This window comes from Pseudomonas sp. PGPPP4 (assembly GCF_002256045.1).
GTDB classification, from domain to species: Bacteria; Pseudomonadota; Gammaproteobacteria; order Pseudomonadales; family Pseudomonadaceae; genus Chryseomonas; species Chryseomonas oryzihabitans.
The window spans coordinates 111,907-222,705 of the sequence record NZ_NKID01000009.1; the positions used below are offsets into that span (position 1 = coordinate 111,907).

The 110,799-nt window shown below is 66.9% G+C and carries 109 protein-coding genes, 1 tRNA gene and 1 pseudogene (2 of these 111 cut by a window edge); 66 read left to right on the top strand and 45 right to left on the bottom strand.

Translation table 11 applies throughout. From position 1 onward, the window contains the following. From CFE50_RS16715 to CFE50_RS16730, 4 genes are all read left to right on the top strand, one after another. On the top strand, positions 1–881 hold the 3' portion of the coding sequence (locus CFE50_RS16715) for an ABC transporter substrate-binding protein (protein ID WP_286735094.1). Its footprint begins 148 nt before the window's first position; the window shows 881 of its 1,029 coding nt (coding positions 149–1,029); its start codon lies beyond the left edge, outside the window; it ends in the stop codon at positions 879–881. A 63-nt stretch (positions 882–944) separates the two neighbouring features. After that, positions 945–1,787 carry a MetQ/NlpA family ABC transporter substrate-binding protein gene (locus CFE50_RS16720; RefSeq protein ID WP_241808329.1) on the top strand — a complete coding sequence of 281 codons (843 nt, stop codon included), beginning with the start codon at positions 945–947 and terminating at the stop codon, positions 1,785–1,787. Continuing rightward, the gene (locus CFE50_RS16725; RefSeq protein ID WP_286735098.1) at positions 1,784–2,878 is read left to right on the top strand and encodes a methionine ABC transporter ATP-binding protein; all 1,095 of its coding nucleotides are present in this window, start codon (positions 1,784–1,786) and stop codon (positions 2,876–2,878) included. The genes CFE50_RS16720 and CFE50_RS16725 overlap by 4 nt, the downstream gene beginning before the upstream one ends. After that, entirely contained in the window at positions 2,871–3,524 is a 654-nt protein-coding gene (locus tag CFE50_RS16730) for a methionine ABC transporter permease (RefSeq protein WP_044342295.1), read from the top strand. Before CFE50_RS16725 ends, CFE50_RS16730 begins: the two co-directional genes overlap by 8 nt. 173 nt (positions 3,525–3,697) lie before the next feature. Here CFE50_RS16730 and CFE50_RS16735 read toward each other — a convergent pair whose 3' ends face one another. Beyond that, positions 3,698–4,711, bottom strand: coding sequence for a GntR family transcriptional regulator (locus CFE50_RS16735; RefSeq protein WP_286735100.1), 1,014 nt, complete (start codon positions 4,709–4,711; stop codon positions 3,698–3,700). 286 nt (positions 4,712–4,997) lie between these two features. Here CFE50_RS16735 and CFE50_RS16740 point away from each other — a divergent pair, with 286 nt between their 5' ends. From CFE50_RS16740 to CFE50_RS16810, 15 genes are all read left to right on the top strand, one after another. After that, positions 4,998–6,353: an amidase gene (locus tag CFE50_RS16740; protein WP_286735102.1), complete on the top strand. Its 1,356-nt coding sequence runs from the start codon at positions 4,998–5,000 to the stop codon at positions 6,351–6,353. A 73-nt stretch (positions 6,354–6,426) separates the two neighbouring features. After that, entirely contained in the window at positions 6,427–7,308 is an 882-nt protein-coding gene (locus CFE50_RS16745) for a polysaccharide deacetylase family protein (protein WP_286735103.1), read from the top strand. A 25-nt stretch (positions 7,309–7,333) separates the two neighbouring features. Beyond that, on the top strand, positions 7,334–8,692 hold the full coding sequence (locus CFE50_RS16750; RefSeq protein ID WP_241810167.1) for an MFS transporter: 1,359 nt from the start codon (positions 7,334–7,336) through the stop codon (positions 8,690–8,692). A gap of 11 nt (positions 8,693–8,703) precedes the next feature. Next, positions 8,704–9,474, top strand: coding sequence for an SDR family NAD(P)-dependent oxidoreductase (locus CFE50_RS16755; protein WP_286735105.1), 771 nt, complete (start codon positions 8,704–8,706; stop codon positions 9,472–9,474). Positions 9,475–9,484: 10 nt separating this feature from the next. Then, complete coding sequence (locus tag CFE50_RS16760) at positions 9,485–10,234, top strand: SDR family NAD(P)-dependent oxidoreductase (RefSeq protein ID WP_286735107.1); 750 nt, start codon at positions 9,485–9,487, stop codon at positions 10,232–10,234. A 9-nt stretch (positions 10,235–10,243) separates the two neighbouring features. Next, complete coding sequence (locus tag CFE50_RS16765) at positions 10,244–10,543, top strand: hypothetical protein (RefSeq protein ID WP_145154744.1); 300 nt, start codon at positions 10,244–10,246, stop codon at positions 10,541–10,543. Then, positions 10,540–11,529 (top strand): CobW family GTP-binding protein, encoded by a 990-nt coding sequence (locus CFE50_RS16770; protein WP_241810170.1) that lies wholly within the window; start codon positions 10,540–10,542, stop codon positions 11,527–11,529. Before CFE50_RS16765 ends, CFE50_RS16770 begins: the two co-directional genes overlap by 4 nt. After that, positions 11,526–12,710: an ABC transporter substrate-binding protein gene (locus tag CFE50_RS16775; RefSeq protein ID WP_074584498.1), complete on the top strand. Its 1,185-nt coding sequence runs from the start codon at positions 11,526–11,528 to the stop codon at positions 12,708–12,710. The genes CFE50_RS16770 and CFE50_RS16775 overlap by 4 nt, the downstream gene beginning before the upstream one ends. 226 nt (positions 12,711–12,936) lie before the next feature. Beyond that, positions 12,937–14,028, top strand: coding sequence for a dimethylsulfone monooxygenase SfnG (gene sfnG, locus CFE50_RS16780; RefSeq protein WP_286735109.1), 1,092 nt, complete (start codon positions 12,937–12,939; stop codon positions 14,026–14,028). Between the two features lie 3 nt (positions 14,029–14,031). Then, the gene (locus tag CFE50_RS16785; protein WP_286735111.1) at positions 14,032–14,832 is read left to right on the top strand and encodes an ABC transporter ATP-binding protein; all 801 of its coding nucleotides are present in this window, start codon (positions 14,032–14,034) and stop codon (positions 14,830–14,832) included. Between the two features lie 170 nt (positions 14,833–15,002). Further along, entirely contained in the window at positions 15,003–15,884 is an 882-nt protein-coding gene (locus tag CFE50_RS16790) for a branched-chain amino acid ABC transporter permease (protein WP_286735113.1), read from the top strand. Positions 15,885–15,894: 10 nt separating this feature from the next. Beyond that, positions 15,895–16,941, top strand: a complete 1,047-nt coding sequence (locus tag CFE50_RS16795) for a branched-chain amino acid ABC transporter permease (RefSeq protein WP_286735115.1) — start codon at positions 15,895–15,897, stop codon at positions 16,939–16,941. Between the two features lie 57 nt (positions 16,942–16,998). Continuing rightward, entirely contained in the window at positions 16,999–18,321 is a 1,323-nt protein-coding gene (locus tag CFE50_RS16800) for an ABC transporter substrate-binding protein (protein WP_286735116.1), read from the top strand. Between the two features lie 3 nt (positions 18,322–18,324). Then, complete coding sequence (locus tag CFE50_RS16805; RefSeq protein WP_286735118.1) at positions 18,325–19,071, top strand: ABC transporter ATP-binding protein; 747 nt, start codon at positions 18,325–18,327, stop codon at positions 19,069–19,071. A 29-nt stretch (positions 19,072–19,100) separates the two neighbouring features. Next, positions 19,101–19,703: a class I SAM-dependent methyltransferase gene (locus CFE50_RS16810; RefSeq protein ID WP_286735119.1), complete on the top strand. Its 603-nt coding sequence runs from the start codon at positions 19,101–19,103 to the stop codon at positions 19,701–19,703. A gap of 42 nt (positions 19,704–19,745) precedes the next feature. Here the strand turns inward: CFE50_RS16810 and CFE50_RS16815 are convergent, their stop codons facing one another. Then, positions 19,746–20,531, bottom strand: a complete 786-nt coding sequence (locus tag CFE50_RS16815; RefSeq protein ID WP_144957427.1) for a MetQ/NlpA family ABC transporter substrate-binding protein — start codon at positions 20,529–20,531, stop codon at positions 19,746–19,748. 17 nt (positions 20,532–20,548) lie between these two features. Further along, positions 20,549–21,916 (bottom strand): LLM class flavin-dependent oxidoreductase, encoded by a 1,368-nt coding sequence (locus CFE50_RS16820; protein WP_286735121.1) that lies wholly within the window; start codon positions 21,914–21,916, stop codon positions 20,549–20,551. 259 nt (positions 21,917–22,175) lie between these two features. Here CFE50_RS16820 and CFE50_RS16825 point away from each other — a divergent pair, with 259 nt between their 5' ends. From CFE50_RS16825 to CFE50_RS16900, 16 genes are all read left to right on the top strand, one after another. Beyond that, positions 22,176–23,147 carry an aliphatic sulfonate ABC transporter substrate-binding protein gene (locus CFE50_RS16825; protein WP_286735124.1) on the top strand — a complete coding sequence of 324 codons (972 nt, stop codon included), beginning with the start codon at positions 22,176–22,178 and terminating at the stop codon, positions 23,145–23,147. Positions 23,148–23,175: 28 nt separating this feature from the next. Then, positions 23,176–24,174 (top strand): aliphatic sulfonate ABC transporter substrate-binding protein, encoded by a 999-nt coding sequence (locus CFE50_RS16830; RefSeq protein WP_241810028.1) that lies wholly within the window; start codon positions 23,176–23,178, stop codon positions 24,172–24,174. Between the two features lie 8 nt (positions 24,175–24,182). Beyond that, positions 24,183–24,989 (top strand): ABC transporter permease, encoded by an 807-nt coding sequence (locus tag CFE50_RS16835; protein WP_241810041.1) that lies wholly within the window; start codon positions 24,183–24,185, stop codon positions 24,987–24,989. Then, positions 24,989–25,705, top strand: coding sequence for an ABC transporter ATP-binding protein (locus tag CFE50_RS16840; protein ID WP_286735128.1), 717 nt, complete (start codon positions 24,989–24,991; stop codon positions 25,703–25,705). Before CFE50_RS16835 ends, CFE50_RS16840 begins: the two co-directional genes overlap by 1 nt. 119 nt (positions 25,706–25,824) lie before the next feature. Continuing rightward, positions 25,825–26,562 (top strand): ABC transporter substrate-binding protein, encoded by a 738-nt coding sequence (locus CFE50_RS16845; protein WP_241810030.1) that lies wholly within the window; start codon positions 25,825–25,827, stop codon positions 26,560–26,562. 162 nt (positions 26,563–26,724) lie between these two features. Next, positions 26,725–27,408: a TerC family protein gene (locus CFE50_RS16850; protein WP_108582022.1), complete on the top strand. Its 684-nt coding sequence runs from the start codon at positions 26,725–26,727 to the stop codon at positions 27,406–27,408. 163 nt (positions 27,409–27,571) lie between these two features. Then, positions 27,572–28,582 (top strand): ABC transporter substrate-binding protein, encoded by a 1,011-nt coding sequence (locus CFE50_RS16855; protein ID WP_502694708.1) that lies wholly within the window; start codon positions 27,572–27,574, stop codon positions 28,580–28,582. Positions 28,583–28,608: 26 nt separating this feature from the next. Next, on the top strand, positions 28,609–29,490 hold the full coding sequence (locus tag CFE50_RS16860; protein ID WP_286735137.1) for a TauD/TfdA dioxygenase family protein: 882 nt from the start codon (positions 28,609–28,611) through the stop codon (positions 29,488–29,490). A 14-nt stretch (positions 29,491–29,504) separates the two neighbouring features. Further along, the gene (locus CFE50_RS16865) at positions 29,505–30,386 is read left to right on the top strand and encodes an ABC transporter ATP-binding protein (RefSeq protein WP_042137625.1); all 882 of its coding nucleotides are present in this window, start codon (positions 29,505–29,507) and stop codon (positions 30,384–30,386) included. Positions 30,387–30,401: 15 nt separating this feature from the next. Next, positions 30,402–31,268, top strand: a complete 867-nt coding sequence (locus CFE50_RS16870; RefSeq protein ID WP_074584484.1) for an ABC transporter permease — start codon at positions 30,402–30,404, stop codon at positions 31,266–31,268. A 645-nt stretch (positions 31,269–31,913) separates the two neighbouring features. Next, on the top strand, positions 31,914–33,002 hold the full coding sequence (locus tag CFE50_RS16875; protein WP_286735143.1) for an LLM class flavin-dependent oxidoreductase: 1,089 nt from the start codon (positions 31,914–31,916) through the stop codon (positions 33,000–33,002). Between the two features lie 70 nt (positions 33,003–33,072). Next, complete coding sequence (locus CFE50_RS16880) at positions 33,073–34,020, top strand: ABC transporter substrate-binding protein (protein ID WP_286735146.1); 948 nt, start codon at positions 33,073–33,075, stop codon at positions 34,018–34,020. Beyond that, on the top strand, positions 34,017–35,342 hold the full coding sequence (locus CFE50_RS16885; protein ID WP_286735149.1) for an LLM class flavin-dependent oxidoreductase: 1,326 nt from the start codon (positions 34,017–34,019) through the stop codon (positions 35,340–35,342). Before CFE50_RS16880 ends, CFE50_RS16885 begins: the two co-directional genes overlap by 4 nt. Further along, on the top strand, positions 35,343–36,524 hold the full coding sequence (locus tag CFE50_RS16890; RefSeq protein WP_286735152.1) for an acyl-CoA dehydrogenase family protein: 1,182 nt from the start codon (positions 35,343–35,345) through the stop codon (positions 36,522–36,524). A gap of 84 nt (positions 36,525–36,608) precedes the next feature. Further along, entirely contained in the window at positions 36,609–37,574 is a 966-nt protein-coding gene (locus CFE50_RS16895; protein WP_502694710.1) for an ABC transporter substrate-binding protein, read from the top strand. Positions 37,575–37,649: 75 nt separating this feature from the next. Then, on the top strand, positions 37,650–38,540 hold the full coding sequence (locus tag CFE50_RS16900; protein ID WP_286735158.1) for a LysR family transcriptional regulator: 891 nt from the start codon (positions 37,650–37,652) through the stop codon (positions 38,538–38,540). 6 nt (positions 38,541–38,546) lie between these two features. Here the strand turns inward: CFE50_RS16900 and CFE50_RS16905 are convergent, their stop codons facing one another. The 3 genes from CFE50_RS16905 to acnA all read right to left on the bottom strand — a co-directional run bounded on the left by CFE50_RS16905 (position 38,547) and on the right by acnA (position 42,175). Further along, complete coding sequence (locus tag CFE50_RS16905; protein ID WP_286735161.1) at positions 38,547–39,143, bottom strand: Fic/DOC family protein; 597 nt, start codon at positions 39,141–39,143, stop codon at positions 38,547–38,549. Then, the gene (locus CFE50_RS16910; protein ID WP_286735164.1) at positions 39,140–39,316 is read right to left on the bottom strand and encodes a YhfG family protein; all 177 of its coding nucleotides are present in this window, start codon (positions 39,314–39,316) and stop codon (positions 39,140–39,142) included. The genes CFE50_RS16905 and CFE50_RS16910 overlap by 4 nt, the downstream gene beginning before the upstream one ends. A 159-nt stretch (positions 39,317–39,475) precedes the next feature. After that, complete coding sequence (gene acnA / locus CFE50_RS16915) at positions 39,476–42,175, bottom strand: aconitate hydratase AcnA (protein ID WP_286735167.1); 2,700 nt, start codon at positions 42,173–42,175, stop codon at positions 39,476–39,478. Positions 42,176–42,372: 197 nt separating this feature from the next. Here acnA and rlmM point away from each other — a divergent pair, with 197 nt between their 5' ends. Both rlmM and tusA read left to right on the top strand, forming a co-directional pair. Beyond that, on the top strand, positions 42,373–43,434 hold the full coding sequence (gene rlmM / locus CFE50_RS16920) for a 23S rRNA (cytidine(2498)-2'-O)-methyltransferase RlmM (protein WP_286735169.1): 1,062 nt from the start codon (positions 42,373–42,375) through the stop codon (positions 43,432–43,434). A gap of 56 nt (positions 43,435–43,490) precedes the next feature. Next, positions 43,491–43,730 (top strand): sulfurtransferase TusA, encoded by a 240-nt coding sequence (gene tusA / locus CFE50_RS16925; RefSeq protein ID WP_027597771.1) that lies wholly within the window; start codon positions 43,491–43,493, stop codon positions 43,728–43,730. A 302-nt stretch (positions 43,731–44,032) separates the two neighbouring features. Here tusA and CFE50_RS16930 read toward each other — a convergent pair whose 3' ends face one another. The 3 genes from CFE50_RS16930 to CFE50_RS16940 form a co-directional block, all read right to left on the bottom strand. Further along, positions 44,033–44,683, bottom strand: a complete 651-nt coding sequence (locus tag CFE50_RS16930; protein WP_286735174.1) for an SGNH/GDSL hydrolase family protein — start codon at positions 44,681–44,683, stop codon at positions 44,033–44,035. Positions 44,684–44,771: 88 nt separating this feature from the next. Continuing rightward, positions 44,772–46,925, bottom strand: coding sequence for a mechanosensitive ion channel family protein (locus CFE50_RS16935; protein WP_042136369.1), 2,154 nt, complete (start codon positions 46,923–46,925; stop codon positions 44,772–44,774). A 93-nt stretch (positions 46,926–47,018) separates the two neighbouring features. Continuing rightward, positions 47,019–48,380: an MATE family efflux transporter gene (locus tag CFE50_RS16940; RefSeq protein WP_044342320.1), complete on the bottom strand. Its 1,362-nt coding sequence runs from the start codon at positions 48,378–48,380 to the stop codon at positions 47,019–47,021. Between the two features lie 130 nt (positions 48,381–48,510). Here CFE50_RS16940 and pdxB point away from each other — a divergent pair, with 130 nt between their 5' ends. Next, positions 48,511–49,674, top strand: a complete 1,164-nt coding sequence (pdxB, locus tag CFE50_RS16945; RefSeq protein WP_278388551.1) for a 4-phosphoerythronate dehydrogenase PdxB — start codon at positions 48,511–48,513, stop codon at positions 49,672–49,674. Between the two features lie 110 nt (positions 49,675–49,784). Here the strand turns inward: pdxB and ppnP are convergent, their stop codons facing one another. Then, positions 49,785–50,066 carry a pyrimidine/purine nucleoside phosphorylase gene (ppnP, locus tag CFE50_RS16950; RefSeq protein WP_027597776.1) on the bottom strand — a complete coding sequence of 94 codons (282 nt, stop codon included), beginning with the start codon at positions 50,064–50,066 and terminating at the stop codon, positions 49,785–49,787. An 82-nt stretch (positions 50,067–50,148) separates the two neighbouring features. After that, positions 50,149–50,700 carry a 3'-5' exonuclease gene (locus tag CFE50_RS16955; protein WP_027601166.1) on the bottom strand — a complete coding sequence of 184 codons (552 nt, stop codon included), beginning with the start codon at positions 50,698–50,700 and terminating at the stop codon, positions 50,149–50,151. A gap of 185 nt (positions 50,701–50,885) precedes the next feature. Here CFE50_RS16955 and CFE50_RS16960 point away from each other — a divergent pair, with 185 nt between their 5' ends. Both CFE50_RS16960 and CFE50_RS16965 read left to right on the top strand, forming a co-directional pair. Continuing rightward, positions 50,886–51,140: a YkgJ family cysteine cluster protein gene (locus tag CFE50_RS16960; protein WP_027597778.1), complete on the top strand. Its 255-nt coding sequence runs from the start codon at positions 50,886–50,888 to the stop codon at positions 51,138–51,140. Between the two features lie 50 nt (positions 51,141–51,190). Beyond that, positions 51,191–51,790 carry an START domain-containing protein gene (locus tag CFE50_RS16965; protein ID WP_007162268.1) on the top strand — a complete coding sequence of 200 codons (600 nt, stop codon included), beginning with the start codon at positions 51,191–51,193 and terminating at the stop codon, positions 51,788–51,790. A gap of 164 nt (positions 51,791–51,954) precedes the next feature. On the opposite strand, the gene msrQ is transcribed toward CFE50_RS16965, so the two are convergent. After that, complete coding sequence (gene msrQ / locus CFE50_RS16970) at positions 51,955–52,566, bottom strand: protein-methionine-sulfoxide reductase heme-binding subunit MsrQ (protein ID WP_286735184.1); 612 nt, start codon at positions 52,564–52,566, stop codon at positions 51,955–51,957. Next, the gene (gene msrP, locus CFE50_RS16975; protein ID WP_144946547.1) at positions 52,566–53,576 is read right to left on the bottom strand and encodes a protein-methionine-sulfoxide reductase catalytic subunit MsrP; all 1,011 of its coding nucleotides are present in this window, start codon (positions 53,574–53,576) and stop codon (positions 52,566–52,568) included. Before msrP ends, msrQ begins: the two co-directional genes overlap by 1 nt. 211 nt (positions 53,577–53,787) lie before the next feature. Between msrP and CFE50_RS16980 the strand changes: the two genes are divergently transcribed. Continuing rightward, on the top strand, positions 53,788–55,485 hold the full coding sequence (locus tag CFE50_RS16980) for a dihydroxyacetone kinase family protein (RefSeq protein ID WP_286735189.1): 1,698 nt from the start codon (positions 53,788–53,790) through the stop codon (positions 55,483–55,485). On the opposite strand, the gene CFE50_RS16985 is transcribed toward CFE50_RS16980, so the two are convergent. Beyond that, positions 55,482–56,135, bottom strand: coding sequence for a DUF2238 domain-containing protein (locus CFE50_RS16985; RefSeq protein ID WP_286735190.1), 654 nt, complete (start codon positions 56,133–56,135; stop codon positions 55,482–55,484). The two genes, CFE50_RS16980 and CFE50_RS16985, sit on opposite strands and share 4 nt — an antisense overlap. 201 nt (positions 56,136–56,336) lie before the next feature. On the opposite strand from CFE50_RS16985, the gene CFE50_RS16990 reads away from it, so the two are divergent. From CFE50_RS16990 to CFE50_RS17005, 5 genes and pseudogenes are all read left to right on the top strand, one after another. Further along, the gene (locus CFE50_RS16990) at positions 56,337–57,599 is read left to right on the top strand and encodes a cytochrome P450 (protein WP_286735193.1); all 1,263 of its coding nucleotides are present in this window, start codon (positions 56,337–56,339) and stop codon (positions 57,597–57,599) included. A 247-nt stretch (positions 57,600–57,846) separates the two neighbouring features. Further along, positions 57,847–58,176, top strand: a pseudogene (locus CFE50_RS22885) (PAS domain-containing protein); the annotation flags it as partial. A 93-nt stretch (positions 58,177–58,269) separates the two neighbouring features. After that, positions 58,270–59,412, top strand: a complete 1,143-nt coding sequence (locus CFE50_RS16995) for a methyl-accepting chemotaxis protein (protein ID WP_502694711.1) — start codon at positions 58,270–58,272, stop codon at positions 59,410–59,412. A gap of 61 nt (positions 59,413–59,473) precedes the next feature. Continuing rightward, a complete protein-coding gene (locus CFE50_RS17000) occupies positions 59,474–60,085 on the top strand; it encodes a tRNA-uridine aminocarboxypropyltransferase (protein ID WP_286735197.1) in 612 nt (203 codons plus the stop codon). Positions 60,086–60,142: 57 nt separating this feature from the next. Continuing rightward, complete coding sequence (locus CFE50_RS17005) at positions 60,143–60,319, top strand: hypothetical protein (RefSeq protein ID WP_187979140.1); 177 nt, start codon at positions 60,143–60,145, stop codon at positions 60,317–60,319. 70 nt (positions 60,320–60,389) lie between these two features. On the opposite strand, the gene CFE50_RS17010 is transcribed toward CFE50_RS17005, so the two are convergent. Next, positions 60,390–60,788 (bottom strand): YbaN family protein, encoded by a 399-nt coding sequence (locus CFE50_RS17010; RefSeq protein WP_007162290.1) that lies wholly within the window; start codon positions 60,786–60,788, stop codon positions 60,390–60,392. 3 nt (positions 60,789–60,791) lie between these two features. Continuing rightward, positions 60,792–61,376 (bottom strand): UPF0149 family protein, encoded by a 585-nt coding sequence (locus tag CFE50_RS17015; protein ID WP_007162291.1) that lies wholly within the window; start codon positions 61,374–61,376, stop codon positions 60,792–60,794. 162 nt (positions 61,377–61,538) lie between these two features. Between CFE50_RS17015 and recQ the strand changes: the two genes are divergently transcribed. From recQ to CFE50_RS17030, 3 genes are all read left to right on the top strand, one after another. Further along, positions 61,539–63,677, top strand: a complete 2,139-nt coding sequence (gene recQ / locus CFE50_RS17020) for a DNA helicase RecQ (RefSeq protein ID WP_241808996.1) — start codon at positions 61,539–61,541, stop codon at positions 63,675–63,677. 73 nt (positions 63,678–63,750) lie between these two features. Continuing rightward, positions 63,751–64,188 (top strand): MarR family transcriptional regulator, encoded by a 438-nt coding sequence (locus CFE50_RS17025; RefSeq protein WP_007162293.1) that lies wholly within the window; start codon positions 63,751–63,753, stop codon positions 64,186–64,188. A 243-nt stretch (positions 64,189–64,431) separates the two neighbouring features. After that, positions 64,432–66,630, top strand: a complete 2,199-nt coding sequence (locus CFE50_RS17030) for a FimV/HubP family polar landmark protein (protein WP_286735204.1) — start codon at positions 64,432–64,434, stop codon at positions 66,628–66,630. Here CFE50_RS17030 and CFE50_RS17035 read toward each other — a convergent pair whose 3' ends face one another. Beyond that, positions 66,631–68,826, bottom strand: coding sequence for a patatin-like phospholipase family protein (locus tag CFE50_RS17035; protein ID WP_286735206.1), 2,196 nt, complete (start codon positions 68,824–68,826; stop codon positions 66,631–66,633). Positions 68,827–68,897: 71 nt separating this feature from the next. On the opposite strand from CFE50_RS17035, the gene CFE50_RS17040 reads away from it, so the two are divergent. Next, positions 68,898–69,218 carry an Rdx family protein gene (locus CFE50_RS17040; RefSeq protein ID WP_286735209.1) on the top strand — a complete coding sequence of 107 codons (321 nt, stop codon included), beginning with the start codon at positions 68,898–68,900 and terminating at the stop codon, positions 69,216–69,218. Between the two features lie 2 nt (positions 69,219–69,220). Here the strand turns inward: CFE50_RS17040 and cspD are convergent, their stop codons facing one another. Next, positions 69,221–69,496 (bottom strand): cold shock domain-containing protein CspD, encoded by a 276-nt coding sequence (gene cspD, locus CFE50_RS17045; RefSeq protein ID WP_007162297.1) that lies wholly within the window; start codon positions 69,494–69,496, stop codon positions 69,221–69,223. 222 nt (positions 69,497–69,718) lie between these two features. Between cspD and clpS the strand changes: the two genes are divergently transcribed. Together clpS and clpA are read left to right on the top strand one after the other, a co-directional pair. Next, positions 69,719–70,075: an ATP-dependent Clp protease adapter ClpS gene (gene clpS, locus CFE50_RS17050; protein WP_007162298.1), complete on the top strand. Its 357-nt coding sequence runs from the start codon at positions 69,719–69,721 to the stop codon at positions 70,073–70,075. A gap of 48 nt (positions 70,076–70,123) precedes the next feature. Further along, complete coding sequence (gene clpA / locus CFE50_RS17055; RefSeq protein ID WP_241808989.1) at positions 70,124–72,394, top strand: ATP-dependent Clp protease ATP-binding subunit ClpA; 2,271 nt, start codon at positions 70,124–70,126, stop codon at positions 72,392–72,394. 71 nt (positions 72,395–72,465) lie between these two features. On the opposite strand, the gene infA is transcribed toward clpA, so the two are convergent. From infA to aat, 3 genes are all read right to left on the bottom strand, one after another. Continuing rightward, the gene (infA, locus tag CFE50_RS17060; protein ID WP_002553999.1) at positions 72,466–72,684 is read right to left on the bottom strand and encodes a translation initiation factor IF-1; all 219 of its coding nucleotides are present in this window, start codon (positions 72,682–72,684) and stop codon (positions 72,466–72,468) included. 94 nt (positions 72,685–72,778) lie between these two features. Beyond that, positions 72,779–73,486 (bottom strand): arginyltransferase, encoded by a 708-nt coding sequence (locus tag CFE50_RS17065; RefSeq protein WP_007162300.1) that lies wholly within the window; start codon positions 73,484–73,486, stop codon positions 72,779–72,781. 35 nt (positions 73,487–73,521) lie between these two features. Further along, positions 73,522–74,211: a leucyl/phenylalanyl-tRNA--protein transferase gene (gene aat, locus CFE50_RS17070; RefSeq protein WP_044342335.1), complete on the bottom strand. Its 690-nt coding sequence runs from the start codon at positions 74,209–74,211 to the stop codon at positions 73,522–73,524. 256 nt (positions 74,212–74,467) lie between these two features. On the opposite strand from aat, the gene CFE50_RS17075 reads away from it, so the two are divergent. Genes CFE50_RS17075 through cysG form a run of 5 tightly spaced genes read left to right on the top strand, consistent with a single transcriptional unit; the run spans position 74,468 to position 81,649 of the window. Then, on the top strand, positions 74,468–76,951 hold the full coding sequence (locus CFE50_RS17075) for a DNA translocase FtsK (protein ID WP_286736239.1): 2,484 nt from the start codon (positions 74,468–74,470) through the stop codon (positions 76,949–76,951). Positions 76,952–76,968: 17 nt separating this feature from the next. After that, a complete protein-coding gene (gene lolA / locus CFE50_RS17080) occupies positions 76,969–77,592 on the top strand; it encodes an outer membrane lipoprotein periplasmic chaperone LolA (protein ID WP_007162303.1) in 624 nt (207 codons plus the stop codon). 9 nt (positions 77,593–77,601) lie between these two features. Then, on the top strand, positions 77,602–78,930 hold the full coding sequence (locus tag CFE50_RS17085) for a replication-associated recombination protein A (protein WP_027601146.1): 1,329 nt from the start codon (positions 77,602–77,604) through the stop codon (positions 78,928–78,930). A gap of 47 nt (positions 78,931–78,977) precedes the next feature. Continuing rightward, on the top strand, positions 78,978–80,255 hold the full coding sequence (serS, locus tag CFE50_RS17090; RefSeq protein WP_027597797.1) for a serine--tRNA ligase: 1,278 nt from the start codon (positions 78,978–78,980) through the stop codon (positions 80,253–80,255). Continuing rightward, the gene (gene cysG, locus CFE50_RS17095) at positions 80,255–81,649 is read left to right on the top strand and encodes a siroheme synthase CysG (RefSeq protein WP_286736242.1); all 1,395 of its coding nucleotides are present in this window, start codon (positions 80,255–80,257) and stop codon (positions 81,647–81,649) included. The genes serS and cysG overlap by 1 nt, the downstream gene beginning before the upstream one ends. 3 nt (positions 81,650–81,652) lie before the next feature. On the opposite strand, the gene CFE50_RS17100 is transcribed toward cysG, so the two are convergent. From CFE50_RS17100 to CFE50_RS17130, 7 genes are all read right to left on the bottom strand, one after another. Next, entirely contained in the window at positions 81,653–82,654 is a 1,002-nt protein-coding gene (locus tag CFE50_RS17100) for a glutathione S-transferase family protein (RefSeq protein WP_286736244.1), read from the bottom strand. A gap of 65 nt (positions 82,655–82,719) precedes the next feature. After that, positions 82,720–83,703 carry a glycosyl transferase family protein gene (locus CFE50_RS17105; protein WP_286736245.1) on the bottom strand — a complete coding sequence of 328 codons (984 nt, stop codon included), beginning with the start codon at positions 83,701–83,703 and terminating at the stop codon, positions 82,720–82,722. Beyond that, a complete protein-coding gene (locus CFE50_RS17110; protein ID WP_007162309.1) occupies positions 83,700–84,011 on the bottom strand; it encodes a TusE/DsrC/DsvC family sulfur relay protein in 312 nt (103 codons plus the stop codon). Before CFE50_RS17110 ends, CFE50_RS17105 begins: the two co-directional genes overlap by 4 nt. Before the next feature lie 2 nt (positions 84,012–84,013). Then, positions 84,014–84,313, bottom strand: a complete 300-nt coding sequence (gene tusB / locus CFE50_RS17115; protein WP_286736247.1) for a sulfurtransferase complex subunit TusB — start codon at positions 84,311–84,313, stop codon at positions 84,014–84,016. After that, positions 84,310–84,666: a sulfurtransferase complex subunit TusC gene (gene tusC, locus CFE50_RS17120; RefSeq protein WP_241808975.1), complete on the bottom strand. Its 357-nt coding sequence runs from the start codon at positions 84,664–84,666 to the stop codon at positions 84,310–84,312. Before tusC ends, tusB begins: the two co-directional genes overlap by 4 nt. A 1-nt stretch (position 84,667) precedes the next feature. Beyond that, entirely contained in the window at positions 84,668–85,063 is a 396-nt protein-coding gene (gene tusD / locus CFE50_RS17125; RefSeq protein ID WP_241808973.1) for a sulfurtransferase complex subunit TusD, read from the bottom strand. Positions 85,064–85,112: 49 nt separating this feature from the next. Then, the gene (locus CFE50_RS17130; RefSeq protein ID WP_007162313.1) at positions 85,113–85,781 is read right to left on the bottom strand and encodes a Bax inhibitor-1/YccA family protein; all 669 of its coding nucleotides are present in this window, start codon (positions 85,779–85,781) and stop codon (positions 85,113–85,115) included. Positions 85,782–85,908: 127 nt separating this feature from the next. On the opposite strand from CFE50_RS17130, the gene CFE50_RS17135 reads away from it, so the two are divergent. Further along, positions 85,909–85,996: transfer RNA gene (locus CFE50_RS17135), tRNA-Ser, on the top strand. 447 nt (positions 85,997–86,443) lie between these two features. Here CFE50_RS17135 and CFE50_RS17140 read toward each other — a convergent pair. The 9 genes from CFE50_RS17140 to CFE50_RS17180 all read right to left on the bottom strand — a co-directional run bounded on the left by CFE50_RS17140 (position 86,444) and on the right by CFE50_RS17180 (position 93,962). Beyond that, positions 86,444–86,665, bottom strand: a complete 222-nt coding sequence (locus tag CFE50_RS17140; protein ID WP_132832720.1) for a hypothetical protein — start codon at positions 86,663–86,665, stop codon at positions 86,444–86,446. A 399-nt stretch (positions 86,666–87,064) separates the two neighbouring features. Further along, positions 87,065–87,646 carry a YajG family lipoprotein gene (locus CFE50_RS17145; protein WP_286736250.1) on the bottom strand — a complete coding sequence of 194 codons (582 nt, stop codon included), beginning with the start codon at positions 87,644–87,646 and terminating at the stop codon, positions 87,065–87,067. A 268-nt stretch (positions 87,647–87,914) separates the two neighbouring features. Further along, positions 87,915–88,178: a hypothetical protein gene (locus CFE50_RS17150; RefSeq protein ID WP_286736252.1), complete on the bottom strand. Its 264-nt coding sequence runs from the start codon at positions 88,176–88,178 to the stop codon at positions 87,915–87,917. 113 nt (positions 88,179–88,291) lie between these two features. Then, positions 88,292–89,203 carry a GTP cyclohydrolase FolE2 gene (gene folE2, locus CFE50_RS17155; protein WP_286736254.1) on the bottom strand — a complete coding sequence of 304 codons (912 nt, stop codon included), beginning with the start codon at positions 89,201–89,203 and terminating at the stop codon, positions 88,292–88,294. Between the two features lie 9 nt (positions 89,204–89,212). Then, complete coding sequence (gene zigA, locus CFE50_RS17160) at positions 89,213–90,448, bottom strand: zinc metallochaperone GTPase ZigA (protein ID WP_286736256.1); 1,236 nt, start codon at positions 90,446–90,448, stop codon at positions 89,213–89,215. A gap of 192 nt (positions 90,449–90,640) precedes the next feature. Beyond that, entirely contained in the window at positions 90,641–91,375 is a 735-nt protein-coding gene (locus CFE50_RS17165) for an SDR family NAD(P)-dependent oxidoreductase (RefSeq protein WP_286736258.1), read from the bottom strand. 158 nt (positions 91,376–91,533) lie between these two features. Beyond that, a complete protein-coding gene (gene catA, locus CFE50_RS17170) occupies positions 91,534–92,469 on the bottom strand; it encodes a catechol 1,2-dioxygenase (protein WP_286736260.1) in 936 nt (311 codons plus the stop codon). A 36-nt stretch (positions 92,470–92,505) separates the two neighbouring features. Next, positions 92,506–92,796 (bottom strand): muconolactone Delta-isomerase, encoded by a 291-nt coding sequence (gene catC / locus CFE50_RS17175; protein ID WP_042136448.1) that lies wholly within the window; start codon positions 92,794–92,796, stop codon positions 92,506–92,508. A 23-nt stretch (positions 92,797–92,819) separates the two neighbouring features. Beyond that, positions 92,820–93,962 carry a muconate cycloisomerase family protein gene (locus CFE50_RS17180; RefSeq protein ID WP_027601135.1) on the bottom strand — a complete coding sequence of 381 codons (1,143 nt, stop codon included), beginning with the start codon at positions 93,960–93,962 and terminating at the stop codon, positions 92,820–92,822. A gap of 121 nt (positions 93,963–94,083) precedes the next feature. Here CFE50_RS17180 and CFE50_RS17185 point away from each other — a divergent pair, with 121 nt between their 5' ends. The 6 genes from CFE50_RS17185 (at position 94,084) to CFE50_RS17210 (ending at position 100,061) form a co-directional block, all read left to right on the top strand. Then, positions 94,084–94,965 carry a LysR family transcriptional regulator gene (locus CFE50_RS17185; protein ID WP_286736263.1) on the top strand — a complete coding sequence of 294 codons (882 nt, stop codon included), beginning with the start codon at positions 94,084–94,086 and terminating at the stop codon, positions 94,963–94,965. 166 nt (positions 94,966–95,131) lie between these two features. Then, a complete protein-coding gene (locus tag CFE50_RS17190) occupies positions 95,132–96,379 on the top strand; it encodes a dienelactone hydrolase family protein (protein WP_286736264.1) in 1,248 nt (415 codons plus the stop codon). 4 nt (positions 96,380–96,383) lie between these two features. Further along, entirely contained in the window at positions 96,384–97,178 is a 795-nt protein-coding gene (locus CFE50_RS17195) for an SDR family oxidoreductase (protein ID WP_286736265.1), read from the top strand. Positions 97,179–97,254: 76 nt separating this feature from the next. Continuing rightward, entirely contained in the window at positions 97,255–98,493 is a 1,239-nt protein-coding gene (locus tag CFE50_RS17200; protein ID WP_286736297.1) for a styrene monooxygenase/indole monooxygenase family protein, read from the top strand. 10 nt (positions 98,494–98,503) lie between these two features. Continuing rightward, positions 98,504–99,031: a flavin reductase family protein gene (locus CFE50_RS17205; protein WP_241808953.1), complete on the top strand. Its 528-nt coding sequence runs from the start codon at positions 98,504–98,506 to the stop codon at positions 99,029–99,031. A 97-nt stretch (positions 99,032–99,128) separates the two neighbouring features. Next, positions 99,129–100,061: a SphA family protein gene (locus tag CFE50_RS17210; RefSeq protein ID WP_286736267.1), complete on the top strand. Its 933-nt coding sequence runs from the start codon at positions 99,129–99,131 to the stop codon at positions 100,059–100,061. Positions 100,062–100,743: 682 nt separating this feature from the next. Here CFE50_RS17210 and antC read toward each other — a convergent pair. Genes antC through antA form a run of 3 tightly spaced genes read right to left on the bottom strand, consistent with a single transcriptional unit; the run spans position 100,744 to position 103,665 of the window. Further along, complete coding sequence (antC, locus tag CFE50_RS17215; RefSeq protein WP_286736268.1) at positions 100,744–101,778, bottom strand: anthranilate 1,2-dioxygenase electron transfer component AntC; 1,035 nt, start codon at positions 101,776–101,778, stop codon at positions 100,744–100,746. Between the two features lie 10 nt (positions 101,779–101,788). Next, entirely contained in the window at positions 101,789–102,280 is a 492-nt protein-coding gene (gene antB / locus CFE50_RS17220) for an anthranilate 1,2-dioxygenase small subunit (RefSeq protein ID WP_286736270.1), read from the bottom strand. Then, the gene (gene antA / locus CFE50_RS17225) at positions 102,277–103,665 is read right to left on the bottom strand and encodes an anthranilate 1,2-dioxygenase large subunit (protein WP_502694709.1); all 1,389 of its coding nucleotides are present in this window, start codon (positions 103,663–103,665) and stop codon (positions 102,277–102,279) included. Before antA ends, antB begins: the two co-directional genes overlap by 4 nt. 179 nt (positions 103,666–103,844) lie before the next feature. On the opposite strand from antA, the gene CFE50_RS17230 reads away from it, so the two are divergent. Further along, the gene (locus CFE50_RS17230) at positions 103,845–104,822 is read left to right on the top strand and encodes an AraC family transcriptional regulator (RefSeq protein WP_286736271.1); all 978 of its coding nucleotides are present in this window, start codon (positions 103,845–103,847) and stop codon (positions 104,820–104,822) included. On the opposite strand, the gene CFE50_RS17235 is transcribed toward CFE50_RS17230, so the two are convergent. The 5 genes from CFE50_RS17235 to CFE50_RS17255 form a co-directional block, all read right to left on the bottom strand. Beyond that, entirely contained in the window at positions 104,819–105,850 is a 1,032-nt protein-coding gene (locus CFE50_RS17235; RefSeq protein WP_286736272.1) for an AraC family transcriptional regulator, read from the bottom strand. The two genes, CFE50_RS17230 and CFE50_RS17235, sit on opposite strands and share 4 nt — an antisense overlap. 221 nt (positions 105,851–106,071) lie before the next feature. Further along, a complete protein-coding gene (locus CFE50_RS17240; RefSeq protein WP_286736275.1) occupies positions 106,072–107,025 on the bottom strand; it encodes a LysR family transcriptional regulator in 954 nt (317 codons plus the stop codon). A 92-nt stretch (positions 107,026–107,117) separates the two neighbouring features. Next, the gene (locus CFE50_RS17245) at positions 107,118–108,638 is read right to left on the bottom strand and encodes a tripartite tricarboxylate transporter permease (RefSeq protein ID WP_286736277.1); all 1,521 of its coding nucleotides are present in this window, start codon (positions 108,636–108,638) and stop codon (positions 107,118–107,120) included. Then, positions 108,635–109,153, bottom strand: a complete 519-nt coding sequence (locus CFE50_RS17250; protein ID WP_286736278.1) for a tripartite tricarboxylate transporter TctB family protein — start codon at positions 109,151–109,153, stop codon at positions 108,635–108,637. The genes CFE50_RS17245 and CFE50_RS17250 overlap by 4 nt, the downstream gene beginning before the upstream one ends. A gap of 28 nt (positions 109,154–109,181) precedes the next feature. Continuing rightward, a complete protein-coding gene (locus CFE50_RS17255) occupies positions 109,182–110,180 on the bottom strand; it encodes a tripartite tricarboxylate transporter substrate binding protein (protein WP_042136469.1) in 999 nt (332 codons plus the stop codon). A 293-nt stretch (positions 110,181–110,473) separates the two neighbouring features. Here CFE50_RS17255 and CFE50_RS17260 point away from each other — a divergent pair, with 293 nt between their 5' ends. Next, a protein-coding gene (locus CFE50_RS17260; RefSeq protein WP_241808947.1) for an MFS transporter crosses the window boundary here: on the top strand, positions 110,474–110,799 show its beginning. The gene runs 994 nt beyond the window's last position; the window shows 326 of its 1,320 coding nt (coding positions 1–326); it begins with the start codon at positions 110,474–110,476; the stop codon falls past the right edge of the window.

The following is a 110,799-nucleotide window of genomic DNA, read 5'->3' on the forward strand; positions in this document are numbered from 1 at the left end:
TGCATATGCTGCGTGACCAGCAACTGATCGAAAAGCACGGCAAGCAGGAGGGCGTCGACATCAAGGTCGACTGGATAAAGCTGTCCGGTGGCGCGGCCGTCAACGAGGCGGTGCTGTCGGGGGCGGTGGACGTCGGCTCCGCCGGGCTCGGGCCGCTGTTCACGCTCTGGGACCGCACCCATGGTCGGCAGAACGTCAAGGCCGTGGCCAGCTTGGGGGCCTTTCCCAACTACCTGGTCACCAACAATCCGCAGGTGAAGACCCTGGCCGACTTCACCGCCAAGGACCGCATCGCCGTGCCGGCGGTCAACGTCTCGGTGCAGTCGCGCTTCCTGCAGTACGCCGCCGCCCAGGCCTTTGGCGAGAAGAACTGGAATCGCCTGGATCCCCTGACGGTAGCGGTGCCGCATCCGGACGCCACCGCGGCGGTGATCTCCGGTGGTACCGAGATCAACAGCCACTTCGCCAATCCGCCGTTCCAGGAGCAGGAACTGGCCAGCGGCAAGGTGCACAAGGTGCTCAGTTCCTATGACGTGCTCGGTGGGGCCGTCTCGCCCAACCTGGTGTTCGTCACCGAGAAATTCCGCCGGGACAATCCCAAGACCTACAAGGCCTTCCGCGAGGCGCTGGTCGAGGCCGGACAGATCATCGAGAAGGACAAGGCCGCCGCCGCCCGTACCTACGTGAAGGTCGAGAATTCGCGCCTCGATCCGGCGCTGATCCAGCAGATCATCGAAAGCCCCGAGGTCAACTTCGACACGGCGCCGCAGAACACCCTGAAGCTGGCGGAATTCATGTACCGCATCGGGGCCATCCGCAACCAGCCCAGCAGCTGGCAGGACTATTTCTTCGTCGACGCGCCCGACCAGAAGGGCAGCTGATCCCCTTTCCCTTACGGGTTCCACCGGACCACCGGACGAGCCCTCGACATCTCGAGGTCTCCCATGGCTATTCCTCCACTTTTCCAGCGCCTCGGGCTGCTCCTGGCGAGCACCACCCTGGCGCTGTCCGCCCAGGCCGCCGAGCCGCAGAAGATCCGCCTCGGCATCAATGACAGTCCGCAGAACGCCGCCCTGGAGCGCGCCGCCGAGGTGGCGCGGGAACGGGGCGTGGAGGTGGAAATCGTCGCCTTCAGCGACTGGAACACGCCGAATCTGGCGCTCGCCCACGGCGACATCGACGTCAACTACTTCCAGCATCAACCCTTCCTGGAAAACGCCAACGCCCAGAACGGCTACGGCCTGGTGCCCATCGCCTATGGCGTGGAAAACAAGGTCGGTCTCTATTCCAAACGGGTGAAGAGTTTCGCCGAGGTGCCGGACGGCGCCACCGTGGCGGTGGCCGACGATCCGGTCAACCAGGGCCGCGGGCTGCACCTCTATGCCCGGGCCGGCCTGATCCAGCTCAAGCCCGGTACCGGGCCCAAGGCCAGCCTGCAGGACATCGTCGCCAATCCCCACCACCTGAAGTTCATCGAACTGCCCGGTCCGCAACTGGCGCGGGTGCTGGACGACGTGACCCTGGCGCAGAGCTATCCCTCGCACATCCTCGCCGCCGGCACCACGGATCCCAACAGCGCCCTGCTGTTCAGCGACGACGAGGCCAGCGGTCACCTCTATGCCCTGAGATTCGTGACCAGGCCGGACAAGGCCGATGACCCGGCGATCCGCACCTTCATCCAGGTGTTCCAGAACGATCCGCGGGTGCGCGAGGCCATCGCCCAGGCCTATGGCAATCCGCAGCTGTACAGCCTGGCCTGGCTGAACCGGCAGGAGGCCGCCCGATGAGCAGTGCACTACTCAGAACCGCACCGGCGCAACCGCCCGCCGAACCCCAGGCCGCTCCCGCGCGCGAGCATCTGCGCCTGAGCGGGGTGCAAAAGATCTACACCGGCGGCGCGCTGCCGGTGACCGCCCTGGCGGACATCGACCTCAGCATCGCCCGTGGCGAGATCTTCGGCATCATCGGTCGCAGTGGCGCCGGCAAGAGCAGCCTGATTCGCACCCTCAATCGCCTGGAAGACGTCAGCGCCGGCCAGGTCCTGGTCGATGGCGTCGACAACGGCACCCTGAAGGGGGATCGCCTGGTGGCGCTGCGGCGGCGCATCGGCATGATCTTCCAGCACTTCAATCTGCTGGCCTCGCAGACGGTGCTGGAGAATCTGGCCTTGCCGCTCAAGGCCGCCGGCTTTCGCCGCGACGAGATCGAAGCCCGCGCGCGGGAATTGCTCGAGCTGGTCGGGCTGCAGGGCAAGGAGCAGGTCTATCCCTCGCGGCTGTCCGGGGGCCAGAAGCAGCGGGTGGGCATCGCCCGCGCGCTGATGCTGAAGCCCGAGCTGCTGCTCTGCGACGAGGCCACCTCGGCGCTGGACCCGGAGACCACCCAGTCGATCCTGGCGCTGCTGCAGGACATCAATCGCCGCCTGGGGCTGAGCATCGTGCTCATCACCCACGAGATGGCGGTGATCCGCCAGATCTGCGACCGGGTGGTGGTGCTGGAGCATGGCCGCATCGTCGAACAGGGCCCGGTGTGGCAGCTGTTCGGCGCCCCTCAGGCCGAAGCCACCCGGGCGTTGCTGGCGCCCCTGGCGGCGCAGTTGCCGGCGGATCTGGCCCGGCGGCTCGGCGCCACCCGGCAACCGGGCGCCCGGGCGGTGCTGGAACTCAGCTACGACGGCCAGGGCGTGGAGCCCGACTTCCAGGCGCTGGGCCAGGCCCTCGGGGCACCGGTCGAACTGCTGCATGGCGGTATCGACCGTATCCAGGGCCACGCCCTGGGCCGCCTGCTGGTGGCGACCGCGGCACCGGAGCGGCGGCTGGCAGGCTTCCTGACCCAGGCCGGGTTGTTCGCCCGGGCGGAGGTGCTGGGCTATGTCTGACTTCATGCTCAAGGCGCTGTGGAAGGCCTTTCTCGATACCCTGACCATGGTCAGCGTATCGGCGGCCATCGTCTGGTTCGCCGGCATCGCCCTGGCAGTGGTGCTGGTCACCACCGGGCGCGGCGCCATCTTTGCCGCGCCCACCCTCAACCGGGTGCTGGGCACCCTGATCAACGCCTTTCGCGCCACGCCCTTCATCATCCTGCTGGTGGCCCTGATCCCGCTGACGCGGCTGATCACCGGGACCACCATCGGCGTCTGGGCGGCGGTGGTACCCATCACCCTCAGCGCCACGCCGTTCTTTGCCCGGATCGCCGAGGTCAGCCTGCGCGAGGTCGGCGGTGGGGTGATAGAAGCGGCCCAGGCGCTGGGCTGCGAGCGGCGCCACATCGTCTTCAACGTGCTCCTGCCGGAGGCGCTACCCGGCATCATCGGCGGCTTCACCGTGACCCTGGTGGCCATGATCGGCGCCTCGGCCATGGCCGGCGCCATAGGCGCGGGCGGGCTCGGCGACCTGGCGATCCGCTATGGCTACCAGCGCTACGACACCCAGGTGATGGCCGTGGTGATTGCCATCCTGGTGGTGCTGGTGTGCGGCATCCAGTTCATCGGCGACCGCTACGTGCGGCACCTGCGGGCACGCTAGTGTGGTGTTTCAGACGTTCGCGCAAGAGTTGGCGAGTGATTTTTGGCGGTTCGGCGTTCCGAGCTGGCTAGGCGCCGCGACGAGTCATAGCAGGGCTATGGCGAGGAGTGGGAACGCCGCCGGGGCCTAAAAAGCGCCGCCAAAATTGTGCAGATAACGTCTGAAACACCACACTAGCTGAGGCGCTCCAGGTAGGCCGGCAATTCCGGGTCGGGCAATACCGAGAGCACCTTGAGCCGCTGCAGGGTGCGATCGCGGCCGCGCAGGAGGTGATTGCGCAACTGGCTGGCCGCCGAGTCCGGACTGCCGACCAGCAGGGATTCCAGCACCAGGCGGTGCTCCACCAGCACCGCCTCGTCCAGCGGCGTGCCGAGCGACTGGTGGAAGATGCGCGAGACGTTCAGCGGACTCTGGCTGTGGGCGATCAGCTGGGCCAGCTTGCGATTGCGCAGGCCGGCGAGGCACCGCCCATGCAGATCCGCCTCGATGCGCTCCACCGCCGCCCAGGAGGTGGGGGCAGGGTGGGCGGCCAGTTGCTCCAGCCGTTCCAGCATCGCCAGCAACTCGCTGCGCGCCAGGCTCGGCGCGGTCTGCAACAGCGCCTCGGGTTCCAGCAGGGCGCGGATCTCGTAGTCGTCGCGGATGGCCTGGGCGGTGAGCGGACCGGCCAGCCACTGGCCATAGGGTTCCTTTTCCACCAGGCCGCGGTCGCGCAGGCGCATCAGGGCTTCGCGCACCACGGCGCGACTGACGCCCAGGTGGTCGGCCGCCCGCTGCTCGTCCAGCCGGAAATGGCCAAAGAGCAGGGCGTGGCTGACACAGGCGGCGATCTCGTCGCTGACGCGCTCGCCCAGGGAGCGCGTATCGATCAGTTCCTCGCTGCTGTCCAGCCCGAGCAATTGGCGGGTCAGTGGCTGGCGCTGCGGCTCGCCCGCGGTGCCGGCCGGATCGATCAGATAGCCGCGCCCCTCGAAGCGGCGGATCAGGCCTTCCTCCTGCAACAGCGTCAGCGCCTGGCGCACCGGCACCCGGCTGGTGCCGAACAGTTGCGCCAGCGGCGCCTCGACCAGCACCAGCCCTGGCGCCGCGCGACCGGCCAGGATGGCTTCGCGCAGCGCACTGCGAATCATCGCGTAGCGCGCGGCGGTACGACTGTCATCGAGGGGGGCGGGGACTGCTGCCGACATCGGGGACCTTCCGGAAACGAGATGAGAATTGTGGCACAGGCCCGTGGCCTTTCGCGCGTTACCGGCTGGGCCAGGTGCACGCACGGTAACGGGGCAGGCGTTACGGTTCTGCACAAAAATGGATCTATTTAATTTAAGTACATTTTATAGGGTGATACCGGGAAAAGGCCCAGGCGACCGCTAGCCGTCAGCTTTCCGAGTCTGCGGCGTTCTGTTTTTTCAAGCTGGCACAAAGCCTGCTCTGTTAAACGTACCAAATTATAAAATGTACGTTTAAGGAGCGCCGATGGAGGCCGCCCATGCCCTTTCCCTGGATGCCGTCGGTCTCGGCGAGGCCTATGCCGCCGGTACCCTCGATCCGGTCGCGGTCTTCGAGGCGGCACTGGCGCGCGCCCAGGCGTCCTCGGCCGTGTTCATCACCCTGACCGCCGAGCGCGGACGCGCCGAAGCCCTGGCGGCGCGCGAGCGCTGGCAGGCCGGGCAGCCGCGGTCGCCGCTGGATGGGGTGCCGCTGGCCTGGAAGGACCTCTTCGACCTGCAGGGCGAGGTCACCACCTGCGGCGCCGAACTGCGCCGCCTGGCGCCACCGGCCGCCACCGATGCCGTGCTGGTGCAGCGCCTGAGCCAGGCCGGCCTGGTCAGTCTGGGCAAGGTCAATCTCAGCGAATTCGCCTATTCCGGCGTCGGGTCGAATCCCCATTTCGGCACGCCCGCCAATCCCCGGGCGCAGGGCGAGGTGCGCATACCGGGGGGCTCTTCCTCGGGTTCGGCGGTGGCCGTCGCCGCCGACATCGTGCCCCTGGCGCTGGGTACCGACACCGCCGGTTCGGTGCGCCTGCCGGCCGCCCTCAATGGACTGGTGGGCTATCGGCCCAGCCTGGGGCGCTATCCGGCGACCGGGATCTTTCCACTGGCCGCGTCCTATGACGTACCGGGTCCGCTGGCGCGCAGCCTGCGCGATGTTCAGTGCCTGGATCGCCTGCTGGCGGGCGCGGCTGCCCGCCCGTTGCCGGCGCCAACGGAACTGCGGGTGGTGCTGGACCTCAGCGTGCTGGACGACGCCCGGGTGGAGCCGGCGGTGCGGGCCAATCTGCTGGCCGCTGCCGAGCGGCTGGCCCGCGGCGGAGTGAACGTGGAGCGCCGCGCCCGCACGGTCTTTGCCGAGGCCCTGGACGTTCTCGCCGCAGAAGGTTGGCCAGGGGCCCTGGAAGCCTTCGCCCTGCACCGCAAGGTGCTCGACGGTCCCGCGGCCGAACGCCTGGATCCGCGGGTGCGGCAGCGCCTGGAGCGAGCGCGGGCCTTGCCCGACGGTCACCTGGCGGTCCTGCATGAACGCCGCGACCGATTGCGGGCAGCCTTTGCCGCCGAATTCGCCGAGGCGCTGCTGCTGGTGCCGACGGTCGGCCGGGTGGCGCCGCCGCTGGCACCTCTGGACGCCGACGCTGATCTTTTCGCCGCCACCAATCTGGAGCTGCTGCGCCTGACCATGGCCGGCAGCCTGCTCGGCGCGCCGGGTGTCTCGCTACCCAGCGGTCGCGATGCCCAGGGCCTGCCCACCGGGCTGTTGCTGGTGGCCCCCGCCGCCGCGGACGAGCGCCTGCTCGATGCCGCCACGGCCGTGGAAGCCCTGCTCAGCGCCTGAATTCAAGCGGCGGTGGCGGGGGCCCGGCTCCGCCACCGACCTGGCTTTCTTCCGGGTACTGGAGAGTGCAACGATGGCCAAAGAAATCTTCGTTTCCATCGGCGTCGACGTCGACGCGGTGGCGGGCTGGCTCGGTTCCTACGGCGGCGAGGATTCGCCCGATGACATCTCCCGCGGCCTGTTCGCCGGCGAGGTGGGGTCGCCGCGGCTGCTCAAGCTGTTCGAGCGCTATGGCCTCAAGACCACCTGGTTCATTCCGGGCCATTCGGTGGAGACCTTTCCCGAGCAGATGCAGGCGGTGGCCGCGGCAGGCCACGAGATCGGCATCCATGGCTACAGCCACGAGAACCCCATCGCCATGACCCCCGAGCAGGAGGAGGCGGTGCTGGACCGGTCCATCGAGCTGATCACCGCCCTGGCCGGCAAGCGGCCCACCGGCTATGTCGCACCCTGGTGGGAATTCAGCCGGGTGACCAACGAGCTGCTGCTGAAGAAGGGCATCAAGTACGACCACAGCCTGATGCACAACGACTTCTCTCCCTACTACGTGCGGGTCGGCGACAGCTGGACCAAGATCGACTACAGCCAGCAGCCCGAGAGCTGGATGAAGCCGCTGGTGCGCGGCCAGGAGACCAATCTGGTGGAGATCCCGGCCAACTGGTACCTCGACGACCTGCCGCCGATGATGTTCATCAAGAAGGCGCCCAACAGCCACGGCTTCGTCAATCCGCGCCATCTGGAAGAGATGTGGCGCGACCAGTTCGACTGGGTCTATCGCGAGCTGGACTACGCCGTCTTCCCCATCACCATCCACCCCGATGTCTCGGGGCGGCCGCAGGTGCTGCTGATGCTCGAGCGCCTGATCGAGCATATCCAGGGTCACGCCGGGGTGCGCTTCGCCACCATGGACGAGATCGCCGACGACTTCCTGCGGCGCCAGCCGCGCCAGCGCTAAGCGCCCAGCCCACAGGTACAGGACCATGACCGCCCCTGCCGCCAGCTCGCTCCACCCGGAAACCCCCACGGCTGCCTGGAAACCGCAGCCGCTGTCTTCCGCTGATGTCCGCTACGCCACCTGGATCGCCTTCTTCGCCTGGGTGTTCGCCGTCTACGACTTCATCCTGTTCGGCACCCTGCTGCCGGTGATGGGTGGGCACTTCAACTGGAGCGAAGCCGAGCAGGCCGAACTCGCCACCTGGGTGGCCCTGGGCGGGGCCATCATCGCCTTCGCCATCGGCCCGCTGGTGGACCGGATCGGTCGCCGCGGCGGCATCATCGTCACCATCGGCGGCACGGCCCTGTGCTCGGCGCTGACCGCGCTGTGCGCCGGCATGGGCAAGGTGCCGCTGGTGCTGGTACGTTCGGTGGCCGGCCTGGGCTATGCCGAGGAGGGGGTCAACGCCACCTACCTGACCGAGGTCTATGCCGCCTCCGACGATCCGCGGCTGATCCGCCGCCGGGGCTTCATCTACAGCCTGGTGCAGAGTGGCTGGCCGATCGGCGCGCTGATCGCCGCCGGCCTCACCGCCCTGCTGCTGCCGCACATCGGTTGGCAAGGCTGCTTCGTGTTCGCCGCCGTGCCGGCCTTCGTCATCGCCGTGCTGGCGCGCAAGCTCAAGGAGAGTCCGCAATTCCAGGTGCATGCCCGGATCCAGCGCCTGCGCCGCGAAGGCCAAGAGCAGGACGCCCGCAGCCTGGCCCGGGAATACGGCGTGGACTACGAAGAGCACGCCAAGGCCGGCGTGGCCATGGCCTTCAAGGGCCAGGCCCTGCGACCGACCCTGGTGCTGAGCCTGGCCATCCTGCTCAACTGGTCGGCGATCCAGGTGTTCAGCGTGCTGGGGACCTCGGTGATCGTCAGCGTGCACAAGCTCAGCTTCGAGAATTCGCTGTGGATCCTGGTGCTGTCCAACGCCGTCGGCTTCATCGGCTACCTGTTCCATGGCTGGCTGGGCGATCGCATCGGTCGGCGCAACACCGTGGCCCTCGGCTGGATGTGTGGCGGCTTGGCCTTCTTCGCCATGCTGCAGGCGCCCAGCCAGCTGGTACCGGTGGTAGCGCTCTACAGCCTGGGGCTGTTCTTTCTCACCGGACCCTATTCGGCCATGTTGTTCTTCATGGGCGAAAGCTTTCCCACCAGCATCCGCGCCACCGGCGGCGCCATCGTCCACGCCATGGGACCGCTCGGCGCCATCCTCGCCGGCCTCGGCATCACCAGCGTGCTCGGCAGCGGTGGCCAGTGGCACAGCGCCGCGCTCTGGTTCGGGGCGCTGCCGTGCTTTCTCTCCGGCCTGGTGATGTGGGCCGCGCGCCACGTCGAACCCACCAGCCTCAAATGACAGGAGCCCCCATGACAGCTCATACCTCTCCCGTCGCCCTGATCACCGGTGCCGCCAGCGGCATCGGCCAGGCCCTGGCCGTGGCCTATGCCCAGCGGGGCGTGCGGGTGGTCGGCGGCTACTACCCCGGCGATCCCCATGACCCGGAAGAGACTCGCCAGAAGGTGATTGCTGCGGGGGGTGACTGCCTGCTCGAACCCCTGGACGTCCGCGACAGCACCTCGGTGGATACCCTGGCCGATGCCGCCCTGGCGCACTTCGGCCGTCTCGACTATGCCGTGGCCAACGCCGGTCTCCTGCGCGCCGCGCCGCTGCTGGAAATGAGCGACGCGCGCTGGCAGGAGATGCTCGACGTCGACCTCACCGGCGTCATGCGCACCTTTCGCGCCGCCGCGCGGCACCTGGGGGAGGGCGGGGCCCTGGTGGCCATCTCCTCCATCGCCGGTGGCGTCTACGGCTGGCAGGACCATGCCCACTACGCCGCGGCCAAGGCCGGGGTGCCCGGGCTGTGCCGCTCGCTGGCCGTCGAACTGGCGCCGCGGGGCATCCGCTGCAACGCGGTGATCCCCGGGTTGATCGAGACGCCTCAGTCGCTGGACGCCAAGAACTCCCTGGGGCCGGAGGGCCTGGCCAAGGCCGCTCGCAGCATTCCCCTGGGGCGGGTCGGCAAACCCGAGGAGGTGGCGGCGCTGGTGCGCTTCCTGACCAGTCCCGAGGCCAGCTACATCACCGGCCAGAGTCTGATCGTCGATGGCGGTCTCACCGTCCGCTGGCCCGATTGAGGAGCAGAACATGTTCGAGCTGACAGACCGCCGCGCCCTGGTGACCGGCGCGGCCAGCGGCATCGGCGCCGCCATCGCCCGCAGCTATGCCGCCGCGGGGGCGCGCCTGGTGCTGGCCGACCGCGACAGCGAGCGCCTGGCGCAGGTGGCCGCGGAATGCCGCGCCCTGGGGGCCGTGGTAACCGAGACCGTCGCCGACGTCGGCGAGCCGGAGGGCGCCTGGGCCGGAGTGGACGCCTGCGTGGCGGCCCATGGCGGCATCGACATCCTGGTCAACAACGCCGGGATGCTGACCCAGGCCCCTTGCGTCGAGCTGACCCTGGCGCAGTGGAACGACATGCTGCGTGTCGACCTCACCAGTGTCTTTCTCGCCAGCCAGCGCGCCCTGCCGTTCATGCAGGCGCAGCGCTGGGGACGCATCATCAACGTCGCCTCCCAGCTCGGCATCAAGGGTGGCGCCGAGCTCTGCCACTATGCCGCGGCCAAGGCCGGGGTGATCGGCTTCACCAAGTCGCTGGCGCTGGAGGTGGGGCGCGACAATGTGCTGGTCAACGCCATCGCCCCCGGACCCATCGAGACCCCGCTGGTGGAGGGCATCAGCGCCGACTGGAAGGCGGCCAAGGCCCGCGAATTGCCGCTGGGCCGCTTCGGCCGGGCGGAGGAGGTGGCGCCGGTGGCGCTGCTGCTGGCCAGCGATCCGGGGGGCAACCTCTTCGTCGGCCAGACCCTGGGCCCCAATTCCGGCGACGTCATGCCCTAGGAGGTAGCCATGTGCGGACTGTGCGGCCTGCTCGGGCCGGATCTCCACTGGAGCGATCCGCTGGGCGACGACCTGCCCCGGCGGCGCGAGCGCCTGCGCCGGGTCGCCGCCATCAATCGGGTGGTGGCGCCGTTCCGGCTGACGGTGAGCGACGTCCAGGGCGCCTCCTACCTGATCCAGGGCCCGACCGGGCGCCAGGCCCTGGCCGAAGGGTTGGACGACCTCTGGCGTCAGGCCGAAGCGGTGCTGGGGCGGCCGCTCGATCCCCTGGATCCGCGGGTGCTGGCGCCGCTGGAGGGAGCATCGTGAGTCTTGCCGTCAATGTCATCACCGGCTTTCTCGGCAGCGGCAAGACCACCCTGCTGCGCCGCTTGCTGGCCCAGGAGGCCCTGGGCGAGACGGCGCTGCTGATCAACGAATTCGGCGAGGTCGGCATAGATCACCTGCTGGTGGAAGAGGTGGCCCCGGACACCGTGCTGCTGCCCAGCGGCTGCGTCTGCTGCTCGGTGCGCGGCGATCTCAAGGCGGCGCTGCTGACCCTGCACGGGCGGCGCAGTCGCGGCGAGATCCCGGCCTTTCGCCGGGTGTTGCTGGAGACCACCGGCCTGGCCGACCCGGGGCCGATCCTGGCCACCCTCACTCTCGATCCCCAGTTGCGCGGACGCTTCCACCTGGGCTTGCTGGTGACGGTGGTGGACGCCGAGCACGCCGCCTTGCAGGAAGGGCTGCACCCGGAGTGGCTCAACCAGGTCACCGCGGCCGACCGGTTGTTGCTGAGCAAGGCCGACCGGGTCGCGCCTACCGTGCTGGAGCGGCTGGACCGGCATCTGGCCCAGCTCAATCCCACCGCCACCCGGGCCCTGGCGGCGGCGGTGGCCAGCGGCGATGACCTGCTGCTGGGCGAGGGCCTGCGCGCCGCCGATCCGGCGGCCGAGGTCGGCCGCTGGCGCCTGTTCGCCGCGGTCGCCGAAGGCCGCCATGGCAGCGCCGAGGTCTGCTGCCTGGAGTTCGACCGGCCGCTGGACTGGATGGCCTTCGGGGTGTGGCTGTCGATGCTGCTAAGATGCCACGGGCAACGCATCCTGCGAGTCAAGGGCATCCTCGACGTGATCGACGCCAGCCAACCCATCGTCATCCACGGCGTGCAGCACAGCCTGCATCCGCCGGTGCACCTGCCGGCCTGGCCGGCGGGCGAACGCCGCTCGCGCCTGGTGTTCATCGTCCGCGAGCTGGACACCGCGCTGCTCAGGCGCTCCTTCGCCGCCTTCATGGGCGGCCTGGGGCGGGCCGCATGAGCACGCCGCTGACCCTGCGGGTGCTGGGCACCTCGGTGACCCTGCTCGAACCCATCCGCCAGCGGGCGGAGGCGGAACTGGGCATCCGCCTGGTCTACCAGATCCACGACGTCCAGACCGCCCAGCGCATCGCGGTGCTGGAGCCGGGCAGCTACGACCTCTATGACCAGTGGTTCCACAACGTCGACTTCGTCTGGCCGGCGCGGGCGATCCAGCCCATCGACATCCGCCGCATCGCGCTCTGGGAAGAGATCAACGACCTGCCAAAGCGCGGCCGGCTGCATGCCACGGATCGCCTGGCGCCCGGCTGCCGGCCGTGCGATCGCCTCTATGTGCAGCACGATGGCAGCCTCGGCGGCCAGCCCAGCGAGCGCATCAGCATGCTGCCGCTGACCCACAACGCCGACAGCTTCGCCTATCGTCCGGAAAGCCTGCCTGCGGCCCTGGCGGGTCAACAGGAGAGCTGGGCCTGGCTGATCGACGAGGGCTGGTGCGGCCACAGCGCCCTGCAGAGCGACGCCGCCATTGGCGCCCTGGACGCCGCCCTGGCGATCCAGGCCGCCGGCCTCGCCCGGTTCGACGACATCGGCAATCTGCGCCTGGAAGAGATCGACCGCCTGGCCGAGCTGCTGGTGGAACGCCAGCGCCATCGGCACTTCGCAGCGTTCTGGTCCGACGACCGCAGCGCCGGCGAGCTGACCCTGGCCGCCGGAGTGGACATCCAGAGTCTCTGGTCGCCCATGCTCATGGCCCTGCACCGGGCAGGGGTGGACTACCGGGTGGCGGTCCCGCGCGAAGGCTATCGCGCCTGGTTCGGCGGTCTGTCGCTGTCGCGCTGCGCGGAAGGCCGGGTACGCGACGCCGCCTATGCCTACCTCAACTGGTGGCTGGCCGGCTGGCCCGGCGCGGTGATGGCGCGTCAGGGGTTCTATATCGCCAATCCGGTGCGGGCGCGGGATCACCTCAGCGCCGCCGAATGGGACTTCTGGTATGGCGGCCTGCCGGCCCGCGAAGAACTCGCCGGCAGCGACGGCCTGCCGCTGATCGAGGTGGGCCAGCGGCGCGAAGGGGGTTCCTATGCCCAGCGCATGAGCCATATCGGGGTGTGGAATTCGGTGATGGACGAACACAACTACCTGGTGCGGCGCTGGAGCGAATTCCTGCGCACCACGGCAGCCTGAGCCGGCGGCTTCCGAGCGAAAAGGGCGTGCCAGACGCCTCGCCGCGCTGTTGCCCCGGGGACAGCGACTGGACAGCTGCCCTTGGCGCTACAACGGAAATCGTCTTACGGAATCTCGCAACTCATTGATTTAAAAAGCTTTTCAGACTTGGTTCGGTTCTTGATTGAAGGCTCAGGGTCACTGTTTCGCTCGCCCTTGCGGCGAGCCCAACCCGGAGAGCCTTTGCATGTCGCAGAACCCCGTCAAATTCGCCTATTGGGTCCCCAACGTCAGCGGCGGCCTGGTGGTCAGCACCATCGAGCAACGCACCCACTGGGGCATCGACTACAACCGCAAGCTGGCCCAGCTCGCCGAGCAGGCCGGCTTCGACTACGCCCTGACGCAGATCCGTTTCACCGCCGGCTACGGCGCCGAATACCAGCATGAATCGGTGGCCTTCAGCCATGCGCTGCTGGCCGCCACCGAGCGTCTCAAGGTAATCGCCGCCATCCTGCCCGGCCCCTGGAATCCGGCGCTGGCGGCTAAGCAGCTGGCGACCATCGACCAGCTCACCAACGGCCGGGTCGCCATCAATCTGGTGTCCGGCTGGTTTAAGGGCGAATTCCACGGCATCGGCGAGCCCTGGCTCGACCATGACGAGCGCTATCGGCGTTCCGAGGAATTCATCCGCGCCCTCAAGGGCATCTGGACCCAGGACAACTTCAGCTTCGCCGGCGACTTCTATCGCTTCCGCAACTACACCCTGAAACCCAAGCCGCTGCAGCAGCCGCATCCGGAGATCTTCCAGGGTGGCAGCTCCCGGGCCGCGCGAGACATGGCGGCGCGGGTCTCCGACTGGTACTTCACCAACGGCAACACCCCCGAAGGCATCCGCGCCCAGGTCGAGGACCTGCGCGCCAAGGCCGCGGCGAACGGACACTCGATCAAGGTCGGCGTCAACGCCTTCGTCATCGCCCGGGACACCGAGGCCGAGGCCCGCGCGGTGCTCGACGAGATCATCGCCAAGGCCAACCCGGAGGCGGTCCAGGCCTTTGGCCACGAGGCGCGCAATGCCGGCGCGGCCAGTCCGGAAGGCGAGGGCAACTGGGCCAAGTCCAGCTTCGAGGATCTGGTGCAGTACAACGACGGCTTCAAGACCAACCTGATCGGCACCCCCGAGCAGATCGCCGAGCGCATCGTCGCCCTCAAGGCGGTGGGCGTGGATCTGGTGCTAGCGGGCTTCCTGCACTTCCAGGAAGAGGTGGAGTACTTCGGCCAGCGGGTGCTGCCGCTGGTGCGCGAACTCGAAGCCCGGGCCGCGGCGCAGGCGGCGGCCTAGGTCATGGGGGCGAGCCTGGCGACGGCGACCGCGCTACCGTCGGTATTACTGGAGGTTAGCGACCTGGCACTGGCCTTCGGCGGGGTCACGGCCTTCGCCGAGGTGGGCTTCCAGGTGCGTGAGGGCGAGATCTGCGCCCTCATCGGCCCGAATGGCGCCGGCAAGAGTTCGCTGCTCAACGTGATCAACGGCCTCTATCGGCCACAGCGGGGAGCGGTGCGCTTGGGCGGATCGAGTCGCGCCCTGCGTCGGCCCCAGGCCGCGGCTCACGCCGGCGTCGCCCGTACCTTCCAGAACCTGGCGCTGTTCAAGGGCATGAGCGTGCTGGACAACGTGCTCACCGGACGCGGACGTCATCGCCGCGCCTCCTGGCTGGAGCAGGCGTTGGGACTGGGCCGGGCGCCGGCGGAGGAGCGGGCGCAACGAGAGATCGCCGAGTGGGCGCTGGACTTCCTGCACCTGCAGCCCTGGCGTGACGCCCTGGTGGGCACCTTGCCCTATGGCTTGCAGAAGCGCGTGGAGCTGGCCCGGGCGTTGGCCGCCGAACCGCGGCTGCTGCTGCTGGACGAGCCCATGGCCGGGATGAACGCCGCGGAGAAGCGCGAGCTGAGCGGCTACATCCGGGCCATCAACCGCGAGCGCGGAGTGACCGTGGTGCTGATCGAGCACGACATCCAGGTGGTGATGCAGCTGGCGGATCACGTAGTGGTACTGGACTACGGCCGGCTCATCGCCGATGGCGCACCCGCCGCGGTGCGCAACGACCCGGCGGTGATCGCCGCCTATCTCGGGACCCGTCACTAGAAGTTGTTGACGATCTGCTGCGCGTCGGCCAACCGGCGTTGGAAAGACCTTCGGAATGCTCATTTACCACTCGTAAACTCCGCTTCCTCAGGCCTTTCCGCCTTGTTTGGCTCTAGCTCGCGAGATCGTAAACAGCTTCTAAGGACACTGAACGCCTCAGGGAGAAAACCATGGCGTTTTTCTTGGAAGTTTTGCTTGGCGGCCTGCTCGCCGGGGTGATGTATGCCCTGGTGGCGCTGGGCTTCGTGCTCATCTACCGCGCTTCGGGCGTCTTCAACTTCGCCCAGGGCGCCATGCTGCTGTTCGCCGCCCTGACCTACGTCAGCCTGGTCGAGCGCGGCCTGCCCGGCTGGCTGGCGTTGGCGACTACCGCCGGCGTCATGGTGCTGCTGGCGGTGGCAGTCGAGCGCACGGTGCTGCGGCCGCTGGTGAATCGCTCGCCGCTGGTGCTGTTCATGGCCACCCTGGGCCTGGCCTATTTCATCGAGGGCGCCGCCCAGGCGCTGTGGGGCGCCCAGGTGCACGGCCTGGACCTGGGCATCGAGGATCGTCCCCTGGAGCTGGGCGAGCTGTTGCTGTCGTCCTTCGACCTGTTCGCCGCGGCGGTGGCGGCGGTGCTGGTGATCGGACTGTCGCTGCTGTTCGAGCGCACCCGCCTGGGCATCTCGCTGCGCGCCGTGGCCGATGATCCCCTGGCGGCCCAGGCGGTGGGTATCCGCCTGCCGCGCATCTGGGCGTTGGTCTGGGCGGTGGCCGGTTGCGTCGGCCTGGTGGCGGGCCTGCTCTGGGGCGCGCGGCTGGGGGTGCAGTTCTCGCTGTCGCTGATCGTGCTCAAGGCACTGCCGGTGCTGATCATCGGTGGCTTCTCTTCGGTCACCGGGGCCATCGTCGGTGGCCTGCTGATCGGCGCCAGCGAAAAACTCGCCGAGGTCTATCTCGGCCCCCTCATCGGCGGTGGCCTGGAGAACTGGTTTCCCTACGCTTTCGCCCTGGTATTCCTGCTGATTCGACCGGTTGGCCTGTTCGGCGAACCCGTGGTCGAGCGCGTCTAGAGGATCTTCCATGAGCACTTCCCTCGACGCCCTGACGGCGCGTCCGCTGGCCTCCCGTGCACCCGGGGTGCGACCCGTGCGCCTGGCGTTGGCCGCCTTCCTGGTCCTGGCCTTTGGCGTGTTGCCCTGGGTCGGCGGCGACTACCTGTTCAATGCCCTGCTGATTCCCTTCCTGGTGCTGGCCCTGGCCGGGCTGGGACTCAACCTGCTCACCGGCTATGCCGGGCAGCTGTCGCTGGGTTCGGCCGCCTTCATGGCGGTCGGCGCCTTCGCCACCTACAACCTGCAGGTGCGCCTGGGCTGGCCCCTGCCGCTGTGCCTGTTCGCCGGCGGCCTGCTGGCGGCCCTGGTCTCGCTGCTGTTCGGCCTGCCCAGCCTGAGGATCCGCGGCTTCTACCTGATCGTCTCCAGCCTGGCGGCGCAGTTCTTCATCCTCTGGGCCCTGACCCGCTTCGACTGGTTTTCCCATGGCAGCGCCTCGGGGGTGATCAGCGCGCCGCCGCTGGTGCTGCTGGGCCAGGATTTCGGCGGGCCGCTGGGTCGCTACCTGGCCACCCTGCTGGTGGTCCTGGTGCTGTTCGCCTTCGCCGCGCGACTGGTGCACGGCGAACTCGGCCGTACCTGGATGGCGGTGCGCGACCGGGAAACCGCCGCCGCGGTGATGGGCCTGTCGGTGGTGCGGGCCAAGCTGCTGGCCTTCGCCCTGAGCGGCTTCTACCTGGGCGTCGCCGGAGCGCTCTGGGCCTTTACCTACCTGGGCACCGTGGAGCCCCACGGCTTCGACCTGAGTCGCTCCTTCCAGATCCTCTTCATCGTCATCCTCGGCGGACTCGGCAGCCTGGCCGGCAGCCTCTATGGCGCCGCCTTCATGGTGCTGTTTCCGTTGCTGCTCTCCAACCTGGCCGGCTGGCTGCCCACCGACCTCATCGCCGCCGGCCAGCTGGAAAACCTGCAGAAGATGGCCTTCGGCGCCCTGATCATCCTGGTGCTGATCAAGGAACCCGAGGGCCTGGCCCGCCTCGCCACCCGCGGCTGGCAACGCCTGCGCCGCGCCTGATCCCCTTCGCCGGCGGCCTGGATCGCCGGCCCAACACCCCCCACAAGGAAAGTCCCCATGCTCAAACGTCATCTGCTCGGCAGCCTCGTCCTGGCCCTGGGCCTCAGCTCTCTCAGCCCGGCGCAGGCCGCCGGCGAGCAATACTTCCCGCTGCAGAGCTATCGCGTCGGTCCCTATGCCGCCGGCGGCACCGGCTTCTTCGGTGGCTTCATCGACTACATGAAATACGTCAACGCCAATGGCGGGGTGAATGGCGTCAAGCTGGTGTGGAGCGAGTGCGAGACCGAGTACATCGTCGAGAAGGGCGTGGAGTGCTACGAGCGACTGAAGAACGGCCGCGACGGCGCACCCGCGGCCGCCACCAACCCGCTGTCGGTGGGCATCGCCTATGCCACCCTGGAGAGGTCCACCGCCGACCGCCTGCCGCTGATCACCATCAACCACGGTCGCACCGACTCCACCGATGGCAGCGTCTTCCCCTATGTCTTCCCGCTGCAGCTCAATCCCTACTCGGAGGTCTCGGCCATCCTCAACTGGATAGGCCAGCAGGGCGGTGGCGAGGCCAGTCTCAAGGGCAAGAAGATCGTCACCCTCTACCACGGCTCGCCCTACGGCAAGGAGACCAACGAAGTGCTGCAGAAGCTGGCGGATCGCTACGGCTTCGAGCTGACCCTGCTGGAAGTGCCCCATCCGGGCAACGAGCAGCAATCCCAGTGGCTCAACATCCGCCGCCTCAAGCCGGACTGGGTGATCCTGCGCGGCTGGGGCGTGATGAACTCGGTGGCGATCAAGACCGCGCAGAAAGTCGGCTTTCCGGTCGACCACATCATCGGCAACATCTGGAGCAACTCCGAGGAAGACGTGCGTCCGGCCGGCGCCGCGGCCAAGGGCTTCCTGGCCATCACCACCCACCCCTCGGGGACCGCCTTCCCGGTGCTGCAGGGCATCGAACGCGACGTGGTGGCCAAGGGGCAGAGCGACCTGGCCGATCCCAAACGTTTCGGCACCGTCTACTACAACCTCGGGGTGGTCAACGGCATCCTCAATGTCGAGGCCTTGCGCCTGGCCCAGGCCAAGTATGGCGACAAGCCCCTCAGCGGCGAGCAGGTGCGCTGGGGCTTCGAACACCTGAAGCTGGACGACGCCCGCCTGCAGGCCCTGGGCGCCAAGGGGCTGGTACAGCCGCTCACGCTTTCCTGCGCCGACCACGAAGGCGGCGGCGCCATCCGCATCCAGCAGTGGGATGGCGAGCAGTGGCAACTGGTGAGCGACTGGGTGCAGGCCGATCGCGCCTTCCTGCGACCGATCATCGAGGCCTCGGCCCGGCAGTACGCCAAGGAAAAGGGCATAACCCCCCGTGATTGCAGCAAGGAGAGCTGACCCATGACGACCACCCCCTTGTTGGCGGTCGAAGCCATCGAAGTCCGTTACGACGGCGCCCTCCTCGCCGTCGATGGCGTCAGTCTGGAGGTCGGCCAGGGCCAGATCGTGGCCTTGCTGGGCGCCAATGGCGCCGGCAAGAGCACCACCCTCAAGGCCCTCTCGGGGCTGCTCGGCGCCGCTCGCGGCGCCCTGGTCCGCGGCGCCATCCGCTACGAGGGGCGGGACCTCGCGGGCCAGTCGGCCGATGCCCGGGTCCGTGCCGGACTGGTCCAGGTGCTGGAAGGGCGCCACTGTTTCGGGCGACTCAGCGTGGAGGAAAATCTGCTTAGCGGCGGTTTCGTCCGCCGCCTCGGGCGCGCCGCGCAGCGTGAGGAACTGGAGCGCATCTATGCCTGGTTTCCCCGCCTGGCCGGCAAGCGCCGGCAGCTGGCGGGTCTGACCTCGGGCGGCGAGCAGCAGATGATCGCCCTGGGTCGCGCGCTCATGGCGCGGCCCCGCCTGCTGCTGCTGGACGAACCCTCCATGGGCCTGGCGCCGCTGCTGGTGGAGGAGATCTTCGCCAGCGTCGCCCGGCTCAACCGCGAGGAGGGCCTGAGCGTGCTGATGGCCGAGCAGAACAGCGCCATCGCCCTCGACTACGCCCACCAGGCCTTTGTGCTGGAAAGCGGGCGGGTGGTGCAGTCCGGCGTGCCCGGCACGGGTCTGACGCACGAGGCGGTGCAGGCGGCCTACCTGGGGGTGGGCTAAGCTTCCGGGACGACCAGGGAGCCCACGCCATGAACAAGACCTCCTACAACGCCATCGCCGACAGTTTTCGCCAGGCCCGCGTCAGCCTCAGGGACGACGAACGTCGCTACCTAGCGGTGCTCCTGGAAAAGCTCGAACCCGGCGCGACCCTGCTCGATCTGGGCTGCGGCACCGGCACCCCGGTCGCCGCCGCCATCCTCGCCCAGGGGCATCGCGTGCTCGGGGTCGACCAGGCGGCCGCCATGCTGGCCCATGCGCGGCGGGAATTTCCCAAGCAGCGCTGGATCGAGGCGCGGCTGGAAACCTACGCCTGCGCCGAACCCTACCAGGGCGCGCTGCTGTGGGATGCGCTGTTCCATCTGGAGCGCCGCTGGCACGCGACGCTCCTGGCGCGGGTGATCGCCGGGCTTCCGCAAGGGGGACGGCTGATGCTGACGGCGGGCGGCTCGGCGGCGGATGCCTTCGTCGATACCATGTTCGACCAGCCGTTCTTCTACGACTCCCATCCGCCCGAGGCGCTGCGCGCCCTGCTGCTGGGGCAAGGCGTGCGCATCCTCATCGACGAATTCATGGACCTGCCCGACGGCGCCCGCAATCGTGGACGCTGTGCCTTCGTCGTGGAGAAGCTCTGACGGTCTCCAGGTGCTGTTGTCGCTAGGAGAACGGGGCGCCTATCACTCCTTCCAGCCCGGCTGGTAGAGGGTGCCGTGGGCCTGGTCCAGGGCGGCGCGGACCTTGGGCGAGTGCTGGTAGAGGTCGATCAGCTTGGCCAGGCGCGGATCGTCCTTGTTGTCCGGGCGGGCGACGAACTGGATGACGTACTCGGGGTGGTCGAGGCCATCGAAGAGCAGGGCCTGGTTGGGGTCGATGGTCTTGGCCAGGCGCAGGTAGTGCGGATAGCCCTGGGCCACGTCGACGTCGTCCAGCGAGCGGGCCAGCTGCACGGCCTCCAGTTCGACGATCTGGATGTCGCGCGGATTGCCGGTGATGTCCGCCAGGGTGGCATGGTAGCCGACGCCGGGCTTGAGGGTGATGAAGCCGGCCTTCTCCAGCAGCAACAGGCCACGGCCGCCGTTGATGGCATCGTTGGCGATGGCCACCCGTGCGCCCTTGGGGACCTCGGCCAGGGTGCGGTACTTCTTCGAATAGAGCCCGACGTTGTTGATGATCCCCGGCGCCACCGCCACCAGGTCATAGCCGGCGGTGCGCTTGGCGTTTTCCAGGAAGGGGATGTGCTGGTAGTAGTTGGCGTCGATGTCGTGGTTGGCAAGGCTGGTGTTGGGGGCGATCCAGTCGCTGAATTCGACGATCTCCACGTCCACCCCGGCGGCCTTGGCCTCCTGCACCGCGACTTCCAGCGGCGGGGCGAAGGCGGCGGTGGTGCCGATCTTGAGCGGCGCGGCCAGCGCTGCGGTGCTGAAGAGGCCGAGGGCGAAGAGCAGGGGCTTGAGGCGGGTCATGGGGCGTCCTTGAAGGGTCAGTCCTGGCGGAAACGGCTGCCGAAATGGCGGGCGTCGAGGTGGTCGCCGCGGCCGAACAGCTTGTGTCTGAAGCTGCCCTCGGCATAGGCGGTCTTGTAGCGACCCCGGCTCTGCAACTCCGGGATCACCAGGTCGATGAAGTCGCCGTAGCACTCGGGGGTGACGGTGCGCGCCAGGTTGAAGCCGTCCAGCCCGGTTTCGTCGATCCAGCCGAGCAGGGCATCGGCCACCTGCCCGGGATCGCCGACCAGGGCGGTGTAGCGGCCACCGAGGGCGTGCTGCTCCAGCAGCTTGCGGCGGGTCCAGCCGGCGTCCTTGGCCACCAGGCGCTTGAGCGCCGACTCGATGGCCTCGGTCCGTTGCGGACGGATGGGTTCGTCGAGACCATAGGCGGCGAGATCTATGCCCACCGAAGCGGAGTTGTGGGCGACCCCGGCTTCGGGACTGGCGTAATGCAGATATTCGGCGTGCTTGTCGCGGGCTTCGGCGGCAGTGGGGGCGACGATCACCGTGAGGCCCATGAACAGTTTGACGTCATCCGCGCGCCGGCCGGCGGCCACTGCCGCGCCGCGGACCCGCTCGACCTGGGTGCGGGTGGCGGCCTGGTCCTGCCCGGAGATGAACACGCACTCGGCATGGCGCCCGGCAAAGGCCAGGCCGCGATCCGAGGAACCGGCCTGGAACAGCACCGGGGTGCGTTGCCGCGAGGGCTCGCAGAGGTGATAGCCCTCGACATCGAAGAATTCGCCATGGTGCGCGATCTTGCGCACCCGCTCGGGACGGGCATAGATCCGCTGGATGCGATCCCGGACCACCGCATCGTCGGCCCAGCTGCCTTCGAGCAGCTTGTAGAGGACTTCCAGGTATTCGTCGGCCTGGTCGTAGCGGCGATCGTGGGCGATCTGCCGGTCCAGGCCCATGGCGCGGGCGGCGCTGTCCAGGTAGCCGGTGACGATGTTCCAGCCAACGCGGCCTTCGCTCAGGTGATCCAGGGTGGAAAGGCGGCGGGCGAAGGGATAGGGCGGCTCGTAGGTGAGGTTGGCGGTGAGGCCGAAACCCAGGTGCCGGGTGCTGGCGGCCATGGCCGAGACCAGCAGGAAGGGGTCGTTGACCGGCAACTGGATGGATTCGCGCAGGGTCAGGTCGACATTGCCGCCGTAGACGTCGTAGACGCCCAGGATGTCGGCGATGAACAGCCCATCGAACAGCCCGCGTTCCAGCAGCTGGGCCAGCTCGGTCCAGTAGCCGAGGGTGTGATAGCGGCTGGAGGTGTCACGCGGATGGGTCCAGAGGCCATGGTTGATATGGCCCACGGTGTTCATGTTGAAGGCGTTGAGCAGCACCTGCTTGGCGGGAGCGGTCATGGGGCGGGCGCCCCCATGGGGAGAAGAGTCCGGAGCACAGCCATGGGATCCTCGGGTTCAAGGCGAAAGGAGAGATCCGGTGGTCCGGTGGTTATACGTTAGCTTCAAGATATGCCGGGCTTTAAATAGCCTTTCGGAATAACGTTAGGGCGGTCGCGGCAGGACGCTCGCCTCTAACCAAATTCCAAATCGGTATTAATCTGACCTTTGCTTATTCCTTATCGTGGCGGCCATTCCTTCGCCGCTCGCTGAGGCATTCATGGCCGCTATCCGCTGTTCGTTTCGCGCAGGTCTCCGCCGGGGGCTGCTTGCCCTGGGTCTGCTGGGCCTCGTCTGCGCCGCCCAGGCCGATACCAGCCTGCGTATCGGCTACCAGAAATCCTCCACCCTGCTGGTGCTGCTCAAGGAGCAGGGCACCCTGGAGCGGGATCTGGCAGCCCAGGGCATCACCGTCAGCTGGCATGAGTTCTCCAGCGGTCTGCCGCTGCTGGAATCCCTCAACGTGGGCAATGTGGATCTCTCCGCCGACGTCGCCGACACCGTGCCGGTGTTCGCCCAGGCGGCGGGTGCCAAGCTCACCTATTTCGCCCGGGAAACGCCATCGCCCCAGGCCCAGGCCATCCTGGTCCCGGAGGGCTCGCCGCTGCAGAGCCTCGCCGATCTCAAGGGCAAGCGCATCGCCGTGACCAAGGCCGCCGGTAGCCACTACCTGCTGATCGCCGCCCTGCAAAAAGCAGGGCTGACCTTCGCCGACATCCAGCCGGCCTATCTCACCCCGGCGGACGGTCGCGCCGCCCTGGAGAACGGCAGGGTGGATGCCTGGGTGACCTGGGAGCCCTTCGTCGCCAGCGCCCAGCGCCAGCAGCACGTTCGCGTCCTCGCCTCGGGCGAGGGTCTGGCCAGCTACCAGCGCTACTACCTGGCCGCCACGCCCTATGCCCAGGCCCATCCCGAGGTACTGGCCCTGGTCTTCGCCGAATTGCAGCGCACCGGCCAGTGGGTGAAGCAGCACCCCGCCGAGGCGGCACGCATCCTCGGTCCGCAGTGGGGTCGCCTGGACCAGGCCACCGTCGAGCTGGCCAACAGCCGCCGCACCTACGACGTCCAGCCGGTCAGCCGCGCCGCCCTCGGCGAGCAGCAGCGCATCGCCGATGCCTTCCATGCGGCCAAGCTGCTACCCACTGCCGTGGACGCCAGCGCCGTGGACCTCTGGACCCCCAGCGCCCCCTGACCTCCCGCTAGTCGACAAGGAACTCGAGATGCACAAGACCACGCTACGCTGGGCCGCCGGCCTGGCCCTGCTCGGCAGCGCGCTGCTGGCGCAGGCCGCACCGCCCAAGGAAGTCCGCCTGGACTACGCCTACTACGCCCCCACCAGCCTGGTGCTCAAGGAGCAGGGCCTGCTGGAAAAGCGCCTCGGCGAGCAGGGCATCGCCGTGCGCTGGGTGTTCAGCCAGGGCAGCAATCGCTCGCTGGAATACCTCAACAGCGGCAGCACCGATTTCGCCTCCACCGCGGGGCTCGCAGCGCTGCTCAGCCGCGCCAATGGCGCCCCGATCGAAACCCTCTATCTCGCCAGTCGCCCGGAATGGACCGCGCTGGTGGTGCCCAAGGATTCGCCGCTCAAGTCCCTGGCCGATCTCAAGGGCAAGAAGATCGCCGCGACCAAGGGCACCGATCCCTATCTGTTCCTGCTGCGCAGCCTGCGCGAGGCGGGCTTGAAGAAGGGCGACGTGGACATCGTCCATCTCCAGCACCCGGACGGTCGCGCCGCCTTGGAGCATGGCCAGGTGGACGCCTGGGCCGGTCTCGATCCGCACATGGCCGCCAGCGAATTGCAGGCGGGCTCGCGCCTGCTCTATCGCAATCTCGACTTCAACAGCTATGGCGTGCTGAGCACCACCGAGGCCTTCGCCAAGGCCCAGCCGGAGCTGGTCAAGGCGGTGCTGGGCGCCTATGAGGACGCTCGCCACTGGACCCTGGCCCATCCCCAGGAGACCGCCGAGTTGCTGGCCAAGGCGTCCGGCCTGCCGCTGGCGGTGGCCCAGCGCCAGCTCGCCCGTACCGATTTCAGCCAGCCGCTGCCGGGTCCGCAATTCGTCGCCGCGCTCAAGGGCGCCGCGCCGCTGCTGGCCGAAGAGGGCCTGGTACGCCCCGGCGTGGACGCCGTCGCGGCGGTCGATGCCCTGGTCCAGCCGGCGCTGGCCCAGGCCGTGATCAAGGCCGAACCCGCCGTGGCCAAGGTGACCGCGCCGTGAGGGATGAACTGACCCAGGCTGCGCCGCTGGCCCAGGCCTCCCGACCTGCCCGCGGTGCGGGTGGCCGCTGGCGCGGCGCCGTGCTGCCCCTGGGGTTGGTGGCGGTGCTGGAGGCGGTGGTGCGCCTGGGCTGGCTGCCGGCCTACCAGATGCCTCCGCCCAGCGAGGTGCTGCGGACCCTGTGGCTGCTGGGGGAAGGAGAGTTGTGGCGGCATCTGGCGGCCAGTCTGGCGCGGGTCGCCAGTGGCTTCGCCCTGGGCGCGGGTCTGGCGCTGCTGATCGGCGCCTGGGTCGGGCTGTCGCGCCGCGCCGAGGCCTATCTCGATCCGCTGTTCCAGGCGCTGCGCGCCATTCCCAGCCTGGCCTGGGTGCCCCTGCTGCTGCTCTGGCTGGGTATCGATGAAACGCCCAAGATCGTGCTGATCGCCCTGGGAGCCTTCTTTCCACTGTATCTGGCGCTGGTCAGCGGCATCCGCGACGTCGATCGCCGCCTGGTGGAAGTGGGCCGCCTCTATCGCCTGTCGCGCCCGGTGCTGATCCGCCGCATCCTGCTGCCGGCCGCCTTGCCCAGTCTGTTCACCGGACTGCGCGGAGCCCTGAGCATGAGCTGGATGTTCCTGGTGGCCGCCGAACTGATCGCCGCCACCGCCGGCCTCGGCTACCTGCTCAGCGACGGTCGGGAGACCTCGCGACCGGACGTGGTCATCGCCGCCATCCTGGTGCTGGCGGTGCTCGGCAAGCTCAGTGACGAATTGCTGCTGCGCCTGGAACGCCGGGCGCTCGCCTGGCGCGATACCTACCAGGGTGGCCAGTGATGAGCGAATCCCTGCTGTCCCTCGAACGCATCGGCAAGGTTTTCGGCGAGCGTCGGGTGCTGGAAGGCGTCGACCTGACCCTGGCCGCCGGCGAGGTGGTCAGCCTGCTGGGTGCCAGTGGCTGCGGCAAGAGCACCCTGCTGCGTATCGCCGCCGGGCTGGACGACGCCTTCAGTGGCCACATGACCCTGGCCGCGGCCAGCCAGGGCGTCGGCGTGGTGTTCCAGGAGCCGCGGCTGATGCCCTGGCTGGACGTGGCCGCCAATGTCGGTTTCGCCGAAGGCGCGCGCTTCGATCGTGCCTGGACGGCGCAGTTGCTCAGTGACGTCGGGCTGGAGGGGCAGGGCGCCTTGCTGCCCAAGCAACTCTCCGGCGGCATGGCCCAGCGCGTCGCCATCGCCCGCGGACTCTATGGTCGCCCACGGCTGCTGTTGCTCGACGAGCCCTTCAGCGCGGTGGATGCTTTCACCCGCTGGCAATTGCAGGACCTGGTGCTGCGCCTGGTGGCCCGGTATCACATCGGCGTGCTGCTGGTGACCCACGACCTGGACGAGGCCTTCTACCTGGGCGACCGCGTCCTGGTCCTGGGCGGCGCGCCCTCCCGCGTGCAGCGCCGCTTCGCCGTGGCCGCGCCCCATCCGCGTGAAAGGCGCAGTCCCGCCTTGCTGGCCCAGGCCGCCGAAGCCTATGAGGAATTGCAGCGGCTCAGGGTGTGAGGCCGCGAGCACGGAAGGGTCGACGAAGGCGTGCGCAATCGGCCGCGAGCGGGCAGTATCGGATGGCCGCGGCGAGCCCGAGCCGCATCCCGACAATCGACCCCTCCCAAGGAGCTTCCATGAGCCCATCCGCAGCGGTATTGGCCGAACTGGCCCCCCAGGGCGTTCTTCGCACCGCGATCAACTACGGCAATCCGGTGCTGGCGCAACGCGGCGCCGATGGCGAGCCGGCTGGGGTCTCGGTGGCCCTGGCTCGGGCGCTGGCCAAGCGCCTGGGCGTGCCGGTGCAGTTCACGACCCACGACGCCGCCGGCAAGGTCTTTGCCGCGCTGCAGGACGACGCCTGGGACCTGGCCTTTCTCGCGATTGAACCGGTGCGCGCGGCGCAGATCGCCTTCAGCGAACCCTATGTCATCATCGAGGGCACCTATCTGCTGCGCGCAGAGGATCCGGCCCAGGGCGTGGCCGAGCTGGACCAGGCCGGGCGCCGCATCGCCGTGGGGCAGGGCGCGGCCTATGACCTCTATCTCAGTCGCACCCTGACCCAGGCGGAGCTGGTGCGAGCGCCCACCTCGCCGGCGGCCATCGACTGGTTCGTTGATCAGCGCCTGGACGCCGCCGCCGGGGTGCGCCAACCCCTGGAGGCCTATGCCGCCGCCCATCCGGGCTACCGGGTGCTGGCCGACAGTTTCACCGAGATCCGCCAGGCCATGGCCGTACCTAAGGGGCGCGCCGCCGCAGCGGCCTTCGTGCAGGACTTTCTCGATGAGCAACTGCGCAGCGGCCTGGTCGGCCGCGCGCTGGCGGCCAGCGGGCAGGGCGACGTGCGGATCGGCGCGCCCTCGACGGGCGGCTGAAGGGCCGCCCGGCGCCAGGCGGAATCGATCCGCGGCGCCGTTTCGTCGGCTGGATGACAGCTTGGGGCGCTATTCTTGGCGCCGCGGCAGGGGCCCGATGAAATCATCGACGGCTCCTGCTGCCCAATGCCTGTCCCAGCACCCTTAGCTTCGAGGTCGATCTTGCTCGCCACCCTGTCCGATCCCGCCTTTCTCACCGGTCTCCTGCAGATCGTCATCATCGATATCCTGCTCGGCGGCGACAACGCCGTGGTGATCGCCCTGGCCTGCCGGCGTCTGCCGGATGCGCAACGACGCAAGGCCATTCTCGGCGGTGTCGCCGGCGCCGTGATCCTGCGCATCCTGCTGCTGTTCGTCGCCAGCTATGTGCTGGGCTGGCCGCTGCTCAAGGTGGTCGGAGGCGTGCTGCTGCTGTGGATCGGCATCAAGTTGCTGATGCCCGAAGAGGACGAGGCCAACGTCAAGGCCGGTACCACCCTGGGCCAGGCCATCTGGATCATCATGGTGGCCGACGTGGTGATGAGCCTGGACAACGTCATCGCCGTGGCGGGCGCCGCCCAGGGGCACCTGGGCCTGGCCATCGCCGGGGTGCTCATCAGCATTCCCATCATCATCTTCGGCAGCCAGCTCATCCTGAAGCTCATGGAAAGGTTTCGCTGGCTGGTGGTGGCCGGCGCGGCGCTGCTGGGCTGGATCGCCGGCAAGCTGATCGCCAGCGACGAACTGCTGCAGGGCTGGCTGGGCTTTGCCGATGTGCACTGGGTACCCTATGTGGCAGGGGCGGTCGGCGCGGTCTTCGTGCTGGCGGTGGGTCAGTTGCTGGCGCGGCGCGCCGTCACGGCTTGAGCTTCGCCAGCTGCCCTGGACCCGCTCCATGGCAGCTCCCAAGTGACGGCGCACCTGAGCTGCGCCGTCACTGCATATCGTTAGTCAAATTCCGTCTTTACCAAAAGTTATAACAGCTCATTAGCCTATAACGCTTTCGGATGGCCAGTCGGCACGGAGCGGGATGATGAGCAGGGTAGGGAAGGGGTTGGCGGTACTCGCCGCCGTGGTGGGTGCCCTGGGCTTCGCAGGCGGTGCTGCCGCCGAAGGCAGGATCAGCATCGCCCAGCAATTCGGCATCGGCTATCTGATCCTCGACGTGGTGCGCGATCGGCAGCTGATCGAAAAGCACGGCAAGGCCGCCGGCCTGGACATCCAGGTGGACTGGAACAGCATCTCCGGCGCCACCGCCATGAACGAGGCGCTGCTGGCCGGCTCGCTGGACGTGGTCTCCGCCGGGGTGCCGCCGATGCTGACCGTCTGGGATCGCACCCGCGGACGGCAGAACGTCAAGGCCATCGCCGCCCCGGGCGCCATGCCCAACTACCTGCTGAGCAATCGCGCCGAGGTCAGGTCGATCAAGGACCTGACCGACCAGGACCGCATCGCCGTGCCGGCGGCGGGCGTGGGCTTCCAGTCGCGCACCCTGCAGATCGAGACCGCCAAGGTCTTCAGCGACGCCCAGTTCAAGAAATTCGATGCCATCAGCGTGAGTCTGCCGCACCCCGATGCCAGCGCCGCCCTGATGGCGGGCGGCGCGGAGATCACCACTCACTTCTCCAGCCCGCCGTTCCAGTACCAGGCGCTGGAGAATCCTCGGGTCCACCGCATCCTCAGCAGCTACGACGTCCTCGGCGGACCGGGCACCTTCAACGTGCTCTACACCACCGAGAAATTCCACGACGAGAATCCCAAGACCTACCGCGCCTTCTATGACGCCCTGGTGGAAACCGCCGCCTTCATTCGCGCCAACAAGGCCGCGGCCGCGGAGGCCTATATCCGCGTCGAGCATTCCAAGCTGCCGCTGGCCCTGGTGCAGCGCATCGCCGAAGACCCGGAAATCGACTTCACCGTCGAGCCCCAGCGCACCTTCGTCTACGCCCAGAAGCTGCATGAGCTGGGCGTGCTGAAACACCAGGCTGCCTCCTGGCAGGACTACTTCTTCCCCGAAGCCCACGAGCGTCCCGGCAGCTGAGCTGGACCACCAAGGAGAAAGCGCCAATGACTCTCGCATCCCCCCGTCCGGCCGCCGGCCAGACTTTCGAGATCCGTCCCTTCGGCAACCTGGGGGCCGAGATCCTCGGCATCGATCTGGCCCAGCCGCTCAATGCCGACGACTTCGCCCGTGTCCATCGCGCCCACCTGGACCACCATGTGGTGGTGTTCCGCGACCAGCGCATCACCCCCGAGGAGCAGATTGCCTGCAGTCGCCGCTTCGGCGAATTGCAGATCCATGTGCTCAAGCAATTCCACCTGGCCGGCCACCCGGAGATCCTCATCGTCTCCAACATCGTCGAAGACGGTCAGCCGATCGGCCTGGGCGATGCCGGCAAGTTCTGGCACTCCGATCTCTCCTACAAGGAACTGCCGAGCCTGGGTTCCATGCTGCATGCCCAGGAGTTGCCGGAGGAGGGCGGCGATACCCTCTTCGCCAATATGCACCTGGCCTACGACACCCTGCCGGCGGCGCTCAAGCGCCAGGTCGACGGCCTGCAGGCGGAGCATTCCTACACCGCCACCTATGCCAAGCCCAAGTTCGAGGGCAACTGGCGGCCGACCCTGACCGCCGCGCAACTGGCCGAGGTCAAGGCGGTGGTGCATCCGGTGGTGCGTACCCATCCGGAGAACGGTCGCAAGGCGCTGTTCGTCAGCGAGGGTTTCACCACCCATATCGTCGGGCTGCCGGAAGACGAGAGTCGCGAGCTGCTGGCCGAGCTGTACGCCCACAGCGTCAAGCCCGAGCACCTCTATCGCCACCAGTGGCAGCCCCACGACCTGGTGTTCTGGGACAATCGCTCGCTGCTGCACCTGGCGGCCGGCTGCCCCAATCACCTGAGGCGCAAGCTGTATCGCACGACCATCCAGGGCGATGCGCCCTTCTAAAGGAGGAGACGACCATGAACGCTCCTCTCGCTTCCCGTCCGCACCTGACCCTGGCGCAGACCCAGCCCTTGCTGCAAGTGCAGGATCTCGACCTCGAATACCGCACCCGCGAGCGTCGGGTGCGGGCCACCCACCAGGTGTCCTTCGAGGTGCATGGCGCCGATCGTTTCGTCCTGCTCGGCCCGTCCGGCTGCGGCAAGTCCAGTCTGCTCAAGTCGGTGGCGGGTTTTCTGCCGCCGCTGCACGGCGAGATCCGTCTGGATGGCCAGCCGATCAAGGGCCCGGGACCGGATCGCATCGTGGTGTTCCAGGAATTCGACCAGTTGCCGCCGTGGAAGACGGTGCTGGAGAACACCATGTTCCCGCTGCTCGCCAGTCGCCAGGCCAGTCGTGGCGAGGCGCGCGAGCGGGCGCTGCACTACCTGGACAAGGTCGGCTTGGCGCGCTTCGTCGATGCCTATCCGCATCATCTTTCCGGCGGCATGAAGCAGCGGGTGGCCATCGCCCGGGCCCTTGCCATGCAGCCCAAGATCCTGCTGATGGACGAACCCTTCGCCGCCCTGGATGCCCTGACCCGGCGCAAGATGCAGGAAGAATTGCTGGCGCTCTGGGACGAGGTGCGCTTCACCCTGCTGTTCGTCACCCATTCCATCGAAGAGGCGCTGGTGGTGGGCAATCGCATCCTGCTCTTGTCGCCCCATCCGGGCCGGGTCCGCGCGGAACTCAACTGCCACCAGTTCGGCCTCGAGGACTTCGGCGGCGCCGAATTCCAGAGCACCGCACTGCGCATCCACAACCTGCTGTTCCCCGACGACGTCCAGACGCTGCCACCCGAGGTCGCCGACGAGCGCCTGCGCCTGCAGCAGGCCATCGTCCAGGGCCGCATTTCCTATTAGCCTCGAGGTAGACCCATGACTCGACAGCCCCCGGTGCGGGCCGAATACCAACGGGACCTCGCGCCCCTCGACGACTTGCCACTGGCGGTCGAGCTGCCCCTGGCGACGCGCCTGTGGAGCCAGGCCTGGCTGCGCAAGCTGGTGATCCTGGCGATCCTGATGCTGGCCTGGGAAGTGGCCGCCCGCTGGCAGGGCAACGACCTGCTGCTGCCCAGCTTCCTGCAGACCGCCGCCGCCTTCTGGGATGGCCTGGTGACCGGCGAGTTGCCGGCCAAGGTCGCCATTTCGCTCGGCACGCTGCTCAAGGGCTATCTGCTGGGCGTGGTCCTGGCCCTGGCGCTGAGCGCCCTGGCCGTCTCTACCCAGTTCGGTCGCGACCTGCTCGGCACCCTGACGTCCATGTTCAATCCGCTGCCGGCCATCGCCCTGCTGCCCCTGGCGCTGCTCTGGTTCGGCCTCGGCGAGAACAGCCTGGTGTTCGTGCTGGTGCATTCGGTGCTCTGGCCCATGGCGCTCAACACCTATTCGGGCTTTCTCGGCGTCTCCGACACCCTGCGCATGGCGGGGCGCAACTATGGCCTCAAGGGCCTGAGGTACGTCGGGCTGATCCTCATCCCGGCGGCGCTGCCGGCCATCGTCTCGGGCCTGAAGATCGGCTGGGCCTTCGCCTGGCGCACCCTGATCGCCGCCGAGCTGGTGTTCGGTGCCTCCAGCGGCAAGGGCGGCCTGGGCTGGTACATCTTCCAGAATCGCAACGAGCTCTACACCGACCGCGTCTTCGCCGGCCTGGCCGCGGTGATCATCATCGGCCTGCTGGTGGAAGGCCTGGTCTTCGCCACCCTGGAACGGCTGACGGTTAAGAAGTGGGGCATGCAGCGGTAGGGTCTGGCGCCGTTTTGTTGGGCTTCGCTGCGCTCAACCCGACCTACGAAACAGCACCGTAGGTTGGGTTGAGACGGCCTTATCGTCGAAGCTCAACAAATCGCAGGATCTGCACGGGCAGCGACGCTTCAACCCTCGCTCGGACCACCCCCTCTCTCCCTGGGAGAGGGCTGGGGTGAAGGCGCCCTTCGCAGCGAAGTCCTCCAGTGGAAAAGGCTGCGCCGTTTTCCACGCTACGGAGCTCAACCCTTACCCGGATCACTCCCTTTCCCCCTGGGAGAGGGCTGGGGTGAGGACGCCCTCCGCAGCGAAGTCCTCCAGTGGAAAAGGCTGTGCCGTTTTCCACGCTACGGAGCTCAACCCTTACTCGGACCACCCCCTCTCCCCTTGGGATAGGACTGGGGTGAGGGCAACCCTGCACCCGATCCTGCAGTGGAAAAGGCTGCGGCGTTTGCCACGCTACAGTGCCATCGAGGTCGCGCTAGGAAGCTCTGCGTTAGCTGCCTTAAATGCGCACAGCAAATAAAACTCGAATTAGGATATGCGCATAAGGAATTTCCTTCTTATGCCTTGCCTGCCTAAGGTGAACCCCAGCCAACGCCTTCCAAGAAGGCGTCCCCTTTACTTCGCACGGGATTCACCACCATGAGCGTCCAATTCCTCGGCATGATCGGCCATCGCCTCACTTCGGAGATCATCGCCCCCTCCGGTCCCATCTTCGACAAGGGCTATGTCACCCGCTTCGCCCAGGCCCACGAGCAGGCCGGCTTCGATCGCATCCTGGTGGGCTACTGGTCCGATCAACCCGATGGCTTCCTGGTGACCGCCCTGGCGGGGCAGGCGACGCAGACGCTCAAGTTCCTGCTGGCCCACCGACCCGGTTTCGTCGCCCCGACCCTGGCGGCGCGCAAATTGGCGACCCTCGACCATCTGCTCGACGGCCGCCTCGCGGTACACATCATCAGCGGCGGCAGCGACGGGGAGCAGCGCAAGGACGGCGACTGGCTCGACCACGACCAGCGCTATGCCCGCACCGAGGAATTCCTCGACGTGGTGCGCCAGGAGTGGACCAGCATCCAGCCCTTCGATCACGAGGGCGAGCACTACCGGGTGGCGAACGGCTTCTCCGCGATCAAGCCGCTGCAGCAGCCGAGCCTGCCGGTGTATTTCGGCGGCTCCTCGCCCGCCGCCCTGCGGGTGGCCGGCAAGCACGCCGATGTCTTCGCACTCTGGGGCGAATCCCTGGCCCAGACCCGCGAGACCATCGCCGCGGTCCGCGCCGAGGCGGCGCGCCACGGCCGTACCCCCAGGTTCAATGTCTCCTTCCGGGTGATCCTCGGCGACACCGAGGAGGCCGCCTGGGCCAAGGCCGAGGCCATCCGCCAGCAGGCCAAGGCGCGCCTGGCCGCAGAAGGCGCCGTGCATCCGGCCAAGCCGGAAGCGGTCGGGGCCCAGCGCCTGCGCGATACCGTGGCCCTGGGCGACCGCGTGGATCGCCGGCTCTGGACTGGCATCGCCGCCCTGGTCGGCGGTGGGCACAACTCTACTGCCCTGGTGGGCACCGCCGAGCAGGTGGCCGATGCCCTGCTGGACTACTACGACCTGGGCGTCGACAGCTTCCTGATCCGTGGCTTCGATCCGCTCAACGACGCCGTCGAATACGGCCGCGAGCTGATCCCGCTTACGCGTGAAAAGGTCGCCGCCCGCCTGGCCGGCGCTCGTCGCACCGGCTGAAACTTTCTGATCAACCCACCGCGCGACCGTACCCACGGAGCGCTCCCGATACCCTCGAGGAGACGCCTTCGTGATCAAGGGATTGCTATTCGTCGCCGGCCTGCTGGCCGGCACCTCCGCCAGCCTGGCCCAGGCGGTCACCCTCACCATCGGTGACCAGTTCTACTACAGCAGCACCCTGCTGGAGCAGGCCGGAGAATTGAAAGACTTGCCGTACCAGATCGAGTGGAAGAGATTCAACGCCGGGGGCCCGGTGGTGGAGGCGCTCAACGTCGGCTCCATCGACCTGGGCATCGTCGGCGACACCCCGGTGATCGCCCTGGCCGCCCGCGGTGGACCGGTCAAGGTGGTGGCCGTGACTCGCAACCGCCCGGACGGCACGGCCATCGTGGTCGGCAAGGATTCGCCGATCAAGACGGTGGCGGACCTGGCGGGCAAGCGCGTGGCCATCTGGAAGGGCTCCTGGAGTCAGCAACTGGTCTATTCGGCGCTGGAACAGGCCGGCCTGCCCAGCGACGCCCCGCGCTACAGCTACCTGATGCCCACCGAGGCGGTCGCCGCCCTGAGCCAGGGCACCCTGGACGCCACCGCCACCTGGGAGCCCTACGTCAGCATGGTGGAACGCCAGGGCGGACGGGTGCTGGTCACCGCCAAGGACCTGATGCCGGCGCCGGTCTATGTGGTGGCCAACACCGGGCACCTGGACGAGAACCGCGCCGCCATCGGCGATTTCGTCGCCCGCCTGCAGCGGGCGCGCAGCTGGGCGCGGGACCACGTCGACGTCTATGCCCAGGCCTGGGCCAGGCGCAACAACTCCGATCCGGCCATCGCCGAACGCTGGTTCCGCCGCGATGCCACCTGGGTCGAGCCAATCAGCGCCCAGACCCTCAGCGACGGTCAGAAGACCGCCGACTTCCTGGTCAAGGCCGGGGTGCTGCCACAGCCCTACGACGTCAAGTCGCTCTATGACCAGAGCTTCAACCGCTATCTGCAAGCGCCCCGGGAGGCCAGCCGATGAGTCGCCAACTGCACCTCGCCGGCTTCCTGCTGGCCGGTCCCGTCGTCCATAGCCACGCCGTCTGGCGCCATCCCGAGACCCAGGGCGACTTCCTCGACCCGGACTACTACGTCCGCGCGGCCAAGGCGCTGGAGGAGGGGTTGTTCGACTTTCTGTTCTTCGCCGACCGCCTGGCCGTGGGCGACCAGCTCGGCGGCTCGCGGGAGACCGCGCTACGCCTGGGAGCGCAGGACGCCACCCGACTCGACCCGCTGCCGCTGCTGTCCTACCTGGTGGCCCATACCCGCCACCTCGGCCTGGGTTGCACCCGCTCCACCACCTACTATGAACCGGCCCACGTCGCCCGCGCCTTCGCCACCCTCGATCACCTGTCCCGCGGGCGCGCCGCCTGGAACATCGTCACCTCGATGAACGACAGCGAGGGGCGCTTGTTCGGCAAGGAGCGCCACCTGGAGCACGATCTGCGCTACGACCGCGCCGACGAATTCGTCGAGGTGGCCGTCAAGCTCTGGCGCAGTTGGGGACCCGAGGCGCTGCGCCTGGATCGGGCCGCCGGCGTGCTGGCCGACCCCGCGCAGGTGCGCGCCCTGGATCACCAGGGCGACTGGTTCCGCGTGGAAGGCCCGCTCAATATCCCGCGCAGTCCCCAGGGACGCCCGGTGCTGATCCAGGCCGGCTCCAGTGGTCGCGGCCGGCGCTTCGGCGCGCGCTGGGCCGAGGCCATCTTCACCATCCAGCCCAATCTCGCCGCCATGCGCGCCTTTCGCGACGACGTCCGCCGCCAGGTGCTGGAGCAGGGGCGCTCGCCGGACGGCTGCAAGATCCTCACCTCGGTCATGCCCTTCATCGGCGGCAGCGAAGCCGAGGCGCGCGCCAAGCAGGAAAGACACAACGCCCTGGCGCAACCGGAAGTGGGGCTGATCACCCTCTGCTCCCAGCTCAACATCGACCTGTCGCGCTTCACCCTGGACACCGCCCTGGGCGAGGTGGCCGAGGTCGGCGACCTGCCGCCGGCCGCGGCCGAGAAGCTGCTGGCGCTGGGGCCGCGCACCACCCTGGCGGAACTGGGGCGCAGCTACGCCGCCAGCGTCCGCGTGCCGCAACTGGTGGGTACCGGTGCCCAGATCGCCGACCAGCTGGCCGAGTTGTTCGAAGCTGGCGGCTGCGACGGCTTCGTGATTTCCCCCGGCTATCTGCCGGGTTCCTTCGTCGAATTCAGCGAGAGCGTGGTGCCGCACCTGCAGCGTCGCGGGCTGTTCCGGCGCCAGTACCAGGGCTCGACCCTGAGAGATCACCTGGGCCTCGGCCCCCTGGAGGACTAGATGAGCACGATCAAGGATGCCGAGGACTGGCTGGCGCTGGCCCGCGAGATCGTCGCGGAATTCGCCGCCCGGGTGGTGGCCGACGAGCGCGAGCGCATTCGTCCCGACGCCCAGCTGCAACGACTCAAGGACAGCGGCCTGACCAACCTGGTCATACCCGTGCGGCTCGGGGGTGCCGGCCAGCCCTGGTCGCTGGCCATGCGCGTGCTGCGCGAGATCGCCGCCGGCGACGGCTCGGTGGGCCTGCTCTTCGGCTATCACCTGCTCAATACCGTGAACCTGCGCCGCGAGCCGCAGCCGCGGCGCGATCGGCTGCTGGCGGAAATCGCCGAAGGCCGGCTGTGGCTGGCCGGAGTGGTCAATCCACGCGATGACGACATCCTCGCCACGCCGAGTGCTGACGGCGGCTATCGCCTGACCGGGCGCAAGGGATTCTGCAGCGGCGCCGCCTTTGCCGATCGGCTCACCATCAGCGCCCGCGATCGAGAGAGCGGGGCGCGGCTGATGGTCACCCTGCCGGCGGACCGGCCGGGACTGGCCTATGCCGACGACTGGGACCACTTCGGCGTAGCCCGCAGCGACAGCGGCAGCTTCACCCTCGATGACGTCTGGGCCAGCGCCGAGGAGGTCCAGGTCTGCGACCTGGAAGACGCGGGCGACTTCGCCGCGGTGATCCGCACCCCGGTCAACCAGTCGGCCTTCACCCAGTACTACCTGGGCGCCGCCCAGGGCGCCCTGCGCGAGGCGCGGCGCTATCTCCAGGAAGAAGCCCGGCCCTGGGTGCATTCCCTGGCCGCCACCGCCACCGAGGATCAGTTGGTGTTGAGCCAGGTGGGCGAACTCTGGATCGCCCTGCAGGGCGCCGTGGCCCTGGCCGACGTGGCAGCGCGGCAGGTCGACGCCTTGCTGGAGGCCGATGAGGCCTTCACCGCCGAATTGCGTGGCGAGACGGCCATCGCCGTGGCCAGCGCCAAGGTACTGGCCGCGCGCACCGCTCTGGACGTCACCACCCGGGTGTTCGATGCCCTCGGCGCCCGCGCCACCCACAACCGCCTGGGTCTGGATCGCTTCTGGCGCGACGTGCGCACCCATAGCCTGCATGACCCCCTGGCCTACAAGGTGCTGGAGGTCGGCCGCTATGCGGTCAACGGCCAATATCCCGCGATTCTCGCCTACACCTGACTCAACGTCTGCTGCGCGTCGGCCAACCGGCGTTGAAAAGACCTTGTCTGTCTCAACTCACGAGCCTCTGAACGTCTGATAGGAATTTCCATGCTGCGCAAGACCCTCGCCGGCCTCACCCTCGGGCTGCTGGCCGCTACCCAGGCCCTGGCCACCACCCTGGTGGTGGGCGACCAGAGCTACAACACCCGTACCGTGATGGAAGCCGCGGGCGTCCTGAGCGACCTGCCGTATCAACTGAAATGGAAGCAATTCACCGCCGGCTCGCCGGTGGCCGAGGCGCTCAATGTCGGCAGCCTCGACCTGGGTCTGCTGGGCGATGCGCCGCCGCTGTTCCTCGGTGCCCTGGGCGCACCGATCAGGGTGGTCGGCATCAGCCGCCAGAGCCTGGAGGGGGTGGCGGTGCTGGTGCGCGGCGATTCCAGCATCCACAACCTGGCGGATCTGCAGGGCAAGACGGTGGCCATCTGGAAGGGCTCCTGGAGCCAGCAACTGGCGCTCGCCGCCCTGGACCGGGCGGGTGTGCCGCGCGAGCAGGTGAGCTTCCGCTATCTCAACGCCCTGGACGCCTCCCACGCCCTGGAAGGCGGCTCGGTGGACGCCATCGCCACCTGGGAACCCCATGTCACCCAGGCTCAATGGCATGGCGCCCGGGTGCTCACCACCGCCGAGGGGTTGATCCCGGCGCAGAGCTTCGTGGTCGCCAGCCAAGGGGCGCTGGACGATACAGCCAAGCACCAGGCCATCGCCGATTTTCTCCGGCGACTGCAGCAGGCCCGGACCTGGGCCAATGCCGATCCCGAACACACGGCGCGCTACGCCAGCGCCTGGGCGGAGCGCACCCGTGCCGACGCCGCCATCGCCCAGGCCTGGTTCGGCCGGGCGCGCACCGCTATCGGACCGGTGACCCCTGCGGCCATCACCCAGGCGCAACGCACCGTCGACTTCTTTGCCGGCGAAGGGCTGGTCAAGGGCTATGACGCCAGTCGCCTGTTCTACGACGGCTTTAAGGCAGACTTGGAACCCCCGGCGCAGACCGCGCAACGCTGAGCACGACGCCCGCAGAGACGGCGGTGCGTTATGCTTGGGGCGCATGTCCAGCAGCGGGAAGTCAGACGCCTCCTCATGAAGACCGACGATATCGAAGCCTTTGTCGCGGTGATCCGCAGCGGCTCCCTCAATGCCGCTGCCCTGTCCCTGGGGCTCACCCAGCCGGCCATCACCCGCCGCCTGCAGAGTCTCGAACAGGACCTCGGCGTCGACTTGCTCGACCGCCACACCAAGCCGCTCAAGCCGACCCGCCTGGGGCAGGAGGTCTATGGGCATTGCCGTGCCATCCTGCGCGAGATGGACGCCCTGCGCGAGCGGGTGGCGGGCGATGCGCCGCCCTCCGGGCTGCTGCGCCTGGGCGTGCCCCAGACCCTGGGCGATGCGCTGTTGCTGGAGGCCGTGAAAGACATCCGCACCCGCTACCCGGAGCTGCGCACCCAGGTGGCGACGGGTTGGGGCAGTGTGCTGGTCAACCGTATCGAGCAGGGTGAGCTGGACGGCGCCCTGGTGCTGTTTCCGGCCAACAAGGTATTTCCCGATGGCGTCGAGGCCCGGCCCCTGGGCGCCATGCCCCTGCAGGTGGTCGGTGCCCGTGACCAGGTACCGGGCAGGGCGCAGCGGCTGGCCGACATCCAGGGCCAGGGCTGGGTGCTCAATCCCGACGGCTGCGGTTTTCGCGCCAGTCTGCAACGCACCCTGGCTGAGCAGGGCCAGGCGCTGCGCATCAACCTGGAGACCTACGGCACCGAACTCCAGCTCGGTCTGGTGGCGGACGGCCAGGGGCTGGGCCTCGTCCCCGCGCCGCTGCTGGCCCGCAGCGCCCATCGCGAACGCCTGGCGGCGATCCCGCTGAAAGACTTCAAGCCAGAGATCCAGCTGTGGCTGATCCATCCCCGCTTTCTCGGGGCGTTGCAGGAAGTGGTCGAGGGGTTTGGGCGAGGTGCGCAAGGCTTGCTGGAGGGCTGAGGGCGCTCACTCGATAGCGGAGCCTATGCAGCGAGCGAATATCTGGTCCAATGCACGGTAGTCGCAGTGGACGGCGGCGATGTTGGCAGCTATCCATTCATCGCGCGCCACCGGGGACCAATCGATCTGGTAGCCCGCATTGATGATGAGATGCTCAAACAGCAGGCGCTGGGCACGGCCGTTGCCATCGCGGAAAGGGTGCACCATGTTTAGATCGCCGTAGAGCTCGGCGCTCAGCCCGATCAGGACGTCACGAGATTGCCCTTCGAACCAGTTTTCCGCCTGCAGTTTGGCAAACAGCTTGTTGGCCTCGGGTACCAGCCGATGCACCGTACAGAAGCGGGTGCTGTCCTTTGCAATATCGAGGATGCGCAGTTCGCCAGCCCAGGGGTAAATGTCCTGGAACAGCAGTCGATGCAACTGGCACAGATAGTCAAGGTCGTAGGGCGGTAACTCGAACGTCAACTTGCTGGCCGCGAGGCGAGAAAGATCACGCTCGGCTGCCGCCAGTAGCTCGTCATCCCGGATGTCGAGCAGGTTGCGTAAGGTCGTGGTGCCGGGATAGCAGTACGGATCCTGGCCGGCTCCGTACTTATCGATCATTGCGCCTGGCTCAGACGTTGGTAGTGCGCAAGAAGGGCTTGCTTATCTTGCCCCACGGTTTCCGGGGCGTCGGATTTCAGGTCGAAGCCTTCCAGTTTCAAGCTGGCTGCATAGTTGGCCTGACGCATGCGTACGAAGTAGCGGCGTTTCCTATCCAGATTGGGCTGGGGCATGAGCATACCTCTCACAGGTCACTTCCAAGTTTAGCTGAAAGCCAGTGCGTAATCAGCCAGAACATCTTGGTGGAGCCCGGCTGTTCAAGCCCAGATGGCGCGAACGCTTATGCTGGAAGTGCGAGGTTGCCCCGGTCGCCGCGACCGGGGCGCGTGACCTCAAGCCGCCGGCTTGGCCAGGAACTCCCGCAGCACGTAGTGCAGGATGCCGCCGGCCTTGAAGTAGCTCACCTCGTTGAGCGTGTCGATGCGGCAGAGCACTTCCACGCTTTCGCGGCTGCCGTCCTCGCGGGTGACTTCCAGGGTCAGCGGCATGCGCGGACGCAACTCGACGCCGTCGATGCCCAGCACGGCGATCTTCTCCTTGCCGGTCAGCCCCAGGGACTTGCGGTCCACGCCGTCCTTGAACTGCAGCGGCAGCACGCCCATGCCCACCAGGTTGGATCGGTGGATACGCTCGAAGCTCTCGGCGACCACGGCTTTCACGCCCAGCAGGTTGGTGCCCTTGGCCGCCCAGTCACGGGAGGAGCCGGTGCCGTATTCCTTGCCGGCGATGATCACCAGCGGGGTGTTTTCCAGCTCGTACTTCATGGCCGCGTCGTAGATCGACAGCTTTTCACCGGTGGGCACGTGGAAGGTATTGCCGCCTTCCTCGCCGCCGAGCATCTCGTTCTTGATGCGGATATTGGCGAAGGTGCCTCTCATCATGACTTCGTGGTTGCCGCGGCGTGAACCATAGGAGTTGAAGTCGGCATAGTCCACGCCGTGCTCGGCCAGGTAGCGGCCGGCGGGGCTGTCCTTCTTGATGTTGCCGGCGGGGGAGATGTGGTCGGTGGTGACCGAATCGCCCAGCAGCGCCAGGATGCGAGCGTCGTGGATGTCGGCGATGCGCGGCGGATCGCCGGCGATGCCCTCGAAGAACGGCGGATTCTGGATATAGGTGGAATCGGCGTCCCAGACATAGGTCTCGGCGTCTGGCACCTGGATCGCCTGCCACTTCTCGTCGCCGTCGAACACGGCGCCGTACTGCTTGTGGAACATGGCGGTATCGAGCTTCTGCACGGCGTCGGCCACTTCCTGCTGGGTGGGCCAGACGTCCTTCAGATAGACCGGCTGGCCATCGTTGCCGGTGCCCAGCGGATCCTGGGTCAGATCCACCTTCACGCTACCGGCCAGGGCATAGGCCACCACCAGCGGCGGCGACGCCAGCCAGTTGGTCCGGACCAGCGGATGCACCCGGCCTTCGAAGTTGCGGTTGCCGGACAGCACCGAGGCCACGGTGAGGTCGGCGTCCTGGATGGCTTTCTCGATGGGATCGAGCAGCGGACCGGAGTTGCCGATGCAGGTGGTGCAGCCATAGCCGACCAGGTCGAAGCCGAGGTCGTTGAGATAGGGCGTGAGGCCGGCGGCGTTGTAGTAGTCGGTCACCACCTTGGAGCCGGGGGCGAGGGACGACTTGACCCAGGGCTTGCGCATCAGGCCCTTCTCGGCGGCCTTCTTCGCCAGCAGACCGGCGGCCATCATGACGCTGGGGTTGGAGGTGTTGGTACAGGAGGTGATGGCGGCGATGACCACGGCGCCGTCTTCCAGCTGGAAGGTCTCACCATTCACTTGCACCTCGACGCTGCTGCCGACCTTGGCGGCCTCGGCCTTTTTCGGCGCCAGCGCAGTGAAGTCGCCAAAGGTCTTGGCTACCTCGCCGAGCAGCACGCGATCCTGGGGCCGCTTGGGACCGGCCAGGCTGGACTGGACTTCGCCCATGTCCAGTTCCAGCACATCGGTGAACACTGGCTCGTCGCCGGGATTGCGCCACAGGCCCTGGGCCTGGGTGTAGGCCTCCACCAGTTGTACGGTTTCCTCGGGGCGCCCGGACAGGCGCAGGTAGTCCAGGGTGATCTGATCGACCGGGAAGAAGCCGCAGGTAGCGCCGTATTCCGGGGCCATGTTGCCAATGGTGGCGCGGTCGGCCAGGGGCAGAGTGGCCAGGCCGTCGCCGAAGAATTCGACGAACTTGCCCACCACACCCTTCTTGCGCAGCATCTGGGTCACGGTCAGCACCAGGTCGGTGGCGGTGATGCCCTCGCGCAGCTTGCCGGTCAGCTTGAAGCCCACCACCTCGGGGATCAGCATGGACACCGGCTGGCCGAGCATGGCCGCCTCGGCCTCGATGCCGCCCACGCCCCAGCCCAGTACGCCCAGGCCGTTGATCATGGTGGTGTGGGAGTCGGTACCCACCAGGGTGTCGGGGAAGGCATAGGTGCGGCCGTCCTCGTCCTTGGTCCAGACGCTGCGGCCCAGGTATTCCAGGTTGACCTGGTGGCAGATGCCGGTGCCCGGCGGCACCACGCGGAAGTTGTCGAAGGCGTTCTGGCCCCAGCGCAGGAAGGCGTAGCGCTCGCCATTGCGCTCCATCTCGATCTCGACGTTCTCGTGATAGGCGTTCTCGCTGGCGTAGCGGTCCACCATCACCGAGTGGTCGATCACCAGGTCGACGGGGGAAAGCGGATTGATCCGCTGCGGATCGCCGCCGGCCTTGGCTACGGCTTCGCGCATGGCGGCCAGGTCGACCACCGCCGGTACGCCGGTGAAGTCCTGCATCAGTACACGGGCGGGACGGTACTGAATCTCGCGGTCGGCGGAGCGGGTCTTGGTCCAGTCGGCCAGGGCCTGGAGGTCGTCGCCGGTGACGGTCTGATTGTCTTCCCAGCGCAGCAGGTTCTCCAGCAGCACCTTGAGCGACTTGGGCAGCTGGTCGAGATTGCCCAGGGTCTTGGCCGCATCGGGCAGGCTGTAGTAGTGATAGGTGCGCTCGCCCACCTGCAGGGTCTTGAGGCTGTTGAGGCTGTCCAGGGCTGGCATCAGGGGTCTCCTTATCGACGTTTCGACGGTTGCCCGCTGGCCGTTCGGGCCCCGAAAGGTGAAAGAGAGCCGAACCAGCGCTGGGCGGACTGATTTTTCTAGGTGTAGTACTGGACCGATAGGCGCCGCCGGCGTTCCCCAGTGGGCGCGCTGGGGTATAGTGCGCGCCCTGCGTGACCCCTTGAGGAAGCCCTGTCGTGAATACCCTGTTGCTGCTGTGCCGTACCGGATTCGAAGGCGAGGTCTGCGCCGAGCTCGGCGAACGGGCGGCGCTGCTTGGCGTGGCCGGCTACGCCAAGGGCAAGCCGGGTGCCGCCTATGCCGAATTCGTCTGTGGCGATGCGGCGGACGCGACGCGGCTGATGCAGCAGCTGAGCTTCGCCGAGCTGATCTTTCCACGCCAGTGGTCGCGTGGCGCCTTTCTCAGCCTGCCCGAGCAGGATCGCATCGGGCCGCTGCTGGAGCTGCTGGCCAGCTATCCCGTCTGCGGCAGCCTGGCCCTGGAGATGCCCGACACCAACGACGGCAAGGCGCTCTCCACCTTCTGCAAGAAATTCGAACGCCCCCTGACCCTGGCGCTGCGCAAAGCCGGCCGCCTGGTGGACGATGCCCGGGCGCCACGCCTGCAGCTGACCTTTCTCAGCGGGCGCGAGGTCTTCGTCGGCCTGGTCGAGCCGAACAACGCCGCGCTCTGGCCCATGGGCATCCCACGGCTGAGATTCCCGCGCGAAGCCCCCAGTCGCTCGACCCTCAAGCTGGAAGAGGCCTGGCACCACTTCATTCCCCGTGCCGACTGGGAGACGCGGCTGTCGTCCGACATGCGCGCCGTCGATCTGGGCGCCGCCCCGGGTGGCTGGACCTGGCAACTGGTGGCCCGCGAGATGCTGGTGACGGCGGTGGATAATGGCCCCATGAACGAGGCGCTGATGGACACCGGCCTCGTCGAGCACCTGCAGGTCGACGGCTACGCCTTCGTGCCCAAGCACCCGGTGGACTGGATGGTCTGCGACATCGTCGAGAAGCCCGCGCGCACCGCGGCGCTGATCGAGCGCTGGATCGGCGAGGGGCATTGCCGCGAGGCGGTGGTCAATCTCAAGCTGCCGATGAAGCAGCGCTATCGCGAAGTGGCCGGCATCCTCGAGCGGCTGCACGCGCATTTCGCCGGTCGCGGCCAGCGCGTCACCATCGGCTGCAAGCAGCTCTACCACGACCGCGAGGAAGTGACCTGTCACTTGCGCCGGCTGGATCGGAAACCCTAGGCCGCCGTCAGGCTCTGAATGCAGATCGCTGTAACCGTTCTATCCCTGGAGACCCCATGACCCTCGAAGCCGATGCCACCCTCGACGCCAGCGGGCTGAACTGCCCGGAGCCGGTGATGATGCTGCACAACAAGGTGCGCGACATCGCCCCCGGCGCCCTGCTCAAGGTCATCGCCACCGACCCTTCCACCCAGCGCGACATCCCCAAGTTCTGCGTGTTCCTCGGCCATGAACTGGTGGAAAAGAGCGAAGGGGAAGGGCGTTATCTGTACTGGATTCGCAAGAAGGTGGAGTGAGGCAAAGGCACCGCTCCGCAGCCCGTCGAGTACCTGTAGCAGCGGCGCATCGGCGGACCGCCGTGGCTGCGATAAAGCGGGCTCATCTCGTCACTTCGAGCCAGGGCCTAATCTCTTATCGCGGCCATGGGCCGCTCCTACAGAGGGAGTCAGCCGTAGGTTGGGTTCAGACGGCTTCATCGTCGAAGCCCAACAGGCCGATGCCAAGCGACCCGTAGCGTGGAAAACCGCGCAGCGTTTTCCACTGTATACCCCCGAACCCGTGGACAAGGCTGCGCCGTTGTCCACCCTACGCTCTACGGTCAGGCAACACCCAGGCCTCTGACCACCCCCACCAGATGCTCCCCCAGCCGGCGATGCTGGTCCGCCTCGAAATGCACGCCGTCCACCGGACTCACCTGAATGATCTCGCCCGCATCGACGAAGGCCGCGCCCTGGGCCTCGGCCACCTGGCGATAACGTGCGGCCAACTCGCGGGACTTGGCCGCACCGCCGGCGAAGATCTCGCCGAGAAAGCCCACTTCCTCGATGGGCGCCGGCGCCATGACGATGAGCCTGGGCGTGGCGCCGTCCGGTCCGGCGTTGCAACGCTTGATCTCTTCCAGCAGCACCTGCAGGGCGCTGGCGATGTCCGCCGGGGTCACCGACAGCCGCGCCTTGAGGTCGTTGGTGCCCAGCATCAGCAGCAGGACGTCCACCGGCAGCTGGCTCTCCAGGCAGGGCCGGAGATAGCTCAGGCCATTCTTGTGATGGCCGTCGATGGGATCGTCGTGCACCGTGGTGCGGGCGGGCAGGCCTTCCTCGATCACCCGCCAGTCGGCGCCCAGCCCGCGGGCCAGGACGCCGGGCCAGCGCTCGTCCCAGCCGAAGCGTTCGAGGACGCCGGGCTGGGTCAGGGGGCGGGTGCCGTGGGTGTTGGAGTCGCCATAGCAGAGCAGGGTACGCAAGGGCATGGGAAAGCCTCGTCGGGACAGGTCGTCCTCACCCTAGAAGCTAATCCCGCCGATCGCGAGGGCCGGCGGTCGTGCCAGCGCCGCCGGGTCAGCCCTCGCTCGGCGCCTGGCCGCCCCGCGTCGCCTGATCCAGTGGCGAGCCACCCACCTCGTAACGCACGTTCATGCGCGGCGACGCCAGTTCGATGCCGGCGTCGTCCAGGTAGCGCTTGAGCCTGAGGTTGAAGGCCCGCGACACCTCCCACTGCTTGATCGGCGCGGTCTTGAAGCGGAATCTCAGGATCGCCATGCCGGAATCGAAGCTTTCCACCCCCTGCAGTTCCAGCGGCGACCAGATGTCCCGCCCCATCAGCGGATCCTGGCGCAACGAGCGGCCGACCTCCTGAACCATCTCGATGGCCTTGTCCACCGACAGCGCCTGGGGAATCGGCAGGCGGAAGATGGCGTAGCCGAATTGCCGCGAGTAGTTCTGGATGCTCTTGATCTCGCTGAAGGGGATGGTGTGGACGATGCCGTCTATGTCCCTCAGCCGCACGGTGCGGATGGTCAGGCCCTCGACGGTGCCCAGATGGTTGCCGACGTCGACGTAGTCGCCGATGGCCAGGGAGTCCTCGATGATGATGAACAGCCCGGTGATGAGGTCTGCCACCAGGCTCTGGGCGCCGAAGCCCACCGCCAGGCCGATGACGCCGGCACCGGCCAGCAGCGGGGTGACGTTCACGCCCATGTTGGCCAGGGCGACGATCAGGGCGATGACGAAGATGGTCAGGAACAGCACGTTGCGGATCAGCGGCAACATGGTCTGGGCGCGGGCGTTGTTCGGGCTGACGCGGTGCAGGTTGAGGCCGCGGTGGATGGCGGTGTCGGCCAGGATCCACACCAGCCAGGCCAGCAGCAGGGTGCCACCCAGGCCGAAGAACTTGCTGGCGACCGCATGGCCGTCACCCTGGCTGAATCTGAGCAGCGAGAGATTCCAGGCGCGCAGGGCCAGCTCGATGCCCACCAGCCAGATGGCGATGCCCAGCACCAGCACGAAGAAGGCGCGCAGCCGTTCGGCATAGGCTTCCTGGATGCGGCCGTGCGGCCGCCGGCGCAGCAATCGCGCCCGCACCAGGGCGTTGAGCCCGAGGGCGGCGCCCATGGTCACGGCGAACAGCAGGGCTCGGCGCAGGGCGTCGCTGGTATCGCCGGCGGAGACGAAGGTGGCCACCACCGAGACCGCCACCAGGATCAGCAGCGGCAGGTGCCAGAGCCTGGCGATCAGGTGACGCACGCCCTGCAGGCCGTGCAGCGCCTGGCGCTTGGCCAGCGGCTGGTTGCGGATCAGGTGGGCGATGGGCCGGCGGAATCTCAGGGCGAACTGGGCGGTGAGCAGCGCCGCGCAGATGTTGGCGCCGATGGCGATGACCGCGGCCAGGTGTGGCCCCAGGGTCTCGGCCAGGTGCGGATCGCTGGCGGCGCCGCCCAGGGCCGCCAGGCTGCCGATGATCCACAGCGGGCGGAAGGCGCGGCGGCGCAGGATCAGCAGGGCGCGACTGCGATGGGCGCCGCTGGGCAGCGAGCAGATCACCACCACGGTAGCGGCGAACAGCGGGCCGGTGACGGCGGCATAGGCCAGGGCGACGGCCACCGTCTTGCCCAGCGAATCCGGCAGCCACAGCGACACCACCAGGGTCAGGATGAAGGCCAGCAGCCAGGGCGCCAGCTTGCGCAGGGCGAAACGGACCAGGTCCAGGGTGCGCGGCCTGAGCGGCAACTCCTCGGACAGTCCGAATCTCACCCGCAGGCGATGGCTGATGGTCTTCAGGCCCAGGGCGCAACCGGCCCAGAAGGCCAGGGTGACGACAAAGCCGGAGAGCAGGTTGAGGCGCTGTTCGGGCGCCGGCGCCAGGGCGGCCAGCTCGGCGCCGGCCTGGTCCAGCTGGTATTGCCAGCGTTCGCGCAGGTTGTCGCGTTGCAGCTGCTGCTCGACCACCGTCAGGGTATCGGTGATCAGCCCGATCACGCCCTGGGAGGCGCTGGGCTCGGCCTTGTTCTGCGCCGCCTGCAGCTTCTTGAGATCCGCCAGCAGGCGATTGCGCTGCTGATCGCTCTCCAGGGTCTTGATGACCTGGTCCAGGGACTGGCCGAATTGCGGATCGACCTGGTCCTTCTGGGCGCCCGGCAGTCCGGGCAGGGCGGCCTGAGCCGGGCCGATGAGCAGAAAGCAGAGGCAGAGGAGTTGTAGCAGGCGAAAGATCATCGAAGCCGCACGCTCGCGAAAGAGGGAAACGCCCGTCCCGGTCGGCAGGACCGCCGGCCGGGGCGAGGGCGCCAGTGTACCAAGGGCAGCGCGCTAGGCGCTGTGGATGCGTCGACGGGCGCTGCGGGCCAGCCGCACCGACAGCAGGATGGCCGCGCAGGTCAGGCCCAGCACCAGCCCCTGCCAGAGGCCGGCCGGACCCCGTGGGGCACCGAACCAGTCGCTCAGGCCCAGTGCCCAGCCCACCGGCAGGCCCACGCCCCAGTAGGCCAGCAGGGTGATGATCATGGTCGCGCGGGTGTCCTGGTAACCGCGCAGGGCGCCGGCGGCGGTGACCTGGATGGCATCGGAGAACTGGAAGATGCCGGCGAATACCAGCAGCGAGGCCGCCAGCTGGATCACCGCCAGGTCCTGGGAATAGAGCCCGGCGATCGCCGTGCGCGCGGTCAGCATCAGGGTGCAGGAAACGCAGGCGCAGAGCAGCCCGGCGGCCATGCCGACCCCGGCGGAAAAGCGCGCCTCGCGTGGTTCGCCGCGCCCCAGCGCCTGACCGACCCGCACCGTCACCGCCATGCCCAGCGCCAGGGGCACCATGAACACCAGCCCGGAGAAGTTGAGCGCCACCTGGTGCCCGGCGACCACGGTCGGTCCCAGCTCGCCGATCAGCAGGGCCACCACGGAAAAGATGCTGGATTCGGCGAAAATCGCGATGCCGATGGGCACGCCGATGGCCAGCAGGGCGCGCAGCGTCGGCCCATGGGGCCGCTCGAAGCGGGCGAAAAGGGCGCAGGCGCGATAGCGCTCGGTGCGGATGATCGCCAGCATGGCCAGCAGCATCGCCCACATCACCGTACCCGAGGCGAAGCCGCAGCCGGCGCCGCCCAGCGCCGGCATGCCCAGGTGGCCGTAAATGAAGATCCAGTTCAGCGGCACGTTCAGCGCCAGGCCGGCGAGCCCTACCAGCATCGCCGGGCGGGTACGCCCGAGGCCGTCGCTGAAGCAGCGCAGTACATAGTAGAAGGCGGTGGCGGGCAGGCCCATGGCGATGCCCTTGAGATAGAGCAGGGTCGGCCCGATCAGCTGGGCGTCGACATGCATGGCCACCAGCAGCGGGCGGGCGTTGAGCAGCAGCAGGCTGGCGATGAGGCCACAACCCAGGGCCAGCCATAGCGCCTGGCGCACCAGCGGACCGATCTCCTGGCTGCGGCCGCCGCCGTGGCGCTCGGCTACCTTGGGGGTGGTCGCCAGCAGGATGCCGGTCATCAGCAGGAACACCGGAATCCACACGGAGTTGCCCAGGGCGACGGCGGCGAGGTCGAGCGGGCCGACCCGGCCGGCCATGACGGCGTCGACGAAGCCCATGGCCGAATGGGAGAGCTGGGCGATGACGATGGGCGCGGCCAGGGAGAGCAGGGCGCCGAATTCACGTCTGATGCGGGGCAGGGAGGAGGTCACTTGATCGTTCGGTCAGCTTCGGGGCCGATAGTCTAGTCCTCATGGCCCGGGTGGCAACCCTCGCAGCGACCGTTGCCTGCCGCCGATGGCCTGCTAAAGTGCCGGTCCCCGCCCTTGCGAGTGCCCAGGCATGCACATTCTCGCCGACGAAAACATTCCGCTGCTGGACGCCTTCTTCGGGCCCCACGCCACCCTCGAGCGCCTTCCCGGCCGCGCCTTTGATCGCGCCGCCGTAGGTCGCGCCGATGCGCTGCTGGTGCGCTCCATCACCCGTGTCGACGCCGCGCTGCTGGCCGGGTCCAGGGTCGGCTTCGTCGGCACCTGCACCATAGGCACCGATCACCTGGACCTGGGCTATCTCGACCAGGCCGGCATCCGCTGGAGCAATGCGCCAGGCTGCAATGCCCGCGGCGTGGTGGACTGGGTGCTCGGCGCCCTGCTGGCACTGGCCGATGGTGCCGGCGCCGAGCTGGCCCAGCGCACCTATGGCATCGTCGGCGCCGGTCAGGTCGGTGGCCGCCTGGCCGAGGTGCTGCGCGGATTGGGCTGGACGGTGCTGGTCTGCGATCCGCCCCGCCAGGCCGCGGAGGGGGGGGACTTCCACAGCCTCGACGAATTGCTCGAGCGCTGCGACGTGCTCTGTCTGCATACCCCGCTGATCCGGGACGGCGAGCAGCGCACCTTGCACCTGTTCGATGCCACTCGCCTGGCCAGCCTGCGCCCGGGGACCTGGCTGCTCAATGCCTGCCGGGGCGAGGTGGTCGATAACGCCGCGCTGCGGACGCATCTGGCCGGTGGCGCCGAGCTCAGGGTGGCGCTGGATGTCTGGGAAGGCGAGCCGGGCATCGATCCTGAACTGGCCCGCCTGTGCCAGCTGGTGACGCCTCATATCGCCGGCCATAGCCTGGAAGGCAAATGGCGCGGCACGGCGCAGATCTACGAGGCCTTCTGCGCCTGGAGCGGGGAGACACCGCGGCTGAATCTGGGCGATCTGTTGCCGCCTCAGCAGCTGGAGCGCCTGGTGTTCAGCGGGGATACGCCCGAGGCGACTGTCTTCAGGCGGGTCTGCCGCGCGGTCTATGATCCGCGTGACGACGATGCGGCGCTACGCGCGACCCTCGGCTTGCCGGCCGTGGCGCGCGCCCAGGCGTTCGACGCCCTGCGCAAGGGCTATCCCATGCGTCGGGAGATTCCGGGGCTGGTGCTCGAAGGGGCGGGCGTGGCTCGACTGGCGAGGGCCCTGGGCTGCAGCTGGCGACATGGCGACGGCTCCGAAAGCGGCGGTGTCGCTTAGGACCGAGGCGAGGGGCAAGCGTTCAGGCGGGGTGGCGGCCTCCCGCCAGCCGGCCCAAACGGCCGAATGACGGGAGCCCAGGGCGCGGGAGCCGCATGGCTCCCCCGGACTCAGTGGTATTCGCAGAGGTAGGCGGTGTCTTCCGCGACCTTGAGCTGGAACTTGGCATTGGCCGGCACGGTGAACTGGCTACCTGCGGCGAAGGTTTCCCAGGTCTCGCTGCCCGGCAGCTTGACGGTCAGGGCGCCGGCCACTACGTGCATGACTTCCAGCTGGCTGGTGCCGAATTCGTATTCGCCGGGGGCCATGACGCCCAGGGTGGCGGGCTTGGACTTGAGGCTGAAGGCGATGGATTTGACGGTGCCGTCGAAGTATTCGTTGACCTTGAACATCGGATTTCCTTGTGCGAAAGCGGTTGGGACCGTCGGCGAGTATGCCCAAGGCCGAGGCTCACTGTCACCGCTCCAGACGAGGCTAGCGCGCGAAGGCCGGCAGGCTGGCGGGCAACAGCTTGGCGGTGTTGCGCGCGTCGGTCTCGGCGCGGTGCAGCACCCCGGTAAAGGCCAGACCCGCCGATTCCAGGGCGGCGGTGAGTCCCAGCGGACGCGCTAGGCCACGCGCCTTGGCGAAGGCCTGCTTGAGATTGCGATGCGGCACCCGGGCCAGGTGGGTATGCAGGTCGTGCTCGCGCCAGGCGCGTTCCAGCAGGCGGCGGTCGAAATCGCCCCAGCTGCACCAGCCGGCGAGGGTGGTCTCGTAGGCGCCCAGCCAGGCCTCGAACGCCGGCCAGGTACCTTCCAGCGGCTCGGCGCCGTCGACGTCGGCCTGGCTGATATGGGTGAGGTCGCGGCAGAAGGGCGTCAGCAGCGGCAGCCGCCGGGGCTGGACGAAACTCTGATAGCGACCGAGCTCCTGGCCCTCGGCGTCCACCATCACCGCACCGATCTCGATGATTTCCATCAACTCCAGGGGCCAGCCGCCTTCGTCGGTGGTCGCTTCCAGGTCCAGCACCAGCCAATGCTTCATCGTCACGCCCTCGGGGAGCCGCCTCGATCGTCGCAGATAAGACGGTGGAAAGGCCGCGGGGTTGCGTGGCGAGGTGCGAATGAATGTTACATTCATGACTCGATAGCGACATCTGGTCACGATTTGCTTGTGAGGCCCCGGCCTTGCTCTTAAGCTTGAAACCTCTTTCTCTGCGAGTTTCACCCATGGAGTGCCGTCCGGGTTGTGGCGCCTGTTGCATCGCGCCGTCGATCTCTTCACCGCTGCCACGCATGCCCCAGGGCAAGCCCTCCGGCGTGCGCTGCGCCCACCTGGACAGCACCAACCGCTGCGACCTGTTCGGCTCGCCGTTGCGCCCGGCGGTGTGCGGCGGCTTCCAGGCCGAGCTGGCGTTCTGCGGCACCAGCAGCGCCGAAGCCATGGCCATCCTGCTGCGCCTCGAAGGTGAAACCGCCGCCTGATCCGGTTTTGAATTGCGCTCTCCGACAACCACAACAACAAGGGACGTCCCATGCACAAGCCGCTTCGCTCCATCCTCGCCCTGACCCTGCTCGCAGCCACCGGCCTGGCCCAGGCCGAGGACTGGCAACTCGCCAAGCAGGAAGACGGCATCCAGGTCTATACCCGTGCGGTCGCCGGCTCCAAGTACAAGGCCTACCGCGGCGTGGTCCAGATCAAGGCCGATCCGGCCACCATCGCCAAGCTGCAGGACGACCCCGTGGGTTCCTGCAAGTGGATCTTCCGCTGCCAGTCGCTACAGGTGCTCAAGCGCCAGGACAACCAGGCCTGGACCTACATGCGCATCGACATGCCCTGGCCGGTGACCGCCCGTGACGTGGTGCTGCACATCACCGAGCAGAAGACCCCCGATGGCGGCTTTACCCGTACCCTTGAAGGCCAGCCGGACTATCGTCCCGCCGCCGACGGCTACGTACGGGTCGCCAGCTTCCAGGGTCAGTGGCGCGTGGTGCCGAAGAATGGCGGTTCGGAAGTGACCTACGAGGCCCAGAGCGAGCCGGGTGGCAGCGTGCCGTCCTGGCTGGCCAACAGCTTCGTGGTGGATGCCCCGCTCAACACCCTGAAGGGCCTGCGCCAGGCCGCGCAGCGCTGATCGACCGCCCTAGGGCAACGGCCTGGCCACTGGCGCCAGGCCTGTTCAATACCTCCCCTGCGCCAAGCCGTGGCGGTCCACCCGCATTCCTGGGTAGGCGTTTTAATACCACCCCTATGGTTTTGAGGCGTGAAGGGCGAACCCCTCTGCCTCGACGGTGGTAATCAGCGAGCAGGGGCGGTGGCCGTCTGGCTGCGTCTCTTGCGACGCCAGCCGTCCACCAGCCGGAAGGCCAGCAGTGCGGCGCCGATGGCGGCGTAGATCGCCCACTCTTCCAGGTCCGAACGCACGATCCAGAGGTAGTGCAGCAGCCCCAGGCCCAGCACCAGGTAGGCGAGCCGATGCAGCTCCTTCCAGCGCTTGCCCAGGCGGCGCATGGCCGGGCGATTGGAGGTGACGGCCAGGGCCAGCAGGATCAGCAGGGCCGCGGCCCCGACGATGATGTAGGGTCGGCGCTGCAACTCCACGCCCAGCTGCGACAGGTCGAAGCCCAGTACGAAAGCCAGGTAGCCGAGGAAGTGCAGCAGGGCATAGGTGAAGGTCCACAGCCCGAGCTGGCGGCGGATCACCGGCCAGAGCTTCCAGCGGGTGAGGCGCGACAGCGGGGTCAGACTCAGGGTCAGTAACAGCAGCACCAGGGCGCCAGTGCCCAGCTTGTCCACCAGGGCCTTGCCCGGGTCCGGGCCGAGGGCGAAGATCCAGGCCTGGTACAGCCACCACAGCGGCGGGCAGAGCGCGGCGACGAACACCGCCACCCGCCAGAGCAGTACACCCATCAATAGTTTCTCCGCAGATCCATGCCGCTGTAGAGCGAAGCCACTTCCTCGCCATAGCCGTTGAACATCAGGGTCGGTCGCACATTGGGGCTGAACAGGCCGCTGGGCAGGCGCCGTTCGCGGGCCTGGCTCCAGCGCGGGTGATCCACTTCCGGATTGACGTTGGCATAGAAGCCGTATTCGTTGGGCGCCATGCCCTGCCAGGTGGTGCGTGGCTGCTCTTCCACCAGGCTGATGCGGACGATGGACTTGATGCCCTTGAAGCCGTACTTCCAGGGCACGATCAGGCGCAGGGGCGCCCCGTTCTGGTTGGGCAGCACCCGCCCGTACATGCCCACCGTCATCAGCGTCAGCGGATGCATGGCTTCATCCAGGCGCAGGCCTTCCACATAGGGCCAGTCCAGCAGGGCAAAGCTGGAATTCATGCCGGGCATGTGCTGCGGATCCTTGAGTGTCTCGAACCTCACGTAGCGCGCCTTGCCGGTGGGCTCGACGCGCTTGAGCAGGCTGGCCAGCGGGAAGCCCAGCCAGGGGATGACCATGGACCAGGCCTCGACGCACCTCATGCGGTAGATGCGCTCTTCCAGGGTATCCGGGCCGAAGAGGTCTTCCAGGCCGTAGGTGCCGGGCTTGCCCACCTCGCCATCGACCACCACGCTCCAGGGCTGGGTCGGCAACTGCGCGGCATGGGCCGCGGGATCGCTCTTGTCCGGGCCGAATTCATAGAAGTTGTTGTAGTGGGTGGCGTCCTTGAAGGGGGTGATGTCCTCGCCCTTGACCGTGGCCGCCTGCCAGCGGGTATCCGGCAGCTTGCGTTCGAACCAGTCCGGGCCCTTGGCGGCTTCGACGTCGCCGTAGCTGGACGCGGCGGCCAGCGCCCAGCCGGGCAGGGCGGCGCCAGCGAGCAGGGCGCCGCTGGCACCGAGCAGCTGGCGCCGGGACAGGTAGACGGCTTCGGGGGTGATCTCCGACCCACGACAGGCAGAGCGTGGAACGATCTTGATCGGCATGACGGACCTCGACGGGGAGCGCGCAGGAGCGCGGCTGGCTAACAGCGTGAGACATCCCGGTCGTGAAAAGCTTCCCGGGTCAACGATAGCCTGCCGTCCCGGTCCGGCGGAAGGCCGTTGCGCGCCTGTCAGCCGGCCGTTCAGGTCGCTGCCAGGCAGGCGCGGGACCCCGTGCCATACTGCGGCGACCTCTCGCCCTCAGGAGTCCCCGATGAAGAAGCTGATCAATAGCCCCACCACGGTGGTTCGCGAACTGCTCGAAGGTCTCGTCAGCCTGGATCCCGGTCTGGCCCTGCTGGCCGAAGAGCAGGTCATCCTGCGCCAGCCCCTGGCCGCAGCGGGCGAACGCCCGGTGGCGGTGATTTCTGGCGGCGGCAGCGGCCACGAACCGGCCCATGCCGGCTATGTCGGCGAGGGCATGCTGACTGCGGCGGTGGCGGGAGACGTCTTCACCTCGCCGAGCGTGGATGCCGTGCTGGCCGCGATCCGGGCCGCGGCCGGTCCTGCCGGCGCCCTGCTGGTGGTCAAGAACTACACCGGCGACCGCCTCAACTTCGGCCTGGCCGCCGAACTGGCGCGCAGCGAAGGCATTCCGGTCGAGACGGTGCTGGTGGCGGACGACGCGGCCCTGCGGCACACCGTGGCGCCGGAAAGGCGCCGGGGCATCGCGGGCACCGTGCTGATCCACAAACTGGCGGGCGCGGCGGCCGCCGCCGGACGTCCCCTGGGCGAGGTGGCCGCCCTGGCTCGCGCCGCGAGCGCCGGGTTGCGCAGCATGGGCGTGGCCCTGGGCGCCTGTACGGTGCCGGCGGTGGGGCATCCGGGTTTCCAGCTGGCGGACGACGAGGTGGAATGGGGCCTCGGCATCCATGGCGAGCAGGGCGTCGAGCGCGGCCCCCGGCTGGGCGCCGACGCCACCGTGGCGCGGCTGCTGGATACCCTCATCGAAGACGGCAGCTATCTAGAGGGCACGCGCCTGGCGCTGCTGGTCAATGGCCTGGGCGCGACGCCGCCGCTGGAACTCGCCCTGGTGGCGCGGGCGGCAGTGAGTCAGCTGCGCCAGCGCGGTCTGGTGGTGGAGCGCGCCTGGACCGGTACCTTCCTCAGCGCCCTGGACATGCCCGGCTGTTCGCTGTCGCTGCTGCCGGTGGATGAAGCGCGCCTGGCGCTGCTCGATGCGCCGACTCAGGCGCGGGCCTGGCCGGGTGACGGCCGGGTCCCGGCGGCGCCCACCCTGTTGCCCGCACCCGTGGCGGCAGCCGAAACGATCCCTCGCACCCCCGGTCCCCTGGCCGCGCGGCTGCAGGCGGCGGCAGATGCCGTCATCGCCAGCCTGCTGGCCAACGAAGCCCGCCTCACCGATCTGGACAGTCGCGCCGGCGATGGCGACCTGGGTACCAGCCTGGCCCGGGGCGCCGAAGCCATGCGCGCCTTGCCGGCCAGCGCCTGGTACACCCCGGCCAGCGCCCTGGCCGCCACTGGTCAGGCGCTGCGCCGGGCCATTGGCGGGAGCTCCGGACCCTTCTACGCCTGCGCTCTGGTCCGCGCCGCCCAGGTGCTGGACGGGGTGGCGCAACCCACGCTGGCCCAATGGGCCCAGGCCCTGGATGGCGGCGTCCAGGCCCTGGCCGAACTGGGTGGCGCCCAGCCAGGCCAGCGCACCATGCTCGATGCCTTGCGCCCGGCCGCGGATGCCCTGCTGGCCGGTGCCCAGGCGGGTACCAGCCCGGCGCAGGCCTTTGCCGCGGCCCTCGCCGCCGCCCGCGAGGGCGCCGAGGCCACCGCCGGGATGCTGCCGGCCCAGGGCCGCGCCAGCTACCTGGGCGAGCGCGCCCGCGGCATTCCGGATGGCGGCGCCGTGGCGGTGGTCTGCTGGCTGGAAGCCCTGGAACCCGTGATCACCCGCTAGGCCGAGCCAGGGCCCTGACTAGTCCTGCGGCGTCCGGGCCAGCCATGGCGGCAACCAAGGGAGAGCAGGGCGCCGAGAAAGGCCAGGGCCATGTCCTTTTGTGCATCCCAGGGATCGCCCTGGGCGCCGACGAAGGCCTCCCCGGCATCTTTTGCCAGCAGGTCGGCGCCCAGCCACTCCATCAGTTCGTAGCCGGCCGAAGAGGCCAGCACGAATTCCAGGGCCACATAGGCGCTCCGCCAGCCGCGCAGACCGCTCAGGCCCTGGACCACCTCGCGAACGGGGCGCGCCAGCAGCAGGCCATAGGCGAAATGCACCAGCCGGTCGTAGTGATTGCGCTTCAGGCCCAGCGCCTCGTCCAGGCGAACGCCGGTCAGGGCCTGCCAGGCCTCGTCGTAGGGCACCCGGGAATAGGTGTAGTGGGCGCCGACCTGGTGCAGCACCAGAAAGCCGCAGAGTTGCAGACTGGCGCTGGCCGACAGCTGCAAGCGCCGCTGCACCAGGGCGACGCTCACCAGCGCAGCGACCACCAGCAGCTGCTCGATCATCCAGGTCAGGCGATCGACGGGTGCCCAGCCAAGCGTCAGGGTCAGTAGCGCCAGCATCAGCAGCAGGGCAACTTGCAGGCGAGAGCAGCGGGTGATGTTCAAACAGCAGCGCCTTGTGCTTAAAGCGGAGCACCGCGACGGTGATCCCTGCAGCATGGACCGGTCTTCGCGCGTTGCCGTTCGAGCGCAGCGGCCCGGTATCGGCGCGGCCTCGCTGTCAAAACCGCAAGCGCAACGGAGGCACCGGCGCCGCTTGCCGGCGGTCCCACGGGCAGGTCTGTCCGTTATCTTGGAGCCCCTCCGATGTCCATCCTGCCCAAGCTTCCGGCCTTCGATTCGAGCCTGGCGCTGTTGCGCGAAGGCTATGCCTTCATCAGCAATCGCTGCGATCGTCTGGATAGCGATGTCTTCGCCACCCGGCTATTGCTGCAGCCTACCCTCTGTCTGCGTGGCCAGGCAGCGGTGGAACTCTTCTATCGCGAAGAACGTTTCACGCGGGTAGATGCCGCGCCGCGGTCGCTGCGCAAGACGCTCTTCGGCGAAGGCGGCGTCCAGGGCCTGGACGCCGCCGCCCATCGCCAGCGCAAGGCACTCTTCGTCGACATCACCCGATCGACGCGGGTGGAAGCCTTGATCACCCGGGTGGAACAGGAGTGGCGCGCCAGACTGCCCAGTTGGCAGCGCCGCGGGGAGATCGTCCTGCTGGACGAATTGCATCGCCTCTATACCCGCGCGGTCTGCGACTGGGCGGGTGTCGCCCTTGCCAGAGAGGAGGAAGGGCAGCGCTGTGCCGAGCTGGTCGCCCTGATCGAGGGCGGTGGATGCCTGGGTCTGGGCAACCTGGGCGCCCGTCGCGCACGGCAGCGGCTGGAGTTCTGGCTCGGTCGCCAGGTCGAGCAGGCCCGCCAGCAGCCGGCGCCTGCCGGCAGTGCCCTGGCGCTGATCGCGCAGCACCGGGAAGCGGATGGTCAGCCGCTGTCGCCGCGAGTGGCCGCGGTGGAGCTGCTCAATGTTTTGCGGCCGACGGTGGCCGTGGCACGCTTTTCCACCTTCGCCGCCCTGGCGCTGTACAAGCAACCGGCCTGGCGCGAACGGCTGAGAGCCGATCCTGCCGCCCGGGTGCCCTTCGTCCAGGAGGTACGACGCTTCTATGCCTTCTTTCCCTTCACCGTGGCACGGGTGCGGGAGAGCTTCGAATGGCACGGCGTCGCCTTTCCCCGCGGCACGCGGGTCTTGCTGGATCTCTATGGCACCAATCGTGATCCGCGCAGCTGGGACCGTCCCGAGGTGTTCGATCCCACGCGCTTTCTCACGGAACAGGCACCCGAGGCGGCCTTCGTACCCCAGGGCGGCGGTGAGGTCGCCCACCACCACCGCTGTCCAGGCGAGGGCATCGCCCTGGAACTCATGACCTCCGCCCTGCGCCTGCTGCTGCAGGACATGACCTACCAGATACCGACCCAGGACCTACGCATCGATCTGGCCCGGATGCCGATGCGCCCGGCCAGCGGCCTGATCCTGAGCGAGGTTCAGGCGGTACAGCGGACGCGCAGTTCGGTCAGTTAGATCTACCTCTAATGGACGCAAAAGGACCTGCCAAGCGAGTCTTCTTTTCCAGAGATACGTCACCTGGGCGACAAAGCGAACCGTTTATCAAAACATTTCAGCGCATCCTTAAAGCCTAGATGCTACATGCCGATAGTTAGTATGACGATAACCAAGTGGTTACCGTCGGCGCCTGTGACGGCAGTTGGCCACCATTGAACTGGTTGATGTCGCACGGAGTAGATAACCCGCTAGATAAGGCACCCGCATGCGCACGAATTTGCCGGTCACCCAGCAAGGCCGTACCTTCAAGGAAGAAGAACGACTCATCTCCACCACTGACCTGCAGGGGAACATCACCTACTGCAACGAGGCCTTCATCGCCATCAGTGGCTATACCCGAGAGGAGCTGATCGGCAGTCCGCACAATCTGGTGCGTCATCCCGACATGCCGCCGCCGGTGTTCGGCCACATGTGGGCGACCCTCAAGGAAGGCAAGCCGTGGATGGGCATCGTCAAGAATCGCTGCAAGAACGGCGACTTCTACTGGGTCAGCGCCTACGTCACCCCGATCCTCGAGCAGGGCCGGGTGATCGGTTACGAATCCGTGCGCTCGCTGCCCAGCGCCAGCGAAGTCCGTCGCGCCGGCGAACTCTATGCCCGCATCAATGCCGGCAAGGCCCCCGTGCCCATGACGCGCCGCCTGGGCAGCGCCATCGCCGCCTGCTGGTCGACGGTGGCGGCCACCGGGGTGATCCTGAGCGGCCACTTCCTGCTCGACGACACGACCCAGGGGGTCCTCATCGTCGCGGCCCTGCTGGGTATCAGTGGCCACCAGCTGTATCGCCAACGCGCCAGCATCGAGCGCATCCTCGCCGATCATCCGAAGATGTTTTCCAGTGCCGTGGTTGCTCCGACCTACAGCGACCAGTGCGGCGCCCCGGCGCGCCTGGACCTGGCGCTGCACAGCGAAGCCGCGCGGCTGCAGACGGCCTTGACCCGCCTGGCCGATGTCGGCGACAGCGTGCGCCTCAAGGCCCGCGAATCCTCCCAGCTGGCCCAGTCCGAGGCCGAACTGCTGGATCAGCAACGCCACGAGACCGACCAGTCCGCCGCCGCCATCACCCAGATGACCTCGACCATCCACGAGGTCTCGCAAAACGTCCAGGAGACCGCCCAGGCCGCCGCCAATGCCGAGAGCCTGGTGCACTCCGGGCGGGACAAGGCCGAAGAAAGCCTGACCTCCATGCGCGAACTCGGTACCGCGGTCAGCGACATCGGTCAGGCGGTGGGCGAGCTGGCCAATTCGACCCAGAGCATCGGCAGCGTCGCCGACGTCATCACCGCCATCGCCGAACAGACCAACCTGCTGGCGCTCAACGCTGCCATCGAGGCTGCTCGCGCCGGCGAGGCTGGCCGTGGTTTCGCCGTGGTGGCGGACGAGGTCCGCTCGCTGGCCTCGCGCACCCGCGAATCCACCGAACAGATCCACCAAATCATCGCCAACCTGCAGGCCAACGCCGACCGCGCCGTGGCCACCGCCAGTCGTGGCGAAGAGACCTCGCGCCAGAGCGAACGCCATTCGGCGGCGGTACGTGAATCCCTGGAAGGCATCAGCGCCTCGGTCAGCCTCATCACTGCCATGAGCCAGCAGATGGCCACCGCGGTGGAAGAGCAGAGTCACGTGTCCGAGGACATCAATCGCCAGATCAGTCGTATCGCCGATCTCTCCGACCACAGCTCGGCCCAGGCCCGTCGCGGCTCGGAACTGAGTCGCGAACTGGAAGGCATGGCCGACTACCTGCACGATCTCACCGCGCGCTTCAATCGCTAGGGCGGAGCAGGGCGGCGGCGATCCGGTATGATCGCCGCCCCGATTCGCTCCGGAATCCCTGATGTCCCGTCCTGCCTGCGCACGCTGCCAGCGTCCCCTGTCGCTCTGCCTGTGCGCGCTGATCCCAGCCCTGGCCAATCGCACCCAGGTGCTGTTGCTGCAGCATCCCAGCGAGCGACGCCATCCGCTCAACACGGCGCGCCTGGCCGCCTTGGGGCTCGACAATGCGCAGCTGGAGATTGGCGAGACCTTTCCCGAGCTGCCACTCTGGCTCGCCGATCATGACGCCTGGCTGCTGTTTCCCGGCCCCGAGGCGATCACGGTCGACCTGTTGCCGCCTGCGGCCGTGACCGCAGCACCTCGGCTGCTGGTGATTCCCGACGGCACCTGGCGCAAGGCGCGCTTGCTGCTGCATGCCAATCCGCTGCTGGCGGCCCTGCCCAGGCTCACCCTGCCGCCTGGCGCGCCCTCGCGCTACCGGGTGCGCAAGGCCCCGGCGCCGGATGCGCTGTCGACCGTGGAGGCCGTGGTCGCGGCGTTGAATGCGCTGGAGGCGCCGCGCCGCTTCGATGCCCTGCTGGCGCCGTTCGAGGCACTGATCGATGGCCAGATCGCCGCCATGGGTCCGGAAACCTTTGCACGCAATCATGGCGGGGCAGAGCCGCGCGACTGAGGGAATTACCCGGGTGCCGGACCACTCTACCTAGAGAGTCAGCAGAGGAGTCACCCCATGTCCCGCTTTCCGATCCGCCAGCTCGACGCTTTCTCCCGCTTTGTCGCCCTTGCCATGCCCCGTGCCGGCGGCGAGCCCGATCAGCCTGATCCGGCACCCATCCAGCCAAGCGAGCCGGGCGAGCCCACCGTTCCCGACCAGGCACCGCCCACCCCCATGGCCAGAGCCGCCTGAGCACCGCTGCGTCTCCCATGAAAAAAGGGCGATCATCTCTGATCGCCCTTTTTTCATGCCGCTCGCGCGGCTAGCGCCGGGTCTTCTGCCGGAGCAAATAGACCGTCACCGCCGCGCAGCTGGTGAAGGCCGCCACCCGTGCCCAGACGTAGGGCACCAGCCAGCAGGAAAAGCCCACGCTGATCCACATGGCGACGATGGCGTAGACCTTGCCCTTGAGCGGGATGCCTTCGCCTTCCAGATAGGGCTTGACCCAGGGCCCCAGCCATTTGTGGTTGATCAGCCACAGATAGAAGCGCTCCGAACTGCGCATGAAGCAGGCCGCGGCCAGGAGCAGGAAGGGCGTGGTGGGCAGCAAGGGCAGAAAGGCGCCGATGATGCCCAGGGCCACGCTGAGCCAGCCGAGGCCCAGCAGCAGGTAGCGGACCCAGCCCTTGCGCTGGCGGGGTCTGGGGGTGGCCTCGTCCATCCCTCAGTGACGCGGCTTGAGCAGCGCCGGCTTTTCTTCGGGGGAATGGCAGAGCAGGAACAGCTGGGTCAGCAATTCCGGGATCTGCACCATCATGTCGGCGACCAGGCGACGGTCCTGGGCGATCTCGGAGAACTCCGGCTGTTCGTCGAACAGACCCGAACCCACCATGATCGGCAGCAGCAGCTCGCTGACCTCGTCTTCGGCGTCTTCGAACCACACGGCTTCGCGCAGGAACACGCCTTCCATGAAGCCGATGCACCAGCCGCGCAACTCGGAGTCGTCCGGCTCGGGGCCGAGATCCAGGTCGCAGGGCAGATCCAGTTCTTCGTCACTGCCCAGCACGCGCAGAATATGCGCCTTGAGCTGCACCAGGGAGCGCTCGATCTCTTCCTGCTGGGCGGCATCGCGATACTGCGGTGGCTCGGCGAAGAGGGCGTCGATCCACTCGCGTTCGGGAACCTCTTCCGGGCAGATGGACAGGGCGGTCAGGTAGCCATGGGCGGCTACGTAGTCGAGCGCTTCTTCGTGCAGATCGTCTGCATCGAGAAAATCGCGCAGACGGGTCAATTGTTCGGCGAAGGACATCGGCTACTTACCTCGGAAAGGATTCGAAAGGGCAGAACGGCCGGAATTGTAGACGAGCGCCCCGGTCACGTCGAACCTGACGGCCCGGCGCCGGCCGACGGAAAAGCACCGCCGCAGCGACCTCGGCATCCGTATAATGGCCGTTCCATTCGAGGAGGCTTCATGTCAGAACCTGCGCTGCGCATCCTTAAAGACGTCTTTGGCTACGACGCGTTCCGTGGCAACCAGGCCCGGATCATCGAGCGCGTGGCCAGCGGTGGCGATGCGCTGGTGCTGATGCCCACGGGCGGCGGTAAGTCCCTGTGCTACCAGGTGCCGGCCCTGCTGCGGCCCGGCGTGGCCGTGGTGGTCTCGCCGCTGATCGCGCTGATGGACGACCAGGTCGCCACCCTGCTGGAACTGGGCGTGTCGGCGACGGCGCTTAACTCCACCATGACCGGCGAGCAGCAGAGAGCCGTCGCCGCGCAGCTGGAGCGCGGCGAGATCAAGCTGCTCTATCTCGCGCCCGAGCGCCTGGTCCAGCCGCGCATGCTGGACTTCCTCAAGCGCCTGCCGATCGCCCTGTTCGCCATCGACGAAGCCCACTGCGTGTCCCAGTGGGGCCATGACTTCCGCCCGGAATACATGCAGCTCGGTCAGCTGGCCGAACACTTTCCCGGCGTGCCGCGCCTGGCGCTCACCGCCACCGCGGATTCCCGTACCCGCGAAGAGATGGCCAGCCGCCTGCACCTGGAGCAGGCCGAACGCTTTCTCTCCAGCTTCGACCGCCCCAACATCTTCTATCGCATCGTGCCCAAGGAGGCGCCACGCAAGCAGCTGCTGGCCTTTCTGGCCGAGCGTCGCGGCGATGCCGGCATCGTCTACTGCATGTCGCGCAAGAAGGTGGAGGAGGTGGCCGAGCAGCTCAGCAACCAGGGTTTTCCGGCCTTGCCCTATCACGCCGGCCTGCCCAATGACGTGCGCGCCGCCAACCAGAAGCGTTTCCTCAACGAGGAAGGGCTGATCATGGTCGCCACCATCGCCTTCGGCATGGGCATCGACAAACCCAATGTGCGCTTCGTCGCCCACCTCGATCTGCCCAAGAGCCTGGAAGCCTACTACCAGGAAACCGGGCGTGCCGGTCGCGATGGCCTGCCCGCCGACGCCTGGATGGCCTATGGCCTGCAGGACGTGCTGCTGCTGCGGCAGATGATGCAGAATTCCGAGGGCGACGAGCGCCACAAGCGCATCGAGCGGCACAAGCTCGAGGCCATGCTGGCGCTGTGCGAGGAAACCCGCTGCCGGCGCCAGGTGCTGCTGGCCTACTTCGACGAGCACCTGCCCCAGCCCTGCGGTCATTGCGACAACTGCATCGACACCGTGGAGACCTGGGACGCCACCGAGCCTGCGCGCCAGGCGCTGTCGGCCATCTACCGCAGCGGTCAACGCTATGGGGTAGGGCACCTGGTGGACATCCTGCTCGGGCGGGAAACCGAAAAGATCGTGAGCCTTGGCCATCAGCGCCTGGCCGTGTTCGGCCTGGGCAAGGCGCGCGGTGAGGACGAGTGGCGCACCCTGTTCCGACAGCTGGTCGCCCGCGGCCTGGCCGAGGTGGATGTCGACGGCTTCGGCGGCCTGCGCCTGACCGAAAGCTGCCGCCCCCTGCTGCGGGGCGAAGTGCGCATCGAATTGCGCCGCGATCCCAAGCCGCAGCGTGGTCGGGGCGGCAGTGGCAGCGGTTCGGCCAGCGCCGCCAGCCAGCTGGTGCGCGCCGACGAACGCGAACGCTGGGAGGTCTTGCGCACCCTGAGACGCAAGCTGGCCGAAGAGCACTCGGTGCCGCCCTATGTGATCTTCCCCGACGCTACCCTGCTGGAGATGCTGCGCAGCCAGCCGCGCTCGCTGGACGAGATGAGCCGGGTCAGCGGCGTGGGCGCGCGCAAGCTGGAGCGCTATGGCCAGGCCTTTCTCGACGCCCTGAACGACGGAGACGCCGCGCCAGCGCCGGTCGCCGATGTGCGCCACGAGGTGCTGACCCTGGTACGCGCCGGGATGACGCCCGAGCAGGCGGCGCGCCAGCTCAATTGCTCGGAAAAGAATGTCTATGCACTCTTGGCCGAGGCCATCGCCGGGCAGCAGATCGCCCTGGAACAGGCCCTGGACCTGCCGGAGGATCTGCTGGCGGAAATCCAGGATGCCTTCCTCGAGGACGAGGGCGAATTGCCGCCGGTAGCCCAGGTCGCCGCGCGCTTCGAAGGGCGGGTGGCGAGCGGTGCGCTCTACTGTGTGCGGGCGGCCTTGCAGGCGGAATTGGCGGACTAGCGAGGCGCGGCGGTTGCCCCGCCATGCCTGTAACCAGAATAATGAGAAAATCCAAGTACAAGGTTTAGCCTGAATGACCCCTACCGATCCACACCTGTTTGGCCGCCAGATCTTCCACGTCTCCCGTGCCTGGCGCGCCGAACTCGACCGGCGCCTGAGTCATCTGGGGCTGTCTCAGGCGCGTTGGCAGGTCTTGCTGAACCTGGCGCGGATGAAGGGCGTCCAGCCCACCCAGCGTGAGCTCGCCCAGAGCATCAGCATCGAGGGGCCGACCCTGGCACGGCTGCTGGACGGCCTGGAAAAGCAGGGGCTGGTCAAGCGCCTGGCTGTCACCGAAGACCGGCGTGCCAAGCGCATCATGCTGACCCAGGAGGCCGGTCCGCTGATCGAGAAGATCGAGACCATCGCCGAAGCTCTGCGCAAGGAGCTGCTCAGCGGCCTGGACGACGAAGAGATCGCCATCTGCCAGCAGGTGCACCAGCGCGTCCTGGCCAATCTCGAACGCGGTTGACTGCCGTCTGGCGGCTCGCCCCTCGCGGGTAGCGCCCCCCCCTGCCGTCGACGCCTGCTTCGGCCGAGGCGTCTGGGATCGCCTATCGCGCCCAGTCGCCTTCGCGGCGGGCTTTTCGGCGCGGGCGACCATCGGTTTGCCGTCTGTCGGTATCGATGCTACGTTCCAGCGTAGCGGAGGCGATTTTTGTGAGCCACCGCGCTAAAACACCGGTTTACTCGAATACCTGACGCAGCGGTATCCATGGTCGCGAAACGCCGTCCCCTTGCCTTTGTCATCCTGTCGGCCGCCGCGCTGACCACTCTTCCTCAAGCGGCGTTCGCGCTCGGCCTGGGGGGCATCACCCTGCAGTCCGCTCTGAACGAGCCCCTGCGCGCGCGGATCGAGCTGGTCAACATCGGCGATGCCGATGCCGGGGACTTCCGCATCCACCTGGCGGCGAACGAGGCGTTCGCCCAGGCTGGCGTGGATCGCACCCAGTTCCTCGACGACCTGGTATTCACCCCGCACCTGCGCACCGCGGCCGGCAGCTACATCGAGGTTACCTCGCGCCGCTCGCTGGTCGAGCCCTATCTCGGCTTCATCGTCCAGCTGGAACAGCCAGGCGGCAAGCAGCTGCGCGAATTCACCCTGCTGGTGGATCCCCCGCGCAGCGGCGGCGCCCCTACCAGCGTCGCCAGTACGGCGCCGGTGCGGGTCCAGGCTGCACCCGCGCGCGCCGCCGCTGCAGTCCCCGCCACGGGGTCTGTGGCTCAGCAGACCGTTTCGGCGCCGCGCCAGGGGCTGGCACCCTCGCCGGATCTGGCCGCCGGGGAAGGCGTCTACCAGACGCGTCCCAAGGACACCCTCTGGAGCATTGCCAAGCGCCTGGGGCCCATGGCCAATCGATCGGCCGAGCAGCTCATGGCCGATCTGTTCGCGCTCAATCCGGCGTCCTTCGCCAACAACGATCCCGGACGACTCAAGGCGGGGCAGCGCCTGCGGCTGCCGGTGGGTGTCAGCGAGCCTGCGCCGCGGCAACCCGGGGTGGCCAAGACCGTTCCATCGCCGGCGCCCAGCCCGGTGCCCGCGGCACCGGTCGCAGCCGCGCCGGTACTGGCACCTGCACCCGCGGCCCCGGCAGCCGCTCCAGCGCCCGTCGCGGCGCCAGCACCGGCAAGCGAAGGGGCGGCGCCACCTGCAACGGCGCCGCAGCCCGCGGGAAGCCCTGCCGAGGACACCAAGCCGCTGCTGGTGACCCAGGACCTGGGTCGGCAGGTCGGCGATCTGGAGGGTCAGCTCACCCAGCTGCAGGAGCGCTACGACGCGCTGCTGGCGCAGAAAGAGGCGATGATCGAACAGCTCCAGCAGGACCGTGACGGTCTGCAGCAGCAATTGAAGCAGGCGCGCTCGGTGGCCCTGGCCGCGCCGACGCCGGTGGCCACCCCCGCAGCACCGGCAACGCCGGCGCCGCAGGCGGCACCCGTTGCGAGTTCCACGTCCGCCAGCGCCGACGAAGGCCTGCTGTCCCTGCGCTCGCTGTTGCTGGCTGGCGCCGCGGCCATGCTGGCCCTGGCCGGAGTGCTCTGGTGGCGTCGACGGCAGGCCGAAGAGGCTGTTATCGACGTGGAGGAAGAGGTCGAGCAGCTCGACAGGGCGGAGCCCCTGCCCGAGCCCGTTCTGGCCGCTACCCAGCCGGCGCTCGCCAAGGCCAGGCCCGCGGCCGTCGCCAGTCCGGCGCCGGTCGACGATCATGCCGGTCGGGCGGAGATCTACATTGCCTATGGCCGCTACGGCCAGGCGCGAGAAGTGTTGGAAAGCGGCCTCGCCGAAGACGATCGGCGTCAGGATCTGCGGCTGTTGCTGCTCCGGGTGCTGGCCACCTTGGGCGAGGCCCAGGCGTTCCGGCAGCACGAACAGCGCTTTCTCGCGCTGGGTGGCGTGGCGGCGAGCCTGGCAGTGCTGCATGCCCAGTTTCCCGGGATGTCCGCCGATCCGGTGGACCCGCTGCTGGAAGATGATCTGGATCTCGACCTGCCGGCGTTCGACGCGCCGGCCAGCGAGTGGTCGGCGGAATTGCAATTCACCGAGCCGGCAGCGCCCGCCCCGGTGACCGAGGAGCACTATGACCTGGATCTGGCCGACCTCAGTCTCGATGAGGCCATTGCCCTGACCGAGGAACTGGATGCGGATTCCGGGTGGAAGCAGGTCGATGCCCTGGAGGTCAGCCTCGAGGACGACTTCCCCGAAGGCCTGGGGGAATTGCCGGCGGTCATGGAGCTGGACCTGAGTCTCGACGAGCACTTCATGGCCGACACCATCGCCCGGCGGTTCGCCGAGGCCGAGGCCTGTCTCGACCAGGGCGACGTCCAGCATGCGACCTCATTGCTGCAGGAGATCGTCAGCGAAGGCAGCGACAGTCAGCGCGAGCGAGCCGAGATCCTGCTGTCCCGCATCGCCTGATCAGAAGCTGTTGCCCAGGTTGATGTAGAAGGCGTGCTCGCCCTGGTCGCTCAGACCATAGGTGAACTTGAGCGGCCCCAGTGGCGTATCCAGGCCGAGGAACAGGCTGGCCGCGCTGATGTTGCCGCTGTCGTAGTCGTCGTCGCGGTTCCAGATCCGCCCCTGCTCCAGGCTGCCACCCAGGTACACCGGGGTGTCCAGCGGAAACAGCGAGCGTTGTGTGAGCTGGTGGTAGTAGATCAGTCGCGCCAGGCCGTAGTTCTGCCCGGACAGGGCGTCCTGCCGATAGCCCGAGAGCTGCCAGGCTCCACCCAGCAGGAAGCTGCTGGTCACCACATTGGTGTCGCTGTCGGTCGACAGGGTGCGGCCCAGACCGCCCCCCAGCACGAAGGTGTTGTAGCCGTAGCTGAGCGCCTTGTTCAGGTGCAGGTCCAGCTGACGGTAGCGTGAATCCGAACCCAGGCTCGGGTCGAATTGCTTGAGCGTCAAGGCCAGGTCCTGGCCCTCCCGCGGGAAGTTCACGTCGTCCAGATCGTCCAGCGAATAGCGCAATTCGTAGAAGCCTTCGGTAAAGGACTCCTCGGGTGTCTCGCGCGGGCCGACGTGCACCTTGGTGCTGCCCCAGTCGTGGCCGATGCCCAGGCGTATCTCGGCCTTGTTGCCGATCTGCCGCCCCACGTTCAGGCCGAAGCCATAGCGTTCGCGGCGGTATTCGGCGATGGGGTCGTTGCGTTCCAGCTGTTCGATGTTGCGTGCCTCGCCGCCGATATAGGGTGCGATGAAATAGCGTGAGCCGACGTCCAGCGGCTGGTAGAACTCGCTGTAGAGCTCCTGGTGATCGCCGATCTGCACCCGCGTCAGCCATTCGCCGCCCAGGCGATTGAGGCCGTTGATGCGATAGCTGGCACCGAAGTTGAAGGCGCTGTCGCCCCGCAGGTCATCCGACAGATTCAGGCCCAGCCGCAGGAAGTCCGTGCCGCTGCGCTTGCCGCGGGCGTAGATCACCAGCACGTTGTCGCCGGGGCCATCCCGGCGGATGCGGTATTCCACCTGGTCGAAGTAGTCCAGGCCATAGAGGGTGCTCATGTCGTCCTGCAGGCGTTCAACATTGAGCGGTTCGCCCAGGCGCTGGCGGATGTAGTGGCGGATGACCTCGTCCTCGACCTTGGAATCGTTTTCGATGCGGATGGCGTCGATGACCGGGGTGCGGCTGCTAGGTGCGCGCGCGGCTGCCACCGCGGTAGTGCGTTCGTTCTTCGCGTCCTTGCGCAGCACCGCGAGCTCGCCGGCCATGGCCATCGTCGCCCGGTAGCCCGCATCGATCAGCGCCTTGACCTCGCTGAAGTCGGCGCTGCTATAGCTGGCCAAAGGCGGCTGGATCAGCAGGTCCTGCTTGCCCAGGGTCGCCAGTTGCGCCTGGGAGTTGTTGCGGGTCATCAGGGTGGTGGACTGATTGAGCACGTCCAGCACCGTAGTCAGGTCCTTGCGCTTGAGCAGCGGGGTGCCGATGTCGACCACCACCACCCGCTGCGCGCCCATGTCCCGCGCCACGTCGATGGGGATGTTGTCGACCATGCCGCCGTCCACCAGCAGCCGGCCGTCGATCTCCACCGGGGCGAACACCGCCGGAATCGACATGCTGGCGCGAATGGCCCGGGGCAGGTGGCCATGATCCAACACCACCTTCTCGCCGGTGGTGATGTCCGTGGCCACGGCACGGAAGAGGATGGCCAACTGGTTGAAATCCCGGGTGTCGCTGGTATGCACAAACAACTTTTCCAGCATCATCCCCAGGTTCTGCCCCTGGATCACCCCGATCGGCAGGCCCAGGGTGCCATCGTCGCGAAAGCTGAGCTTCTGCTTGACCAGGAAATCGCGGTCGTCCTGCTTGCGCCTGAAGGGCACGTCCTTGCGTGGCGGCTGGTCGGAGAGCACCTGGCCCCAATCCATGTCCAGCGCGATGCGTTCCAGTTCCTCGGCGCTGTAGCCGGCGGCATAGAGACCACCGATCACCGCGCCCATGCTGGTGCCGGCGATGGCGTCGACCTGGATGCCCTGTTCCTCCAACGCCTTGAGCACGCCGATGTGCGCCAGCCCCCTGGCGGCGCCGCCGGACAGCACCAGTCCCACCTTGGGCGGTGGCGCACCCCAGGCCAGGGTGGACAGCAGAAGGCAGACTACGGGCAGCAGGCGCATAGGACGGACCACATGGCGGACGGGATCGGGGGCTGCGTATTATAGGGAGCCCAGGCCTTGCGAGGTGTACCGTGGCGAACGCCAAACCTGTCATCACCATCCACTACTGCACCCAGTGCCAATGGCTGCTGCGCTCGGGCTGGCTGGCTCAGGAGCTGCTCAGCACCTTTGGTACCGATCTGGGTGGGGTGACGCTGCTACCGGGGACCGGTGGCGTGTTCGAGATCGCCTGTGGCGGGGAGGTGCTCTGGGAGCGCAAGCGGGATGGCGGCTTTCCCGATGCCAGAACGCTGAAGAACCGGGTCAGGGACCTGGTGTTTCCGGAACGCGATCTGGGGCACAGCGAAGGACAGCGGCGCGAAGGCGAGGATGGCGCCCCCGAAGGGGCGTGAGATCAGGCTTCCGAGCTGACCGTATCCCGTACATCGAGGGTATTGGTGACCGGCGCGGCGGCGGGTGCGCTCACTTCGGCCGCGCGAATCTCGACGGCGTGCAGGCCCTTGGGACCCTGAACGATATTGAAGTTGACCGCCTGGCCCGCCTTGAGTGTGCGGTAACCGTCCATCTGAATGGCCGAGTAATGAGCGAATAGGTCTTCATCACTGTTATCTGCAACGATGAAGCCATATCCTTTGGCGTTGTTGAACCATTTGACCTTGCCACTGAGCATACCGGCTCCCTCTGCAAAGGACTCCAAGCCTGGAGTATCATTCGACTACAGTTCCAGTGAATCCACACAGACGCCACTACAACGGAACCCTTGGTACCTCGTCGGGTACAGGATGTTTGTAACACCCTTTCAGTCTTAGTCAAGGCAAGGCACTAGGCGGCTGAGACGTGGATCAAGCTCTTTTTTTCCTGCTATTCATCCCGTAATTCGGAATCGATCAGAATGCGTGTAATCGACCCCATCCGACTGGCGGCGGACGACAACGAACATCAGGACGGCGACAACGGTGGCCTGGCGGTGCAGGAAGCCAAACCTGCACTAAAACGGCCAGCCAGATATCGCGTTCTGATGTATAACGATGACTACACCCCGATGGAGTTCGTCGTCGAGGTGCTGGAACGCTACTTCAGCATGAACCGCGAAGCGGCTACCCAGGTGATGCTCACTGTGCATACTCAGGGAAAGGCGGTCTGCGGAACATTTACTCGCGATGTCGCTGAAACCAAGGCCATGCAAGTCAATCAATATGCGAGGGAGTGCAACCACCCGCTGCTGTGTGAAATCGAAATCGAAAGTTAGATCTGTGCTGCTTGGGCTACTGTGCTGCTTGGGCTATGAGGTGAAGCTATGTTGAATCGTGAGCTCGAAGTCACCCTGAATCTCGCCTTCAAGGAGGCGAGGACGAAGCGTCATGAATTCATGACCGTTGAGCACCTCCTGCTGGCGCTGCTGGACAACGAAGCGGCCGCCACCGTGTTGAGAGCCTGCGGCGCCAACATCGATCGCCTGCGTCGCGATCTGTTGGAATTCATAGATTCCACCACCCCCCTGATTCCACAGCAGGATGACGAGCGCGAAACGCAACCGACGCTGGGCTTCCAGCGGGTCCTGCAGCGTGCGGTCTTCCATGTGCAGAGCTCGGGCAAGCGCGAAGTGACCGGGGCCAACGTCCTGGTCGCCATCTTCAGCGAACAGGAAAGTCAGGCGGTGTTCCTGCTCAAGCAGCAGAGCGTGGCGCGGATCGACGTGGTCAACTTCATTGCCCACGGCATCTCCAAGGTGCCCGGCGCCGCCCCCGAAGCCGAACAGGATCAGGACGCCGCCGAGGAGGAGGGTGCCGAACCCAGTTCCTCCAACAACCCGCTCGAAGCCTATGCCAGCAACCTCAACGAGCAGGCGCGGCAGGGCCGCATCGACCCGCTGGTCGGTCGCGAGCACGAAGTCGAGCGCGTTGCCCAGATCCTCGCCCGGCGTCGCAAGAACAACCCTCTGCTGGTGGGTGAGGCCGGGGTCGGCAAGACCGCCATCGCCGAAGGCCTGGCCAAGCGCATCGTCGACGGTCAGGTCCCCGACCTGCTGGCGGACAGCGTGGTCTACTCGCTGGACCTCGGTGCCCTGTTGGCCGGCACCAAGTACCGTGGCGACTTCGAAAAGCGATTCAAGGCGCTGCTGGCCGAGCTGAAGAAGCGGCCCCATGCCGTGCTCTTCATCGACGAGATTCACACCATCATCGGTGCCGGTGCGGCCTCGGGCGGGGTGATGGATGCCTCCAACCTGCTCAAGCCGCTGCTGTCCTCCGGCGAGATTCGCTGCATCGGCTCCACCACCTTCCAGGAATTCCGCGGCATCTTCGAAAAGGACCGGGCACTGGCTCGGCGCTTCCAGAAGGTCGATGTGGTCGAGCCCTCGGTGGACGACACCTACGGCATCCTGCGTGGCCTCAAGGGGCGCTTCGAGCAGCATCACCACATCGAGTACACCGATGAGGCGCTGCGTGCGGCAGCCGAGCTGGCCGCTCGCTACATCAACGACCGCCACATGCCCGACAAGGCCATCGACGTCATCGACGAAGCCGGCGCCTATCAGCGCCTGCAACCCGAGGATCGTCGCGCCGAGCGCATCGACGTGCAGCAGGTCGAAGACATCGTCGCCAAGATCGCGCGGATTCCCCCCAAGACCGTCAACAGTTCCGACAAGGAGCTGCTGCGTAACCTGGAGCGTGACCTCAAGCTGACCGTGTTCGGTCAGGACCTGGCCATCGAATCCCTGTCCACCGCCATCAAGCTGTCCCGTGCCGGTCTGAAATCGCCGGACAAGCCGGTCGGCTCCTTCCTCTTCGCCGGTCCCACCGGCGTGGGCAAGACCGAGGTGGCGCGGCAGCTGGCCAAGGCCATGGGTGTGGAGTTGGTGCGCTTCGACATGTCCGAGTACATGGAACGGCACACCGTGTCCCGGCTGATCGGTGCACCTCCCGGCTATGTCGGTTTCGACCAGGGTGGTCTGCTGACCGAGGCCATCACCAAGACGCCGCACTGCGTGCTCCTGCTCGACGAGATCGAGAAGGCCCACCCCGAGGTGTTCAACCTGCTCCTGCAGGTCATGGACCATGGCACCCTGACGGACAACAACGGTCGCAAGGCCGACTTCCGTAACGTGATCCTGATCCTGACTACCAACGCCGGTGCCGAAACCGCATCCCGTGCCTCCATAGGCTTCACGCTGCAGGATCACACCACGGATGCCATGGAAGTCATCAAGAAGAGCTTCACGCCGGAGTTCCGCAACCGTCTGGACACCATCATCCAGTTCGGCCGCCTGAGCACCGAAGTCATCAAGAGCATCGTCGACAAGTTCCTCACCGAACTCCAGGCGCAACTCGAAGACAAGCGTGTGCAGCTCGAGGTCAGCGATTCGGCCCGTGGCTGGCTGGCAGAGCGTGGCTATGACGTGCAGATGGGTGCTCGTCCCATGGCGCGCCTCATCCAGGACAAGATCAAGCGGCCGCTGGCCGAGCAGATCCTGTTTGGCGATCTGGCCGACCATGGCGGTATCGTGCACATCGACGCGGTGAACGACGAACTGGAGTTCGAGTTCGAGACCACGGCCGAACCTGCCTGAGGGCAGGTCGCGGTTTACAATCGCTCATGAAAAAGCCCGGCATCGCCGGGCTTTTTCATGAAAGGATTGGCTTAACGCGCGCGGTAGGTGATCCGGCCCTTGCTCAGATCGTAAGGCGTCAGCTCCACGCGAACCTTGTCACCCGTCAGGATGCGGATGTAGTTCTTACGCATCTTTCCGGAGATGTGCGCGGTGACGACGTGCCCATTTTCCAACTCCACGCGAAACATGGTGTTGGGCAGGGTGTCGACGACAGTACCTTCCATTTCGAAGCTGTCTTCTTTCGACATATATAGAAAAGCCCTCGGTGACAAGATAGGCCCAGAGCAGTCCGGGCGAAAAAGGCCCATATTCTGACAGAAATTCAGAAAAAGCGCTATTTCGTCAGGCCAGGGCGACCCAGCGCTGATTGACGAAGAGCTCGATGGGGCGATACTCGGTCTTATAGGACATCTTGCGACACCCTTTGATCCAGTAACCGAGATAAACCGCATCCAGGCCGAGGCGCCGGGATTCCGCGATCTGCCAGAGGATGCCGAAGACGCCGAGGCTGCGCTTCTCCTCGCTGGGATCGTAGAAGGTATAGACGGCCGACATGCCGTTGGGCAGGACATCGGTGACGGCGATCCCGATCAGGCGATCTTCCACACGCATCTCATAGAAGAAGGCGTAGGGCAGGTTGCTGACCAGGAAGGTGGAGAACTGGCCGCGACTCGGCGGAAACATGTCGCCGTCGGCGTGCCGCTCGCTGATGTAGCGGGCGTACAGCTGATAGCGTTCTTCGGTGAAGCCCGGGTCGCAACGGCTGACCTTGATGTCGAGGTTGCGCTTGAGGACGCGATTCTGCTTGCGGCTGGGGCGAAAGCGGGCGACGGGAATGCGGGCGGGGACACAGGCCTTGCAGAGCTGGCAGTGCGGGCGATAGAGGTGGTCGCCGCTGCGGCGGAAGCCCAGTTCGGACAACTCCGCGTAGATCTGACCGTTCATGGGCTGCGAGGGGTCGAGAAACAGCGTGGTCGCCTGCTCGTTGGGCAGGTAACTGCAAGCGTGAGGCTGGGTTGCGTAGAACTTGAGTCTCGCCAGCTCGGTCATGTCGAACCTCTACATAAGCCTAGCCTGAGTGTAAGTCACCCGCAGGAGGTAGGCCAGGCGGCCATGCTGGCCTGATCCAGGTATTTGGCCAGGTATTCGGCAAAGCGTTCCCGAGAGAGACTGCTCGCACCGAGACTCTGCAGATGTGCGGTTTGCATCTGGCAGTCGATCATCACGAAGCCCCAGGCCGCGAGGTCCCGGACCAGGGTCACGAAGCCGATCTTGGAGGCGTTGTCGACGTGGCTGAACATGGATTCGCCGAAGAACAGCTTGCCCATGGCGATGCCATAGAGGCCGCCGACGAGCTGGTCGCCGTCCCAGACCTCCACGGAGTGGGCCCAGCCCTGGGTGTGCAGTTGCTGGTACGCCTGACGCATCTCCGCGGTGATCCAGGTGCCGTCCGCATCGCGGCGCGGACCGGCGCAGGCCAGGATCACCCGCTCGAACGCCTGGTCGTAGGTGACCCGCAGCGGCGTCTTGCGCAGGGTCTTGGCCAGGCTGCGGGAAACGTGCAGATCCGGCGGAAAGAGCACCGTCCGCGGATCCGGCGACCACCAGAGCAGGGGCTGGCCGGCCTGGTACCAGGGGAAGCAGCCATGTCGATAGGCACTGATCAGGCGCGCCGCACTCAGGTCGCCGCCGATGGCCAGCAGGCCGTTGGGTTCGCGTAGCGCCTGCTGCAGCGGCGGAAAGTCAGGGCTTTCGCGGGTCAGCCATTTCACCATGGTAGGGGAGGGCGCCTTCTGATGGGTGGAGCCGAAGCTGTGCCGCTTGTGCGTAACAAGCTCAAGAAATCGTCATAACTCTTTGTCAGGACAACGAAAGAATGCTCCAATGTTGTGCCTGAAGGCGGTTCCGGTACGGCCGGCCGCTATCGTGCCATGTTTCGCCGCGGGACTGTAGAAGCAGGGCCCGGGCGATCTAGAATGGCGCACTGTTTTTGATTCACGGTCACACGTTCCGTGTGCGGGAAAAGCGCGCTTGAAGCAATCCAGTTCTGTCAGCCACGTCAACCAATGGCGTGAGCATCTGCATTATCGTCTCAAGGAGGTGGTGCTCATCGCACTGGCCGCCTTGTGCCTGTATCTGCTCATGGCTCTGCTGAGCTACGACCCCTCCGATCCGGGCTGGACCCACACCAGCCGCATCGATCAGGTCCATAACACCGCGGGCCGCGCCGGCGCCTGGCTGGCCGACGTGCTGTTCATGGCCCTCGGCTATTTCGCCTTCGTGTTTCCCGTACTGCTCGCCGTCAAGACCTGGCAGATCTTCCGCAAGCGGCATCTGCCCTGGGAATGGAGCGGCTGGCTGTTTTCCTGGCGGCTGACCGGCCTGGTGCTGCTGGTGATCTCGGGTTCGGTACTGGCCTACATCCATTTCCATGCGGCCTCGGCGCTGCCGGCGTCCGCCGGCGGCGCGCTGGGCGAGAGCCTCGGGCAGCTGTCGGTCGCCGCGCTCAATGTCCAAGGCAGCACGCTGCTGTTCCTTGCGCTGTTCCTGCTGGGGCTTACCGTCTTCACCGACTTGTCTTGGTTCAAGGTGATGGATTTCACCGGCAAGGTCGTGCTCGACCTGCTGGATCTGGTGCAGGGGGGCTTCAGCCGCCTGGCCGGCGGTCGTCGTCAGGCTCCGGAACTGGACGTCTTCGACGAACCGGTGTCGCCGCCGGTCGCCCGCAAGAGCAAGGCGCGCGACGTGCCGGTTCCGGTCGCCGACGAAGACCTCGACGACCTGCTCGACATCGCGCCCCCACCGCGGGTCGAGCGCGCCGCGCCGCGCATCGAGATGCCGGCGCCAAGTCGCTTCGTCGCCGAGCCGGCGGAGCCCGCGCCAGTGGCTGCTGCCCCCGTCGCGGCAGCTGCTAGCGTGGCCATGCCCAGCCCGCCGCCGCGCAAGGCTGCGCCGGCGCCAGCCCCTGCGCCTTATGCGCCGGCAGCCGCTGTTACCCGTGTCGATGCGGACCTGGAGGGCACCCTGCCGCCGCTGTCGATCCTGGATCGCGCCGAGAAGAAACAGCAGAGCTACTCGCCGGAATTCCTCGAAAACATGTCGCGCCTGCTGGAGGTCAAGCTCAAGGAGTTCGGCGTCGAGGTGCTGGTCGAGAGCGTCCATCCCGGCCCGGTGATCACCCGCTTCGAGATCCAGCCGGCGGCCGGGGTCAAGGTCAGTCGCATTTCCAACCTGGCCAAGGACCTGGCGCGTTCGCTCGCCGTGTTCAGCGTCCGGGTGGTGGAAGTCATTCCCGGCAAGACCACCGTGGGGATCGAGATTCCCAACGAGGATCGCCAGATGGTGCGCTTCTCCGAGGTGCTCGAATCGCCCGAGTACGCCGCGGCCAAGTCGCCCGTCACCCTGGCCCTGGGTCACGACATCGGCGGCAAGCCGGTCATCACCGACCTGGCCAAGATGCCGCACCTGCTGGTCGCCGGTACCACCGGCTCCGGTAAGTCGGTGGGCGTGAACGCCATGCTGCTGTCGATCCTGTTCAAGTCCAGCCCGGAAGACGCGCGGCTGATCATGATCGACCCCAAGATGCTGGAACTCTCGATCTACGAGGGCATTCCGCACCTGCTCTGTCCGGTGGTCACCGACATGAAGGAAGCCGCCAACGCCCTGCGCTGGAGCGTGGCGGAGATGGAGCGGCGCTACAAGCTGATGGCGGCCATGGGTGTGCGTAACCTGGCCGGCTTCAACCGCAAGGTGAAGGACGCCGAGGAAGCGGGCACGCCGCTGACCGATCCGCTCTATCGTCGCGAGAGCATGGACGACGAGGCGCCGCTGCTGAAGACCCTGCCGACCATCGTGGTGGTGGTGGACGAGTTCGCCGACATGATGATGATCGTCGGCAAGAAGGTCGAAGAGCTGATCGCGCGGATCGCGCAGAAGGCACGGGCCGCCGGTATCCACCTGATCCTGGCCACCCAGCGCCCCTCGGTGGACGTCATCACCGGTCTGATCAAGGCCAACATTCCCACGCGAATGGCCTTCCAGGTGTCGAGCAAGATCGACTCCCGGACCATTCTCGACCAGGGCGGCGCCGAACAGCTGCTCGGTCACGGCGACATGCTCTATCTGCCGCCGGGTACCGGCCTGCCGATTCGCGTCCATGGCGCCTTCGTGTCCGACGACGAGGTCCATCGCGTGGTCGAGGCCTGGAAGGAGCGCGGCGCCCCCGACTACATCGAAGACATCCTCAGCGGCCCGGACGAGAGCGGCGGGGCAGGCTTCGAGGGGGGTGGTGGCGAAGGCGGCGAGAGCGACGAGGACGATCCGCTCTACGACGAAGCCGTGCGCTTCGTCACCGAGAGTCGCCGGGCTTCCATCTCCGCGGTCCAGCGCAAGCTCAAGATCGGTTACAACCGGGCGGCACGCATGATCGAAACCATGGAAATGGCCGGTGTCGTATCGCCCATGAACACCAACGGCTCGCGTGAGGTCACAGCGCCTGCTCCGGTGAGAGACTGACATCCATGAGGACCTCGATGCACAAGCTGCGTTGCTTCGCCCTGGCCGCCCTGGCCGCCGTAAGCTTTTCCGCCCATGCCGACCAGGCGTCGGTGGGTCGCCTGTCGCAACTGCTGGACAAGGCCCAGACCCTGACCGCGCGCTTTTCGCAACTGACGCTGGATGGCTCGGGTACCCGCCTGCAGGAAACCGCCGGCAACATGAGCCTCAAGCGTCCCGGGCTGTTCCGCTGGCATTCCGATGCCCCCCAGGAGCAGCTGCTGGTGTCCGATGGCAAGCAGGTCTGGCTGTACGACCCGGACCTGGAGCAGGTCACCATTCGCAAGCTGGACCTGCGCCTGACCCAGACGCCGGCGCTGCTCCTGTCGGGCGACATCTCCAAGATCGAAAGCAGCTTCGACGTCACCAGCAAGGACGCCGGCAACGTCGTCGACTTCGTGCTCAAGCCCAAGACCAAGGACACCCTGTTCGACAGTCTGCGGCTGTCCTTCCGCAACGGCGTGATCAACGACATGCAGTTGATCGACGGTGCCGGTCAGAGAACCAACATCCTCTTCTTCAACGTCAAGCTCAACGAGCCGGTGGCCGCGTCCCAGTTCACCTTCCAGGTGCCCAAGGGAGCCGACGTCATCCAGGAGTGATCGCACCCCATGGATCTCTTCAGCACCGCACCCGTCGGGCAGCCCTTGGCTGCCCGCATGCGTCCCGAGACCCTCGATGAATACGCGGGTCAGCAGCACCTGCTGGCGCGGGGCAAGCCCCTGCGCGAGGCGCTGGAGCAGGGTGCGCTGCATTCGATGATCTTCTGGGGGCCGCCCGGGGTGGGCAAGACCACCCTGGCGCGGCTGCTGGCGCAGGTCTCCGATGCCCATTTCGAAACGCTGTCGGCGGTACTCTCCGGGGTCAAGGAGATCCGCCACGCGGTGGAGGTGGCCAAGCAGCAGGCTGCCCAGTATCGCCGCCGCACCATCCTCTTCGTCGACGAGGTGCATCGTTTCAACAAGTCGCAGCAGGACGCCTTTCTGCCCTATGTCGAGGACGGCACCCTGATCTTCATCGGGGCGACCACCGAGAATCCCTCCTTCGAGCTGAACAACGCGCTGCTCTCGCGGGCGCGGGTCTATGTGCTCAAGAGCCTGGACGACGAGGCCCTCGGCGGCCTGGCACGCCGCGCCCTGACCAGCGCCAAGGGTCTGGGCGAGCGCCAGCTGAGTCTGCCCGACGACGCCCTGGCGCTGCTGCTGGCCGCCGCCGATGGCGACGGTCGCCGGCTGCTCAACCTGCTGGAGAACGCCGCGGACCTGGCCGAGGACGGCGGTGTCCTGGATGCCGAGCTGTTCCAGAGTCTGCTGGGCGATCAGCGCAGGCGCTTCGACAAGGGTGGCGAGGCCTTCTACGACCAGATCTCCGCGCTGCACAAATCGGTGCGGGGCTCGAATCCCGATGGCGCGCTCTACTGGTTCGCGCGGATGATCGACGGTGGCTGCGATGCGCTGTACATCGCTCGGCGCGTGGTGCGCATGGCGAGCGAAGACATCGGCAACGCCGATCCGCGCGCCCTGAGCCTGTGCCTGGACGCCTGGGATGTACAGGAGCGCCTGGGCAGTCCGGAAGGCGAGCTGGCCATCGCCCAGGCGATCGTCTATCTGGCCTGCGCGCCCAAGAGCAATGCCGTCTACCTGGGCTACAAGGCCGCCCTGGCCGATGTGCGCCAGAACGGCTCGCGCGAGGTGCCGCTGCACCTGCGCAACGCACCGACCAAACTGATGAAGAATCTCGGCTACGGCGACGAATACCGCTATGCCCACGATGAGCCCGAGGCCTATGCCGCGGGCGAGGACTACTTTCCCGAAGAGCTCGAGCCGCGCCGCTACTATGAGCCGGTTCCCCGTGGGCTGGAGCTGAAGATCCGCGATAAACTGCAGCACCTGGCGGACCTCGACCGGTCCAGCCCGCGCCAGCGCCGGCGGCGTTCCTGACCCCCCGCCCGCGCCGTTGCCCCCATTCCTAAGCAAGAGAAACGGACATGCTTGATTCGAAACTGGTTCGCACCCAAACCGAGGAGGTGGCCGCGCGTCTGGCGACCCGTGGCTACGTCCTGGACGTCAGCCTGGTGGAGTCGCTGGAAGCTCGTCGCAAGGCCGTGCAGACCCGCACCGAGACCCTGCAGGCCGAGCGCAACGCCCGCTCCAAGGGGATCGGCCAGGCCAAGGCGCGCGGTGAAGACATCGCGCCGCTGCTGGCCGAGGTCGATCGCATGGGTAGCGAACTGGAAGAAGCCAAGCGCGAGCTGGATCTCGTCCAGGGCGAGCTGGATGCCCTTCTGCTGGGCCTGCCCAACCTGCCCGACGCCTCGGTGCCGGTCGGCAAGGACGAAGACGACAACGTCGAGGTCCGTCGCTGGGGCACGCCGCGTGAGTTCGACTTCGAGATCAAGGATCACGTCGCCTTGGGCGAGACCCACGGCTGGCTGGACTTCGAGACCGCCGCACGTTTCTCGGGCGCCCGCTTCGCCGTGATGCGTGGCCCCATCGCCCGTCTGCACCGCGCCCTGGCGCAGTTCATGCTCAACCTGCACACCGGCGAGCACGGCTACGAAGAGACCTATACGCCCTACCTGGTGCAGGCCGAAACCCTACAGGGCACCGGTCAGTTGCCCAAGTTCGAGGAAGACCTGTTCAAGATCGGCCGCGAAGGCGAGAGCGATCTCTACCTGATCCCCACCGCCGAGGTCACCCTGACCAACCTGGTCGCCGGCCAGATCCTCGACGCCAAGCGTCTGCCGCTCAAGTTCACCGCCCATACCCCCTGCTTCCGCAGCGAAGCCGGGGCCTCGGGGCGCGACACCCGCGGCATGATCCGTCAGCACCAGTTCGACAAGGTGGAGATGGTCCATATCGTCGAGCCGAGCACCTCCTTCCAGGCCCTGGAAGAGCTGACCGGCCACGCCGAAACCGTACTGCAGCGCCTGGAGCTACCCTACCGGGTGCTGTCGCTGTGCACCGGCGACATGGGCTTCGGCGCCACCAAGACCTACGACCTGGAAGTCTGGGTGCCGAGCCAGGGCAAGTATCGCGAGATCTCGTCCTGCTCCAACTGCGGTGACTTCCAGGCGCGCCGCATGCAGGCCCGCTATCGCAATGCCGAGGGCAAGCCCGAGCTGGTGCATACCCTCAACGGCTCCGGCCTGGCCGTGGGTCGTACCCTGGTCGCCGTGCTGGAGAACTATCAGCAGGCGGATGGCAGCATCCGCGTTCCCGACGTCCTCAAGCCCTACATGGGTGGCCTCGAGGTCATCGGCTGATGGACTACCTGCCGCTCTTCCACAAGCTCGACGGCCGTCCGGTACTGGTGATCGGCGGGGGCGATATCGCCCTGCGCAAGAGCGTGCTGCTGGCCGAAGCCGGCGCGCTCATCACCCTGGTGGCGCCGGAGATCGAGCCGGAGGTGCGCGCCTTCGTCGAGGCGCGGGGCGGCAGTTGCCGGGTCGAGCGCTATGCGGCGGACCATCTCGCCGGACATTGCCTGGTGATCGCGGCCACCGACGATGACGAGGTCAACGAGAGGGTGTCCCACGATGCCCAGGCCCTGGGCCTGCCGGTCAACGCGGTGGATGCGCCGAAGCTGTGCACCGTGATCTTCCCGGCCATCGTCGATCGTTCGCCCCTGGTGATCGCCATTTCCAGCGGCGGTGACGCCCCGGTGCTGGCGCGCCTGGTGCGGGCCAAGCTGGAGAGCTGGATCCCGGCGACCTACGGGCAGCTGGCGCAACTGGCCCAGCGCTTTCGCGCCCGGGTGAAGACGCGCTTCGCCGATCTGCAGGCGCGGCGGATCTTCTGGGAAGAGGTGTTCCAGGGCGAGGTCGCGGAAAAGGTCTTTTCCGGCCAGCCCCAGGCGGCCGAACAGCTGCTGGAAGCCAAGCTGACCAGCGAGACCGCCACCTTTCGCGGCGAGGTCTATCTGGTCGGCGCCGGTCCCGGCGATCCGGATCTGCTGACCTTCCGCGCCCTGCGGCTGATGCAGCAGGCCGACGTAGTGCTCTACGACCGCCTGGTGGCCCCAACCATCCTCGACATGTGCCGGCGCGATGCCGATCGCATCTATGTCGGCAAGCGTCGCGCCGAGCATGCGGTGCCGCAGGATGATCTCAATCGCCTGCTGGTCAAGCTGGCCCGGGAGGGCAAGCGGGTCCTGCGATTGAAGGGAGGCGATCCCTTCATCTTCGGTCGCGGGGGCGAGGAGATCGAGGAGCTGGCGGCCGAAGGCATTCCCTTCCAGGTGGTGCCGGGCATTACCGCGGCCAGTGGCTGTGCGGCCTATGCCGGCATTCCCCTGACCCACAGGGACCATGCCCAGTCGGTGCGCTTCGTCACCGGCCATCTCAAGGACGGCTCGGCCGATCTGCCCTGGACCGATCTCGTGGCGCCGGGGCAGACCCTGGTGTTCTACATGGGATTGGTGGGGCTACCAACGATTTGCGAACAACTCATCGCCCATGGGAAGGATCCGGCGACGCCGGCGGCGTTGGTGCAACAGGGCACCACGCTCAATCAGCGGGTGTTCACCGGTACCCTGCAGGATCTGCCGCAGCTGGTTGCCGAGCATGAAGTCCACGCGCCAACGCTGGTGATCGTCGGCGAAGTGGTGGCACTGCGCGAAAAGCTGGCCTGGTTCGAAGGCGCCCAGACGGCGGTCTGACACCTAGACCGCGCCCTGGATGCCGGCACTGCTCAGGGCCTCGCGGCCATGGGGCAGATCCAGCTCCAGGGCCGGCCCCTTGGGTACGATACCGGTCGGATTGATCTGCGCATGGCTGCCGTAGTAGTGGTGCTTGATGTGCTCGAAGTCCACGGTTTCGGCGATCCCCGGCCACTGATACAGCTCCCTCAGCCAGCCCTGTAGCGCCGGATAGTCCCGGATGCGCCGCAGGTTGCACTTGAAGTGGCCGTGGTAGACGGCGTCGAAGCGGATCAGGGTGGTGAACAGGCGCCAATCGGCTTCCGTCAGCCATTCGCTGGTGAGATAGCGCTGGGTCTGCAGCAGCTTTTCCAGGTCGTCGAGGGTGGCGAAGATCTCGTCGAAGGCCTCTTCGTAGGCCTCCTGGGTGGTAGCGAAGCCAGCCCGGTAGACGCCGTTGTTGACCGTCGGATAGATGCGCTCGTTGAGGGCGTCGATGCGCCCGCGCAGGGCCTCCGGGTAGAGGTCCAGGCGATTGCCGGTCAGCTCGTCGAAGGCGCCGTTGAACATGCGGATGATCTCGGCGGATTCGTTGCTGACGATGCGCTCCTCCTGGCGATCCCAGAGCACCGGCACCGTGACCCGGCCGGTGTAGTCGGCCTGGTCGCGCTGATAGAGCTGGTAGAGACGCTCGAGGTGATAGAGGTCGTCACCGCTGGAGCCCTTGGCCAGGTCGAAGGTCCAGCCTTCCTCGCGCATCAGCCAGCTGACCACCGAGACGCCGATCAGGTCCCTGAGGCCCTTGAGCTGGCGATAGATCAGGGTGCGGTGCGCCCAGGGACAGGCCAGGGACACATAGAGGTGGTAGCGCCCGGCTTCCGGGGCGTAGCGCGAGGCGCCTTGCGGAATGGCCTGCTCGGGGCGGGCGATCCAGTCCCGGCGCTGGGCTTCTTCCCGTTTGAAATGGCCATCCTTGCCATTGTCATACCAGCGGTCCTGCCACTGCCCATCGACCAACAAGCCCATATCGTCATCCTCCGCTGCGTTGCGGTTAGGAACCCGGGGAGCCGCTCCGGGTTCCTGAGGCGACGTCAGAGCGTCCGATCACGCGTTTCCCAGCGTCGCTCGGCTTCGCGCTGGGCGCTGGCCTGGTCCTGGCCCAGGGCGCGCAGGGCCACGGCCAGGGTGGCGATGACCGCCAAGCGCCCATAGGGGTCTTCCGCTTGCCCGCGCCAGGTGGCGGCGAGCAGGGCCGGATCGAGGCGCTCCGGCTTGACCTGGCGACGCTCTGTCAGCGCCGGCCAGCTTTCGTCCCAGGCTTCGCCACCACGGGTGCCGTAAAGGTGAGCGATTACATCGGGATTGCGCTCGACTTCACCGCCTTCGCCCTTGATGACGATGCTGTCATCACCCAGCAGGCGACTGGCCTCGCGATGGACCTCCTGGTAACCCGGGTGGAAGATGCTCTGCAGGATGCAGCGTGCCTGGCTGGGATTGAGCAGCCGCACCAGGGAGTGGATCGGCGAGCGCAGGCCGAGCTCGGCCTTGAGATCGATCATCCGCTGCAGGGCCGGCATCCAGGCGGCCAGCGGCAGGAAGGCCGGCTGACCGCGATCGAGCAGGGCGCCGACGTCCTGCCAGTCAGTGGCGGTCGGCATCTCCAGGTTGGCCAGGCACTGTTCGGTATAGAGTCGGCCCGCGGTGTGGGTACCACCGCCATGCATGACCACCCGCACGCCACTGCCGGCCAGGCATTTCACCGCCAGCAGGTACCAGGGCAGGTGACGCTTCTTGCCAGCGTATGAGGGCCAATCGAGGTCGACCGTGAAGCCTGGCGGCTGCAGCCGCGCCCGGACGGCGCGGGTAAAGCCGGCCAGCTCCTCGGCGCTCTCTTCCTTGTGTCTGAGCAGCATGAGAAAGGCGCCGAGCTGGGCTTCGGTCACCTGGCCGTCGAGGATCAGGCCCATGGCCATTTCTGCCTCGGCCTCGGTCAGGCTGCGGGCGCCGCGCTTGCCCTTGCCCAGGGCCCGGACATAGACGGCGAAGGGGTGTTCTTCGGGCGTGGTGAGGGTCATAGGCAATTATCCGGTTTCGGCAGGCCGGCCAGTTTGGCGCCGAGCTTGGCCGGCGCGCCCTTGAACAGCAGGTTGAGCTGCAGACTGGTGCCCAGATCCGGGCCCAGCGTCTGGGCAATGTACTTGATCAGCGGCCGGTTGGCTGGTGAAAGCTGGAATTGTGCGTAGAAGTCACGCAGCGCCTGCAGTACCTGCCAGTGGCGCTCGGTCAGCTCGATGCCTTCCTTGAGTGCCAGTTGCTGGGCTACTTCGGGACTCCACTGGGAGAGGTCGCGCAGATAGCCTTCGGGGTCGAGGTCGAGAGGCATGGCTAGGTCCAGCTGATGACCTTGGCGCAGCTCACGCTCAGGTCGACGAAGGTGGGGTAGTCGATCAGGGTCACGGCCCGCTCGGGTTGCAGGCGACGCGCCTGGACGTCTTCCGCCAGGGCATAGAGGGCCGCCTCGGCTGGCAGTTGCGTCAACAAGTCGGCCGCCGCGCTGCCAGGGCGCAGGGCCTCGACCGCAGCGCCGGTGAGCAGAACGGCGTCCTCGCCGCGGACCCAGCTCAGGCCGTCCAGGGCACCGGCGCCCAGCAGCGGCGAGCGGGAAAACAGGTGCAGGGTAGTCAAATGGAAATCACCTGGTCATGGTCGTGGATCAGCGCCATCAGCCTCTCGGGCTCCAGCGGAGTCACCCAGGCGGGCAACTGCTCCGGCGTGATGCCCAGGCGCTGCAGGGCGGCGGCTTCAGCGTAGATGGCCTCGACACCGAACAGCGGCAGCGCGGAGAGGTTGGCGCTCAGGTCCTTCTGCTCGAGGGCAGCGCTGTCGACCGCCAGCAGCTGGGTCACCCCGGGGCCCGCGAACAGCAGTGCCAGGGGCAATTCGAAGGCGCCACCGGCCAGCACGATATCCAGTGCCTCGCGCGGGCCAGGGCCGCTCAGGGCCGGTTGGCGGGAGATGACGAGAGTACTCCTGGCCATGCTAGTCGCCTCCAAAGCAGAGCAGGCGATCGGCGTTCTGCACCGCCTCATGCAGCTGGCCCAGACCGGACAGCTGCCAGGGCGCCCGTACGTTCACCGCGCCCTCACGTTCGTAGCGCCGCGCTTCGTTCTCGTCCAGCAGCCCGCGCTTGAGGGCGGCGGCGATGCAGACCACGGCGTCGATCTGGTGGCGTTCGATCAGCTCGCGCCAACGGGCGGGCAGATCGGATTCGTCCTGGCCACTGACCAGGGCGTGAGAGGCGTTATGGACGCCGTCGCGGTAGAGAAAGAGGCGCGACAGCTCGTGACCCCCGGCCAGCAGCGCCTCGCAGAAGCGCAGGGCCCGACGCGCCGAAGGCGCCTGGGGTGGAGAAAGGACAACGATGGCAAATTTCATGGATGTAAAAAGGCCCGCCGAAGCGGGCCTCTTGGGCTACCGCTGGTGATCAATCGTTGTTGCTGGCGAATCCGAAGATCTGCAGCAAGCTGATGAACATATTGTAGATCGAGACGTACAGGGTGATGGTAGCCATGATGTAGTTGTCTTCACCACCGTGCACGATGGCACTGGTCTGGAACAGGATGGCTGCGGCGGCGAACAGCACGAAGCCCGCGCTGATGGCCAGTTGCAGCCCGCTGATCTGGACGAAGAAGGACAGCACCACGGCGCCCAGCAGGATCCAGAAGCCCGCCATCAGAAAGCCACTGAGGAAGCTCATGTCCTTGCGGCTGATCAGGGCATAGGCCGACAGGCCGAAGAAGGCCAGGGCGGTCATGCCGGCAGCGGAGGCGATCACGCTGCCACCGTTGGGCAGGCCCAGGTACATGTTCAGGATCGGGCCCAGGGTGTAGCCCATGAAGCCGGTGAGGGCGAAGGTACTGACCAGACCCCAGCCGCTGTCGCGGGTCTTCACGGTCAGGAAGAACAGGCCATAGAAGCCGATCAGGACCACGAAGATGTTGGGGTAGGGCAGCCGCATCTGCTGCGAGACGAATGCGACCAGGCCGCTGAACGCCAGAGTCATGGCCAGCAGGGCATAGGTGTTGCGCAATACACGGCTGACGTCCCGCGGTTGCGCGATAGCAGGGTTGTAGGCGTATTGACGCTCGTTCATGGTGTACTCCAAAGCTAAATTAACGGTGTGATGTACCGTACGACCCCGAAGATAGCAAATGTTGCTTAAGGATCGCTTGCGACTGTTTGACAGTGTGTTGCCATCAGGTACTATGCGCCCCTCTTACGGAAGTGTGGCCGAGTGGTTTAAGGCAGCGGTCTTGAAAACCGCCGACTCGCAAGGGTCCCAGAGTTCGAATCTCTGCGCTTCCGCCATCTGCGAAGCCCTGTTCTTACGGGGCTTTTTGCTGTCTGCAGGGTCGAATTTCAAGAGCCGGCGGGCGAGGGAAAGGAGGAGTTCCGAATTTCTTTCGGAATAGCGCTGATGCCTGACCTTCTATAGCCCTCGACCTGATGCGGGTGAGCATCGCGGCAACCCTGGTCCTCAAACGAGGGCCAGGCTTGAGCTGAGTACGATCGTGGGGAATTGCCCTTTGAGATGAGCAGGCAGGACGGCCTGAGGCAGGGCGTGCCAAGCATCGTCAAACTAGCGGTCACCCGCTGCAGCTGACGACCCTGGTCACGTCCCATCGTCAGCTGGCTACCATGGCCACCACGAAGATGGTTGCCAGCCCGATACACATGGCACCCAAGGTGAGCGCCAATATGGCCTGATCGCTGGCTAGCGTCCCTGGACGAATGAGTGCAGATTTAAACGGGACGCTATTTAGCCGGCCGTGGGGCCTCGACTCGAAGAGCGTCACTGTCCTTGTCAATTGATAGCGCAACTGAAATATCCTTTTCAGTTTCGGTACTGGGCTGCGGCACCCAGCTATTGGCCGCGATTGTGGCTTCAGCGAAGCTCAACAGCAAGACCATTGCTGCTACGCAGGTTCCTATGGCAATCGCATTGATCACCTTCTGTTCTTTCACAGGCGCATTCATGTTGCTTGCCTAGTCCAGGTCCACGTCGAATGAGGTGGTCTGACAACCACAGGTGGCAGAAGTGCGGTTGGTCGTTTGCTGCTCACGGTCAACGAGGCTCCCGTCACCGCGGTAAGACGTCGCCATTCAGCGCGATACCGCAGTCCACCGCTGAGCGTTGCGCTCAGCTCAAGTGAATACCGTTTTCGCCCGCTATCCTGTCTGACGACTTTGTACTCCGGTCTTCCTCCTCCCACATGCCGCCGCCGATTACTGCAACTAGGCTGAAACACCTCCTGCGCCACGGCGTTCGTATCTATGGCAGTGCGATACGCTTCGCTGCGCATCCAATTCCAACATCTGGACATGAAAAAGCCCGCGCGAAGCGGGCTTTTTCCAGGCCGAGGTGCAGCGTCCCAGTCAGGGCGTGTTGCCCTTGGCCAGGGCGGCAGCGATGGCCGGTGCGTCGATGGCGTTGGTCAGGACCTGGGTGCCCGAGAGGATGACGTTGTTGGTCGGGCCGCTGCCTTTGATCTCGTCGCTGGCGAGCACCTTGCCCTGGTCGTCGAGGACCTGGGTGATGACGTCATAGTCGAAGCGGACGCGCATGTAGGCGTCGGATTTCCATTCCCGCAATTTGAGCACCAACAGCTTCTGACCCTGGGGTGCGCGGTCGCTGGTCTGGCTGGGCATGGCGGTGATGGCGGCGCGGGCCAGCGCCTTTTGCACGGCGTCCTGCAGGTCGGCGGAGAGGGGGCTGCCGCTGTAGGTGCGGACGCTCCAGGGGTTGTAGTAGAGACCGCGGATGTTGCCGACGTAGGTGGCGTCCTTGTTCTGGGCGACCACGTAGGGGCGCTCATCGAGTACCGCGACGGCGACTGGCTTGTCAGCCTTGACGGTGAGTTGCGGGGCGGTCTGGCGGTAGTCGACCTTCTGGCCGATGGCGCAACCGGCCAGTTGCAGCGCAGCGAAGGTGATGAACAAGAGATGAGACGGCTTCATGCGAAACTCCTTTTTCGAAAGGCGCGCAGTCTAAGCCATCAGGTCCGTCATGCCAAAATAATGTGACGCATATCACCAAATATCCGGGTGGCCGCGAGTCGATTGCCGGGCTCTGTAGCCGGGTGGATGCACCTGGCACGCTTTATCAGTGGGGTAAGCAGGCCAGGGGATTACCTGCCTTTCAGCGGCCGGAACTCACGCAGCCTCAAGGGAAGGCACAGAGTTCAAGGACAAAATAGTCCCCAGGCTCTGCCCCGACCCGGGCGCGCTACAGCGTCTTCTTGTATTCCTTGTCCACCTTCTTGTCTTCGCGGTGGCGTTCCTTGTCCAGGTGGGTATCGGTGCGGTCGGCTTCGTCGGCGGCATGGGCCGCACCCTTGTCGACTTCCTTGCGATCGTGGCGGGCGTCCTTGCTCACGTCCCGGCCGTCCTGGCGGACGCTCTTTTCCACCGGGCTTTCGGCCAGCGCGACGCCCGTGCCGAGGACACTCAGCAAAACGGTCAGGGTGGCTGCGGTAAGGCGTGATTTCATCGAGAAGCGCTCCTGAATTGAGAGAGAGGGAATGGCCGCCCAGAGCGACCGCTTCGTTTGCAGTAAAGCGGTAAAGGGGCCGTTTTGAAAGGAAAGCTGCAGAGACGCCCTGGTCAAGCGGGCGAGCTGGAGGCCCAGGCGGACGCATCGTGCGGATGCAGACTCTCCAGATGGCGCACCTGGATGTTTACATCCCGGTAGCTATCACGCAGGGCGACCAGCAGGCGGCGGGCGGCGTCCTCGACGAACATCAGGTTGCTGCCATTGAGGGCGGCGAAAGCCTGTTCGTCGGCGCGCTTGACGGCCGTTTGCACCGGCGTGCCTAGGGCCTGTTCGCATCGGTCGATCAGGGGCAGCAGGCCGAAGTCGGTTGCCCCGGCCGGCAGGCTGATCCGCACCTTGGCCAGGCTGCGTTGGCTGTGCGGGGTGGCCAGGGAGGCGTGACGTCTTAGCCAGTGGGCGACGGTGGCTGGATCGAGCTGGATGGCGGTCCCGTGCTCCGCGAGAAAGGCCCGTTCGATGAGTTGCCGGGACAGGGCGGCGGAGCAGGGGCAGGTGGAAGAGTAGCGGATCTCGACGCGGGCGCTGAGCTGGAAGACCCCAGCCACCCAGCTGGCTTCCAGCCGCACGGGATAGCGTTTCCAGCCACTCAGTTCGGGGGTCACCAGGGCGGGGCGGCGGATCAGCAGGGCGAAATCCAGCCGCAGGCGGGCGGCGCGGGAATCGCAGCTGCGGTGGCTGGCGACTATGTCGCTCAGCAGCAGACGCAGGTGCTCGGGTGTCAGAGGCGCTACGCTGCCCAAGCGATCCAGCAGCTGATAGAGCCGGGACATGTGGATGCCCTTGGCGGTGGCCGCGGGCAGGTCGACCTGGACGTCGGCGCTGGCGGGCAAGAGGCCGTCGAGTTCGCCGTGGCCGTGGCCGAGGCGGATCGGCAGGTCGATACCCTGCATGCCGACCCAGTCGAGGGCGGCAGGCAGGGTAGCGGTCTCGCTGAGGGAGACATCGGGAAGGATGGCGTTCATGGGCAGGGCTCAGTGCAGATCGGTGGCTTGGGGCCAGTCGCTGAAGGGGTTGTGCAGACGCGTCCAGGCCACGGGGCCGGCGGCGAGCTCCTCGTCGGTCAGCAGGCAGGCATCCAGGCGGGCGCGCAGGGCGGGTTCGTCCATGTCCATGCCGATGAGCACCAGTTCCTGGCGGGCATCACCGACACCGGCGTGCCATTTCTCCTTGATGATCGCCACGGTTTCTTCATCCTCCGGCCACTGCTCGGGGGGTACCGCGGCCCACCAGCGTCCAGCCACGCCATGCCGGGCCACGGCGCCGGCCTGGGACCAGGTGCCGGCATGGGCGGGATGGCTGGCTAGCCAGAAGTAGCCCTTGGAGCGGATCACGCCGGGCCATTCCTCCTCGACCAGAGCGAAGAAGCGCTCGGGATGAAAGGGGCGGCGCGCCTGGTAGACAAAGCTCGAGATGCCGTATTCCTCGGTCTCGGGGGTGTGTTCGCCGCGCAGCTCCTGCAGCCAGCCCGGCGCCTGGGCGGCCTTATCGAAGTCGAAGAGTCCGGTCTGCAGCACCCTCTCCAGCGGTACGGCGCCAAAGCTGGCCAGTTCCAGTCGTGCACGGGGGTTGAGGCTGCGCAGGATGGCCAGCAGGCGATCGCGTTCCGCCGGCTCGATGAGGTCCAGCTTGTTCACCACCAGCACGTCGCAGAATTCGATCTGCTCGATCAGCAGATCGACCACGGTGCGTTCGTCTTCCTCGCCTAGGGATTCGCCGCGGGACTCGAGGAGATCGCTGGAGGCGTAGTCGCGCAGGAAGTTGAAAGCATCCACCACGGTGACCAGGGTGTCGAGCTGGGCGACGTCGCCCAGGCAGCGCCCGTCTTCGCCGGCGAAGGTGAAGGTTTCGGCCACGGGCAGCGGCTCGGAGATCCCGGTGGATTCGATGACCAGCTGATCGAAGCGGCCATCGCGGGCGAGGCGTTCGACTTCCAGCAGCAGGTCTTCGCGCAGGGTGCAGCAGATGCAGCCGTTGCTCATCTCCACCAGCTTTTCCTCGGTGCGCGACAGCTCGGCGCCACCGTCGCGGACCAGGGCGGCGTCGATATTGACCTCGGACATGTCGTTGACGATGACCGCCACTCGCCGGCCTTCGCGGTTGTTGAGGATATGGTTGAGCAGGGTGGTCTTGCCGGCGCCGAGAAAGCCGGAGAGCACGGTGACAGGGAGTTTCTGGCTTGAGAGGTTGGCTTGGGTCGTCATGATCATCACGGCTAGGGTAGGTCGTAGGGCGGGGCATCCCTGTAGCAGAAGCTCAGGAGTTAGCATGTTATAACATAACATTTAAGCGAGTTAAGGACGTACTTATGCCCTGTACGGTGCCTTCTGCCGCTAATCGGGTGGGGGGCTCAAGCGGCTTGCCATCTATCCAGGTGGGCTGCCCTCAACCACAGGTGCCATCTAGACGTGCTGACCACCATTGATATGGATCTCGGCGCCGTTGATGTAGCAGGAGCGTTCGCTGCAGAGGAAGTAGATGGTCTCGGCCACTTCGTCGGGAGTGCCCAGGCGCTTGAGCGGGACCTCGGCTTCCACCAGGCCATCGGTACCGGGGGAGAGGATGGAGGTGGCGATCTCGCCCGGTGCTATGGCGTTGGCGCGGATGCCACGGGGACCGAATTCATGGGCCAGTTCCCGGGTCAGCGCGGCCAGGCCTGCCTTGGAGGCGGCATAGGCCACTCCGGCGAAGGGATGCACCCGCGAACCGGCGATGGAGGTGACGTTGACGATGCTGCCTCGAGCGGCTTCAAGCTCCGGCAGCAGGGCGCGGGCCAGCAGGGCGGTGGAAACCAGATTGACGTTGAGGACGCGGGTCCAGGTCTCGGCATCCGACGCGGCTACCCCGAGGCGACCGCCATCCAGCCCCTTGGGCGAGATGCCGGCATTGTTGACCAGGGCATCCAGCTTGCCGCTGGGCAGGCGCTCGCGGACCGTGGCGACCAGGCGATCGATCTGAGTGAGGTCGGCGAGATCGGCCTGGATGTGCGCGTCGCGGGCTTCCGGCCAGGCGCATTCTTCGGAGAACGGCTGGCGGGAGACGGTGAGCAGACGCCAGCCCAGGCTGCGGAACAGCTTGACCGTGGCGTGACCGATTCCGCGACTGGCACCGGTGAGCAGCATGGTGCGTTGGGTCATGGGCGACCCCGGCAGGCAGCGGGGCGGACGAGGGGCGACAGGACGGGCATGGTGGGTGACTCCGGCGTCTGGCAGGCCGGTTCACTATGCCCAAGCAGGACAGGTGGGGCAATCGATGGTCCTGTCCTCACCGGCGGACCGATGAGGACAGGGTGCCTTCAGGCTTCTTCGAGGGCGCGCGGGCGGGCACTGCGCTGCTCGGCGGTGGGTTCTTCGGCGGGCTGCAATTCGAAGTCGAAGTCGATTTCGGCGAACTGGCTGCCGTCGAGGCCACGGGCGCAGGCGGCGTTGGCGTCGTCGTGGAAGTGGATGTCGGCGATGAGTTCGTCGCGGGTGGCGTAGGCGAAGTCATCGTGCAGGTACTTGTCGCCGGCCAGGTTGATCTGGGTGGTCAGGTGGCGATGGCCGGGAGCGGAGATGAAAAAGTGGATGTGCGCCGGGCGCTGGCCATGGCGGCCGAGGCCGTCGAGCAGGCGCTGGGTGGGGCCGTCCGGCGGGCAACCGTAGCCGGAGGGCACGATGCTGCGGAAGGCGTAGCGGCCCTCGGCGTCGGTGCGGATGCGTCGGCGCAGGTTGAATTCGGACTGCGCCGGATCGAAGTAGGAATAGGTGCCGCCGGTGTTGGCGTGCCAGACGTCCACCAGGGCGCCGGCCAGCGGGCGACCCTCGGTGTCGCGCACCTGGCCGGTCATGAACAGCGGCACGCCGGCGTCCTGGCCATCATCGAGCCGGGCTTCGCCTTCGCACAGAGGGGCACCGGCCACATAGAGCGGGCCTTCGATGGTGCGCGGGGTGCCACCGGTGCGGCCGGCCTGTTCGTCCTGGGCATCCAGCAGCAGATCCAGGTAGTGCTCCAGGCCGAGGCCGGCGACCAGCAGTCCGGCTTCCTGGCGCGCGCCCAGGTCGTTGAAGTAGCTCACCGCCTGCCAGAATTCCTCGGGCGTCACCTCCAGGTCCTCGATCATGCGGATGCTGTCGGTGAGGATACGGTGCACGATGGTCTTGAGGCGCGGATTGCCGGCGTCCTGCTCGAAGCCGCTGGCGACTTCAAAGAACTTCTGCACATCGGCGGTCTGGGAAAGGGCTAGGGTCATGGAGCGATCCTCGGTGTTGTTGTTATGGGCGGCCAATCAACGGTCGTCGGCGTGGATGGAGGAGGGGTGTCGGCACAGGGCGGTGACCTCGATCTCCATATAGGGGTAGAGCGGCAGTTGCAGCAGGGTATCGTGCAGCGCCTGGGTATCGGCCACGTCGAAGATGCTGACGTTGGCGTAGAGCCCGGCGATCCGCCAGAGGTGGCGCCAGGTGCCCTGGCGCTGGAGCTCCTGGGCCAGTTCCTTTTCCGCCTGCTTGAGTCGCGTGGCGTCGGCGGCAGGCAGGTCGTGGGGCAGTTTGACGGTCATGCGGACCATGAACAGCATGGTGAATCCTCCACGGGGCGTGATCAGGCGGTGGCGACGGCGAGGCTGCTGCGATCGCGACGGAAATGGGCGAGGCGGTCTTCGTCGAGGCTGACGCCGAGGCCGGGACCCTGGGGTAGCAGCAGCTGGAAGTCGCGATAGGTCGGCGGCTCGACGAGGATGTCCTCGGTGAGCAGCAGTGGACCGAACAGTTCGCTGTGCCAGTCCAGCCGCTCCAGGGTAGCGAAGGCATGGGCCGAGGCCAGGGTGCCGATGCTGCCTTCGAGCATGGTGCCGCCATAGAGGCCGATTCCGGCCGCCTGCGCCAGGTGGGCGACCTTGAGCACCGCCCGAGGACCGCCGGTCTTGGCGATCTTGAGGGCGAACACCGGGGCGGCACCGGCACGGGCCAGGGCGAAAGCGTCGGGGAGGCTCTCGATGGCTTCGTCGGCCATCACCGGCGCCGGACTGCGGGCGCTGACCCGGGCCAGGGCCTGGACGTCATGGCGCGGCACCGGCTGTTCGATCAATTCCACCCCGGCGTCGGCCAGGGCCTGGCAGGCGCGCAAGGCCACGCCTTCGCTCCAGGCCTGGTTGACGTCGACCCGCACGCTGGCGCGATCGCCCAGGGCGCGCTTGATGGCGGCGACGTGGGCGATGTCCCGGGCCGGTTCGGCCGCGCCGATCTTGAGTTTGAAATGGCGATGGCGGCGCAGGTCGAGCATGCGTTCGGCTTCGGCGACGTCCTTGCCGGTGTCGCCGCTAGCCAGGGTCCAGGCCACCTCCAGCCCCTGTTGCACCCGGCCGCCGAGCAGTTCGGCGATGCCCAGGCCGCGACGCTGGCCCTGGGCGTCGAGCAGAGCGGTCTCCAGGGCCGACTTGGCGAAGGTATTGGCGCGCACGCTGCGCTCGACCCGCTGCATCACGGCATTGAGGTTGTCGGCGTCCTGGCCGATCACCAGGGGCGCCAGATAGGTATCGAGGTTGGTCTTGATGCTTTCCGGGCTCTCCCCGGCGTAGGCCAAGCCGCCGATGGTGGTGGCTTCGCCGAGGCCCTGGCTGCCGTCGCTGCAGGTCAGGCGCAACAGTACCAGGGTCTGCCGCTGCAGGGTATGCATGGCCAGCTTGTGCGGGCGGATGGTGGGCAGGTCGACGAGGCAGGTGTCCAGGCGTTCGATGCTGATCATGGGCCAAATCCATCAGGGGCGGTGGTTGCCGCGCGTTCTTGTAGGGACGGCTTTCAGCTTGCGAGTTGCCTCCACGGCAGTCCAATATCCGTTGCGTGTTCTACGATACCCTGGAGGTATGATGGAGCTGCGGCATCTGAGGTACTTTCTGATCCTCGCGGAGACCCTCAATTTCACCCGGGCGGCCGAGCGTCTGCACATGGCGCAGCCGCCGCTGAGTCGGCAGATCCAGCAACTGGAAGAGGAGCTGGGGGTGAGTCTGCTGGAGCGCGGTCGGCCCTTGCGCCTGACCGAGGCCGGGCGCTATTTCCAGGAGCATGCCAGTCGGCTGCTGGCGCAACTGGACGAGGTGCGCGACGGCACCCGGCGGGTGGCCGAGGGACGCAAGCGCTGGCTGGGTATCGGCTTCGCGCCGTCCACCCTCTATGGCGCCCTGCCGGAACTGATCCGCCGGCTGCGTACCGATGCTGGGCTGGAGCTGGGGCTGTCCGAGCTGATCACCCTGCAGCAGGTGGAGGCGCTCAAGAGCGGACGCATCGACATCGGTTTCGGTCGCATCCGCATCGAGGATGCCGCCGTGGTGCAAGAGGTGCTGCGCGAGGACCCGCTGGTGGCGGTGCTGCCGGCCGGGCATCCGTTGCTGGGCGCGCCGGTGAGTCTGGCACGCCTGGCGCAAGAGCCCTTCGTGCTCTATCCCTCCGCGCCACGACCCAGTTATGCCGACCACGTGCTGGCGCTGTTCGCTCGCGAAGGAGTGAACATCCGCGTGGCGCAGTGGGCCAACGAATTGCAGACGGCCATCGGCCTGGTGGCGGCCGGACTGGGGATCACCCTGGTGCCGGCCTCGGTGCGCCGGCTGCACCGCGACGACATTGACTACGTCTCCCTGAGCGATACCCAGGCGGTCTCGCCCATCGTCATCAGCTATCGCGCTGGCGATCGTTCGCCACTGCTGGCGCACTGCCTGGCGCTGGTGCAGGAAACGACGGCGCAACAGGCCTGAAGCCCCGGCATCACCTGGCCTGAACGCGGATATGGCGGCAACGGGCGAGCGGGACGTCCAGTAATTAGCTGCGCCAAGGGGATGGTCGCGGCAGTCTGCGGACAGCCCCGCAGCGCGCACCGCGCCGAAGATGATTCCAGACCTGAGCAACCTGGAGTCTCTTGTGATGACCGGATCCTATATCCACGTACCTGCGCCGTCCGGCGCCTTCGACGCCTACTTCGTGCCCTCCATCGATGGCCGCGGTCCGGGCATCGTCCTGTGCCAGGAGATCTTCGGCGTCAATGCTGCCATGCGCGCCGTGGCCGATCAGCTGGCCGAAGAGGGCTACAGCGTGCTGGTGCCCGACCTCTACTGGCGCCAGGCGCCGCGCATCGAGCTGGGCTACACCCCCGAGGATTTCGAAAAGGCCTTCGGCCATTACCAGGCCTTCGACGAGGGACTGGGGGTGCTGGACATCGGCGCCGCCCTCGACCATCTGCGTAGCCGCCCCGAAGTGAGCGACGCCGGCCTCGGCGTAGTGGGCTACTGCCTGGGTGGCAAGCTGGCCTATCTGGCGGCCTGTCGACTGCCCCAGGTGGCCTGCGCCGTCGGCTACTACGGCGTCGGTATCGAAAAGGCCCTGGGGGAGCTGGAAGGACTGCGCGGCCGGCTGGTGCTGCACTTCGCCGAAGCCGACCAGTTCTGTCCGGCACCGGCGCGGGAGGCCATCCTCGCCGCCCTGGCCACGGTGCCGGCCACGGAAGGCTATGTCTATCCGGGCGTCGACCATGCCTTCGCCCGGCCTGCCGGCCACCACTACGACAAGCCCGCCGCGCTGCTGGCCCACGAGCGTACCATCGCCGCGCTGCGCCGCACCATCGGCCCGGACTACAACCTCTCGGCGCTGTGGGAAGAACACATCCGCCACGAATTCGATACCCGTGACGTGCCGGCGACCATGGGCACCATGGTGCCCGAGCCCTACGTCAATCACATTCCGACCATGACTGGCGGCGTCGGCTATCGCGAGCTGGCGCGCTTCTATCGCTACCACTTCGTGCATGGCAACCCCAAGGACATGAAGCTCACGCCGCTCTCGCGCACCGTGGGCGCCTCGCAGATCGTCGACGAGTTCGTCATGAGCTTCACCCATGACGAGGCCATCGACTGGATGTTGCCCGGGGTGGCGCCCACCGGTCGCCAGGTCGAGATCCCCATGCTGGGGGTGGTGAAGTTTCGCGGACCCAAGCTCTATCACGAGCACATCTACTGGGACCAGGCCAGCGTGCTGGTGCAGATCGGTCTGCTCGATCCCCAGGGCCTGCCGGTGGCCGGTGCCGAGACCGCGCACAAGCTGCTCGACGAGACGCTGCCGTCCAACACCCTGATGCCGAGCTGGGCGTCCAGCGCCGGCAAGTCCATCGAGGAGTAGGGTCATGAGTCTGCATTCCCTCGATGGCAAGGTGGCGGTCATCAGTGGCAGCGCCACCCTGATCGGTCAGGCGGTGGCCGAGGTGCTGGTGGCAGCTGGCGCCCGGGTGGCGCTGTTGGACATCGACCCAAAGGGCAGTGCCGGTGCCGAGTTGCTCGGCGAGGCGGCCTTTTTCCAGACCGTGGACCTGACCGATGATGCGGCCCTGGCACTCGCGGTGGCGGCGATCCGCGAACGCTTCGGCGCGGTGGACTGCCTGGTCAACCTGGCCTGTACCTATCTCGACGATGGCCTGGCTTCCCTACGCGGCGACTGGCTCAAGGCGCTGGACGTCAACCTGGTGTCGGCGGTGATGCTGGCCCAGGCGCTGCACGCGGATCTCAAGGCGCGGGGCGGGGCGGTGGTCAACTTTACCTCCATCTCCGCCGGCTGTGCCCAGACCGGGCGCTGGCTCTATCCAGTGTCCAAGGCGGCGCTCAAGCAGCTGACCCGCTGCATGGCCCTGGACCTGGCACCGGACGGCATTCGCGTCAATTCGGTATCGCCGGGCTGGACCTGGTCGCGGGTGATCGCCGAGGTCAGCGGTGGCGATCGGGTCCATGCCGACCGCGTCGCCGCCGACTTCCATCTGCTCGGCCGCCTCGGCGAGCCGGCCGAGGTGGCCCAGGTGGTCGCCTTCCTGCTGTCGTCGGCGGCGAGTTTCGTCACCGGCGCCGACTATGCCGTGGACGGCGGTTACTCGGTCATGGGACCGGAGCGCAACCAGCCGGCCATTCCACGCCTCGCCGAACGGGAGTGATGCCATGCACAACCCCTTCTGGCGTCTGTTCAACGGCTTCACCCCCACCCGCAACTCGACTCCCCGGAGAACCTCCATGCGTCGTATCGCCATCGTCGGGGCCGGCCAGGCCGGCCTGCAACTGGGCCTGGGTCTGCTCGCCCAGGGTTATCACGTCACCCTCACCACCAACCGCACCGGCGAACAGGTGCGCGGCGGCAAGGTGATGTCCAGCCAGTGCATGTTCAACACCTCGCTGCAGACCGAGCGCGACCTGGGTCTGAATTTCTGGGAGGATCAGTGCCCGGCGGTGGAGGGCATCGGCCTGGCCGTGCCCGATCCGGTCAATCCCGAGCGCCCGGCGTTCCAGTGGAGTGCCCGCCTGGAGCGCTATGCCCAGGCGGTTGACCAGCGCCTGAAGATGCCGGCGTGGATGGACGAGTTCGAGCGCCGCGGCGGCGAACTGGTGATCCAGGACGTCGGCTTGCCTGAACTGGAGCAGCTGGCCGCCAGCCATGACCTGACCCTGCTCGCCGCAGGCAAGGGCGAGGTGGTCAACCTCTTTCCCCGCGACACCGAGCGAACCGTGTTCCAGCAGCCCCAGCGGGCCCTGGCGCTGACCTACGTGAAGGGCATGCGGCCCATGTCGCCCTATTCGCGGGTGGCCTTCAATCTGATCCCCGGCGTGGGCGAATACTTCGTTTTCCCGGCCCTAACCTTGAGCGGACCCTGCGAGATCATGGTGTTCGAAGGCGTGCCCGGCGGCCCGATGGATTGCTGGCAGGACGTCACCTCGCCGGAGCAGCACCTGGAGCGCAGCTTGGAGATCGTCCGCCGCTTCGCGCCCTGGGAAGCCGAGCGCTGCCAGAATCTGGAACTGACCGACGCCGGCGGCGTGCTGGCCGGGCGCTTCACCCCCATGGTGCGCAAGCCGGTGCTGCGGCTGCCCTCGGGCCTGCCGGTGTTCGGCATGGCCGATGCGCTGGTGGTCAACGATCCCATCACCGGCCAGGGTTCCAACAACGCCGCCAAGTGCAGCAAGGTCTATCTGGACGCCATCCTCGCCCAGGGCGATGCCGCCTTCACCCCGGAGTGGATGCACCAGACCTTCGAGCGCTACTGGGACTATGCCGGCCAGGTGGTGAAGTGGACCAACAGCCTGCTGACCCCGCCGCCGCCGCACATTCTCGATCTGCTCGGCGCCGCCAGCCAGTCTCCCGCCATCGCCTCGCGCATCGTCAACGCCTTTGACGATCCCCGTCGTTTCGCCCCCTGGTGGTTCGAAGCCGAGGCCTGCCAGGGCTTCCTGCGTGAACACCTGAACCAGGCTGCCTGAGGAGCCCTTCATGACCATCGATGCTCTTGATCTCATCGCCGCCGACCCGGCCAATCCGCGGGCGCTGCGCAACCTGCTGGGGCAATTCGCCACCGGCGTCACGGTAATCACCACCCGCGGCCGTGACGGCCGCAAGGTGGGCATGACCGCCAACTCCTTCTCCTCGGTGTCCCTGGAGCCGCCGCTGGTGCTCTGGAGTCTGGCGCGCCAGGCGCCGAGCCTGCCGGACTTTCTCGCTGCCAGCCACTTCGCCATCCACGTGCTGGGCAGCGACCAGCACCAGCTTTCCGGCCACTTCGCGCGGCGAGCGGAGGACAAGTTCGCCGGCATCGCTCACGTCGAGGGCACTGCCGGGGTGCCGCTGCTGGAAGAGGCTGTGGCGACGCTGATCTGCCGCAACCACGTGCAGTACGAGGGCGGCGACCACCTGATCTTCCTCGGTGAAATCGAACACTACCGACACAGCGGCGGCGAACCGCTGGTCTTCCACGCCGGCCAGTACCGGGTCGCCAGCGCGCATCCGGCGCTAAGCGCCTGAGCCCTGGCAGCGCCCGGCGATGTCACTCGATCGGCGGGCGCTGCCCTTTCGAATCTGCCTTTCGCGAGCACGAACAGCCGTATTCAAGGAGCCTTGCATGACCCGGATTCGCTATCTTTCCCTCGCCGGTGCCCTGGTCGCCGGAACCACCCAGGCCTATGACCTGCCGGTGGTCAACCTCGGCCTCACCAGCTTTCTCGACGGCGGCCTGCCCGCCGGCAATGGCTGGTACCTGCAGCAGTATTTCCAGAACTACAGCAGCGATCGGCTGGTGGATCGCAACGGTGACAAGCTGGGGCTGCCCAAGACCGAGCTGGACTACCAGGTCTCGGTGACCCAGCTCAGCTACGTGTCGGACCTGCGCCTGGGCAGCGGCAACCTCGGCTTGAACCTGGTGTTGCCGGTGGTGACGCGGATGAAGGTCGACGATGGCTCGAACAACGCGGCCCTCAAGGACCAGGGCGGCATGGGTGATCTGCTGGTGGGGCCGTTCATCCAGTTCGATCCGGTGATGGGACCGAACGGGCCGCGCTTCGTCCAGCGCGTCGAATTGCAGGTGAATATCCCCACCGGTGAATACGACCGCGACAAGGACATCAATCCCGGCAACCACGCCTGGTCGTTCAATCCCTACTGGGCGGGCACCTACTGGTTCACCCCCAACTGGACCGCCTCGGTGCGTGCCCACTACCTCTACAACTTCAAGAACGACAAGCCGAACTACGCCTTCGGCGACGTCTCCGACATCCAGGCCGGGCAGGCGCTGCACGCCAACTTCGCCACCGAATACGCGGTCACCCCGCAACTGCGCCTGGGCCTCAACGGCTACTGGCTCAAGCAGATCACCGACACCCAGATCGACGGCCATGACGTGTCCGGCCGGCGCGAACAGGTCTGGGCCATCGGGCCGGGCGGCATGTACAGCTTTTCCAAGAACGATCACCTGGTGGCCAACGCCTACTTCGAGCAGGACGCGAAGAATCGTCCCGAAGGCAGTCGGCTGCAGGTGCGCTACATCCACCACTTCTGACCGGACGGAGTTCAGCTCCCTTCGTCCACTTCCAAGCCTGCCGAGGATGGCAGGCTTTTTTTTGCCTGGCGTTTGGTCGAGGGGATTCCGGGTAGGTTGGGTTGAGCGCAGCGAAGCCCAACAAAGCGCGATTCCGGGCGATCCAGACCTAGCAATAGACGACGCTGGGTGGTAACGGTGGCTGGGGTTGGCCATGTGGTCCACCGTTGCGACCGCTCTCGACGCTGTAGAACTCGCGATACCGTAGCGTGGAAAACGGCGCGGCCTTTTCCACTGGGAATCCGCTGTGATGCGTACCCTCACCTCAACCCTCTTCCAGGGGGAGAGGGGGCTATTCGAGCAGGCGTTCGTCTCCCTCAGTCCCGGTAAGATCCTGATCAAACTTAAGCCATCACCGTGGAGATTGATTGATGCCGCCGAAAGTGAAGGGCTGTTGGGCTTCGACAGTGGAGCTGTCTCAGCCCAACCTACGTCTGGGTTGAGGTGTAGGTGGGGTTGAGCGTCGGGAAGCCCAACAGAGAAGTCCACCAGGCGATCCAGGCCAAGCGGTGGATACCGTTTGGTGTTGCTGGAAGATGGGGTTGTTGGGCTTCGACGGTAAAGCTGTCTCAACCCAACCTACCAAAGCACGAAGCCCGACAGGCGTGCTGTCGGGCTTCGTAATGGGGCATGAAAGTCAGCCTCAGCGCGTAGACGCACTCTGCAGGAATTTCTCGCTATACAGCCGCGTCTCCTCGCCCAACCCCTGCTGGTCGAGCCAGGTCTTGACCGCTTCCACCATGGGCGGCGGGCCACAGAGATAGAGGTCGCAGGCCTGGTCGGTGAGGAAGCGCCGGTCGAAGTGCTCGGGGATGTAGCCGCTCAGGCCCTGCCAGGTCGGGCTCGGCTGGCTGACCACCGGTTGGTAGTCGAAGTCGGCGATGCGCGCGCGATAGGCCTCCAGGCGGGCGCCCTCGCAGAGATCCTGCTCCTGGGTGACGCCATAGAACAGGCGCACCGGCTGGCCGCAGCCGCCTTTCTCGGCCATCTCGTCGAGCATGCCCAGAAAGGCCGACAGCCCCGTACCACCTGCCACCAGCACCAGCGGCCGCTCCACCTGACGTAGATAGAAACTGCCTAGCGGGGCCTCCAGCTCCAGTGTTAAACCTGGCTGGCAGCGCTCGCGCAGGAAGTTGCTCATCACCCCGTCCGGTAGCAGGCGGATGAGAAATTGCAGCTGGTTCTGCGCATTGGGTCGGTTGGCGAAGGAGTAGGCGCGCCAGTCATCGGTACCGGGGATACGCAGCCGCGCATACTGGCCCGGCAGGTATTGCAGCGGGCGCGGCGCGGCACTGGCATCCAGGTGCAGAATGGCGGTGGTGGCCGAGACCAGCTCTACCGAGGTCACCTGGGCGCTGATGCGCTCGGGTTCTTCGGCGTGGCAGAGGCTGGAATCGTGGTCGAAGTAGAAGGCGGCATCGGAGGTCACCCGAGTCTGGCAGGCGAGCATCTTGCGCTGCGCCAGGTCCCGCTCGCTGAGGGCTTCCTCGTCGACGTAATCCTGACTGTAGGCGCCAGCTTCGCAGCGCCCCTGGCAGGTGCCGCAGACGCCTTCGCGGCAGTCCAGCGGCAGGCTGATGCCCTGGCGCAGGGCGGCGTCCAGCAGCAGTTCGTTGGGCTTCACCGCGATGAACAGCGTCTTGCCGTCGGCAAAGCTCAGAGCGACATTGTGGCTCATGGCGGTGGCCTCAGAGGTGGTAGAAGTCGAGCACGGAGTTGATGACGTCGTTGAGCAGCAGCACCTGCTTGCGGGCGATGCGGAAGTCGCCGTCCACCTCGCGCAGGTGATAGGTCACCTGGCCGTAGAACTGCTCGGATACCCCGTGGCGGGAATAGAGCGTCAGCCAACCGGCGCGTACCTCCAGCAGACCGTCGTCAGCCCGGGCGACGCGCACATTGCTGATCTGGTGCAGGGTGCGCGGCAGTGGCGTGGAGGCGGCCGACTTGCCGGTGCGCAGGCGGAACACCCGGTCCTCCAGGCCGGAGCGGTCGGCGTAGTAGATATAGGAGAGGCCCTGGGTGGGGTCGGTCACGTACTCGTGCTCGCTGATCCATTGCGGCAGGTGGAAGACGCTGTCGGCCTCGAACAGCGCCAGATAGGCGTCCCAGTCCTGGGCATCGCAGAGCGCGGCCTGGCGATAGAGGAATTGTTCCACAGCGTATTGCAGATCAGGGTTCATGCCGACACCTCCGTCGGTTGCAGGGCTTTGGTGGCCAGGCCATCGAGCAGGAAGCGCTGCCAGGCACCATGCTGATTCACATAGAGGCCTTCATGGGTGAACTCGGTGCCGGTGAGCACCGGCTGGATGCCCAGGGCCTCGCTGTTCACGGTCGGGCCGGTAGCCCAGCGATGCTGGCCGCGGGAGATGTCGTTCCAGCGCTCCAGGCGCGCCTGGAAGCCGCGCTGGGCTTCGCGGAATTCCACCAGGTCGTCGGGCGTGCCCATGCCGGAGACGTTGAAGAAGTCTTCGAACTGGCGGATGCGGTTGGTGCGGTCGGCGGGCGCCTCGCCCTTGACGCCGATGCACTGGCTGATGATCTCGGTCTTGTTCCAGGCCACCGGCCGCACGATGCGCAGCTGGGAGCTGATCTGGTCCATGAAGAACAGGCTGGGGTAGATGTTGAGGTTGCGCAGGCGATGCATCATCCACTCGGCGCGGGCCTGGCCGTATTCCTCGACCAGGCGCGGCATCACGCTGGCGTAGCCGGGGCGCACCGTGGGGTTGGGCATGTCGCTGAACAGCAGGCTGTGGCCATTCTTGAAGGAGAACCAGCCATCGTCGGTCTCGGCATCGCCGGCGCCGAGCTTGCTGTAGTCCAGGGTACTGCTGGCACCGCCTTTCTCGGCATTGACCTGCTGGCGGTGCCGCACGGTGGAGACGTAGTTGTAGTGCACCGTACTGACGTGATAACCGTCGAGGCCGTTCTCGTTCTGCAGCTTCCAGTTGCCGTCGTAGCTGTAGGTGGACTTGCCCGGCAGGATCTCCAGCTCGCCGGTGGGTGACTGGGCCACCATCATGTCGAAGAAGACCTTGGCATCGCCAAGGTAGTCCTCCAGCGAATCGCTGCCCAGGGTGTCGAGGCTGACGAAGACGAAGCCCTTGTAGCTCTGGATGCGCGCCTTCTTCAGGCCGCGGGTGGCCTTGTCGAAGCCATCGGGATACTCACCCGGCGCCTTGACCTTCACCAGGCGGCCGTCGCTTTTGTAGCACCAGGCGTGGAAGGGGCAGGTGAAGGTGGACTGGTTGCCGCGGGCGACGCGGGTGAGGGTAGCGCCGCGGTGCTGGCAGGCGTTGATCAGCGCGTGCAGCTCGCCATTGGCGTCGCGGGTGATGATCAGCGGCTGGCGTCCGGCGCGCATCGTCACGAAGTCGTGGGGCTTGGCGATCTCACTTTCGTGGCAGGCATAGATCCAGACCTTCTCGAAGATCAGCTCCATTTCCAGCTCGAACAGCTCGGGTTCGGTGAAGAGGTCGCGGGCGATGCGATAGACGCCGTCAGCCGGACGGAAGTCCAGGCAACCTTGGATGTACTCCTGCCATTGGGCAATGCTGCGGGTGCTCATCAGGGGTGTCCTCTAGGGTGAGACTCGCCCCGATTGAAGCCCCGCCACCCGAACCCCTCTAGCCGCTTTTTGCGCTATCACTAGCCGGTTTTTTTCGCTGGCCGGACTGGCCTGCATTCTGCGGATAGCGGTAGCGGCACGCGGCGTGCAGCATGGAGACGTCAACCAGGAGCGCGACCATGCAGCAGGCAGATTTCGAGGTACAGGCACACAGCGGCCAGGTTTCCGAAGCCTGCCGTTGGATGAGTGCGGTCTGTGGTCCGCATCGGCTGGACGCCCGCAGCGGCGCCGAGCTGAGCTTTCATCACCAGGGTGTGCGGCTGCCAGGGCGATCCACCGTGCTCGGGCGCATCGGCTACGGCGCGGCGGTGCAGATCGGCATCGAGGCGCTGGACGCCTACAGCCTCAGCCTGCCGCTGCAGGGGCAGCAGTCCCTGGCCAGTCGCGGCGCCCGCATCCGTTCCGACAGCCAATGCGGGGTGGTGGTCTCACCCCATGAATGGCAGCGGCTGGATATGGCTGCCGACTGCCTGAAACTGCAGGTGGTGATCCGCCGCGAAGCCTTGCAGGAGGTGGCCGAGACGCTCCTGGGCCGCCCGCTGGCGGAGCCGCTGAGCTTTGCCGGTGAAATGGAGTTGGCACGGCCAGCCGTGGCCGCCTGGTGGCAGGGGATTCGCCAGCTGCTGGAAGGCTGGAGCGGTGTCCAGGCGCTCTATGGTCAGCCAGCCCTGGCCAACGATCTGGAGATGCTGCTGCTCAAGGGCCTGCTCCTGGCGCAGCCGCACAACTACTCTGCATTGCTGATGGAAGGATCCGAGAGCGGCTATCCCGAGTTCCTGCTCAGGGCGCGGCGTTATCTGCAGGCCAACGCCCGGGAAAATCCCTCGCTGGAGCAATTGGAGTGCATCGCCGGCGTATCGCGCGCCAAACTCTACGCCAGCTTTCGTCGCTATCACGGTCAGCCGCCCATGGCCTACCTCAAGCGCGTGCGGTTGGAGGAGGTGCGCCGACTGCTGCTGGCGCGTCGTGAGGGTGCCAGCGTCTCGCGCATCGCCCTGGATTGGGGCTTCGAGCATCTGGGCCGTTTCGCCAGTGACTACCGCCAGGCCTTCGGCGAAACGCCGTCCCAGACTCTGGCGGGACGACGTCTCGACTAGCTGGAGAGTGCACCGCGGAAGCGGCGGGTCTCGGAGGGGGACTCGCCGTAGCGCCGTTTGTATTCCTGGGCGAAGCGACCCAGATGGGCGAAGCCCCATTTGTAGGCGGTGTCCGTCACCGACTCCACCCGACCACTGCGTAGTTCTTCGTTGACCCGCTCCAAACGCAGGTCGCGCAGATAGTGCATGGGGGTGGTGCCGCGATAGGTGCGGAAGCCGGCGAACAGCGTACGCACGCTGACACCGCCGTGCTCGGCCAGGGTCTCGACGCTAAGCGGCTCGTGCAGGTGCTCGGCGATATAGGCCTCGATGCGTTTGATGAAGTAGGGCGAGACATTGCGCTCGCGGGTGCCTTCCAGCTGGCCGTGCAGGGAGTGCGGCTGGCCATAGAGCAGCGCATTGAGCAAGGACGATTCGAATTGCTTGAGCACCAGCGGCTGGTGAATCGGATGCGCCGGATCGGCCAGGCCGTCCATGAGCAGCCCGAGCAATTGCAGGAAGTAGCTGCCGCCGGGTTGGCGCAGATCCAGCCGCGGATCGAATTGCGGCAGACGCCCTTGCTGGGGCAGGTGCTGGGCGCAGTGATGCTCCAGGTCGGCGCGCTCCAGGCGCAGCACCAGTTGGGCGGCGCCGGCGTACCATCTCATGCGCACCGGCAACTCGGGTGACAACAGCGTCGCCACCTGCGGTGAAGACTGGAAATCCACCGCACCGCAATGGATGTCGGCGCCTCCGGTCAGCGGGATCTGGATCAGGTAGAAGTCCTGCAGGCACTGGGGATCGATATCGACATCGGTGCCGTATTCCAGGCGATTGAGCGACAGTCGCCCGCGGCTGACGTGGTGCAGACTGGCGCTGACCACCTCGCCGCGCTGCACCGGTTTCAGATCATGGGGCTTGAAGACCTTGCTGACACCCTGGCAGGCCGCCTCCCGGTCGGCGACCAGGAATTGCAGGCTGCTCGAACAGAACAACCGGGTCTGGCGAAAGCGTTCTCCGCTTTCGGAGGGCGTGACGTCTTGGGTCATTGTTACCTCCTTGCACACAGGCGTGGCCCCGCGCACCCTTTTGTTTCCGGCGAACTGCAGTCAGCGGATAACGGCTGCAGTCAGTGGATAGTGCAAGGGCAGCAGAGCTCGTTCTTGGCCGATCGCTGTCGGCTTTGAGTAGGTTTCTGCAAGGGGTGGGCCAAGCGAAGCGTCTGCCACCGGTTTTTGGGCGATCAGCGACCAGTCCGGTCGCCGTTCACTTAGGCGTCGTCCTGGCGCAACCTGCCATGTTCGCTGCGCACCGTGGCCATGAAGGTCTGCATGGCCGACGATTGCACCCGATGCCGGCGGCGGATCAGCCCATAGGGCGGCAGCCGAGGCTCGAAGGCGATGGGCAGCACCGCCAGCAGGTGGCGACCGGGATAGTCGTTGACCACCGACAGTGGGGTCACCCCGAGCATGTCGGTCTGCTGCAGCAGCGCCAGCAGGGTCATGATGGAGGTGGTCTCGACGATGCTGCCGGGGATGTCGACCCGGGCATCGTGAAAGGCCTGGTTGATGATGGCTCTCATCGGGCTCGGGTGCTGTTGCAGCACCCAGGTGTGCTCCTGCAATTCGCCCCAGGTGAGGTGGGTGGCCTGGGCCAGGGGATTCTGGGCGCCGGCGATCACGCAGAGCACCTCTTCGCCAAGGCTGTCGAACAGCAACTCTTCGGCGCGGGCGCCGGTAGGGATGCGCCCCAGAACCACGTCGAGCTGATCCTGCAGCAGCGCCTGGACCAGCACGTCGCTGGTATCCACCTGGATGGACATGGACAGCCGCGGATGGCTCTGCTTTAGGGTGGCGATGGTGCGGGTCAGCAGGCCCGAGGCCAGCGCCGGGATGGCGCCCACCGCAACCCGGCCCAGATTGCCCGATTCCAGCGCGACCAGCTCCTCGCGCATGCCCGAGAGTTCGGCGAACACCATCCGCGCGTAGTAGATCACCGTGTCGCCAAAGGCCGTGGCGCGCATGCCGCGCGGCAGCCGCTCGAACAGCCCCACGCCAAGCAGACTCTCGATCTCGTGCAGCATCTTGGTGGCGGCCGGCTGGGTCATGCCGATGTCGTCGGCGGCGCGGCGCAGCGAGCCGAATTCCGCCAGTGCCAGCACCAGCCGCAACTGGCGCAGGCGCAGACGGCTGTGGATGGTATGGGCATCAGGAATGCGCGTCATGCTGGCGGACCTTGGGGCAGGGGAGCCGGCTAGGGTAGCGCATGAGCCCGGGCCTGGCGTCGGTGGGGTGCGTCCGCGCCAGGCCGGGGCGTTCACGACGGCCGTACCTTGGCCCGCGGCTGGCCCAGGCGCAGCGCCTGCAGGCACCGCGCGAGCAACGGCCAGCAGAGCATCAGCAACGCCGCGGTGGTCAGACTGCCCACCAGCGGGTTGGACCAGAAGATGCCCAGCTGGCCATCGGAGAACAGCATCGATTGGCGGAAGGCGTCTTCGGCCTTGTCGCCCAGCACCGCCGCCAGCACCAAGGGGGCGATGGGATAGCCGAGCTTCTTGAAGGCATAGCCGAGGATGCCGAAGCCGAGCATCAGCCAGACGTCGAACAGGCTGTTGTGCACCGAGTAGGCGCCAATCACGCAGACGGTAAAGATGATCGGCGCGATGATGCAGAACGGGATGCGCAGGATGGCGGCGAACAGCGGCACCGTCGCCAGCACCACGATCAGGCTGACCACGTTGCCCAGGTACATGCTGGCGATCAGACTCCAGACGAAGTCGTGCTGTTCGGCGAACAGGGTCGGCCCCGGATGCAGGCCCCAGATCATCAGGCCACCGAGCATCACCGCGGCGGTGGCGGAGCCGGGAATGCCCAGGGTCAGCATCGGCAGCAGGGCACTGGTGCCGGCGCTGTGGTCGGCGGTCTCCGGCGCGATCACCCCTTCCAGTTCGCCCTTGCCGAAGCCCTCGCGGTTCTTCGAAAAGCGCCGCGCCAGGCTGTAGCTCATGAAGGAGGCGGCGGTAGGGCCACCGGGCGTCACGCCCATCCAGCAACCGACCAGGGCGCTGCGCAGCCAGGTCAGCCAGTAGCGCGGCAGTTGCTTCCAGGTGCCGAGCACGGTGCGCAGGGTGATGCGCGCCTGCTCGCCACGAAAGACCAGGCCTTCCTCCACGGTGCAGAGGATCTCGCCGATGCCGAACAGGCCGATCACCGCCACCTCGAAGCTGATGCCCGAGAGCAGGGCCGGCTGGTCGAAGGTCAGGCGCAGATTGCCGGACACCGTATCCATGCCCACCGCCGCCATGGCGAAGCCGATCATCATGGCGGCCACCGTTTTCAGCGGTGGATTCTTGCTCATGCCGATGAAGGTGCAGAAGGCCAGCAGGTAGACGGCGAAGAACTCCGGCGAGCTGAATTCCATGGCGAAGGCGGCGATGCGGCTGGAGAGGAAGGTCAGCAGCAGCACCCCGACCAGGGCGCCCAGCAGCGCCGAGGTGAAGGCCGCGGTCAGGGCTTCGCCGGCACGACCCTGGCGCGCCAGCGGATAGCCGTCGAAAGTGGTGGCCACCGACGAGGGTTCGCCGGGGATGTTGAACAGGATGGAGGTGATGGAGCCGCCGAACAGCGCGCCCCAGTACATGCAGGAGAGCAGGATGATGGCCGAGGTCGGACTCATGGTGAAGGTCAGCGGCAGCAGCAGGGCGACGCCATTGGGCGCGCCCAGGCCGGGCAGCACCCCGACCAGGATGCCGAGCAGCACGCCGATCACCATCAGGGCGAGGTGATGGAAGGACAGGATCAGGCTCATCCCGTGCATCAGGGAATCGAATTCGCTCATGGCAGGCTCCTCAGCAGGCGGGCGAGGTCGGCCAGGGGGCCGGCATCCAGCGGCACCTTGAACCAGAGGGCGAAGATCAGATAGCTGGCCAGGCTCACGCCGCCGGCGGTGGCGAGGATCTGCCAGGCGCCATAGCGCCTTTGTCGCTGGCGATCCCGCGCCATGAACCAGGCGATGAACAGGAAGGCCGTCAGATAGAGGCCCAGCAGGGGCAGGGCGACGACGAAGGCCAGCATCGGCAGGAATACCCGCAGCACCTGGCCGAAGGCGGCGCGTTCGACGAAGCTGGTGCGCAGCGCCTGCCAGCGCCACAGGGTCTGCAGCGCCGTGGCCAGACTGGCCAGGGTCAGCAGCAGGCCGATGTAGAAGGGGAAGTAGCCCGGCTCTGGGCCGGCATCGCCCCAGCCGATACCCTGTTCCAGGCTGCCCACCATCACGATGCCGCCAAGGCCAGCGGTAAAGGCCGCCAACCCCAGTTCCACCCAGCGGGTGGTGATCAGAGAATCTCCGGCCATGGCCGTCTCTCCTGTGTCGGTGCGCCGATCAGCGCTTGAGCCAGCCCGCGTCCTCGAACACCGGGGTGACCCGGGCGGTGTCCTGGGCGATGTAGTCCTGCAGCGCCTGGCCTTCAAGGAAGGTGGGCACCAGCGCATTGCGCTCGATGTACGCCTTGAACTCCGGCGTCTGGCTGACCTTGCGCAGCAGTTCCACATAGAAGGCCCGTTGTTCCTCGCTGACCCCGCCCGGCAAGAGCACGGTGCGCGGGAAACGGTATTGGTCGATGCCCAGCCCCTGCTCCTTGCAGGTGGGCACGTCGGACCAGGCCTGGGTCTCGGTGACCTTGGCGGTATAGGTCATGCGCGCCTGGCTGAACACGCACAGCGGCACCACCTGGCCGCCGCGCCACTGGCTCAGGCTCTCGCTGGGGTTGTTGACGTTGGAAGTGATGTGCTTGCCGGCCAGCTGGGTCGCCGCCTCGCTGCCACTCTTGAAGGGAATGTAGGTGAGCTTGGTGCCCTCGGTGCGATTGAGCAGCAGGGTCAGGGTCTGGTCGACGTCCTTGGACTGGCTGCCACCCATGCGCTTGCCGGCCGGATCCTGCTTGATGGCGTCGAGGTAGCCCCGCGCGTCCTTCCAGGGCGCGTCGGCGTAGCTCCAGAGGATGAAGTCATCCTCGGCGATGGCCGCCACCGGGGTGAGATCGGCGAGCTGGTAGCCGAGCTTGGCGGTCAGCGGCAGCAGATAGACGTTGTTGGTGGCGATGACCAGCTTGTCCGCCTCGCCCTTGGCCATCTTCATCTCCAGGAAGGCCTCGGCGCCGTTGCCGCCACCCTTGTTCATCACCACGGTGCTGGCGTCGAGCAGCCTGTGCTGGGTGATGATCGACTGGATCAGTCGGCCGAGCTGGTCGGTGCCGCCACCGGGACCACCGGCGACCACGATCTCCACCTTGCCCTCGGGTTGCCAGGCAGCCTCGGCGACGGGAGCCACCACAGCGGCCAGGCACAGGGGGAGGGCGGCGAGCAGGGAAGTGCTGCGCATGGGGATACCTCTTTCTTGTCGTTGTTTTGGGTGGGCCGAGTGTGCGCAGCACCCGGCGATCCTGACCAGTCAAAAGATGGCATGCACCTATAGCCTGGGGTTATGCCTGGCGCTGCTCTTCATCTGACTCCGTACGGCAAAAGGGCTGTAGCGACGAGCGAAAACCGACCTATATCCTGCGGCTATACACCTATGCGCAGATTTGATTAGACGGTTATCGCCCCCCCGGCTGATAGTCGACCTCGCCAGCCGGCAGCTGAGCACCCATAACAAGAATCCCAGGGGTCCATGCCATGCTCTCGACGTCCCGTTCCTCACGCCTCGGCGAAGCCGCCGTGCCCACGGCGCTCCAGGCTTCCCGCGTCCGCTGGCGCATCTTCGCCATCATCTTCGGCCTTACGGTCATCAACCTGGTGGACCGCGTGTCGCTGTCCATCGCCATGCCTACCATCGCCCGCGAATTCCAGCTGACGCCGGCCACCCAGGGGCTGATTCTCAGCAGCTTCTTCTGGGCCTATGCGCTCCTGCAGATTCCCGGCGGCTGGCTGATCGACCGCTACGGCCCGCGCCGCGTCATCGGCTGGTCCACTGGCCTCTGGGGCGTCTTCCAGACCCTCGC

Excerpts from the sequence above, each read along its gene's own strand:
- clpS (WP_007162298.1), top strand. The coding sequence starts at position 69,719 with ATGCGTGTAATCGACCCCATCCGACTGGCGGCGGACGACAACGAACAT.
- CFE50_RS17140 (WP_132832720.1), bottom strand. The coding sequence starts at position 86,665 with ATGAATGCGCCTGTGAAAGAACAGAAGGTGATCAATGCGATTGCCATA.
- cspD (WP_007162297.1), bottom strand. The coding sequence starts at position 69,496 with ATGCTCAGTGGCAAGGTCAAATGGTTCAACAACGCCAAAGGATATGGC.
- CFE50_RS17065 (WP_007162300.1), bottom strand. The coding sequence starts at position 73,486 with ATGACCGAGCTGGCGAGACTCAAGTTCTACGCAACCCAGCCTCACGCT.
- CFE50_RS16790 (WP_286735113.1), top strand. The coding sequence starts at position 15,003 with ATGGCGTTTTTCTTGGAAGTTTTGCTTGGCGGCCTGCTCGCCGGGGTG.
- CFE50_RS16765 (WP_145154744.1), top strand. The coding sequence starts at position 10,244 with ATGTGCGGACTGTGCGGCCTGCTCGGGCCGGATCTCCACTGGAGCGAT.
- CFE50_RS17245 (WP_286736277.1), bottom strand. The coding sequence starts at position 108,638 with ATGAGCGAATTCGATTCCCTGATGCACGGGATGAGCCTGATCCTGTCC.
- CFE50_RS17105 (WP_286736245.1), bottom strand. The coding sequence starts at position 83,703 with ATGACCCTCACCACGCCCGAAGAACACCCCTTCGCCGTCTATGTCCGG.
- CFE50_RS17200 (WP_286736297.1), top strand. The coding sequence starts at position 97,255 with ATGCGTCGTATCGCCATCGTCGGGGCCGGCCAGGCCGGCCTGCAACTG.
- serS (WP_027597797.1), top strand. The coding sequence starts at position 78,978 with ATGCTTGATTCGAAACTGGTTCGCACCCAAACCGAGGAGGTGGCCGCG.
- CFE50_RS16830 (WP_241810028.1), top strand. The coding sequence starts at position 23,176 with ATGCACAAGACCACGCTACGCTGGGCCGCCGGCCTGGCCCTGCTCGGC.
- CFE50_RS17150 (WP_286736252.1), bottom strand. The coding sequence starts at position 88,178 with ATGAAATCACGCCTTACCGCAGCCACCCTGACCGTTTTGCTGAGTGTC.
- CFE50_RS17190 (WP_286736264.1), top strand. The coding sequence starts at position 95,132 with ATGACCGGATCCTATATCCACGTACCTGCGCCGTCCGGCGCCTTCGAC.
- CFE50_RS16840 (WP_286735128.1), top strand. The coding sequence starts at position 24,989 with ATGAGCGAATCCCTGCTGTCCCTCGAACGCATCGGCAAGGTTTTCGGC.
- CFE50_RS16935 (WP_042136369.1), bottom strand. The coding sequence starts at position 46,925 with ATGATCTTTCGCCTGCTACAACTCCTCTGCCTCTGCTTTCTGCTCATC.
- CFE50_RS17250 (WP_286736278.1), bottom strand. The coding sequence starts at position 109,153 with ATGGCCGGAGATTCTCTGATCACCACCCGCTGGGTGGAACTGGGGTTG.
- infA (WP_002553999.1), bottom strand. The coding sequence starts at position 72,684 with ATGTCGAAAGAAGACAGCTTCGAAATGGAAGGTACTGTCGTCGACACC.
- CFE50_RS17030 (WP_286735204.1), top strand. The coding sequence starts at position 64,432 with ATGGTCGCGAAACGCCGTCCCCTTGCCTTTGTCATCCTGTCGGCCGCC.
- CFE50_RS16760 (WP_286735107.1), top strand. The coding sequence starts at position 9,485 with ATGTTCGAGCTGACAGACCGCCGCGCCCTGGTGACCGGCGCGGCCAGC.
- ppnP (WP_027597776.1), bottom strand. The coding sequence starts at position 50,066 with ATGTTCAAGGTCAACGAATACTTCGACGGCACCGTCAAATCCATCGCC.
- antA (WP_502694709.1), bottom strand. The coding sequence starts at position 103,665 with ATGAGCACCCGCAGCATTGCCCAATGGCAGGAGTACATCCAAGGTTGC.
- CFE50_RS16745 (WP_286735103.1), top strand. The coding sequence starts at position 6,427 with ATGGCCAAAGAAATCTTCGTTTCCATCGGCGTCGACGTCGACGCGGTG.
- CFE50_RS16860 (WP_286735137.1), top strand. The coding sequence starts at position 28,609 with ATGACTCTCGCATCCCCCCGTCCGGCCGCCGGCCAGACTTTCGAGATC.
- CFE50_RS17240 (WP_286736275.1), bottom strand. The coding sequence starts at position 107,025 with ATGACGCGCATTCCTGATGCCCATACCATCCACAGCCGTCTGCGCCTG.
- CFE50_RS17130 (WP_007162313.1), bottom strand. The coding sequence starts at position 85,781 with ATGAACGAGCGTCAATACGCCTACAACCCTGCTATCGCGCAACCGCGG.
- CFE50_RS16730 (WP_044342295.1), top strand. The coding sequence starts at position 2,871 with ATGTCTGACTTCATGCTCAAGGCGCTGTGGAAGGCCTTTCTCGATACC.
- CFE50_RS16910 (WP_286735164.1), bottom strand. The coding sequence starts at position 39,316 with ATGCCCCAGCCCAATCTGGATAGGAAACGCCGCTACTTCGTACGCATG.
- CFE50_RS17010 (WP_007162290.1), bottom strand. The coding sequence starts at position 60,788 with ATGGACGAGGCCACCCCCAGACCCCGCCAGCGCAAGGGCTGGGTCCGC.
- CFE50_RS16900 (WP_286735158.1), top strand. The coding sequence starts at position 37,650 with ATGAAGACCGACGATATCGAAGCCTTTGTCGCGGTGATCCGCAGCGGC.
- CFE50_RS17255 (WP_042136469.1), bottom strand. The coding sequence starts at position 110,180 with ATGCGCAGCACTTCCCTGCTCGCCGCCCTCCCCCTGTGCCTGGCCGCT.
- CFE50_RS17210 (WP_286736267.1), top strand. The coding sequence starts at position 99,129 with ATGACCCGGATTCGCTATCTTTCCCTCGCCGGTGCCCTGGTCGCCGGA.
- CFE50_RS17015 (WP_007162291.1), bottom strand. The coding sequence starts at position 61,376 with ATGTCCTTCGCCGAACAATTGACCCGTCTGCGCGATTTTCTCGATGCA.
- CFE50_RS16775 (WP_074584498.1), top strand. The coding sequence starts at position 11,526 with ATGAGCACGCCGCTGACCCTGCGGGTGCTGGGCACCTCGGTGACCCTG.
- CFE50_RS16785 (WP_286735111.1), top strand. The coding sequence starts at position 14,032 with ATGGGGGCGAGCCTGGCGACGGCGACCGCGCTACCGTCGGTATTACTG.
- CFE50_RS17085 (WP_027601146.1), top strand. The coding sequence starts at position 77,602 with ATGGATCTCTTCAGCACCGCACCCGTCGGGCAGCCCTTGGCTGCCCGC.
- CFE50_RS16930 (WP_286735174.1), bottom strand. The coding sequence starts at position 44,683 with ATGCCCTTGCGTACCCTGCTCTGCTATGGCGACTCCAACACCCACGGC.
- CFE50_RS16820 (WP_286735121.1), bottom strand. The coding sequence starts at position 21,916 with ATGACCGCTCCCGCCAAGCAGGTGCTGCTCAACGCCTTCAACATGAAC.
- CFE50_RS17235 (WP_286736272.1), bottom strand. The coding sequence starts at position 105,850 with ATGACCCAAGACGTCACGCCCTCCGAAAGCGGAGAACGCTTTCGCCAG.
- recQ (WP_241808996.1), top strand. The coding sequence starts at position 61,539 with ATGTCAGAACCTGCGCTGCGCATCCTTAAAGACGTCTTTGGCTACGAC.
- CFE50_RS17005 (WP_187979140.1), top strand. The coding sequence starts at position 60,143 with ATGTCCCGCTTTCCGATCCGCCAGCTCGACGCTTTCTCCCGCTTTGTC.
- CFE50_RS16740 (WP_286735102.1), top strand. The coding sequence starts at position 4,998 with ATGGAGGCCGCCCATGCCCTTTCCCTGGATGCCGTCGGTCTCGGCGAG.
- CFE50_RS17185 (WP_286736263.1), top strand. The coding sequence starts at position 94,084 with ATGGAGCTGCGGCATCTGAGGTACTTTCTGATCCTCGCGGAGACCCTC.
- CFE50_RS16960 (WP_027597778.1), top strand. The coding sequence starts at position 50,886 with ATGGAGTGCCGTCCGGGTTGTGGCGCCTGTTGCATCGCGCCGTCGATC.
- CFE50_RS16735 (WP_286735100.1), bottom strand. The coding sequence starts at position 4,711 with ATGTCGGCAGCAGTCCCCGCCCCCCTCGATGACAGTCGTACCGCCGCG.
- antC (WP_286736268.1), bottom strand. The coding sequence starts at position 101,778 with ATGAGCCACAATGTCGCTCTGAGCTTTGCCGACGGCAAGACGCTGTTC.
- clpA (WP_241808989.1), top strand. The coding sequence starts at position 70,124 with ATGTTGAATCGTGAGCTCGAAGTCACCCTGAATCTCGCCTTCAAGGAG.
- CFE50_RS16845 (WP_241810030.1), top strand. The coding sequence starts at position 25,825 with ATGAGCCCATCCGCAGCGGTATTGGCCGAACTGGCCCCCCAGGGCGTT.
- aat (WP_044342335.1), bottom strand. The coding sequence starts at position 74,211 with ATGGTGAAATGGCTGACCCGCGAAAGCCCTGACTTTCCGCCGCTGCAG.
- CFE50_RS16755 (WP_286735105.1), top strand. The coding sequence starts at position 8,704 with ATGACAGCTCATACCTCTCCCGTCGCCCTGATCACCGGTGCCGCCAGC.
- CFE50_RS17195 (WP_286736265.1), top strand. The coding sequence starts at position 96,384 with ATGAGTCTGCATTCCCTCGATGGCAAGGTGGCGGTCATCAGTGGCAGC.
- CFE50_RS16865 (WP_042137625.1), top strand. The coding sequence starts at position 29,505 with ATGAACGCTCCTCTCGCTTCCCGTCCGCACCTGACCCTGGCGCAGACC.
- CFE50_RS17165 (WP_286736258.1), bottom strand. The coding sequence starts at position 91,375 with ATGACCCAACGCACCATGCTGCTCACCGGTGCCAGTCGCGGAATCGGT.
- pdxB (WP_278388551.1), top strand. The coding sequence starts at position 48,511 with ATGCACATTCTCGCCGACGAAAACATTCCGCTGCTGGACGCCTTCTTC.
- catC (WP_042136448.1), bottom strand. The coding sequence starts at position 92,796 with ATGCTGTTCATGGTCCGCATGACCGTCAAACTGCCCCACGACCTGCCT.
- folE2 (WP_286736254.1), bottom strand. The coding sequence starts at position 89,203 with ATGAACGCCATCCTTCCCGATGTCTCCCTCAGCGAGACCGCTACCCTG.
- CFE50_RS16825 (WP_286735124.1), top strand. The coding sequence starts at position 22,176 with ATGGCCGCTATCCGCTGTTCGTTTCGCGCAGGTCTCCGCCGGGGGCTG.
- sfnG (WP_286735109.1), top strand. The coding sequence starts at position 12,937 with ATGTCGCAGAACCCCGTCAAATTCGCCTATTGGGTCCCCAACGTCAGC.
- CFE50_RS16885 (WP_286735149.1), top strand. The coding sequence starts at position 34,017 with ATGAGTCGCCAACTGCACCTCGCCGGCTTCCTGCTGGCCGGTCCCGTC.
- msrP (WP_144946547.1), bottom strand. The coding sequence starts at position 53,576 with ATGCCGATCAAGATCGTTCCACGCTCTGCCTGTCGTGGGTCGGAGATC.
- CFE50_RS16890 (WP_286735152.1), top strand. The coding sequence starts at position 35,343 with ATGAGCACGATCAAGGATGCCGAGGACTGGCTGGCGCTGGCCCGCGAG.
- CFE50_RS17000 (WP_286735197.1), top strand. The coding sequence starts at position 59,474 with ATGTCCCGTCCTGCCTGCGCACGCTGCCAGCGTCCCCTGTCGCTCTGC.
- CFE50_RS16990 (WP_286735193.1), top strand. The coding sequence starts at position 56,337 with ATGTCCATCCTGCCCAAGCTTCCGGCCTTCGATTCGAGCCTGGCGCTG.
- msrQ (WP_286735184.1), bottom strand. The coding sequence starts at position 52,566 with ATGGGTGTACTGCTCTGGCGGGTGGCGGTGTTCGTCGCCGCGCTCTGC.
- CFE50_RS16995 (WP_502694711.1), top strand. The coding sequence starts at position 58,270 with ATGACGCGCCGCCTGGGCAGCGCCATCGCCGCCTGCTGGTCGACGGTG.
- CFE50_RS16965 (WP_007162268.1), top strand. The coding sequence starts at position 51,191 with ATGCACAAGCCGCTTCGCTCCATCCTCGCCCTGACCCTGCTCGCAGCC.
- CFE50_RS17205 (WP_241808953.1), top strand. The coding sequence starts at position 98,504 with ATGACCATCGATGCTCTTGATCTCATCGCCGCCGACCCGGCCAATCCG.
- CFE50_RS17180 (WP_027601135.1), bottom strand. The coding sequence starts at position 93,962 with ATGATCAGCATCGAACGCCTGGACACCTGCCTCGTCGACCTGCCCACC.
- tusA (WP_027597771.1), top strand. The coding sequence starts at position 43,491 with ATGACCCTCGAAGCCGATGCCACCCTCGACGCCAGCGGGCTGAACTGC.
- CFE50_RS16905 (WP_286735161.1), bottom strand. The coding sequence starts at position 39,143 with ATGATCGATAAGTACGGAGCCGGCCAGGATCCGTACTGCTATCCCGGC.
- CFE50_RS16955 (WP_027601166.1), bottom strand. The coding sequence starts at position 50,700 with ATGAAGCATTGGCTGGTGCTGGACCTGGAAGCGACCACCGACGAAGGC.
- CFE50_RS17230 (WP_286736271.1), top strand. The coding sequence starts at position 103,845 with ATGCAGCAGGCAGATTTCGAGGTACAGGCACACAGCGGCCAGGTTTCC.
- CFE50_RS17110 (WP_007162309.1), bottom strand. The coding sequence starts at position 84,011 with ATGCCTCTCGACCTCGACCCCGAAGGCTATCTGCGCGACCTCTCCCAG.
- CFE50_RS16980 (WP_286735189.1), top strand. The coding sequence starts at position 53,788 with ATGAAGAAGCTGATCAATAGCCCCACCACGGTGGTTCGCGAACTGCTC.
- CFE50_RS16810 (WP_286735119.1), top strand. The coding sequence starts at position 19,101 with ATGAACAAGACCTCCTACAACGCCATCGCCGACAGTTTTCGCCAGGCC.
- CFE50_RS16720 (WP_241808329.1), top strand. The coding sequence starts at position 945 with ATGGCTATTCCTCCACTTTTCCAGCGCCTCGGGCTGCTCCTGGCGAGC.
- CFE50_RS16815 (WP_144957427.1), bottom strand. The coding sequence starts at position 20,531 with ATGACCCGCCTCAAGCCCCTGCTCTTCGCCCTCGGCCTCTTCAGCACC.
- CFE50_RS16870 (WP_074584484.1), top strand. The coding sequence starts at position 30,402 with ATGACTCGACAGCCCCCGGTGCGGGCCGAATACCAACGGGACCTCGCG.
- tusC (WP_241808975.1), bottom strand. The coding sequence starts at position 84,666 with ATGGCCAGGAGTACTCTCGTCATCTCCCGCCAACCGGCCCTGAGCGGC.
- CFE50_RS17035 (WP_286735206.1), bottom strand. The coding sequence starts at position 68,826 with ATGCGCCTGCTGCCCGTAGTCTGCCTTCTGCTGTCCACCCTGGCCTGG.
- CFE50_RS16795 (WP_286735115.1), top strand. The coding sequence starts at position 15,895 with ATGAGCACTTCCCTCGACGCCCTGACGGCGCGTCCGCTGGCCTCCCGT.
- CFE50_RS16805 (WP_286735118.1), top strand. The coding sequence starts at position 18,325 with ATGACGACCACCCCCTTGTTGGCGGTCGAAGCCATCGAAGTCCGTTAC.
- acnA (WP_286735167.1), bottom strand. The coding sequence starts at position 42,175 with ATGCCAGCCCTGGACAGCCTCAACAGCCTCAAGACCCTGCAGGTGGGC.
- CFE50_RS16725 (WP_286735098.1), top strand. The coding sequence starts at position 1,784 with ATGAGCAGTGCACTACTCAGAACCGCACCGGCGCAACCGCCCGCCGAA.
- CFE50_RS16800 (WP_286735116.1), top strand. The coding sequence starts at position 16,999 with ATGCTCAAACGTCATCTGCTCGGCAGCCTCGTCCTGGCCCTGGGCCTC.
- CFE50_RS17025 (WP_007162293.1), top strand. The coding sequence starts at position 63,751 with ATGACCCCTACCGATCCACACCTGTTTGGCCGCCAGATCTTCCACGTC.
- CFE50_RS16855 (WP_502694708.1), top strand. The coding sequence starts at position 27,572 with ATGATGAGCAGGGTAGGGAAGGGGTTGGCGGTACTCGCCGCCGTGGTG.
- CFE50_RS16875 (WP_286735143.1), top strand. The coding sequence starts at position 31,914 with ATGAGCGTCCAATTCCTCGGCATGATCGGCCATCGCCTCACTTCGGAG.
- cysG (WP_286736242.1), top strand. The coding sequence starts at position 80,255 with ATGGACTACCTGCCGCTCTTCCACAAGCTCGACGGCCGTCCGGTACTG.
- CFE50_RS16750 (WP_241810167.1), top strand. The coding sequence starts at position 7,334 with ATGACCGCCCCTGCCGCCAGCTCGCTCCACCCGGAAACCCCCACGGCT.
- CFE50_RS17100 (WP_286736244.1), bottom strand. The coding sequence starts at position 82,654 with ATGGGCTTGTTGGTCGATGGGCAGTGGCAGGACCGCTGGTATGACAAT.
- CFE50_RS17145 (WP_286736250.1), bottom strand. The coding sequence starts at position 87,646 with ATGAAGCCGTCTCATCTCTTGTTCATCACCTTCGCTGCGCTGCAACTG.
- tusD (WP_241808973.1), bottom strand. The coding sequence starts at position 85,063 with ATGAAATTTGCCATCGTTGTCCTTTCTCCACCCCAGGCGCCTTCGGCG.
- lolA (WP_007162303.1), top strand. The coding sequence starts at position 76,969 with ATGCACAAGCTGCGTTGCTTCGCCCTGGCCGCCCTGGCCGCCGTAAGC.
- catA (WP_286736260.1), bottom strand. The coding sequence starts at position 92,469 with ATGACCCTAGCCCTTTCCCAGACCGCCGATGTGCAGAAGTTCTTTGAA.
- zigA (WP_286736256.1), bottom strand. The coding sequence starts at position 90,448 with ATGATCATGACGACCCAAGCCAACCTCTCAAGCCAGAAACTCCCTGTC.
- antB (WP_286736270.1), bottom strand. The coding sequence starts at position 102,280 with ATGAACCCTGATCTGCAATACGCTGTGGAACAATTCCTCTATCGCCAG.